General features: G+C 67.3%; 99 protein-coding genes, 1 tRNA gene and 1 pseudogene (1 of these 101 running past the window's edge). 50 read left to right on the top strand and 51 right to left on the bottom strand.

The genetic code is table 11. The features are described from left to right. Window positions 1-207: 207 nt before the first annotated feature. Window positions 208-1,482 (top strand): S1 family peptidase, encoded by a 1,275-nt coding sequence (locus ACFXNW_RS00005; RefSeq protein WP_379414663.1) that lies wholly within the window; start codon window positions 208-210, stop codon window positions 1,480-1,482. A gap of 476 nt (window positions 1,483-1,958) precedes the next feature. Here the strand turns inward: ACFXNW_RS00005 and ACFXNW_RS00010 are convergent, their stop codons facing one another. Then, on the bottom strand, window positions 1,959-2,702 hold the full coding sequence (locus ACFXNW_RS00010) for a hypothetical protein (RefSeq protein ID WP_379414664.1): 744 nt from the start codon (window positions 2,700-2,702) through the stop codon (window positions 1,959-1,961). Window positions 2,703-3,160: 458 nt separating this feature from the next. Between ACFXNW_RS00010 and ACFXNW_RS00015 the strand changes: the two genes are divergently transcribed. Beyond that, the gene (locus tag ACFXNW_RS00015) at window positions 3,161-6,451 is read left to right on the top strand and encodes a (Fe-S)-binding protein (protein ID WP_379414666.1); all 3,291 of its coding nucleotides are present in this window, start codon (window positions 3,161-3,163) and stop codon (window positions 6,449-6,451) included. Window positions 6,452-6,560: 109 nt separating this feature from the next. Then, window positions 6,561-7,328, top strand: coding sequence for an SDR family oxidoreductase (locus ACFXNW_RS00020; RefSeq protein ID WP_379414667.1), 768 nt, complete (start codon window positions 6,561-6,563; stop codon window positions 7,326-7,328). Between the two features lie 188 nt (window positions 7,329-7,516). On the opposite strand, the gene ACFXNW_RS00025 is transcribed toward ACFXNW_RS00020, so the two are convergent. Next, window positions 7,517-8,314 carry an alpha/beta fold hydrolase gene (locus ACFXNW_RS00025; protein WP_379414669.1) on the bottom strand — a complete coding sequence of 266 codons (798 nt, stop codon included), beginning with the start codon at window positions 8,312-8,314 and terminating at the stop codon, window positions 7,517-7,519. Window positions 8,315-8,635: 321 nt separating this feature from the next. On the opposite strand from ACFXNW_RS00025, the gene ACFXNW_RS00030 reads away from it, so the two are divergent. Together ACFXNW_RS00030 and ACFXNW_RS00035 are read left to right on the top strand one after the other, a co-directional pair. Continuing rightward, the gene (locus ACFXNW_RS00030) at window positions 8,636-9,865 is read left to right on the top strand and encodes an acyl-CoA dehydrogenase family protein (protein WP_379414671.1); all 1,230 of its coding nucleotides are present in this window, start codon (window positions 8,636-8,638) and stop codon (window positions 9,863-9,865) included. Next, the gene (locus tag ACFXNW_RS00035) at window positions 9,865-11,013 is read left to right on the top strand and encodes an acyl-CoA dehydrogenase family protein (protein WP_379414672.1); all 1,149 of its coding nucleotides are present in this window, start codon (window positions 9,865-9,867) and stop codon (window positions 11,011-11,013) included. The genes ACFXNW_RS00030 and ACFXNW_RS00035 overlap by 1 nt, the downstream gene beginning before the upstream one ends. A 100-nt stretch (window positions 11,014-11,113) precedes the next feature. Here ACFXNW_RS00035 and ACFXNW_RS00040 read toward each other — a convergent pair whose 3' ends face one another. After that, entirely contained in the window at window positions 11,114-11,647 is a 534-nt protein-coding gene (locus ACFXNW_RS00040) for a YdcF family protein (RefSeq protein WP_379414674.1), read from the bottom strand. A 51-nt stretch (window positions 11,648-11,698) separates the two neighbouring features. Continuing rightward, window positions 11,699-12,040: a MerR family transcriptional regulator gene (locus tag ACFXNW_RS00045; protein WP_379414676.1), complete on the bottom strand. Its 342-nt coding sequence runs from the start codon at window positions 12,038-12,040 to the stop codon at window positions 11,699-11,701. 62 nt (window positions 12,041-12,102) lie between these two features. Between ACFXNW_RS00045 and ACFXNW_RS00050 the strand changes: the two genes are divergently transcribed. From ACFXNW_RS00050 to ACFXNW_RS00060, 3 genes are all read left to right on the top strand, one after another. Then, a complete protein-coding gene (locus tag ACFXNW_RS00050; protein WP_379414678.1) occupies window positions 12,103-12,918 on the top strand; it encodes an aminotransferase class IV family protein in 816 nt (271 codons plus the stop codon). A gap of 152 nt (window positions 12,919-13,070) precedes the next feature. Beyond that, entirely contained in the window at window positions 13,071-14,393 is a 1,323-nt protein-coding gene (locus ACFXNW_RS00055; RefSeq protein ID WP_379414679.1) for a UDP-glucose dehydrogenase family protein, read from the top strand. A gap of 120 nt (window positions 14,394-14,513) precedes the next feature. Next, entirely contained in the window at window positions 14,514-15,863 is a 1,350-nt protein-coding gene (locus ACFXNW_RS00060) for an Hsp70 family protein (RefSeq protein ID WP_379414681.1), read from the top strand. A 2-nt stretch (window positions 15,864-15,865) separates the two neighbouring features. On the opposite strand, the gene ACFXNW_RS00065 is transcribed toward ACFXNW_RS00060, so the two are convergent. Then, window positions 15,866-17,140 (bottom strand): YibE/F family protein, encoded by a 1,275-nt coding sequence (locus ACFXNW_RS00065; protein ID WP_379414683.1) that lies wholly within the window; start codon window positions 17,138-17,140, stop codon window positions 15,866-15,868. 590 nt (window positions 17,141-17,730) lie between these two features. After that, entirely contained in the window at window positions 17,731-18,978 is a 1,248-nt protein-coding gene (locus tag ACFXNW_RS00070; protein WP_379414685.1) for a pyridoxal phosphate-dependent aminotransferase, read from the bottom strand. Between the two features lie 97 nt (window positions 18,979-19,075). On the opposite strand from ACFXNW_RS00070, the gene ACFXNW_RS00075 reads away from it, so the two are divergent. Continuing rightward, window positions 19,076-20,515, top strand: a complete 1,440-nt coding sequence (locus ACFXNW_RS00075; RefSeq protein ID WP_379414686.1) for a serine/threonine-protein kinase — start codon at window positions 19,076-19,078, stop codon at window positions 20,513-20,515. Window positions 20,516-20,557: 42 nt separating this feature from the next. Here the strand turns inward: ACFXNW_RS00075 and ACFXNW_RS00080 are convergent, their stop codons facing one another. Further along, window positions 20,558-21,931 carry a helix-turn-helix domain-containing protein gene (locus tag ACFXNW_RS00080; protein WP_379414688.1) on the bottom strand — a complete coding sequence of 458 codons (1,374 nt, stop codon included), beginning with the start codon at window positions 21,929-21,931 and terminating at the stop codon, window positions 20,558-20,560. A gap of 213 nt (window positions 21,932-22,144) precedes the next feature. On the opposite strand from ACFXNW_RS00080, the gene ACFXNW_RS00085 reads away from it, so the two are divergent. After that, window positions 22,145-22,594, top strand: a complete 450-nt coding sequence (locus tag ACFXNW_RS00085) for a hypothetical protein (protein WP_379414690.1) — start codon at window positions 22,145-22,147, stop codon at window positions 22,592-22,594. A 61-nt stretch (window positions 22,595-22,655) separates the two neighbouring features. Here the strand turns inward: ACFXNW_RS00085 and dcd are convergent, their stop codons facing one another. Continuing rightward, window positions 22,656-23,237: a dCTP deaminase gene (gene dcd / locus ACFXNW_RS00090; RefSeq protein WP_379414692.1), complete on the bottom strand. Its 582-nt coding sequence runs from the start codon at window positions 23,235-23,237 to the stop codon at window positions 22,656-22,658. 75 nt (window positions 23,238-23,312) lie between these two features. Between dcd and ACFXNW_RS00095 the strand changes: the two genes are divergently transcribed. Continuing rightward, complete coding sequence (locus ACFXNW_RS00095; protein WP_379414694.1) at window positions 23,313-23,693, top strand: VOC family protein; 381 nt, start codon at window positions 23,313-23,315, stop codon at window positions 23,691-23,693. 177 nt (window positions 23,694-23,870) lie between these two features. Here the strand turns inward: ACFXNW_RS00095 and ACFXNW_RS00100 are convergent. The 3 genes and pseudogenes from ACFXNW_RS00100 to ACFXNW_RS00110 form a co-directional block, all read right to left on the bottom strand. Then, a pseudogene (locus ACFXNW_RS00100) lies at window positions 23,871-25,299 on the bottom strand (amidase). Between the two features lie 106 nt (window positions 25,300-25,405). After that, complete coding sequence (locus ACFXNW_RS00105; RefSeq protein ID WP_379414695.1) at window positions 25,406-25,975, bottom strand: hypothetical protein; 570 nt, start codon at window positions 25,973-25,975, stop codon at window positions 25,406-25,408. Then, a complete protein-coding gene (locus tag ACFXNW_RS00110; protein WP_379414697.1) occupies window positions 25,972-26,541 on the bottom strand; it encodes a TetR/AcrR family transcriptional regulator in 570 nt (189 codons plus the stop codon). The genes ACFXNW_RS00105 and ACFXNW_RS00110 overlap by 4 nt, the downstream gene beginning before the upstream one ends. A 191-nt stretch (window positions 26,542-26,732) precedes the next feature. On the opposite strand from ACFXNW_RS00110, the gene ACFXNW_RS00115 reads away from it, so the two are divergent. Next, a tRNA-Gly gene (locus tag ACFXNW_RS00115) sits at window positions 26,733-26,806 on the top strand. Window positions 26,807-26,855: 49 nt separating this feature from the next. Here the strand turns inward: ACFXNW_RS00115 and ACFXNW_RS00120 are convergent. The 5 genes from ACFXNW_RS00120 to ACFXNW_RS00140 all read right to left on the bottom strand — a co-directional run bounded on the left by ACFXNW_RS00120 (window position 26,856) and on the right by ACFXNW_RS00140 (window position 30,645). Beyond that, the gene (locus tag ACFXNW_RS00120) at window positions 26,856-27,842 is read right to left on the bottom strand and encodes a hypothetical protein (RefSeq protein WP_379414699.1); all 987 of its coding nucleotides are present in this window, start codon (window positions 27,840-27,842) and stop codon (window positions 26,856-26,858) included. Then, window positions 27,839-29,050 (bottom strand): hypothetical protein, encoded by a 1,212-nt coding sequence (locus ACFXNW_RS00125; protein WP_379414700.1) that lies wholly within the window; start codon window positions 29,048-29,050, stop codon window positions 27,839-27,841. Before ACFXNW_RS00125 ends, ACFXNW_RS00120 begins: the two co-directional genes overlap by 4 nt. Then, the gene (locus ACFXNW_RS00130) at window positions 29,047-29,370 is read right to left on the bottom strand and encodes a hypothetical protein (RefSeq protein ID WP_379414702.1); all 324 of its coding nucleotides are present in this window, start codon (window positions 29,368-29,370) and stop codon (window positions 29,047-29,049) included. Before ACFXNW_RS00130 ends, ACFXNW_RS00125 begins: the two co-directional genes overlap by 4 nt. Window positions 29,371-29,639: 269 nt before the next feature. After that, window positions 29,640-30,137, bottom strand: a complete 498-nt coding sequence (locus tag ACFXNW_RS00135; protein ID WP_379414704.1) for a flavin reductase family protein — start codon at window positions 30,135-30,137, stop codon at window positions 29,640-29,642. Then, the gene (locus ACFXNW_RS00140) at window positions 30,130-30,645 is read right to left on the bottom strand and encodes an NADPH-dependent FMN reductase (protein ID WP_379416211.1); all 516 of its coding nucleotides are present in this window, start codon (window positions 30,643-30,645) and stop codon (window positions 30,130-30,132) included. The genes ACFXNW_RS00135 and ACFXNW_RS00140 overlap by 8 nt, the downstream gene beginning before the upstream one ends. A 331-nt stretch (window positions 30,646-30,976) precedes the next feature. Between ACFXNW_RS00140 and ACFXNW_RS00145 the strand changes: the two genes are divergently transcribed. After that, window positions 30,977-31,279, top strand: a complete 303-nt coding sequence (locus ACFXNW_RS00145; protein ID WP_379414705.1) for a DUF1905 domain-containing protein — start codon at window positions 30,977-30,979, stop codon at window positions 31,277-31,279. 20 nt (window positions 31,280-31,299) lie between these two features. Here ACFXNW_RS00145 and ACFXNW_RS00150 read toward each other — a convergent pair whose 3' ends face one another. From ACFXNW_RS00150 to ACFXNW_RS00160, 3 genes are all read right to left on the bottom strand, one after another. Beyond that, a complete protein-coding gene (locus ACFXNW_RS00150; RefSeq protein WP_379414707.1) occupies window positions 31,300-31,632 on the bottom strand; it encodes a hypothetical protein in 333 nt (110 codons plus the stop codon). A 190-nt stretch (window positions 31,633-31,822) separates the two neighbouring features. Continuing rightward, complete coding sequence (locus ACFXNW_RS00155; RefSeq protein WP_379414708.1) at window positions 31,823-32,119, bottom strand: hypothetical protein; 297 nt, start codon at window positions 32,117-32,119, stop codon at window positions 31,823-31,825. Further along, window positions 32,106-32,339, bottom strand: coding sequence for a hypothetical protein (locus tag ACFXNW_RS00160; RefSeq protein ID WP_379414710.1), 234 nt, complete (start codon window positions 32,337-32,339; stop codon window positions 32,106-32,108). The genes ACFXNW_RS00155 and ACFXNW_RS00160 overlap by 14 nt, the downstream gene beginning before the upstream one ends. Before the next feature lie 111 nt (window positions 32,340-32,450). Here ACFXNW_RS00160 and ACFXNW_RS00165 point away from each other — a divergent pair, with 111 nt between their 5' ends. Further along, window positions 32,451-33,230, top strand: a complete 780-nt coding sequence (locus ACFXNW_RS00165; RefSeq protein WP_379414711.1) for an alpha/beta fold hydrolase — start codon at window positions 32,451-32,453, stop codon at window positions 33,228-33,230. A 61-nt stretch (window positions 33,231-33,291) separates the two neighbouring features. On the opposite strand, the gene ACFXNW_RS00170 is transcribed toward ACFXNW_RS00165, so the two are convergent. Beyond that, complete coding sequence (locus ACFXNW_RS00170; RefSeq protein WP_379414712.1) at window positions 33,292-34,056, bottom strand: crotonase/enoyl-CoA hydratase family protein; 765 nt, start codon at window positions 34,054-34,056, stop codon at window positions 33,292-33,294. Between the two features lie 207 nt (window positions 34,057-34,263). Here ACFXNW_RS00170 and ACFXNW_RS00175 point away from each other — a divergent pair, with 207 nt between their 5' ends. From ACFXNW_RS00175 to ACFXNW_RS00190, 4 genes are all read left to right on the top strand, one after another. Beyond that, on the top strand, window positions 34,264-35,025 hold the full coding sequence (locus ACFXNW_RS00175) for a crotonase/enoyl-CoA hydratase family protein (RefSeq protein WP_379414714.1): 762 nt from the start codon (window positions 34,264-34,266) through the stop codon (window positions 35,023-35,025). Window positions 35,026-35,184: 159 nt separating this feature from the next. Continuing rightward, window positions 35,185-36,288, top strand: a complete 1,104-nt coding sequence (locus tag ACFXNW_RS00180; protein ID WP_379414715.1) for a DUF4185 domain-containing protein — start codon at window positions 35,185-35,187, stop codon at window positions 36,286-36,288. A gap of 140 nt (window positions 36,289-36,428) precedes the next feature. Then, complete coding sequence (locus ACFXNW_RS00185; RefSeq protein WP_379414717.1) at window positions 36,429-37,658, top strand: erythromycin esterase family protein; 1,230 nt, start codon at window positions 36,429-36,431, stop codon at window positions 37,656-37,658. Window positions 37,659-37,693: 35 nt separating this feature from the next. Next, on the top strand, window positions 37,694-38,389 hold the full coding sequence (locus ACFXNW_RS00190; protein WP_379414718.1) for a class I SAM-dependent methyltransferase: 696 nt from the start codon (window positions 37,694-37,696) through the stop codon (window positions 38,387-38,389). Between the two features lie 126 nt (window positions 38,390-38,515). Here the strand turns inward: ACFXNW_RS00190 and ACFXNW_RS00195 are convergent, their stop codons facing one another. Next, window positions 38,516-39,115, bottom strand: a complete 600-nt coding sequence (locus ACFXNW_RS00195) for an alpha/beta family hydrolase (RefSeq protein WP_379414720.1) — start codon at window positions 39,113-39,115, stop codon at window positions 38,516-38,518. Between the two features lie 233 nt (window positions 39,116-39,348). Here ACFXNW_RS00195 and ACFXNW_RS00200 point away from each other — a divergent pair, with 233 nt between their 5' ends. The 3 genes from ACFXNW_RS00200 (at window position 39,349) to ACFXNW_RS00210 (ending at window position 43,472) form a co-directional block, all read left to right on the top strand. Then, window positions 39,349-41,184: an acyl-CoA dehydrogenase gene (locus tag ACFXNW_RS00200; RefSeq protein WP_379414721.1), complete on the top strand. Its 1,836-nt coding sequence runs from the start codon at window positions 39,349-39,351 to the stop codon at window positions 41,182-41,184. A 139-nt stretch (window positions 41,185-41,323) separates the two neighbouring features. Further along, entirely contained in the window at window positions 41,324-42,412 is a 1,089-nt protein-coding gene (locus tag ACFXNW_RS00205) for a DUF4185 domain-containing protein (protein ID WP_379416213.1), read from the top strand. A gap of 325 nt (window positions 42,413-42,737) precedes the next feature. Next, window positions 42,738-43,472, top strand: coding sequence for a helix-turn-helix domain-containing protein (locus tag ACFXNW_RS00210; RefSeq protein WP_379414723.1), 735 nt, complete (start codon window positions 42,738-42,740; stop codon window positions 43,470-43,472). A 24-nt stretch (window positions 43,473-43,496) separates the two neighbouring features. Here ACFXNW_RS00210 and ACFXNW_RS00215 read toward each other — a convergent pair whose 3' ends face one another. Beyond that, window positions 43,497-45,851 (bottom strand): VanW family protein, encoded by a 2,355-nt coding sequence (locus ACFXNW_RS00215; RefSeq protein ID WP_379414724.1) that lies wholly within the window; start codon window positions 45,849-45,851, stop codon window positions 43,497-43,499. An 851-nt stretch (window positions 45,852-46,702) separates the two neighbouring features. Here ACFXNW_RS00215 and gnd point away from each other — a divergent pair. From gnd to ACFXNW_RS00250, 7 genes are all read left to right on the top strand, one after another. Then, window positions 46,703-47,734 (top strand): phosphogluconate dehydrogenase (NAD(+)-dependent, decarboxylating), encoded by a 1,032-nt coding sequence (gene gnd, locus ACFXNW_RS00220; protein ID WP_379414726.1) that lies wholly within the window; start codon window positions 46,703-46,705, stop codon window positions 47,732-47,734. Between the two features lie 168 nt (window positions 47,735-47,902). Continuing rightward, entirely contained in the window at window positions 47,903-49,354 is a 1,452-nt protein-coding gene (locus tag ACFXNW_RS00225; protein ID WP_379414727.1) for an ATP-binding protein, read from the top strand. A gap of 207 nt (window positions 49,355-49,561) precedes the next feature. After that, window positions 49,562-50,227 (top strand): hypothetical protein, encoded by a 666-nt coding sequence (locus ACFXNW_RS00230; RefSeq protein WP_379414728.1) that lies wholly within the window; start codon window positions 49,562-49,564, stop codon window positions 50,225-50,227. Between the two features lie 207 nt (window positions 50,228-50,434). After that, window positions 50,435-51,322, top strand: a complete 888-nt coding sequence (locus ACFXNW_RS00235) for an ABC transporter ATP-binding protein (RefSeq protein WP_379414730.1) — start codon at window positions 50,435-50,437, stop codon at window positions 51,320-51,322. Window positions 51,323-51,357: 35 nt separating this feature from the next. Beyond that, a complete protein-coding gene (locus ACFXNW_RS00240; RefSeq protein WP_379414731.1) occupies window positions 51,358-52,122 on the top strand; it encodes an ABC transporter permease subunit in 765 nt (254 codons plus the stop codon). A gap of 74 nt (window positions 52,123-52,196) precedes the next feature. After that, window positions 52,197-52,688, top strand: coding sequence for a GbsR/MarR family transcriptional regulator (locus tag ACFXNW_RS00245; protein ID WP_379414733.1), 492 nt, complete (start codon window positions 52,197-52,199; stop codon window positions 52,686-52,688). Between the two features lie 251 nt (window positions 52,689-52,939). Continuing rightward, window positions 52,940-53,326 (top strand): hypothetical protein, encoded by a 387-nt coding sequence (locus tag ACFXNW_RS00250; RefSeq protein ID WP_379414735.1) that lies wholly within the window; start codon window positions 52,940-52,942, stop codon window positions 53,324-53,326. Here ACFXNW_RS00250 and ACFXNW_RS00255 read toward each other — a convergent pair. After that, complete coding sequence (locus ACFXNW_RS00255) at window positions 53,308-53,970, bottom strand: FAD-dependent monooxygenase (protein WP_379414737.1); 663 nt, start codon at window positions 53,968-53,970, stop codon at window positions 53,308-53,310. The two genes, ACFXNW_RS00250 and ACFXNW_RS00255, sit on opposite strands and share 19 nt — an antisense overlap. Before the next feature lie 136 nt (window positions 53,971-54,106). On the opposite strand from ACFXNW_RS00255, the gene ACFXNW_RS00260 reads away from it, so the two are divergent. Further along, window positions 54,107-54,562 carry a hypothetical protein gene (locus tag ACFXNW_RS00260; protein WP_379414738.1) on the top strand — a complete coding sequence of 152 codons (456 nt, stop codon included), beginning with the start codon at window positions 54,107-54,109 and terminating at the stop codon, window positions 54,560-54,562. A gap of 118 nt (window positions 54,563-54,680) precedes the next feature. Here the strand turns inward: ACFXNW_RS00260 and ACFXNW_RS00265 are convergent, their stop codons facing one another. Next, on the bottom strand, window positions 54,681-55,262 hold the full coding sequence (locus tag ACFXNW_RS00265; RefSeq protein WP_379414740.1) for a helix-turn-helix domain-containing protein: 582 nt from the start codon (window positions 55,260-55,262) through the stop codon (window positions 54,681-54,683). Between the two features lie 152 nt (window positions 55,263-55,414). Between ACFXNW_RS00265 and ACFXNW_RS00270 the strand changes: the two genes are divergently transcribed. Next, complete coding sequence (locus tag ACFXNW_RS00270) at window positions 55,415-56,443, top strand: alpha/beta fold hydrolase (protein ID WP_379414742.1); 1,029 nt, start codon at window positions 55,415-55,417, stop codon at window positions 56,441-56,443. Window positions 56,444-56,558: 115 nt separating this feature from the next. Here the strand turns inward: ACFXNW_RS00270 and ACFXNW_RS00275 are convergent, their stop codons facing one another. After that, a complete protein-coding gene (locus ACFXNW_RS00275; RefSeq protein WP_379414744.1) occupies window positions 56,559-56,948 on the bottom strand; it encodes a winged helix-turn-helix transcriptional regulator in 390 nt (129 codons plus the stop codon). 78 nt (window positions 56,949-57,026) lie between these two features. On the opposite strand from ACFXNW_RS00275, the gene ACFXNW_RS00280 reads away from it, so the two are divergent. Next, window positions 57,027-57,437, top strand: coding sequence for a RidA family protein (locus ACFXNW_RS00280; RefSeq protein ID WP_379414746.1), 411 nt, complete (start codon window positions 57,027-57,029; stop codon window positions 57,435-57,437). A 61-nt stretch (window positions 57,438-57,498) separates the two neighbouring features. On the opposite strand, the gene ACFXNW_RS00285 is transcribed toward ACFXNW_RS00280, so the two are convergent. From ACFXNW_RS00285 to ACFXNW_RS00295, 3 genes are all read right to left on the bottom strand, one after another. Beyond that, complete coding sequence (locus ACFXNW_RS00285; RefSeq protein WP_379416214.1) at window positions 57,499-58,890, bottom strand: lipase family protein; 1,392 nt, start codon at window positions 58,888-58,890, stop codon at window positions 57,499-57,501. Window positions 58,891-58,907: 17 nt separating this feature from the next. Then, window positions 58,908-60,176: a hypothetical protein gene (locus ACFXNW_RS00290; RefSeq protein WP_379414747.1), complete on the bottom strand. Its 1,269-nt coding sequence runs from the start codon at window positions 60,174-60,176 to the stop codon at window positions 58,908-58,910. A 579-nt stretch (window positions 60,177-60,755) separates the two neighbouring features. After that, window positions 60,756-62,078 carry an acetyl-CoA C-acetyltransferase gene (locus tag ACFXNW_RS00295; protein ID WP_379414749.1) on the bottom strand — a complete coding sequence of 441 codons (1,323 nt, stop codon included), beginning with the start codon at window positions 62,076-62,078 and terminating at the stop codon, window positions 60,756-60,758. Between the two features lie 270 nt (window positions 62,079-62,348). Here ACFXNW_RS00295 and ACFXNW_RS00300 point away from each other — a divergent pair, with 270 nt between their 5' ends. Beyond that, complete coding sequence (locus ACFXNW_RS00300) at window positions 62,349-63,704, top strand: 3-oxoacyl-ACP reductase (RefSeq protein ID WP_379414751.1); 1,356 nt, start codon at window positions 62,349-62,351, stop codon at window positions 63,702-63,704. Continuing rightward, on the top strand, window positions 63,701-64,570 hold the full coding sequence (locus tag ACFXNW_RS00305) for a MaoC family dehydratase (protein ID WP_379414753.1): 870 nt from the start codon (window positions 63,701-63,703) through the stop codon (window positions 64,568-64,570). Before ACFXNW_RS00300 ends, ACFXNW_RS00305 begins: the two co-directional genes overlap by 4 nt. A 71-nt stretch (window positions 64,571-64,641) precedes the next feature. Here ACFXNW_RS00305 and ACFXNW_RS00310 read toward each other — a convergent pair whose 3' ends face one another. From ACFXNW_RS00310 to ACFXNW_RS00320, 3 genes are all read right to left on the bottom strand, one after another. After that, window positions 64,642-65,820, bottom strand: coding sequence for a DUF5685 family protein (locus tag ACFXNW_RS00310; protein ID WP_379414754.1), 1,179 nt, complete (start codon window positions 65,818-65,820; stop codon window positions 64,642-64,644). 250 nt (window positions 65,821-66,070) lie between these two features. Beyond that, window positions 66,071-66,670, bottom strand: a complete 600-nt coding sequence (locus ACFXNW_RS00315) for a TetR/AcrR family transcriptional regulator (RefSeq protein ID WP_379414756.1) — start codon at window positions 66,668-66,670, stop codon at window positions 66,071-66,073. A 241-nt stretch (window positions 66,671-66,911) separates the two neighbouring features. Further along, complete coding sequence (locus tag ACFXNW_RS00320) at window positions 66,912-68,075, bottom strand: glycoside hydrolase family 3 N-terminal domain-containing protein (RefSeq protein WP_379414757.1); 1,164 nt, start codon at window positions 68,073-68,075, stop codon at window positions 66,912-66,914. 175 nt (window positions 68,076-68,250) lie between these two features. On the opposite strand from ACFXNW_RS00320, the gene ACFXNW_RS00325 reads away from it, so the two are divergent. The 4 genes from ACFXNW_RS00325 to ACFXNW_RS00340 all read left to right on the top strand — a co-directional run bounded on the left by ACFXNW_RS00325 (window position 68,251) and on the right by ACFXNW_RS00340 (window position 74,988). After that, the gene (locus ACFXNW_RS00325; RefSeq protein WP_163822644.1) at window positions 68,251-68,718 is read left to right on the top strand and encodes a universal stress protein; all 468 of its coding nucleotides are present in this window, start codon (window positions 68,251-68,253) and stop codon (window positions 68,716-68,718) included. A 159-nt stretch (window positions 68,719-68,877) separates the two neighbouring features. Next, window positions 68,878-69,972: an isochorismate synthase MenF gene (locus ACFXNW_RS00330; RefSeq protein ID WP_379414759.1), complete on the top strand. Its 1,095-nt coding sequence runs from the start codon at window positions 68,878-68,880 to the stop codon at window positions 69,970-69,972. 205 nt (window positions 69,973-70,177) lie between these two features. Then, window positions 70,178-70,348, top strand: coding sequence for a DUF2613 domain-containing protein (locus ACFXNW_RS00335; RefSeq protein WP_014353524.1), 171 nt, complete (start codon window positions 70,178-70,180; stop codon window positions 70,346-70,348). 197 nt (window positions 70,349-70,545) lie between these two features. Further along, a complete protein-coding gene (locus ACFXNW_RS00340; protein WP_379416216.1) occupies window positions 70,546-74,988 on the top strand; it encodes an alpha-(1->3)-arabinofuranosyltransferase in 4,443 nt (1,480 codons plus the stop codon). 35 nt (window positions 74,989-75,023) lie between these two features. Here the strand turns inward: ACFXNW_RS00340 and ACFXNW_RS00345 are convergent, their stop codons facing one another. Further along, the gene (locus ACFXNW_RS00345; protein WP_379414761.1) at window positions 75,024-76,208 is read right to left on the bottom strand and encodes an acyltransferase family protein; all 1,185 of its coding nucleotides are present in this window, start codon (window positions 76,206-76,208) and stop codon (window positions 75,024-75,026) included. 201 nt (window positions 76,209-76,409) lie between these two features. Between ACFXNW_RS00345 and ACFXNW_RS00350 the strand changes: the two genes are divergently transcribed. Further along, window positions 76,410-77,564, top strand: a complete 1,155-nt coding sequence (locus ACFXNW_RS00350; RefSeq protein WP_379414763.1) for a DUF3068 domain-containing protein — start codon at window positions 76,410-76,412, stop codon at window positions 77,562-77,564. Window positions 77,565-77,865: 301 nt separating this feature from the next. Here the strand turns inward: ACFXNW_RS00350 and ACFXNW_RS00355 are convergent, their stop codons facing one another. After that, a complete protein-coding gene (locus tag ACFXNW_RS00355) occupies window positions 77,866-79,161 on the bottom strand; it encodes a polysaccharide biosynthesis protein (protein WP_379414765.1) in 1,296 nt (431 codons plus the stop codon). A 230-nt stretch (window positions 79,162-79,391) separates the two neighbouring features. Between ACFXNW_RS00355 and ACFXNW_RS00360 the strand changes: the two genes are divergently transcribed. Further along, window positions 79,392-81,380 (top strand): hypothetical protein, encoded by a 1,989-nt coding sequence (locus ACFXNW_RS00360; protein ID WP_379414767.1) that lies wholly within the window; start codon window positions 79,392-79,394, stop codon window positions 81,378-81,380. A gap of 98 nt (window positions 81,381-81,478) precedes the next feature. On the opposite strand, the gene ACFXNW_RS00365 is transcribed toward ACFXNW_RS00360, so the two are convergent. Next, window positions 81,479-82,642: a glycosyltransferase family 4 protein gene (locus ACFXNW_RS00365; protein ID WP_379414769.1), complete on the bottom strand. Its 1,164-nt coding sequence runs from the start codon at window positions 82,640-82,642 to the stop codon at window positions 81,479-81,481. Window positions 82,643-82,847: 205 nt separating this feature from the next. Here ACFXNW_RS00365 and ACFXNW_RS00370 point away from each other — a divergent pair, with 205 nt between their 5' ends. Further along, window positions 82,848-83,651, top strand: coding sequence for a methyltransferase domain-containing protein (locus tag ACFXNW_RS00370; protein ID WP_379416218.1), 804 nt, complete (start codon window positions 82,848-82,850; stop codon window positions 83,649-83,651). 34 nt (window positions 83,652-83,685) lie between these two features. On the opposite strand, the gene ACFXNW_RS00375 is transcribed toward ACFXNW_RS00370, so the two are convergent. Further along, a complete protein-coding gene (locus ACFXNW_RS00375; RefSeq protein ID WP_379414771.1) occupies window positions 83,686-83,979 on the bottom strand; it encodes a hypothetical protein in 294 nt (97 codons plus the stop codon). A 211-nt stretch (window positions 83,980-84,190) separates the two neighbouring features. On the opposite strand from ACFXNW_RS00375, the gene ACFXNW_RS00380 reads away from it, so the two are divergent. Next, complete coding sequence (locus ACFXNW_RS00380; RefSeq protein ID WP_379414773.1) at window positions 84,191-85,636, top strand: aldehyde dehydrogenase; 1,446 nt, start codon at window positions 84,191-84,193, stop codon at window positions 85,634-85,636. Between the two features lie 40 nt (window positions 85,637-85,676). Here ACFXNW_RS00380 and ACFXNW_RS00385 read toward each other — a convergent pair whose 3' ends face one another. From ACFXNW_RS00385 to ACFXNW_RS00405, 5 genes are all read right to left on the bottom strand, one after another. Continuing rightward, on the bottom strand, window positions 85,677-85,874 hold the full coding sequence (locus ACFXNW_RS00385) for a hypothetical protein (RefSeq protein ID WP_379414774.1): 198 nt from the start codon (window positions 85,872-85,874) through the stop codon (window positions 85,677-85,679). 431 nt (window positions 85,875-86,305) lie between these two features. Next, window positions 86,306-88,138, bottom strand: a complete 1,833-nt coding sequence (locus ACFXNW_RS00390) for a phosphoenolpyruvate carboxykinase (GTP) (RefSeq protein WP_379414776.1) — start codon at window positions 88,136-88,138, stop codon at window positions 86,306-86,308. 234 nt (window positions 88,139-88,372) lie between these two features. Beyond that, complete coding sequence (locus ACFXNW_RS00395) at window positions 88,373-89,929, bottom strand: hypothetical protein (protein WP_379414778.1); 1,557 nt, start codon at window positions 89,927-89,929, stop codon at window positions 88,373-88,375. Continuing rightward, complete coding sequence (locus ACFXNW_RS00400) at window positions 89,916-91,025, bottom strand: hypothetical protein (protein WP_379414779.1); 1,110 nt, start codon at window positions 91,023-91,025, stop codon at window positions 89,916-89,918. The genes ACFXNW_RS00395 and ACFXNW_RS00400 overlap by 14 nt, the downstream gene beginning before the upstream one ends. Window positions 91,026-91,139: 114 nt before the next feature. Continuing rightward, window positions 91,140-91,922: an SDR family oxidoreductase gene (locus tag ACFXNW_RS00405; protein WP_379414781.1), complete on the bottom strand. Its 783-nt coding sequence runs from the start codon at window positions 91,920-91,922 to the stop codon at window positions 91,140-91,142. A gap of 231 nt (window positions 91,923-92,153) precedes the next feature. Here ACFXNW_RS00405 and ACFXNW_RS00410 point away from each other — a divergent pair, with 231 nt between their 5' ends. The 4 genes from ACFXNW_RS00410 (at window position 92,154) to ACFXNW_RS00425 (ending at window position 98,402) form a co-directional block, all read left to right on the top strand. Continuing rightward, on the top strand, window positions 92,154-93,530 hold the full coding sequence (locus tag ACFXNW_RS00410) for a lipase family protein (protein ID WP_379414783.1): 1,377 nt from the start codon (window positions 92,154-92,156) through the stop codon (window positions 93,528-93,530). 149 nt (window positions 93,531-93,679) lie between these two features. Further along, window positions 93,680-94,498: a tRNA (guanosine(46)-N7)-methyltransferase TrmB gene (trmB, locus tag ACFXNW_RS00415; RefSeq protein ID WP_379414784.1), complete on the top strand. Its 819-nt coding sequence runs from the start codon at window positions 93,680-93,682 to the stop codon at window positions 94,496-94,498. Beyond that, entirely contained in the window at window positions 94,498-95,202 is a 705-nt protein-coding gene (locus tag ACFXNW_RS00420; protein WP_379414786.1) for an NYN domain-containing protein, read from the top strand. The genes trmB and ACFXNW_RS00420 overlap by 1 nt, the downstream gene beginning before the upstream one ends. Continuing rightward, the gene (locus ACFXNW_RS00425) at window positions 95,202-98,402 is read left to right on the top strand and encodes an MMPL family transporter (protein WP_379414787.1); all 3,201 of its coding nucleotides are present in this window, start codon (window positions 95,202-95,204) and stop codon (window positions 98,400-98,402) included. Before ACFXNW_RS00420 ends, ACFXNW_RS00425 begins: the two co-directional genes overlap by 1 nt. An 86-nt stretch (window positions 98,403-98,488) precedes the next feature. On the opposite strand, the gene ACFXNW_RS00430 is transcribed toward ACFXNW_RS00425, so the two are convergent. The 6 genes from ACFXNW_RS00430 to ACFXNW_RS00455 form a co-directional block, all read right to left on the bottom strand. After that, the gene (locus ACFXNW_RS00430; protein ID WP_379414789.1) at window positions 98,489-99,757 is read right to left on the bottom strand and encodes an MFS transporter; all 1,269 of its coding nucleotides are present in this window, start codon (window positions 99,755-99,757) and stop codon (window positions 98,489-98,491) included. Between the two features lie 461 nt (window positions 99,758-100,218). Further along, window positions 100,219-102,498: a DUF2339 domain-containing protein gene (locus ACFXNW_RS00435; RefSeq protein WP_379414790.1), complete on the bottom strand. Its 2,280-nt coding sequence runs from the start codon at window positions 102,496-102,498 to the stop codon at window positions 100,219-100,221. Between the two features lie 241 nt (window positions 102,499-102,739). Beyond that, window positions 102,740-103,390: a DUF1707 domain-containing protein gene (locus ACFXNW_RS00440; RefSeq protein ID WP_379416220.1), complete on the bottom strand. Its 651-nt coding sequence runs from the start codon at window positions 103,388-103,390 to the stop codon at window positions 102,740-102,742. 171 nt (window positions 103,391-103,561) lie between these two features. Beyond that, window positions 103,562-104,218, bottom strand: coding sequence for a response regulator (locus ACFXNW_RS00445; protein WP_379414791.1), 657 nt, complete (start codon window positions 104,216-104,218; stop codon window positions 103,562-103,564). A 24-nt stretch (window positions 104,219-104,242) separates the two neighbouring features. Next, window positions 104,243-105,421, bottom strand: coding sequence for a MacS family sensor histidine kinase (gene macS / locus ACFXNW_RS00450; RefSeq protein WP_379414792.1), 1,179 nt, complete (start codon window positions 105,419-105,421; stop codon window positions 104,243-104,245). Beyond that, on the bottom strand, window positions 105,399-106,631 hold the full coding sequence (locus ACFXNW_RS00455) for an AI-2E family transporter (RefSeq protein WP_379416222.1): 1,233 nt from the start codon (window positions 106,629-106,631) through the stop codon (window positions 105,399-105,401). Before ACFXNW_RS00455 ends, macS begins: the two co-directional genes overlap by 23 nt. Before the next feature lie 188 nt (window positions 106,632-106,819). Between ACFXNW_RS00455 and ACFXNW_RS00460 the strand changes: the two genes are divergently transcribed. The 3 genes from ACFXNW_RS00460 to ACFXNW_RS00470 are packed head-to-tail and all read left to right on the top strand — an operon-like array spanning window position 106,820 to window position 109,859. Beyond that, window positions 106,820-108,340 (top strand): adenylate/guanylate cyclase domain-containing protein, encoded by a 1,521-nt coding sequence (locus ACFXNW_RS00460; RefSeq protein ID WP_379416224.1) that lies wholly within the window; start codon window positions 106,820-106,822, stop codon window positions 108,338-108,340. A gap of 4 nt (window positions 108,341-108,344) precedes the next feature. Then, complete coding sequence (locus ACFXNW_RS00465; RefSeq protein WP_379414793.1) at window positions 108,345-109,439, top strand: YbhN family protein; 1,095 nt, start codon at window positions 108,345-108,347, stop codon at window positions 109,437-109,439. Between the two features lie 48 nt (window positions 109,440-109,487). After that, window positions 109,488-109,859, top strand: coding sequence for a DUF3054 domain-containing protein (locus tag ACFXNW_RS00470; protein WP_379414794.1), 372 nt, complete (start codon window positions 109,488-109,490; stop codon window positions 109,857-109,859). A gap of 6 nt (window positions 109,860-109,865) precedes the next feature. Here the strand turns inward: ACFXNW_RS00470 and ACFXNW_RS00475 are convergent, their stop codons facing one another. Then, window positions 109,866-111,545, bottom strand: a complete 1,680-nt coding sequence (locus tag ACFXNW_RS00475; protein ID WP_379414795.1) for an NTF2-like N-terminal transpeptidase domain-containing protein — start codon at window positions 111,543-111,545, stop codon at window positions 109,866-109,868. Between the two features lie 310 nt (window positions 111,546-111,855). Between ACFXNW_RS00475 and aroQ the strand changes: the two genes are divergently transcribed. Further along, the gene (gene aroQ / locus ACFXNW_RS00480; RefSeq protein WP_379414796.1) at window positions 111,856-112,305 is read left to right on the top strand and encodes a type II 3-dehydroquinate dehydratase; all 450 of its coding nucleotides are present in this window, start codon (window positions 111,856-111,858) and stop codon (window positions 112,303-112,305) included. On the opposite strand, the gene ACFXNW_RS00485 is transcribed toward aroQ, so the two are convergent. After that, window positions 112,306-112,758, bottom strand: coding sequence for a nitroreductase family deazaflavin-dependent oxidoreductase (locus tag ACFXNW_RS00485; RefSeq protein WP_379414797.1), 453 nt, complete (start codon window positions 112,756-112,758; stop codon window positions 112,306-112,308). A 131-nt stretch (window positions 112,759-112,889) separates the two neighbouring features. Here ACFXNW_RS00485 and ACFXNW_RS00490 point away from each other — a divergent pair, with 131 nt between their 5' ends. Further along, window positions 112,890-113,543 carry a trimeric intracellular cation channel family protein gene (locus ACFXNW_RS00490; protein ID WP_379414798.1) on the top strand — a complete coding sequence of 218 codons (654 nt, stop codon included), beginning with the start codon at window positions 112,890-112,892 and terminating at the stop codon, window positions 113,541-113,543. A 38-nt stretch (window positions 113,544-113,581) separates the two neighbouring features. On the opposite strand, the gene ACFXNW_RS00495 is transcribed toward ACFXNW_RS00490, so the two are convergent. From ACFXNW_RS00495 to ACFXNW_RS00505, 3 genes are all read right to left on the bottom strand, one after another. Continuing rightward, on the bottom strand, window positions 113,582-114,328 hold the full coding sequence (locus ACFXNW_RS00495; protein ID WP_379414799.1) for a hypothetical protein: 747 nt from the start codon (window positions 114,326-114,328) through the stop codon (window positions 113,582-113,584). Between the two features lie 162 nt (window positions 114,329-114,490). Next, entirely contained in the window at window positions 114,491-114,964 is a 474-nt protein-coding gene (locus ACFXNW_RS00500; protein WP_379414800.1) for a peroxiredoxin family protein, read from the bottom strand. A gap of 126 nt (window positions 114,965-115,090) precedes the next feature. Continuing rightward, on the bottom strand, window positions 115,091-115,343 hold the final stretch of the coding sequence (locus ACFXNW_RS00505) for an RNA polymerase sigma factor (protein ID WP_379414801.1). The gene runs 287 nt beyond the window's last position; 253 of the gene's 540 nt are visible here — the last part of the coding sequence; the start codon falls outside the window, past its right edge — the gene reads right to left on this strand; its stop codon occupies window positions 115,091-115,093.

The following is a 115,343-nucleotide window of genomic DNA, read 5'->3' on the forward strand; positions in this document are numbered from 1 at the left end:
TCTCCGCTGCCGCTGCGCAAGCCGAAGGCAAGCAGCGGTAGCGGAGACGCGAGACACCCAGGGGCCGCGAACACGCGGTGCCGCAGGCGCCGCAAATTAGACACCGAACAAGTAGGCATCGGGGGCCGCAGCCCATATAGTCTGGTCATGCTCCTGCCACGCATAGGTAAATTCCGGTCGCACCGGACAGCTCCGCATCGGACTGGGATGCGAAAAGCCGCGATCGCCGCATCGGCCGCGATCCTGCTGTTCGGCCCCACCGCGGCGGTGGCGTCAGCACAGCCCGACGCCGAGCCGGGCCTGCCCGCCGAGCTGATCACCGCGGTCTCCCGCGATCTGAAGATCTCGGCCGACGAGTACCTGCGCCGCGCCGATCTGGCGCAGCAGGTCGCCGCGTTCGCGACCACCGCGCAGCGGCAGTTCCCGCAGGTGTTCGGCGGTGCGTGGCTGGACGACGCAGGTAAGGCCGTCGTCGCACTCGCGCCCGGCTCCGGTCTCGACGAGGCCAAGGTCGCCGCCGAATCCGCCGGTTTCGAGGTCCGCACGGTGGCCAAGAGCCAGTCCGCGCTGCGTGGTGAGAAGAGCGCGTTCGAACGGTGGCTGGACGAGCAGCCCGAGCCGGTGGCCGCGCTGGTGCGCGGCGTCGTCATCGACACCGTCAACAACAGCATCGCGGTGCGGGTGGACAAGCCCGGTCTGCCGATGCCGAGCTTCGTCGACCCGGCCCGCGTCATCGTGATGGCCCCGCCGGTGGCCGGCGAGGCGCTGCCGTCGGCCGACCCGATCGCCGACGTCACCGGCGCGTCGCTGGCAGGTGGCGACGGCTACGCCTCGGTCGCCGGACGCACCTCGCTGCGCTGCTCGTTCGGCTTCAACGGCATCGACCGTGACGGTGCCACCGTCAACATCACCGCGGGCCACTGCAACCCCGACGTCGACAGCGCCGGTGGCGGCAATGCGGCGTCGGTGCACGAACTGCTCCCCGGCGACAAGCTCGGCGGCAAGCTCGGCACCTTCAGCAAGTCGGTGCTCGGCAACCAGGACTACTCCATTGTCCGCATCGCCGACCAGGCCAGGGATCGCTTCGCCAACAACGCCGTTCGGGTGCCGGGCGCGGGTCCCGTCCTCGTCGACGGTGTCGCGACCCCCGTCGTCGGTGCGCCGGTCTGCAAGTCCGGTTCCCGCACCGGCTTCAGCTGCGGCGTGGTCAATGCCGTCGATCAGACCGTGCAGGTCGGTGACCGCGAGCTCACCCAGAGCTTCTCGGCCAATATCTGCGCCCTGCCCGGCGACAGCGGTGGCCCGATCGTGACCGGCCGTCTCGCACTCGGTATTTCGAGCGCGTCCTCGGTGGCCGACTTCCCGATCTGCGAGATCCCCAACCTGATCGGTGCCCTCACCGGTAACACCCCGCAGTTGTTCGCCCAGCCCGTCAGCGTCGTCCTCTCGGACAACCCGGGTCTGCGGGTTCGCACCAACTGAACTCAGGGCGCTCAGCCCGAATAGCGACAAAGGCCGGCAGCATTGCGCTGTCGGCCTTTGTGTTTGTGCGGATGTTTATCGCGGAACGGGATCGGCGCTGCCGCACTTGTTGATCATCAAGGGATCACACCCGCTTGAATGGCCCTGTGAGGCGCTGGCGAACGCCGGATGAACCCAGGGTTACCCCAGCGCCTCTCGAGCCGTCTGCGGCGCTCAGGCAGCCCGAAGCGCGATCTGCTTGCGGCGCTGCCGGATCGGCGCCGGTAGCCGGAAGAGCCACACCCGGCGATTCGTGCGTCCCGCCCACCGCGACCGCACGACCGATAGCCTCATCGCAGCGCCGGTGGACAGCCGGCCCACTCGACGAACGCGGGTGTGACATCCACGCCGATCGTGGCCCGCCCCCGAAACGCAAACCGGCCCGCCCCTTTCGGGACGGGCCGGTCGCTTCGAGCGTTCTCACTACCTCGAGGTGGTTACTTCTCGCCCTTCATGTGCTCGTCGGTCCACTTGGTGGTGCCGGGAGCCGCGTTCAGAGTGTTCATGAGGTCCATACCGGCAATCGCCAGGGCCGGACCACCGATCGCGATGGTGCCGAGCAGGCCACCGATACCGGCGAAAGCAACGATCGTCGGGATGGCCGCGATGCATCCCACGATCGTGAGGCACTCGATGAGACCGACGGCCACACCGATGATGCCTCCGGCAACCACGCCGATGGCTGTGCCGAGGAACCCACCGACGGCCGTGGCGATTCCGAACTGGCTGGCGAACTCATTCTGAGCACGCTGGTTCTCGATCGGCGAGGCGATCGGCTTGATCGCCATGTCGACCGCGTTGACCTTCTTGCCTGCCAGCTTGTCGGCCGGGACCGCAGCCTGGTCCGGAGTCAGCTCCAGAACCTTGCCGTCTTCCTTCACCACCGGCTCGACCGGGACCACTACGTCTTCCACACTGAACTCGAGCGGCAGCGAAACCACCGTTGCGCCCTTGCCGTCCTTGATCAGGTAGACGTCGTCCTCTTTGACGTCCTCCGAAGACTTGGCCAGCTCGAAGGTGCCGTTCTTGAGGGTGGTGACGACGGTCTTGTCGACCAGCTTGACGGAGTAGCTGATGGGCTGCGCCGCCTCGGCAGCGGGTTCAGCGTGGGCTGTGCCGAACCCCATGGCCATCGCGCCGGTCACCATCGCGGCGACCGCGGTGGTCTTGCGGATCTTCATTCAGTTTCCAATCCATCATCAGGTTGTCCGCATGCCGTGGACGTTCACCGCGAGCTCATTCATTCCGGCCGGCCAGACCGAAATCCCCTCCGAGCATTGTGAAACGGGCACACAGAACAGAACGTCGTGAGCTTAGACGAACAAATGTCCAGATGCGAGATTCATTACGTGTACTCAGGTACCTGGGCGGGTAAGCCTGTCCTTATCTCATACCGGGGTTTGCATGCCCTTTACGGTGTTGAACAGCTCGAGCAGCATATTGACCCAACAGTCTTATGTGAGCTTGATCACAGCAGAATCAGCGGTCAACCCCCAGGAAGATGGGGCACCAGCCAACCGCAGATCCTACGCTGGACACCACATGTTACCGGCGGGTAACTTACTGGCAGTTAGGATACGAGCCAAACCGAGGCACACCGCCTCGACAGCTCGTGTTGCCTCGAAAGAAAGGTCGCGACATGAATGCCCTGACAGTCACGCTGGGCACGATTGGGGCGGCGCTCAGCCTCCTGTGTTGGGTGTCGTTCTTAGGCGGCGCCGGAAACATCGTGCGGACCATCATGGTCGGCCAGTCCGCGCCGGATCGGTGGCGGCCGTTCTTTCCGCGTTTCAAGCAGATGCTCGTGGAGTTCATCGCACATACGCGCATGAACAAATTCCGCACCGTCGGCTGGGCGCACTGGCTGGTGATGATCGGCTTCTTGGCGGGCGCGCAGTTCTGGTTCATGGCCTACGGCCAGACCTTCAAGCCCACCTGGTCGTGGCCGCTGATCGGTGAAACCTGGTGGTTCCACCTCGGCGACGAGATCCTCGGTGTCGGCACCGTCGTCGGCATCGTGACGCTGATGGTTCTCCGCCAGATGAATCACCCCCGGCTGCCCGAACGGCTCTCCCGTTTCAGCGGTTCGAAGTTCGGCCCCGCCTACTTCGTCGAATGGGTCGTGCTCACCGAGGGCATCGGCATGGTGCTGGTGAAGGCGGGCGTGCTGTCGCTGCACGGCCACTCCAGCTGGACCGACCCGGTCACCGGACTGATCGCCAACGTGATCCCCGCCAATGTCACGCTGATCTCGATCTTCGCTTTCATCAAGCTGATGTCGGGCATGGTCTGGCTGTACGTGGTCGGCCGCAACATCACCTGGGGTGTGGCCTGGCACCGCTTCTCGGCGTTCCCGAACATCTACTTCAAGCGTGAAGATGATGGCGATGTCGCGTTGGGTGCGGCGAAGCCGATGATGTCGAAGGGCAAGGCCCTGGACATGGAGAACGTCGATCCCGATACCGACACCCTGGGTGCGGGCCGGATCGAGGATTTCTCGTGGAAGGGTTGGTTGGACTTCACGACCTGCACCGAGTGTGGTCGCTGTCAGTCGCAGTGCCCGGCCTGGAATACCGGTAAGCCGCTGTCGCCGAAGTTGTTGATCATGTCGCTGCGTGACCACGGGTATGCGAAGGCCCCGTATCTGCTGGCGGGTGGCCGTAAGGACATGGGCGGCGACGAGGTCGGGTTGGTCGACGCCGACGGTAAGCCGGACGAGGCGGCGCTGGCCAAGATTTCCGAGGCGGCGCGGGCCGAGGCCGAGCGGCCGTTGGTCGGTGGCGAGGACATCAGCGGCATCATCGACCCCGAGGTGCTGTGGTCGTGCACCACCTGTGGCGCGTGTGTGGAGCAGTGCCCGGTCGATATCGAGCATGTCGATCACATCATCGATATGCGCCGCTACCAGGTGCTGATCGAGTCGGAGTTCCCGTCCGAGCTCGCGGGTCTGTTCAAGAACCTGGAGAACAAGGGCAACCCGTGGGGCCAGAACTCCAAGGACCGCCTGAACTGGATCAATGAAGTCGACTTCGACATCCCGGTGTTCGGTAAGGACGCCGACAGCTTCGACGGCTATGAGTACCTGTTCTGGGTGGGTTGCGCAGGCGCCTACGAGGATCGCGCGAAGAAGACCACCAAGGCCGTGGCCGAACTGCTGGCCACCGCGGGCACCAAGTTCATGGTGCTCGGCGCCGAGGAGACCTGCACGGGTGACTCGGCGCGCCGCGCGGGCAACGAGTTCCTCTTCCAGCAGCTGGCCATGCAGAACATCGAGGTCATCAACTCGGTATTCGAGGGCGTCGAGCAGTCCAAGAAGAAGATCGTGGTCACCTGTGCGCACTGCTTCAACGCGCTCAACAACGAGTACCCGCAGGTGGGTGGCACCTACGAGGTCGTGCACCACACTCAGCTGCTGAACCGCCTTGTGCGGCAGAAGCAGCTGGTGCCGGTGGCGTCGGTGTCGCAGAACATCACCTACCACGACCCCTGCTACCTGGGCCGCCACAACAAGATCTACAACGCTCCCCGTGAGCTCATGGAGGCCTCGGGCTCGAACCTGGTCGAGATGCCGCGCCACGGCGAACGTTCCATGTGCTGTGGCGCCGGTGGCGCGCGCATGTGGATGGAAGAACAGCTCGGCAAACGCATCAACGTCGACCGCGTGGACGAGGCACTGGCCACCAACCCGACCAAGATCGCGACCGGCTGCCCGTTCTGCCGCGTCATGCTCACCGACGGTGTGACCGCGCGGCAGGAAGACGGCAAGGGCGAGGGTGTCGAGGTCGTCGACGTCGCCCAGCTGATGCTCGACTCCATCGAACGCGTCGAACCGGCCATTCTGACCGAGAAGCTGACCGTCATCCAGGAGCCGAAGGCCGAACCGGAGCCGGAACCCGAACCCGAGCCCGCACCGGTGGCCGAAGCAGCCCCCGCCGCGGCCAAGGCCGCACCGGCCGGCGGCGGCCTGGCCATGAAGGGCCCCGCCAAGGCACCCGGCAAGGGACTCGGCATGAAGGGCGCCGCCAAAGCACCCGGCGCCAAGGCCGAGGCTGCTCCGGCAGCCGAGGCGGAAGCCGCGGCTGCGGCCCCGGCCAAGGGCCTGGGCATGAAGGGCGCCGCGAAGGCACCCGGTAAGGGCCTCGGGATGAAGGGTGCCGCCAAGGCTCCCGGCGCGAAGGCTCCCGGCGCCAAGGCGGAAGCTCCCGCCGAGGCCGCTGCCGAGGCTCCGGCCGCACCGCCGGTCAAGGGTCTCGGCATGAAGGGCGCCGCGAAGGCACCCGGTGGCAAGGGCTTGGCGATGAAGGGTGCGGCGAAGGCTCCGGGCGCGAAGGCCCCGGACGCTCCGGAAGCTGCTGCGGCCGAAACAGCTGAGGCGAGCACCGAAGCTGCTTCAGCTGCGACCGAAACCAAGCCGACAGTTGCTGCCAAGGGCTTGGCCATGAAGTCGGGCTTCAAGCGCCCGGGACCGAAGGCGCCCGGTGCCAAGGCACCGGCGGCGGAACCGGCATCTGCCGCAACCACCTCGGCAGAGCCCTCCGCTCCGGCCGAGTCGGCTACCGCACCTGCCGAGCAAGCGGCAACCGAATCGGCTTCGGCACCTGCCGAATCCATGCCGACGGTGGCCGCCAAGGGTCTGGCCATGAAGTCCGGATTCAAGCGTCCCGGACCCAAGGCGCCCGGCGCCAAGGCACCGGCAGCGAACCCGGCTCCGGCCGAGTCGGCTCCGGCTGCGGACGCTTCGGCTTCGGCCGAAACCGCCTCGGCTGCTACGGAAACGGCTGCGGCGACCACCGCAACGGAATCCGCCGAGGAACAGACCCCCGCGGCTCCCGCGAACGGCAACGGTGCACCGGATGCCCCGCTGCCCGCCGCCAAGCCGGGCGGGCTCGGATTCAAGTCCGGTGCGAAGGCGCCGGGCCGGAAGAACTGAACATCCACATCTGAATAACCATGATTCGACCCGGGTCCCGCACAGCGGCCCGGGTCGAGTCGTCTCAGCGGCCACGCGACCCGCGGGCCGAGAGAGGAGCCGAACAACCATGGGTACCGTCCTGATCACCGGCGGCACCGGGGCACTCGGAAAGCTGATCGTCGAGCGCTTGCGTTCGACCGATCATGAGATCCGAGTGCTGTCCCGTCGGCCTGGTGCGGGCACCCACGTGGGTGATCTCCAGACGGGCGACGGTGTTTCCGAAGCCACGGCAGGCGCCGACCTGATCGTGCACGCTGCCACCGATTTCCGGCGCTCGGGGCGTCATGACCTACGGCAGACCGAGAATCTGCTCGCGGCCGCGCGCGATGCCCGGCACCTGCTATACGTGTCGATCGTCGGCATCGACCGGCTCCCCCTCGCGTACTACCAGCGGAAACTGGCCTGCGAAGCGCTGATCACCGAGAGCGACATCCCGCACACCATCCTGCGCGCCACCCAGTTCCACGAACTCATCGCCTTCATCCTCAGCACCGTCGACCGCTGGCCGCTCGCACCACTCCCCCTCGACTTCCGCTTCCAACCGGTCGCCGCCGCCGATGTAGCGACCCGAGTCGCAGAACTGATCGATGGCGATCCGCTCGGCCGCGCCCCTGACTTCGGCGGCCCAGAACTCTTCACCCTCGCTCAGCTCACCGACACCTGGCGCACCGCCACCGGCCGCCCCTGCCGCACGATCCGCATCCCCATCCCAGGCCGAGCCGCACGTGCCTACCGCGCCGGCTACAACACCTGCCCCGACCACCGCGACGGCAAGCAGACCTGGGCCGACTACCTCGCATCCAACCCCGCCACCACCTACCGCCTCCGCGGCTGAAGGCACCGCGAGTGGCACCTGACTGCGGCGAACGTCGAGAAGCCCCCGCAGCCAGGTACCACTCGAGAACCGGTCGTGCCGCATCGTTCCACCAAACCGTCGTCGAACTCGCCCGCGAAGCCGGTGTGCCCGTCGAGATCGTCTGGCTCGAAGGCTCTCAGCGCGGATGACCTGTTCGGACTGTTGGATCAGCGAGTCATGAACCCGCCGACAACCTCCGCGTACTGAGCAGGGTGCGTCACGTGTGGAATGTGCCCGGTGCCAGGCAGTGTCCGCACCTCGGCTCCGTCGATGGCCTCGGCGACCCGCGCCGTGATCGTTGCGAAGAACGGCGGACTCTGGTCGCCCTGAGTCAACAGGACCGGGAACGCGACCTCGCTCAGGGCGGCGAGGTCGATCTCGGCCCAGTGCGGATCGCGTTGCTCCCCGGCAAAGGTATGGGCGTTGATGATCATCGACAACTGCTCATCGCTCGACATCAGCTCCCACGCGCCAGGACCGAGGGCGACGTTGTCGACGAAGGTGCGGGCCGCGGCTTTGAACTCACACCCGTCGATCAACTGCAATACGGTTCCGATGACACCACCGGCTGCGACGGCCACCGGGTCATCCGCTGCGAGCGAGATCAACGGCGGCTCGTGCACGCAGAGAGCGCGGAAGAGTTCCGGCCGCCTGGCAGCCAAACCTAATGCGATCGAAGCTCCGAACGAATTGCCCACCACGTTCGCGGGCGCAAGCTCGAGCAGACCGATCAACTCCGCGAGATCATCTTCATCATCGCGGCGCGTCCCCGACCCGGAACCTTCTGAACTGCCGGCGTGACCACGCCGGTCATAGCTGACTACCCGAAAGTGTCGCGCCAGATCCTGCCCGACGAGTTCCCATACCCGCCGGTCGTCCCAACTCCCGTGTACCAGCACAAGAGGATCACCGCTGCCCGATTCCTCGACGAGCAGCCGCACCCCATTGACCTCGACGAGCGCCATCGGCGGAGTTTATCACTTCGGGGGAGACAAAACCCCCTGTGAACAGCTGATTTACCCACGGGCATTGCTGTATGCGAGGCGTGCCGGGTGGCGTTCGATCAGGCGGCGCCCCGTGGCTACTCGGCACCCCTGGGTGCATCAGGGAATGCGGCGCCGGCACGGGCTCGTCGTCTGAGCGTTCGACCGACGGATACGAGCACGCCGTCAACCTGATGGCATATGCCTTCAGTTTGACGAAGTGCGAGAATTGCGGATAACTTCTCTCATGGGTGCCCGGTTCGCGGGCGCTGCGGCGATTATGCACAGCCCTCGGGAGTATGGATGGATTTCGACTGGTCGGAGGCCGACTCGGCCTTTCGGGACGAGGTGCGGGGGTTCCTGCGAGACAACCTGACGCCGGAGCTGCGGGCGGCTGGGCGCTTGGCAACGAGCGTTTATCCCGACCATGAGGCCAGCATGCGGTGGCAGCAGATCCTGCACGCGCGCGGCTGGGCGGCGCCGAGCTGGCCGGTGGAGTACGGCGGCTGCGACTGGACCCTGACCCAGCACTACATCTTCAACCGGGAACTGGCACTGGCCGGTGCACCTCCGCTGTCGCCGATGGGTATCCGGATGGTGGCGCCCGGCATCGTCGCGTTCGGCACGCCGGAACAGAAGGACTTCTTCCTGTCCGGGATTCTCACCGGCGAGGTGTTCTTCTGCCAGGGCTACTCCGAACCCGAAGCCGGTTCCGACCTCGCGTCACTGACCATGAGCGCCGTCGACGACGGCGAGGACTTCATCTGCAACGGCAGCAAGATCTGGACCACCCACGCCACCGAGGCGAACTGGATCTTCTGCCTGGTCCGCACCTCGCGCACCGGTAAGAAGCAGCAGGGCATCACCTTCCTGCTCATTGATATGACCACCCCGGGCATCGAGGTCAGGCCGCTGGTCATGACCTCGGGCGAGCAGGTACAGAACCAGGTGTTCTTCGACAACGTCCGGGTGCCCAAGAGCAATGTGCTCGGCCGCGTCGATGAGGGATGGTCGGTCGCCAAGTACGTGCTCGTGCACGAACGCGGAGGGGCGGCGGCGCCGGCATTACAGGTCATGGCACAGGATCTGGCCGACGCGGCGGCCGAGCAGCCTGGCCCGGACGGTGAGCCGCTGATCGACGATCCCGGATTCGCGGCGCGGCTGGCCGATGCCCGCATCCGCGCCGATGTGCTGGAAATTCTCGAGTACCGGACGATCTCGGCGCTGGCACAGGGCCGGGACGCGGGACCCGCCTCGTCCATGCTGAAGATTCTGGCCACCGAACTGAGCCAGCAGCTGACCGAACTGGCGCTGCTGGCGGCCGGGCCGCGCGGTCGCGCCTACCAACCGCACGCCACCAAGCCAGGTGGTCCGATCGCCGAGTTCACGCCACCGGCCGACGGCTATCACAGCGGCCCGCAGTGGCAGGCCGTCGCGCCGCTGCGCTATTTCAACGATCGCGCCGGTTCGATCTATGCCGGTAGCAACGAAATTCAGCGGAACATTCTCGCCAAGGCAGCATTGGGGCTCTGATGGACTTCTCACTCACCGATGAACAGCAGCTGCTGCGCGATTCCCTCGCGGGATTCCTTTCCGCGCGGTACGAGCTGGAGAAAAGTCGCAGCGCGGCCAAATCCGTTGCCGGTTGGCAGCCCGAGATCTGGCGCGGATTCGCCGACGAACTCGGCATTCTCGGCGCGACGCTGTCCGAACGGGTCGACGGCATAGGCGGCGGGCCGACCGAATTGATGGTCATCGCAGAGGAATTGGGGCACGCGCTGGTCGTGGAGCCGTTCGTGGACACCGTCGTGGTCGGTGGCGGACTGCTGTCGCGGTCCGGTGGTGAACCTGCCGACGCCGTGCTGCGCGAGATCGTCGCCGGTAGCGCGCGCACCGCCTTCGCGAGCTTGGAGCCCTCGGCCGGCGAATCGCCGCACGATATTTCCCTCACCGCCCGCAAAGACGGCGACGACTGGGTGCTAGACGGCACGAAGATCGTGGTCACCGGCGCGCCGCTGGCCACGCACCTCATCATCAGCGCCCGCACCGCAGGCGAACGGCGCGACCGGGACGGCGTGACGCTGTTTCTCACCGAATTCGATGCGCACGCACCCTCTTCGGGCGTCGAGGTGCACAACTACCGCACGATCGATGACCGGCACGCCGCCGACCTGACCTTCACCGGCTTCCGCCTGCCCGCCCCGGCGCTGCTCGGCGCCGAAGGCGGGGCCACCGAGATCGTCGAAGCGACCCTCGAGGAAGCCATTGCCGCGGTCGCCGCCGAGGCGGTCGGACTCATGCGCAAGGTCGTCGCCGACACCGTCGAATACTCCAAGCAACGTCAGCAGTTCGGCCAGCCGATCGGCGGGTTCCAGGTACTTCAGCACCGCATGGTCGACATGTACATGGAACTCGAACAGGCCACCGCCGCTGCCTATCTCGCCGCATTCGCCTTGTCCGCGTCGGCGACGGAGCGGGCTCGTGCCATCTCGGCGGCCAAGGTCACCGTAGCGCGCGCGGCCCGTTTCATCGGCCAGCAGTCGGTGCAGCTACACGGCGCGATGGGGATGACCGAGGAACTGGCCATCGGCCACTACTTCAAACGACTCACCGCCATCGAGAACGAATTCGGTTCCAGCGCCTACCATCTGAACCGCTACGCCCGCCTGACAAGGCCGTGACCGCCCGCACTGCCCGGAATCCACCACCGGGCAGTGCGGCATCCTCGCCGTGATCGGGCCGGGGCAGCTCTCGTGACTGAGCGGCGGCGCCGGACACGGCCTAGCCGCAGTCCTCGAATACCGCTTTGGCGTATCCCGCGGACTGGTAGACGTAGTCATAAGCCCAGCGTGCGACGGAAAGTTGCGGCTTCGGGTCCACGAAGAGCATTTCCCCGGACCAGCACTTGCCGAGAATGTAGCGGGCGCGGGAAATATGCGGGGTGAACGTCACCACGATGACGCGCGTCCATCCCTCCGCACGCGCCCGTTGCGCCAGGTAGCGTCCCTCGCCTCGGGTCGTACGCGGATCCGGATCGAAGCACTCCACGTCGAAGCTGTACCCGCCGTGACAGATCCGGTTGACCAGCGCACTGTGCTCATACGGATTCGACACCAGCACACGCGGCGCATAGCCGTCTCTGGCCAATCGCAGCCCGAGTTCCTCCCGCCCGTCGTGCGCGCCGCCGAGAATCAGAATCGCGTCGGCTGGCGCGGGCTGTTCGGTCTGCGGTCGCACATAGACCGGCCACAGCGCGGCCGTGACGATCGCGAGTACCGCGCATATGACGAGCACAGTCCCGCCGATCCGCCGCATCGGCCGATCCTATCCACGCCGGCCGCTCGAGCCGACCATCGCGCGACCCGCTCAGTCGAGGAGCAACCCGGACATCGCCTCGCGCTTTTCGGTCAGTCGGTCGATCTCGGCTTGGAGTTCGCCCAGTTCACGGCGCAGTATCGCGTCGACCTCGGTGCACAGCTCGACGCTCGGCTCCTCGCCGTGCACGCACGGGAGCAGCGTACGGATGGTTTCGGTGTTCAACCCCGCATCGAGTAGTCCACGAATCCTGCGCACGACGGTGACGGCGTCGGGGTCGTAGTCCCGGTAACCGTTCGGGTGGCGGGAGACATCGAGCAGACCCTGCTGTTCGTAATAGCGCAGCAGACGTGGCGATATGCCGGTCTGTTCGGCGAGTTCTCCGATGAGCACGAGCACTCCTCTTCGCGTGCAGGCTTGACATTGACACCCATGTCAGGGCCTAGGTTCGCCCCATGAGCGCATTTCCTTCCGTGACATTGATCGACGGACAGCCCGCCGACCCCGCCACCCTCACGACCAACGCGTTCGCGGGGTTCGCACATTTCACCGCGATGCAGGTGCGCGACGGTGCCGTGCGCGGACTCGACCTGCATTTCGACCGTTTGGTCTACGCCTCCCGGTCGATGTTCAACGCCGAACTCTCACCTGAGCGGATCCGCGCCGACCTGCGCACCGCGATCGAAGCGTCTCCGTCCGACCTATCGCTGTACCTCACGGTGTTCGACTCCAACGGGGAATTCACCAACGACTCCGCCGAGCCTTCGCTGCATACTCTCATCCGCACCGCGCCACCGGCGAACGGTCCGCAAGGCCCGCTCTCGCTCGCGATCTTCGAACACGTTCGGTTCATGCCCGAGATCAAGCATGTCGGTGAGGGCGCCAAGACCTACTACATGCGCCGCGCTCGTGCCGAAGGATTCGATGACGCGGCCTTCGTCGACCGGCAGGGACGCCTATCCGAGGCATCGATCTGGAACCTCGCGTTCTGGGATGGCGACGCCGTCGTATGGCCGGAGGCGGCCGTGCTCACCGGCACCATGATGGGCACCGTTCGCCGTCGACTCGAGGCGGCAGGCGTGCCCCAAGGCACACAGGTGGTACGGCCCGCCGACGTGGGCAAATACCGCGGCGCAGTCGTCCTGAACTCATGGACACCCGCGATCGCGGTACACCGGATCGGGGACACCCCGCTGGACGGTTCATCGGAGCTGGTCGAATTGCTGCACACCGCATACGAATCCGAACCTCCCGTGGCCATCGCCGGGTGAGGACCGCCGGCCAAGCCCCATGACATGGACGACGAGCAATCCCGAGGTAAACCCGCAGGTCACACGAGGTTCCACTCCCTGTACATCTACTGTTGCCCGGACTCTTCCCTCGGTGTGGTGGTGTGGCCACCGGGGCGGCTTACCAATCGATCATGCGATGCACAGTCTTCGGAACCGGGTACCTGGGGGCCACGCACGCCGCGTGCATGGCCGAACTCGGGCATGACGTGATCGGGGTGGATATCGATCCGGGCAAGGTCGCCAAGCTGTCCGACGGGGTGGTGCCGTTCTACGAGCCGGGACTCGAGGCCGTGCTGCGCCGCAATCTGGACGCCGGACGCCTGCGCTTCACCACCTCCTACACCGAGGCGGCCGCGCACGCCGAGGTCCATTTCCTCGGCGTGGGCACGCCGCAGAAGAAAGGCGAGTACGCCGCCGACCTGAAATACGTGCATGCCGTGATCGACTCGCTGGCGCCGATGCTGGAGCGGCCGTCGGTGATCATCGGCAAATCGACGGTGCCGGTGGGCACCGCGGCCGAACTCGGCTCCCGCGCCAGGGCTCTGACCTCCACTGATGTCGAAGTGGCATGGAATCCGGAATTCCTGCGCGAGGGGTTCGCGGTGCAGGACACCCTGCGCCCGGACCGGCTGGTTCTCGGCGTCGACCGGGACCGTTCCGAATCGGTCTGGGTGGAGCGGCTACTGCGCGAGGCCTACGCCGATCTGATCGCCGCCGACATCCCGTTCCTGCTGACCGATCTGGCTACCGCGGAGCTGGTCAAGGTCTCGGCGAATGCGTTTCTGGCCACGAAGATCTCGTTCATCAACGCGGTTTCGGAGGTCTGCGAGGCGACCGGCGCCGACGTCACCGTCCTCGCCGACGCGCTCGGCTACGACGCCCGCATCGGCCGCCGCTTCCTCAATGCCGGCCTCGGATTCGGCGGTGGATGTCTGCCCAAAGATATCCGGGCGTTCATGGCCCGGGCGGGTGAACTGGGCGCCGACCATGCGTTGACCTTCCTGCGCGAGGTCGACAACATCAATATGCGCCGACGCACCAAGATGGTCGATATGGCCACAAGGGCCTGTGGCGGATCGCTGCTGGGTGCCAATGTCGCGGTGCTCGGCGCCGCGTTCAAACCCGAATCCGATGACGTGCGCGATTCCCCGGCATTGAACGTCGCGGGCATGATGCAGCTGCACGGCGCTGTGGTCACGGTGTACGACCCCAAGGCGCTGGAGAATTCGCGCCGGGTGTTTCCGACGCTGAATTACGCCACCTCGGTGGCCGAGGCGTGCGATCGCGCGGACGTGGTGCTCGTCCTCACCGAATGGTCCGAGTTCACCGCGCTTCGACCGCACGACTTGGATCCGGTGGTGCGGACCCGGTCCATCATCGACGGCCGCAACTGTCTCGTGCCGGCCACCTGGCGGGACGCGGGATGGGTGTACGCGGGGCTCGGCACACCGTAGAGTTGCCTGTCGAGGCGGGGGCCATCGGATAACGGCCAGCACTGCCGCGAACTCCGCAGATCTCGGTCGGTAGGGTTCGGGGTCGAGCCGTCGCCGAGCAATGGAGCGAGCTCACATGTCGTGGAGCGGGAACGAGACGAGCAGCTGATGGGTGCGGTACTGGGAGTTGCGGTGGGGGCCTGCGCTGTTCGACTGGCGCGGCCGCACGCCGGGTTCCAGCACGAACACCTCTCCGCGCACTCCTTCGACACACAGACCATATCCGTCGGCGAACAGGACCTGGCCGAACTCACCGCCGAGGTCATCGGGGTGACGCTCGAAGCGTCCACCGATATCACCGCCACCGCCATCGCCTACCGCACCGATCAGCAGGCCCGGGCGATCCGCGCGGCCATGGCCAAACAGCAGATCACCAATTACGAGCTGGTTCCCGAACTCAACGCGATCGTCGAATTCGCCGAGAGCAGCGGCGATATCCGCGGTGTCTCCGCGCTCGTGGTCTACGACCTCGGCAGTTCCGGTCTCTCGGTGAGCATCGTCGATGTCGAGACCAGGCAGGTCCGCCACACCGAACGCACCAGCGATATCAGCGGCGATTACATCGATTCGCTCATTCGCGAACAGCAGATCGCCTCCGGCCGGATCGCGCATCCGCACGACCATTCCGGGCTGGCGCAGCTCGACGCACTGTGCAGGCAGGCCAAGGAGCAGCTGTCGAGCAATACCGCGGTGGCGTTGCCCAGTGAGCAGGGCCTGGTGCTGCTGGCGCAGGAGAACTTCGAATCGCTGATCATGCTCGCCGTTGAATCGTCGGCGCGCATGACGCGCGAGGTGGTGACACGTTCTGGTGTGCCGGTCAACGGGGTGCTCGTTGTCGGTGGCGGCTCTCGGATTCCGCTGGTAGCCAAGGTGTTGGAGCACTGGATGGGTCTGCCGGTCACCGTGCCCGCCGACCCGGAGACCGTCGCGGTCCGCGGTGCGGCGCTGTTGGCCCGCACCGTACGCGCACCGCGTCCGGTCGCGGCTGCCGCACATCCCACTCCGGCCGTCGACATCGATGACGACGACCTCACGCCGTCGTGGCTGTCGGCCCCCACCGCACGCAAGCGCGGGCGGCGCGAGATCAGCGGTGCCGCGCTGACGGTCACCGCGCTGGCCGTGGTCGCGGCGATCGGCCTCGGGCTCGGTTACGGACCGCAGGTGCTGGAGCGGGATTCGCACACCAGCGAGGGCAACACCTCGCCGCTGCCGACCACCCCGGCCCATGCCACCGCAGCGGATCCGCAGACCGCGGCCCCCACCACCACCGAGGCCGAGGAGGCGATCGCGGAGCCGCCGCCGCAGCGTCAGCGGCCGGAGGAGCCCGCCCCGACGACGCTCGGGCCGAACACGATCGTGGTGGTTCCTGGACTGCCGCCCATCATCGTCCCGACCATCCCGCCGCTGTTCCCCCCGGCGCCTGCACCCTGATATCAGACTTTCGCGTGCCGAGCCCTCCGGTTGACCTGCGGTGCGGGCTTACCCGCTCCGAACGGACGGGCAAGCATGACCGCGATACCCGTGGTCAGCGGAACCGATAGCGCCAGCGCGATACCGCCGACCGCGGAGCGGGCGATCTCGATCGCCACGGCGTCGCCGACCAGCACGTCTTGGATCGACCGGCCCGCGACGCTGAACAGCAGCAGCAGCGGCAGCGCGCCACCGGCGTAGGCCAGCACCAGGGTGTAGACGGTGCTGGCGATGTGATCGCGACCGACGCGCATGGCCGCGGCGAAGATCTCCCGCCGGGACGCGCCTTCGTCCAGCGCCGCCAGTTCGAACGCGGCCGACGCCTGGGTGATGGTGACGTCGTTGAGCACACCGAGCGAGCCGATGATGAACCCGGCCAGCAGCAGCCCGGTGATGCTGACGTGCTCGAGGTAGGTGGCGACGTTGGTGTTCTGTTCCTCGGACAATCCGGTCAGGTTGGTGACGCCGATGGTGAGCCACGACAGCACCGCCGCGAGCACCATCGATGTCAGGGTGCCGAGCAGAGCGGAGCTGGTGCGCAGGTTCACCCCGTGCGCGAGATACAGCACCGCGTACAAGATCAGCGATCCCGCGACCAGCGCGACCGGGATGGCCGGCTTTCCGTCCAGCAGTGCAGGCAGCATGAACACGACGAGCACGCCGAACGCGAACCCGAGGCCGAGCAGTGCACGCAGGCCACGCCAGCGTGCGACCACGATGATCACGACGACGAAAGCCACCGTGATCAGCGTCAACGGCAGACCGCGAGCGTAATCGTCGAACGAATACAGGGGCGTGCCATCGGGTGCGGTCTGGCGCACGATCCGGATGCTGTCGCCCGCCTGCAATTCGGGTTGTCCGGGCCCCGGCGCAATCTCGAGCAGTGTGTGGTTGCCCTCATGCGGCCCCGACTCGATCGCGATCAGGCTGCGCTGGCAGGTGTAGGCGTTGGTGGCCGGCGGATCCGGCCTCTCGGGGAACACCTTGCCCAGCGATGGGCTGCCACAAGCGCCGATGTCCTGCAGCACCACCGTCCCCGCCTCGGTCTGCACCGCCCCACCACCCGCATTCTGCATCGGCAGCGGAATATCGACCTTCTGCTCACTCGGCCACAGCATGATGGTGGCGATCACAACGATGACGCCGATCACGGCAAGTAGCCCGACGACGACCCGAGCAGCGGTAGCCCCGATAGCAATCGGCCCGGAGTGATCGTGATGGTGATGGTGGTCGCTCACGCGGCGAGCTTAATGGACGTCATTTTCAAGAGGCGCAGCAACGGCGGTTATGTCGGCACTCAGCGGCGATCACGGTGTGCACACAGCCACGGCCCCGAAAACCTCGCGGCCACAACAACTGCCTCAGACGACCGGTAAACGCAGCAACCGGCAGTGAAAGCGACACAGAGGCACCGCGGGCCGAATTTCTTCTTGCCAACGCACCAACTGATCTCGCAAGATCCGGGTAACTCACCGGGTACGGGCTAACTCACCCTTATGCACTACCGCCGGTCGCCAACGCAAAGAACCCCGCGCCTAAGTCTGGCCAAGAATCGCGGAGAGGCGGACCAGCCGGGCCGAGGGACGGCGGAGAGCAGGGGGATGTCTCCGCCGTCCACAGGTCGGCGCCCAGGGGGGTAGGCAGCCTAACCCGAAAGCTGGATTGTCCAGGGGGGGTAGACAATCCAACCGGGCGCTCGAAAGCGCCGATGCCTACTGTACACAAAAGAAGTTGTTTTGCGCTAGTAAGTCTCCAAAAACCCCTCGAACCCCGACATGAGGTCGGTTTTGGCCGGTGTAACCGGGGGCAGGACCGGTTGCGCTCGGACCTACTGGCGGTAGCTGGACAGAAAGTTGCCGAACCGCTCGATGGCCACGGCCAGGTCGCGCGCCCACGGCAGCGTCACGATTCGCAGGTGATCGTGCGCGGGCCAGTTGAAGCCGGTGCCCTGCACCATCAGGATCTTCTCCTGGAGCAGCAGGTCCAAGATGAGTTTGGCGTCGTCGTAGATCTCGTGCACGTTCGGGTCCAGCCGCGGGAACGCGTACAGCGCGCCCTTGGGCTTGACGCAGGAAACGCCGGGGATCATGTTCAGCCGCTCCCAGGCGACATCGCGCTGTTCCAGCAGCCTGCCGCCGGGCAGGATCAGATCCTCGATGCTCTGATGTCCGCCGAGCGCCACCTGGATGGCGTGCTGAGCAGGCACGTTCGGGCACAGCCGCGACGAGGCCAGCAGGTCGATACCCTCGATGAATCCGGCGGCATGCTCCTTCGGGCCTGTGATCGCCAGCCATCCGGACCGGTACCCGGCCACCCGGTAGGCCTTGGAGAGGCCGTTGAAGGTCAGGCACAGCAGGTCGGGGGCGAGGGTCGCCAGCGAGATGTGCTTGGCGTCGTCGTAGAGGATCTTGTCGTAGATCTCATCGGCCAGCAGCAACAGCTGATGTTTGCGCGCCAGATCGACCAGCTGCTGCAACACCTCGGTGGAGTACACCGCGCCGGTGGGATTGTTCGGGTTGATGACCAGCAGTGCCTTGGTCTTGTCGGTGATCTTCGACTCGATATCGGCGATATCTGGCTGCCAGCCGTTGGCCTCATCGCACAGGTAGTGCACCGGAGTGCCGCCGGCCAGGCTGGTCATCGCGGTCCACAGCGGATAGTCCGGGGCGGGGATGAGTACCTCGTCGCCGTTGTTCAGCAGCGCCTGCATGGTGATGGTGATCAGCTCGGAGACGCCGTTGCCCAGGTAGACGCTGTCCACGTCGAGCTCGGGGAAGCCGGGCACCAGTTCGTAGCGGGTCACGATCGCGCGCCGGGCCGACAGGATGCCCTTGGACTCGGAGTAGCCCTGGGCATACGGCAGCGCCGCGATGATGTCGCGCATGATCACATCGGGGGCCTCGAACCCGAAGGGGGCCGGGTTGCCGATATTGAGCTTGAGGATGCGGTGCCCCTCGCCCTCCAGCCGTGCCGCATGCGCGAGTACCGGTCCACGGATTTCGTAGACGACGTCCTGCAGCTTGGTGGATTGCTCCAGTACGCGCGGCGGGCGATGCGGATGATGACCAGTACTCACCGCTCCATGGTGCCATCCTCGGCAAACGTATATCCGGCTCCCCGCACTTCGGACCGGTAAGGTGACCGCCGTAACTGCGGGTGGAGGAGAACCGGTTTTGGGGCAGTCACTGGCGGATGGCCAGGAATTCGCGGGCTATCGGATCGAAAGGCTGCTCGGTGTCGGCGGCATGGGTGAGGTCTACCTCGCGCGTGACCCCGACCTGCCGCGACCTGTCGCATTGAAGCTGTTGAGCCAGGCATTGACCAACGACGCGGAGGTCCGCGAGCGTTTTCGCCGCGAGGCCGACACCGCGGCCCTGCTGACACATCCGGACATCGTCGCGGTGCACTCGCGCGGTGAACAGGGCGGGCAGCTGTGGATCGCGATGGAGTACATCGACGGGATCGACGTGGGCGCCGTGCTCGGCGAGGGACCGTTGCATCCGGCGCATGCGGTGCGGATCGTCACCACGACGGCTCGCGCGCTCGATCACGCGCACCGCGCCGGAATCCTGCACCGCGACGTCAAGCCGGCCAATATCTTGCTGGCGCGCGGTGCGCAGGAGAGGGTTCTGCTCGCCGACTTCGGGATCGCGAAGGCACTCGACGAATCGGTCGGGCTCACCCGCACCGGTGAGGTGTTCGCCAGCCTGCGCTACGCGGCGCCCGAACAGTTCGATACCGACACCGAGATCGATCACCGAGTCGACGTGTACGCGCTCGGCGCCACCCTGTTCCACATGCTGACGGGGACGGCCCCATATCCGGGGACGAATTCCGCGCAGCTCATCCACGCCAACCTCAACCTGCCGATACCTACGCCGACCAGCCGCAATCCCGCTTTGCCTCCCGGATTCGACGCGGTTATCGCACGAGCCATGGCCAAGGATCCGGCGCATCGGTTCGGTAGTTGCGGCGAGCTTGCGGCGGCAGCCAACGAGGCGTTGTCCGGTGCACCGATGCAGTACCCGGCCTTCGCGCCGACGGCATCACCATATCCAGCCGCACCAGCACCGAGCGGAAACCGTCGCCGCATCGCGCTGATCAGTGCCGCCATTGTCGCGGTGGTACTGGTGGTCGGCGGTGCGGGCGTGGCGGTCGCGGTGGCGATGCGCAACTCGGCCGCGGTCGAGCAGCAGGCCCAGCAGCAGGAAACGGAGCGGAAGCAGGTGGAGGACGCTCGGGAGGCTGCGCGGCAGGCCGGCTGCGATTTCGCCGCGGCTATGACGACCTACGACTACCGCGATCTGGACGCCTTCCAAAAGGCCGTCGAGGCCGGTTCCACCGGAGCGCTCAAGAGCGAGTGGGCCAATACGTTCGCGAACATGCGCGACCTCATGGTCCCTATGGAAGTGACCTCGAAGGGCTCCGACATCCAATGTTTCTACCAATCCGGCAATGACGACCGGGCCGAGGTGATGACCCTTGTCACGCAGACCTCCACGAAATATGGCATGCCGGTACCGGAGACCAACCGGCACTCGATGGCCATGACGATGGAACTGGTCGACGGCAGATGGTTGTGCAGCAAGGTGGAGCTCAACCAGCCGAAATAGTCGCGCTCGCACCCACTTGTCACGGAATCCCCGTGGCCGCGCTCACGCAGATCCGGCCGGAATCCCCTTGGCCGCGGTGCTACCGCAGAACTCCTCGATGCTCTCATCGAGCGCGACAGCCTCGGTAGCACCATCGAAAGCCGGTGCGGTGAGCCTGCGCCGAACACCGGTCAGCCGCTCCTCCAGCTGGGCGATGCGTTTGTCCTCGTCCAGCCCGAGCACCGGATGCAGTGCCGCCGCCGCACCGTCGAGACTGCCGTTGATCAGGTGCGCGGCCGCGGAATCGACGCGTGCCAACGCTTCCGCGCCATAGGAACGCTGCCACGACGGCCCCGACGAATACAGCTCGATCGCCTGCTGGGTCGCGGTGAGCGCGGGCTCGGCCAGACCCAGATGGATATAGGTGGCGCCCGCGTAATACTCGGCCTTCGCGTCGGGGAATCCGAAGACGCCGCCGATTCCATCGTGCAGCGTGTCCGAGCCCGGGCCACCGCGGGCGTCGGTGGCCGCGCGCAGGCAGCGCTCGGTATCGGTGACGCTGCCGATCTTCGACCAGATCCTGGCCTCGATATTGCTCAACCGCACCCGCGCTGTCGCCGAATCCGCGAATTCCAGACCGCTCTGGGCCAGCTCGACTGCGCGGCGTGGGCGCTCGGACCAGTATTCGATGAGCGCGTGCATACCGCGGGTCCAGGCACGTAATCCGTTGTGGCCACATAATTCGGCGTAGGACCGTGCGGCGCGGATCTGTTCGGCGGCCGCGTCGTAATGGCCGAGGTCGGTGCTCGCGTTGGCGAGCAGACCGGACAGGCTGCCCGCGAGCAGATACAGATGGCTGGTATCGGCCGGACGCTGCTGCCCTTCCAGCAACCGATACACCCGCCGCCGCACCCGCAGCATCTCCACCATCATCGGTACCGGCGGAATATGCACGTAATCGTTGGCGATTCGGGTGACATCGGCGTCGAGCTGTTCCAACGTCATCGCGCCGACATTGGTGCTCTCGGCACGACTCGCGTGTTCACTGGCCTCGTGGGCAGCCGCCATAATCAGGTCCCTCTCCGAAATCGCTGCTAACGCATCGCCTCTCACCGCGCCGGCGTCTATGAGGTCCAAGAGTTCCGCGTCGCTCGAATAACTGCTGTGCGCCGAGTCGCCGGCTCGCGCGTCGAATCGCGGTACCGCGGGCTGACTGACCAGCTCCGCGAACCGTGCCCGCACCACATCGTCGGACCTGGCCAAGGAAGTATCGAGCGCGGCCTGGTTGACCGGGCGTGGATGAACCCGGCTACCGCCCGCCTCCCATTTGGATACCAGGCGCTGGTGCACCCCCAAATGGGCGGCGAACTCCCGGATACTCATCCGCATGGCGTCGCGCAGCGCCCGGGTCTCCTTGCCTGACCACTGCCGGACCACGTTGTCTTCCCTTCCGAACGAAACGTCCTCCACAGATTACGAGCAATTTGTGAGCCCTGCCACATGGCTTTTCGGGCCGAATAACTGGCGGCGCAAGGGCAGTGGAACGCCGGCGTGTGGGCGCTTGTGGCGCGCCGGGGATTTCGGCGAGCCTGGAATCGGTGGCGAAACCGACTCCGACCGGCCCGACATCAGGGGCCAGGGGGCTCAGGGATGAACGTGCAGAAGCTGAGAACGATCGACGATTGGGCGGCGTACTACCGGCACGAATTCGGTCTGGTGGTGACCGAACGCGGCGGGTTCGTGATGCTACCGATCACCGCACGCGCCTGCGTGGTCCATCTACCCACCGAGCGCGCCGAAAAGGTCCGCGCGGCATTGGATCAGCAGGGCATCCGAGCGCCGATGCTGGCCAGGCAGATCCGGTGGAGTTTTCTGGCAGCGCCCGACAGCAGGCCCGGCTCGCAGATCATGGAAGTCCTCAACCGCCTCGACATCGGCATTCCCGCTGTCGGTAGTGCTGTCATGTTGCCGACCGGTCTGGGCCGTTGGACCAGAGAGGGCTGCTACTGGGTCGAAATGCCCGAACGCGACGAACTGTTGCCGCCGCTGTCGATGATCGTCACCACGGCGCTGGCGGTCGGATCGGATCGGCCGGACTGAGCGGTCGTCCGCGCTCGGCCCCGGCGCATAGACGAGGAAGCTGTGCGCTGGGCCGAGCGGGCTAGCGGTCCAGGCTCGGGAGCGGGAAGTTCAGGTACGCCTTCGACGGCGTCGGCCCGCGCTGGCCCTGGTACTTGGAGCCCGTGACGGCACTGCCGTAGGGATTCTCGGCGGGGCTGGTCAGGCGGAACAGGCACAGCTGGCCGATCTTCATCCCCGGCCAGAGCGTGATCGGCAGGTTCGCCACATTCGACAGCTCCAGCGTGATGTGGCCGCTGAAACCCGGATCGATGAAACCGGCGGTCGAATGGGTGAGCAGGCCGAGACGGCCGAGACTCGACTTACCCTCCAAGCGCCCGGCCAGATCGTCGGGCAGGGTGCAAACCTCGAGGGTGGAGCCGAGCACGAATTCACCGGGATGCAGCACGAACGGCTCACCCGGCACGGGCTCCACCAGGCTGGTGAGCTCGTCCTGCCGCTGCGCGGGATCGATATGGGTATATCGGGTGTTGTTGAACACCCGGAACATCCCGTCCAGGCGCACGTCGATACTCGACGGCTGGATCAGGGTTTGTTCGAATGGCTCGAGCCCGAGACGCCCACCGGCGATCTCCGCCCGGATGTCACGATCGGAAAGCAGCACGGGCAAGAGCGTAGTGGCAGGCTTCTGCGCGCGCGTCACCGGGAAGTTGTCGTACCCCTGGAGCATCATCGGCTCATGTCTGATTCCGACGCCGGCGGCCACCGCCACCACGCCATCGATTACATCGAAATCGCCGTCACCGATCTGGACGCGGCCAAACGCTTCTACACCGAAGCATTCGACTGGCAGTTCAACGACTACGGCCCCGCCTACGCGGGCATCCGCAACCCCGCTGCACCCGAAACGTCCGAGGTCGGCGGGCTGGCGGTGGCCGATCAGACCCGGCACGGCGGGCCGCTGGTGCTGCTGTACTCCAACGACCTCGACGCCTCGGTCGAAGCGGTCGAAGCGGCGGGCGGCACCGTCGTCAACGGGCCGTACGAGTTCCCTGGCGGGCGCCGGTTCCATTTCACCGACCCCAGCGGAAACGAACTCGGAGTCTGGGCGGAGAAGTAAGCGCCTCGGCCTGACGAGCCACCCACGGCGCAGGGCGCCCGCACACCAGCCCCGCCAGCACTCGGCCGATCGGACTCCACGCCCGCCGCGACCCCCCGGTCGGGGACGCCGGAGATCACGCCCACTCGCGGCGATGCCGAGTGCCTACGGCGCTGGCCGAGGCAGGCCACGATGCGGCTAACTCATGTTCCGTTCGCTCGCGGACTCCACATCGGTGATACGCGGGAACGGGCTGGCCGACTCGAACTGGTAGGCCAAGTCCAGCAGTGTCCGTTCGGCGCCACGCCGGGCGGACAACTGGACCGAGCCCGGCAGATTCGCCGACATCCGACCATGTGGCAGCGATACGGCGGGCCCGCCGCCGACATTGTTGAGCGGGGTGAACCCGACATAGTCGACGAGTTTGGCGAACAGCTCGTCGAACGGCAGGTTCGGCGAATGCTCACCGATCAGCGGCGCCGGATGCGAGAGCACCGGGCTGAGCAGCACATCTACCTCGGTGAAATGGCCGTCGTAGATCGCGGGTGCGGCGCGTAGCCTGCGCACCGCGCCCACCACGCCCAGCGGGCGGCTCGTCGCCAGTGCCGACAGCCCCTTGGTGAACGGGTCGCGCAGGCGCGGGTCGAAATGCTTGCGCTGCGCGACCCGGAACGAGGTCGACAGCAGCGCCGCGACCGCGGCCCAGTACAGCTTGAAGTCCTCGATGAACTGGTCATCGATATCGAGGCGGGTTTCGACCACCTCATGCCCGAGTCCGGCGAACACGGCCGCCGCGGAGTCCAGCACCGCGCCGGTTTCCTCGTGCACCGCACGGCCGCGGACGTCGTACCGGATCAGGCCGATCCGCAGCCGTCGATCACTCGGGCCCTCCACCAGACCGATCGGCGGCAGTTTGGTGTTGGTGTGGAATCGCTCGGCCGCGGCCAGATAGTGGGCGGTATCGCGTACGGACCGGGTGAGAACACCTTCGGCCACCAGATGGACCGGCAGCTGCCGCGCGCCCGGCTGATCGAGCAGCCGGTTGCGGGTCGGCTTCAACCCGACCAGGCCGTTGGCGGCCGCCGGGATGCGGGTCGAACCGCCACCGTCGTTGGCGTGTGCGATCGGCACCACACCCGCCGCGACCAGCGCCGCCGACCCACCCGATGACGCCCCCGCGGAGTGATGGATATTCCACGGGTTGCGGGTGGGTGGCCGGTCGGCGTACTCGGTGCTGGCGGTGAGCCCGAACTCGGGCAGCGTCGACTTGCCGAGCGACGAACCCCGGGTGCAGGAACTGCGCGCCCGGACCGCTGGTGCGCGCGGCGGGATGCGGGTCGAAAGCGGCCGAGCCGTGGCAGGTCGGCAATCCGGCGACGTCGGTGTTGTCTTTGACGAAGACCGGCACGCCGGAAAACACCCCTGAGGTCGGCCGCGAGGCGCGCGCTTGTGCGAAGCATTCCGTTTCGATGGCGTTGAGCTGTGGGTTCACTCGATGCGCCCGTTCGATGGCGGCCTCGATCACCTCGGCACGGCTCACCTGCCCGTCGCGGATCGCCGCGGCCAGGGCCACCGCGTCCAGCTCCCCCAGCGCGTCGTCGGTGAATGCGTGTGCGGTTGTGCTCATGTGCTGGGTGTTCCTTACTTGCCGGGTGTGCGGTCTGCGCCGAATCGAATCGTCGAGATGGGATGCGATTGCGGTAGCGGACGCTGCATTCGCAGGATAACGACGCTCATGCCGCTGCGGCTCCGGCCGGCGATCCGTGCAGGTCAGGGCGCCCGGCCTGCTCGGGCAACAGGTGAGCGAGCAGCAGCTTGATCAGCAGCACGGGCGCGAACCACATGAGCTCATGCGGCACCGTGACCATGCTGGTCACCGCGACCAGGCCGAACGCTGTGGCTGCGAAGGCGATCGGACGGCGCAACGCCTCAGGCGCCACCGTCACGATCACGGCGCCACCCAACGCCACCGCGTAGATGGCGGCGGCATCGATCCAGCCGAATCCAGGAACCACCGCAGCCAGAATGAACGGCTGCACATGCACCCCGACGAACCCCAAGTGGTGAACCCATGTCCGGCCCGGCCGGTGGTACCACCGCTTGGCCGAGGCCATCGCATTGACGACCGCCCCGCCGAACATATCGAACGCGATCACCGCGACCACCAGCACTGCGAGCCACGACCATCCGGCCGACATCGCGAGCACGAAACCCGTTGCCGCCCCGCCGATCGCGGCACCGAAACCGAGGCACACCTCAGCGCGCGTCGCCTGAGGCGCGATCAACCGATCAATGAGAGTCATCGCCGAATCCCTTCCACACAGATCTGCAACACGGGTTCCACCAGCTCACGCAGCGACATCTCGGGATCGACCAGCGCCTGTACGAGACATCCTTCGATCGCGGCGACGATCACCGCCGCATGCCGCGCATCAATCCCCTGACGCAGTTCACCACCATCGGCAGCCTCGGCCAGCAGCTCCCCGATCGCCGCGCGATAGTCGCGGTAGACGCCGACCAGGTCGATCGGCGGATTCGCGGCCCAAACGTCCAATAACACCCGCACGTGGTCGGGATGAGCGTCGAGCATCTCCATCGCCCCGCGCACCAACCGGGCGAGCCGCTCCAACGCGGGCCCGTCACCGAGTTCGGCCAGCACCTGCGCCGTCTCCGCGACATAACTGGCGAACACCCCGGTAAGCAGCGCGTCCCGGCTGTCGAAATACAGGTAGACAGTCCCCTTCGCGATCCCGGCCTCCGCCGCCACGTCATCGATCCGCGAGGCCGCGAACCCCTTGCGCGCGAACACCTTGGCGGCTGCATCCAGGATCTCTTGCTGACGAGCGGCACGATCGACAACCTTTGGCATGAGTCTATTATGAATGACCGGTCAGTCATAAACAACCCCTGATGTGCGCCTCCAGCGAATTCCCGTGGAAGCGGCGACAATCGGGCCGCACAGCAGACCCGATCCCCGCAGGTCAGATGCGCTTACCTGGAGCTTTCCCCCGACCGGACGGACTCTGCTACAGTCTCCGTTGATACCCGATATCGGGTACTGCCGATGTAGTTCAATGGTAGAACTTCTGCTTCCCAAGCAGACAGCGCGGGTTCGATTCCCGTCATCGGCTCCATATCGAAAAGACCCCGCCGGAACTTCGGCGGGGTCTTTTCGTGTCCGGCTCAGGCCGGGGCTTTTTCGATCCGGGTGATGCGGGTGTGGCCGTCGAGGGTGGCGACGGTGACCATCTGGTTGAAGGTGTCGGGGGGTTCGCCGGGGTACTGCTGGACCAGGTCGACGAGGTAGCGCTCGGGGGCGGAGTTCGGGAGTGGCGTGATGGTGACGCAGTAGCGGGTGCCGAGGGGGACCTGCGAGATGCCGCGGTCGATGCCCGCGGCGTCGGAGACGCCTGCGTCGGCGGTGACGAAGCCGCGGGCGCGGTGGCCGTCGCGGGCGACGTAGTAGGCGTGCTCGAAGCCGAAGATCGCGTCGGCGCCGGAACCGGTTCCGCCGGTGGGGGTTCCGGATACAACCGCACCACCGGTGCCGTCGAGTTGCTGAACGCACCCGTCGGCCGCGTAGGGCGGTGACTCCACCGGCGATTCAGCGGGCGACGGAGTAGGGGGCGCTGCCGTCGAGGAGCTGGCCGACGGAAGCTGGTCACCACCGTTCGGAGTCTGCCCACGGACGTCGGCGGACACCGCGCGTTTGTCCTCCTCGCCGGACGAGGTCGAGATGACAACGGCGACAGCCGCGATCCCGATCGCCAGCCCCACACCCATGAGGATGCTCAGCGCGCGGCCGCCGCCGCTGCCGTCGTCCCGGGTCGAGCGCTTCGACCGCGGCTTACGCCAGCCGCCACCGATCTTGCCGCTGCGGTCGATCAGCGGCGGCAACAGTGACGGCTCGTGATCGCGGTAGGCGGCGACCGTCTCCTCCGGTGCGTCGTACTCCGGCTCCTGCTGCCACTGCTCGGCCTCCTCGTCGGTGGCCTCCGTATCGGTCGCGGGCGGTTCCAGCGGACCGGTGGGCGTTTCGAGCCAGTCGTCCCAGTTGCCTTGGCGGTCACCAGGACCGCCTTCGGGCGCAGGCCTGCGCCGCCGCCCGCGTTTGCGGGGCGGCGGAACACGCACCATCGGCAGCCCGGGGTCGAACGGGTTGTCGCTCATCGGTCGTCGTCGGCGCCGATCGCGGGTGCGGTGGCCATGGTGAGGGTGGCCGGGACGGTCACCCCGAGTTGGCCGGGCCTCGGCTTACGGTCCTGGTCGCCGCCGCCCTGGCCGGTCCCCGGCGGGATGACCATGCCGCCGTGCTGTCCGCCGGAGGACGGCGGCGGTGCGGCGAACGGTCCAGCGCCGCCGCCACTGTTATCGGACGGCTTCGGCTCGGCCGGCTGCGACCTGGGTGCGGGCGGGGGCGGCGCCGCCATCGCGGCACCCGGAGCGGACGGAGCCGTCTCCGGCTTAGTGGCGGGACCACCACCGAAATCGAACGCCTTCGGGGGCACCGGGTTCCCGGCACCGGCGGGTGCGGTCGAGGCCGGACCGGTCTGCGCCTGTTCGGCCTTGTTCGGGTTGAGCGCCTGCTCGATGGCGGTGCCTGCCTGCGCGCCGACGGTGTCGACGACTTTGAGGCCGACGTCGGCGATCCGGTCGATGATCTTCGATCCGAGTTCCACCCCGGCATCGATGGCCGTGGTGCCGAGCTGCACGCCTGCGGACACGAGCTGCTGCTGCAACTGCAACTGCATCGCCAGCGCCGGATCCATCGGCTGGCCAGGGACCGCGCCCGGCACCGTCGTGGTGGTCCCGGGGACGGCGCCGGGTGTGGTGAGCACGCCCTGCGGGGTGGTCATCGTCATCGGGCCCATATCGCGCAGCCGCTGCCGGTGGCCGTCCATGTCGCCCTGGGCGGTGTTCACCACGCCGAGCGCCTCCCGGATGGCCTGGGCGGCACGGTCGATCACGGCGTCGGTCTCCGGCGCCGAGGTGGCGGTGTCCAGGATGGAGCGGGCATCGCGCCGGAAATCGGCGATGATGACGTCGACCTCGCGTGCCGCGCGACTACTGGTGAACTGGGCATCCGACAGCAGCGCTGCGTACTGCGGCCCACGGTCGGCGACGGCGCCGATCTCGCTGCGGGTGGTGCGGATGACGGGCACCGCGGTGTCGGCGGCCTGCCCGGACCAGGTCGATTCCAGCGCGTGCAGGCCACGGGTGTGGGTGGATTCGGTGGCATCGGCGGTGGCCGAGGCTGTCGTCAAGGCGCCGAGCACCTGCTGATCGGGGGCGGCCGCACCCGATCCCAGCCCGGAACGCAACCGCCGCAACGGTTCGGCAAGCACCGTCACCATCGGCGGATCGGAGATCGGTTTCATGCCTGCTCACCCGCCCGGCCGAGCGCGGCGGCGCCATCGGCGTCGAGGTCACCGGCCGCTGCGGCCTGCCCCTGCACCGTCTGCCCATAGGCGCTGACCAGCGTCGCCGCCGTGGTCAGCGCGGTGTGATCGTCGCCGACGGCCGCGACGAACTCGGTCGCGAAATCGGCGCCGAGCAACCCCACTCCGGCGGCGATGCGGGCAGCATCGGTTCCGGGCGCCAGCTGCGCCGCGGCACCCGCGAGCTCACCGGCCACCTGATCCGCGACCACCTTGTATGTGCTCACCGCATCCGGATCGATCCGCACAGTTCGCGCCACTTCGGCCCCCTTCGCTCGTCGTTCGAGGTACGACTGGACTGTAGAACAAAAGCCCTGACCCAGCGTCTTCCACGATGGGTTACCCAGCGGGACACCGCAACCCCCACGCCCGAAACCGGACGCCCGCGCGTGTCGCCCTCGGATGACGAACTGGGCCGATGCCGCCGAGTCCTGGGCCGATGCTGTTCGGACTTGGCGCGATGCAAGTCAGCCCCGACGCGATGCCGTTCAGACCCGACACGACGCAAGTCAGCCCGACGCGACGCCGTTCAGCCCGCGCGCAGCAGGCGAAACCGGGAACCGTGGAAGATCAGCGGCTCGCGGTGCGGATGGGTGGCGAGGCGGTCGATAGCGAGGATGACGACCTGATGGTCACCGGCGGGGACCTGGGCGTGCACGGTGCCTTCGATCCACGCCGACGCACCGTCGATGAAGACGGCGTCGCCGGAGCCGTGGTGCAGGTCCAATCCATGGAAGCGGTCGGTGGACCGGCTGCCGAGGGCGCGGGCGGCGTCCTGCTGTTCGGTGCCGAGCAGGCTCAGGCCGAGGCGGCTCGCGGTGGTCAGGCGCGGCCAGGTGGAGGAGGTGTTCTGCACGCAGAACGACACCAGCGGCGGATCGAGCGACACGGGCACGAAGGTCGCCACCGCCATACCGTGCGGTACGCCGTCGACCCGGGCGCAGACCGCGACCACACCACTGGGGAAGTTGGCGAACGCGCGGCGCAGACCGGCGCCGTCGGCGGGTGAGGAGAACAGTTCATCCATGATTCGGCACTCCGGCCTCGGCGGTCAGCGCCTGGACCACCGGCCGCCAGCGCAGGCTGTAGTCCGCGATGACGCCGTCGTCGGCGAAGGTGCGATCCGACAGGTACAGCCCCGGCAGCGCCGTGGTGGCACCCAGCTCCACCAGAACAGGTTTGAGCAACAGGTCAGGGGCGAGGGCGTGCGCCGGGCCCGCACCGAGCATCAGCGGCACCGCAAGCACACCGGACAGTCCGGTTCCGCCATCGAATTGTTCGAGGAACAGCTTCAGCAGACCGGTGTAAGTGGCCTTGAAGGTGGGGCTGGCGAACACCACCAACTCGGAAGCAGCCACTGTGCGCACCGCCTCGGTGACCTGTGGATCGCCCCAAGACAGCAGGCCGTGCCCGAACGACACCAGCTCCACCACGTCGGGCGCCACGTCCGGGCACAGCGATTCGGCCAGCTGTGTCGCCGCGGTCAGCGTGCGCGAGGCCGGTTTCGGATTGCCGACGACAACCGTCACTGCCACTTTCGTCTCCTCACTCGTTCTCAGATCACGCCGTGCAGCGGTGGCGCGCCACGTACTCCCCCCCGGCGGCAAACCGGTCAGCTCCTCCGGATCGTCGAGCTTGGCAAACACCGCGAGAACGTCGGCGAAAAGCGAACCGGTGCTGTAGTACTTGACGCCGTTGAGCAGCCAACGGTCGCCGTCACGGGTCCGCCCGGCCCGGTAGCGCTCGACCGCGCCCGCGGCGGTGGATGTCATCAGCCAACGATCGCCGAGTCCGCCGCAAAGATCACCTGTTACGCGCAGCGCGATCGAAACGCATCGTGTCGGTGCCGCGGGCTATGGTCGCATCGTGGCTGGCGGGCGGTACACGTTTACGGCGCAAGTGTGGGAGCACCATGGGCAGGGCTCGTGGCATTTTGTCGACCTACCGGAAGACATCGCCGATGAGATCGAGGAAATCTACGGGCACCGCTCGGGCGGATTCGGCGCGGTGCGGGTCCGGGTGACCATCGGCGGCAGCCGTTGGTCGACCTCGCTGTTCCCGGACAAGTCCCGCGCCACCTACGTGCTGCCGGTGAAGAAGCCGGTCCGCCTGGCCGAAGATCTGGTGGCCGGGTCACGGGCGCGGATCGAGATCGTCATCGCGATCTGATCCGCGCACCGCTCATCCCGTCAGCTCGGCAGGTTCACGCATTCGGTGACGATCTTGGCCTGCGCCGTTCGGGTCTTGTCGGCGTCTTCCTGGCTCATCCCGAAGTTCTCCCCATCCGGGGCCTGCGGGTCGTGCTCGCCGCTGAGCAGCGTGCGCAATCCGTCCTGGGAGATGCCCTCGGCGACAAAGACCTTCGCCACACAATCGGCGAGTGCCTTGTCCTGCATGCCCTTGTCCTGCATGGACTTGGACAGGTCTGCCTCCGTGACGGGGGCCGCCTCGGCATCGCTGCCGCCGCACGCAGCCAGCAGCGGCAGGGCGATGAGCGCCGTGGCAATGAGCTTGATCCGCACCGAATTCCTCTCTCAGGTGGTGTTGCCGACCCGACGGCCGGCGCCGGGTCGATGGCCCGCACCGCCGATGCGGCCGAATCCACGCACCGTGTGTAGCCGCAGCGGGGCGAGGTCCGCAACCCGAAGGGCGGATTCCGTGTATTACACAGCCCGGTCCTGCGCATTCGGCGACTGATCTCGGGGGCGGATCTCAGAGATCCATCGCGGCGCGCAGGGCGGTGTCGATTCGGTCCATCGTCTCCGGCTCGGCCTCGTCCACCTGTTCGGCCAGCCAGCCGCGATAGATCCGGCCGATATTGCCCGCGTGCACCCAGCCGAGCGCACCGAGCTGCACCGCGAGGATGTCCTGGGGGTCCTGGTCGAGCACTTCGGCGGCGATCAGCCAAGGGCGCGGGGATTCGTTGATGCCGTCGCTGCTGATGAGCACGACGGTGCGGTGTCGTGGCGAACCGTGCGGGTGGTAGAGCCAGAGTTCACCCCTGCGCACGCATCGCCTCCTCGGCGGCGGCCAATTCGGCCGCGTCGATGGCCGCCTGGGCGGCGATCTGGGCTGGATCGGGAGCCGGGCCGACGCCGGTGCGCACGGCTTCGCGGCGTGCGGCCTTGGAGATCCAGGCCGACGGTGACATTCCCGCGCGGGCAGCGGCCTGTTCGGCGAACGACCAGGCGGCCTCGTCCAGCGAAAGGGTGACCTTACGCGTTGCCATACCTTTTATCGTACCGATCATCAGGTTCCGCGCCAGCCCCGAGTTTCAATTGACAGCACCCGCCCGCTGTTAGTCTTCCGGCACAACCAGACAATCGATCGGAGTTCGACGATGAGCACGCTGCGCCATGACCGGTCCGGCTCCGGCGAACCACTGGTCCTGGTCCATGGAGTCGGCAGCCGCAGGCAGGTGTGGGAGCCGATCATCCCGGCGCTCGCCGAATCCTTCGAGGTGATCGCGGTGGATCTGCCCGGTTTCGGCGAATCGGAGCCGCTGCCACACACCTCCGTCGCCACCCTCACCGACGCCCTCGCCGATTTCCTCGCCGCGGAGGGCATCGAAAACCCGCACCTCGCGGGCAATTCGATGGGAGGGGGGATCTCGCTCGAACTCGGCGCACGCGGGCTCGCGCGCGCGGTCACCGCCTACTCGCCGATCGGCTTCTGGGACACCGCGGGCCGGATCTGGTGTCAGCAGTCGCTGGGCAAGTCGAAGGTCATCGGCGGGCGCATGCGGTCCCTGTTGCCGAAGGTGCTCGGCACCGCCGCCGGACGCACTGCCTTCCTCAGTCTGGTGGTCGGCAAGCCGTGGGCGCTCGACACCGACACCGCGATCGCCACCGCACTCGGCGCCATCGACGCGCCGGGTTTCGATGACGCCCTCGCGTCCTTCACCGACTTCCGCCTCCCCGACCCCGCCGCCTTGGCAGATATTCCGGTCACCATCGCCTGGGGCAACCGCGACATCCTGCTGACCTACGCCACCCAGTCCCGCCGCGCGAACCAATACCTTCCCGGCGCGAAGCACATCACGTTGCACGGCCTCGGCCACACGCCGTTCTACGACGACCCCGCCGCCTGCGCTCAGGTACTGCTGGGCGATCGGCGGTAGTCGCACGAAAGCGGCCGCCGCCTCCCCCTGCGAGGCGACGGCCGGACCCGAGGTTAGTGGGTCAGCGTCCCTGCCACTGCGGCTCGCGTTTCTGCGCGAAAGCAAGTGCGCCTTCGGCGGCGTCCTTGGAGAACAGGGCGGGCAGCGCGACCTCACCTTGTTTGGCGAAGGCTTCGGCGGCGGTCCAGTCCGGCGATTCGTCGATGATCCGCTTGCTGGCGGCCACTGCCAGCGGAGCCGCTGCCGCGATCTCGGCGGCGAGCTCGAGGGCGGTATCGAGCGCGCCGCCGGGTTCGGTGACCCGGTTGACCAGGCCCAGTTGATACAGCCGCTCGGCGCTGATCCTGCCGCCTGTCAGCGCCAGCTCGGCAGCGGTACTGCGAGGCAGGCGCTGGGTCAGCCGCAATACGCCGCCACCGGCCGCGACCAGACCACGTTTGACCTCGGGAATCCCGAACTGCGCATCGCGAGCGGCCACGATCAGGTCGCCGGACAAGGCCAGCTCGAATCCGCCCGCGAGCGCGAAGCCCTCGACAGCCGCGATCATCGGCTTGACCGGCGGCTTCGCGGCGATCCCCAATGGGCCGCGATGCGGGGTGATCGGCATCTCGCCACGGGAGGCGGCCACCAGATCCATTCCGGCGCTGAAAGTGCCGCCCGCGCCGGTGAGTACGAGCACCCTGGCTTCCACATCGGCCTCGAACGCGTCGACGGCCGCTTCGATGGCCTGCGCGGTCGCCAGGTCGACGGCATTGCGGGCCTCGGGGCGGTTCACAGTCAGCACGGTGATCGCATCGCGCCGTTCGACCAGCACCAGATCGGTCATGGGGTGTCCTCTCGATGAGCAGCACGTGGCCGTCGCGATCGAGTCCGATGACGACCACCGGGATCGACACTATGCGAGCCGGGCGGTGCGTGGCCCGGCTTCGGGTGGCACTTCCACTCAGCGGACCGTCCCACCGGGCGGCGGCTGCGCCCCGGAGGGTACGAAACCGGCCCGCATTCGATCTTACTAAAGAGTAAGATACCGGCCATGGGTTCACACATCGCGGTGCGATTCGAGGGCGAACGCGCCTACGTCACGCTGGACCGCCCGGATAAGCACAACGGGCTCACCATCGACATGCTGCGCGAACTGATCGACGCCGCGCACACCGTCGGCACCAATCGCGACGTACGGGCGGTCATCCTGTCCGGCAACGGCCCCAGCTTCAGCAGTGGCCTCGACATCGCCGAGGCCACCGGCGACCCCCTCGCCATCGTGCGCAACTTCGTCCCCCTGCCATGGCGCGGCACCAACACCTTCCAGGAAGCGTGCTGGGCGTGGCGCAGGCTGCCGGTCCCGGTGATCGCGGTAGTGCACGGGCGTTGCTACGGCGGCGGCTTGCAGCTGGCCCTCGCCGCCGATGTCCGCTTCGGCACCCCCGATTCCGAATACTCGGTCATGGAGGTCAAACACGGCCTGATCCCGGATATGACCGGGACCGCGACGCTGGCCAAGCTCGTCGGCGCCGATCAAGCGCTGCTGCTCGCCATGACCGCCGACATTGTCGACGCCGCCTACGCCGACCGCATCGGCCTGATCACCGAGATCAGCGCCGACCCGATGGGCGAGGCCGAGAAGCTGGCCGACCGCATCGCGGCCCGGCCGCCGCAAGCCGTCGCCAGCGCCAAGCGCCTCATCGACCGCGCCTGGCATGCCTCCGCACGCCGAGCCTTCGCCCTCGAGCGTGCTGCCCAATTGCCGCTGATCGTGCGGCGCGCATTGGGATCCGGTGGAAAAACAACGAAATAACTTTGGAGGATCGGCCGGTCGCGGGCGCAACCCCCCAATTTCGGGGAATTCACTGCTAGCATTTCCGACGATTTGCCAGCCAGCCGAAATGTGGTGCACGACACACGTGCATGCCGTGGATCGAGGCCCGTTTCGGCGCGACCCCGGAGGCCCGACTCAGTGAGCAGAACCGCGTCCATCCTGCTGACCGCGATCGCGGGCGCCTCGGCCCTGCTTCTCACCGCGACTACCCCGGCCACGGCAAACCCAAACGCCATCAACCCGATCCCGGTGCTCAACGGCACCAACGGACTGCCCAACCTGCCCGGGCGCACCAAAGCGGTATTCCAGGTCACCGGCATGGCGAGCCCGAACGTCACCCAGAACTACAACGTGCTCGGCACCGACCTCGGCATCATGTGGGACAACGGGCACGGTGAGATGCTCACCGCCTTCGGCGATACGGCCGGTCTCGGCTTCCCGAATCTGCTCGCGGGCAGCATGTGGGCCTGGCGCAGCAATATCCTGGTGCGTAGCCACACCACCGACCCGTCCAATGGCATCTTCTTCGACAGCGTGGTGCGCGACGTCTTCGGTCAGGCCAGGGATCTGATTCCGAGCCCGAAGATTCCGTTCCTCGAGATCAGCCGCATCCCCACCGCGGGCATCTCGGTCGGCGGCGTGCAGTACATGAGCACGATGTCGGTGAAGACCTGGGACGCTCCTGGCGAGTGGACGACGAACTTCTCCGGGTTGGCCGCCTCGGCCGACAATGGCGAGACCTGGGCCGATCTCACCGCCACCCGGCGCCCGAACGAGGGCGGCAACGCCAACTTCCAGATGAATGCCTTCCTGAAGGACGGCGGCTTCGTCTACGTCTACGGCACGCCGGGCGGTCGAGACAATGCCGCCTACATCTCGCGGGTGCGCGAGCCCGAGATGCAGAACCTCGGCGCCTACGAGTACTGGGACGGCGGCGGCTGGATCCGTGACGTCAACAAGGCGGCCCCGATCATGCACGGTGTCGGCGAATTGTCGGTGATGTACAACGAGTATCTCGGCCAGTTCATCTCGCTCACCACCGATCCGTGGAACTCGGTCGTCATGCGTCGCGCATCCTCGCCGGTCGGCCCGTGGAGCGCGCCGGAGGTTTTGATCGACACCCGCGAACTGCCCACCGCGTACGCGCCGGCGATCTTCCCGTACCAGACCGGGCGCGATCTGTACTTCCTCACCACCGTGCACAGCCAGTACAACGTGGTGCTGATGCGGACTCAGTTGTAAATACCCTCGCTCCCACCGATGCCCGCGCCGAGCAGCGCGGGCATCGGCATTTTCGGAGGGGTTCGCGTGCGGACTTGACCTGAACAATGGTTGATGTACGAGTCTCGGGGAATCATGCTCGACCGACCCGGGAGGAACCGATGACCGCGAATACTCAGACAAGTCCGGACATCACCGCCGTGCAGGAGTGGCTGCGGGCACGCGCTCAGCCGCTGCGGACCGAATCCGACGCCGTCGGCCCCGATCTCGATCCCATGGTTGCGCGGCTCGCCGATGCGACCGTCGTCGGACTCGGCGAGTCGACCCGGTTCTCCCGGCAGACCTTCGGCGTGCGCGAGCGCATCTTCCGGGCTCTGGTGCAGCAACATGGCTTCCGGGCCTTGGCCATCCAGGACGGCGCACGCTCCGGGGACCGGCTCGACGCCTACGTCCGTACCGGCGAGGGCGATCCGGCGACGGCGCTCAGCGAGGCCTGGCGACCATGGCGGACAGCGGAAATGGTGGCCGCACTCGAATGGATCCGCGCGTTCAACGAACAGCATCCCGACGATCCGGTCACGGTGTTCGGCATCGTGCCACCCGCGGCCGAGCCCGCCGATTACGACGCGGTCATCGACCACGTACGGAAGCACGCCCCGGACGCCTCGGCATCGCTGGAATCCCACCTGGACCCGATCCGCACCGCGCATCGCGTCGACGAACACGTGCAGCGCCATCAGGGCATCCACCCCGGGCGCCCGTTCGCCGAGCACGCCCGCGACGCCCTGGCTCTGCTCGAGCAGCTGCCCGATATCCCCGACGACATCGCCGCGCGCATGCGCATGATCGTCGATTTCCATCATTACAGCGTCGCGGGTCGGGGTGGTTTCGCCGTGGATGAGCGCGTGCAGGCCGAAACCATCGTCGAGCGGCACCGGCGTACCGGCGCGAAGATCGTCTACTGGGACGGGATCGGACACACCGCGGCCTCGGCGGCCGGCGTCGGAAGGACCGATCCGGCTCGATTCCGAGGCGCGGGCGACCATCTCCGGGCGGAGTTCGGCGCGAAGTACACCTCGGTCGCGATCGGTTTCCACCACGGGGACCTCGGCCTCGCGATCGCGCCCGATCCGGCACCCGAGCTCCTCGACGCGACCCTTGGCGCGGTCGACCTGCCCGCCTTTGCCGTCGACCTGCGCGGAGACGCTGCCGGCGTCGTCGACCAGTGGCGTCACACACCCGCGAAACTGCGCACGATCAGCGGTGTCTATGACCCGGCCGAGGACGACGACGCCATGATGGCCGTCGACTCGCTCGCCGACGCCTTCGACGTGCTGATCCACATCCGTACGGCGACGCCGGTCGATTGGCTGCCCGAGTTCACCGCCTGACATCGAGGGCTCGGGCGGTCAATACACTGGCCGCTATGGACGCGGCCGATTGGGATGCGCGGTACGCGCAGGGTGAATTGGTGTGGGGCGCACCGCCGAACAGCACCGTCGTGGAGCATGTGTTCGGCCTGGACCGGGTGACGCCGTTGCATCAGGGAGCGGACGGCGTCGTCCCGGACCTGCCGCGCGCCCTCGATCTGGCCTGCGGCGAGGGGCGCAATGCGCTGTGGCTGGCCACCCATGGCTGGCAAGTGCACGCCGTGGACTTCTCGCAGGTCGGTATCGACAAGGGGCGGACTGTCGCGACCCGGCTGTCCCGTTCGGTACGGGACAGGCTGACCTGGCAGTGCACCGATCTCACCGATCTCGACAGCGCCGAGATCACCGGACCCTTCGAACTCGTGCTGATGGTGTTCCTGCATCTGCCCGCCGCCCAGCGTCGCCCGCTGGTGCGGCGGGCGGCTGAACTCCTGAGCCCCGGCGCAACCCTGCTCGTACTCGGCCACGACAGCACCAACCTCACCGACGGTTACGGCGGCCCGCAGGACCCGGAGATCCTGTTCACGCCGGACGACATCGTCGCGGACCTGGCCGGGCTCCCCGATATCCATATCCGCGTCGCCGACCGGGTCCAACGACCGACCGAGGAGCGTGACGCCATCGACGCCCTCGTCATCGCCACGCGCGCCGACCTGGATCCGGAGGGCGAACAGCAGTCGCAACCCGCCTGATCACCACGCATGTATCACCGCCGACACCGAGAGTCCACGATCACCCCTGCCGCGGGCTCCGGGCCTGCTTCGTCGACTCACGACGCCGGGCCGGGTACGGCTACCGGCGTCGCCGCCACATCCGCGCTAGTTACTCCAGCGCTGGAACCACGGCGTCACCGTCTCGGCGATGACATCGAATCCGGTCCGGAAAGAGTGCGGCTGGCCTGGGATAACGCATACCTCGGCGGCGTCTGCCGGGTCGGGAACCCCGAAGGGATCGCTACCGCCGTTGATCACGACGACCTCGATATGTCCAGGTGCGAGCAGCTCATCCCGCCGGGATTTCTCCGGTTTACCCGGCGGATGCAGCGGAAAGGACAGTGCGATCACGCCGCGCGCACCCACCTCGATCGCGGTGCGACACGCCACCCGCGCCCCGTTGCTGCGTCCGCCCTGGATGAGCGGCAGTTTCTTACCCACCCGCCGACGCACCGCGTCGACGATCTCGAGCCAGGCCGCATCCTGTTTGGGTGCCGATCCGGGCGCCCGCCCGCCCGCGACTCGATACGGCTGTAGCACCAGCCCCACCGCGCCACCGGCGGCGATGGCCGAATCGCGAACAGCCAGAATATCTTTGGCATCGACGCCGCCGCCTGCGCCGTGGGTGAGCAGCAGCAGGAACTTCGCCCCACGCGGCCGTCGTAGCTCCACCTCGGCGGGCCCCGCACTCGTCTCGATCCGCACACCTCACAGTAACCGCAGGTCAACTGCCAGCATCCGGGCCCGAGGCCGGCGGCGTGTTCATCGCGTCACATTGGCGGGGTTCGTCTTTGCGACCGCCTTACCGGCCGGTAATATGGCTCATAAGTTACCCGCGAGTAGCATGCGGAAAACCGGTATGGCTACCCGGAGGCGACAACGGGCGGGAACGGCAGAACAACCGACCGCACCAACTCGATGGAGAGTGAGTAGCAGACATGGGCCACTACAAGAGCAACGTCCGGGACCTGGAGTTCAACCTCTTCGAGGTCCTCGGCATCGGTTCGCTGCTGGACAACGGCGCCTACGGTGACCTGGACACCGAGACCGTGAAGGAAATGCTCAGCGAGGTCCGGCGCCTGGCCGAAGGCCCGCTGGCCGACTCCTTCGTCGACGGCGACCGCAACCCGCCGGTCTTCGATCCGGAGACTCACACCGTCACCCTCCCGGAGTCGTTCAAGAAGTCCTACCGCGCCCTCGAGGACGCGGGCTGGTCCAAGGTTCCGGTGCGCGAGGAGCTCGGCGGCCTCGGCGCGCCCAGCGTCATCGGCTGGGCCCTCGGCGAGATGGTCCTCGGCGCCAACCCGCCCGCGCAGATGTACGCGGCGGGCGCGGGCTTCGCGCAGGTCTTCTACAACAACGGCACCGATGAGCAGAAGAAGTGGGCTCAGACCATCGCCGAGCGCAACTGGGGCGCCACCATGGTGCTGACCGAGCCCGATGCCGGCTCCGACGTCGGCGCGGGCCGCGCCAAGGCCGTCAAGCAGGAAGACGGCTCCTGGCACATCGAGGGCGTCAAGCGCTTCATCACCTCCGGTGACTCCGACGACCTGTTCGAGAACATCATGCACCTGGTGCTGGCCCGCCCTGAGGGCGCCGGACCCGGCACCAAGGGCCTGTCGCTGTTCTACGTGCCGAAGTGGCACTTCGACTTCGAGACCGAGACCCTCGGCGACCGCAACGGTGTCTTCGTCACCAACGTCGAGCACAAGATGGGCATCAAGGTTTCGGCCACCTGTGAGGTCACCTTCGGTGGCCACGGCGTGCCCGCCAAGGGCTGGCTGGTCGGCGAGGTGCACAACGGCATCGCGCAGATGTTCGACGTCATCGAGAATGCGCGCATGATGGTCGGCACCAAGGCCATCGCGACCCTGTCGACCGGTTACCTGAACGCCCTCGACTACGCCAAGCAGCGCGTGCAGGGTGCGGACCTGACCCAGATGACCGATAAGGCCGCGCCGCGCGTCACCATCACCCACCACCCCGACGTGCGTCGCTCGCTGGCCCTGCAGAAGGCCTACGCCGAGGGCCTGCGCGCCATCTACCTCTACACCGCCGCGCACCAGAACGACGACATCGCCGAGCTGGTGTCGGGTGCCGACAAGGACACCGCCTTCCGCGTCAATGATCTGCTGCTGCCGATCGTCAAGGGTGTCGGTTCCGAGCGGGCCTACCAGTACCTGACCGAATCGCTGCAGACCTTCGGTGGCTCCGGCTTCCTGCAGGACTACCCGATCGAGCAGTACATCCGCGACGCGAAGATCGACTCGCTCTACGAAGGCACCACCGCCATCCAGGCGCAGGACTTCTTCTTCCGCAAGATCGCCCGTGATCGCGGTGTCGCCCTGGCCCACGTGGCCGGCCAGATCCAGAAGTTCATCGAGTCCGAGGCGGGCAACGGCCGGCTCAAGGCCGAGCGCAAGCTGCTCGCCACCGCGCTCGAGGATGTGCAGGCCATGGCCGCCACCCTGACCGGGCACCTGATGGGCGCCCAGGAGCAGCCGTCGGAGCTGTACAAGGTCGGCCTTGGTTCGGTGCGCTTCCTGCTCGCCGTCGGTGACCTGCTCATCGGCTGGCAACTGCTGCGCCACGCCGAGGTCGCGGGCGCCAAGCTCGACGAGGGCGTCACCGGTGCCGACGAGTCCTTCTACACCGGCAAGGTCGCGGTCGCGCAGTTCTTCGCCCGCAACGTCCTACCGGAGCTGACCTCCACCCGCGCGGTGCTGGCCAACCTGGACAACGACATCATGGAGCTGGACGAAGCCAGCTTCTGACGCGCCGATAGCAATACCGAAGCGGCCCGGGTTCTCCCGGGCCGCTTTGCTATATCTGGCAGGTGTCGGTGGGTCCGGCTAAGGTTTTCCTGCGTAACGTTCGGAACGGGTAGATCACGGCACAGGAGGAAACGTGCGGCTGAACCGATCGTTGTCCGCGTTCGCGCGCGCCGGGGTGGTCGGCGCGGTGTGCTCGATGGTTCTCGCCGGTCCGGCCATTGCCGACCCGAACAACGTCAATCCGATTCCCGGGCTGAATGGCCAGCCGCGTGGGCTGCCCGCGCTGGCGGGGCCAACGCAGGCGATCTTCCAGGTCACCGGGATGGACAGCCCCAATCAGACCCAGAACGCCAATGTGCTCGGCACCGACCTCGGCATCATGTGGGACGACGGCCGCGGCGGGATGATCACGGCCTTCGGCGACAGTGCGGGGCTCGGTGTGCCGAATCTGCTCGCGGGCAGTGTCTGGGCCTGGACCAGCAATGTGCTGTTCCGCAGCCACGATCCGAACCCGTCGGACGGCATCATTTTCGACGGTGTGGTGCCGAATCCGCTACCGAGCCCGAAGATTCCGGGCATCGAGATCAGCCTCATCCCCACCGCGGGCATTTCCGTGGGTGGTGTGCAGTACATGAGCATGATGTCGGTGCGGCACTGGGGCGATCACGGCAAGTGGGACACCAATTTCTCCACCCTCGCCGTCTCCGGTGACGGCGGCCAGACCTGGGCCCAGCTGCCGACCACCCGCCGCGCGAATGTCGACGGCTTCGAACGTTTCCAGCAGAACGCCTTCGTCAAGAGCGGCGGCTACGTCTATAAATACGGCACCCCGGCCGGTCGCGATCACGCCGGATACATCTCCCGGGTGAAAGAACCCGATATCGCGAATCTCGACGCCTACGAATACTGGGACGGCCACGGCTGGAAACCGAACGATGCCAAGGCCGCCGCTCCCATCGTTGGCGGCGTCGCCGAGCTGTCGGTGCAGTGGAACGACCATCTCGGCCAGTTCGTCATGCTCACCACCGACCCCGCCAATTCCGTCGTCCTGCGCACCGCTCCCGCACCGGAAGGCCCGTGGAGCCCGCCCCGGACCCTGATCGAGGCCGCAGCCTTGCCGACGGCGTACGCGCCCATGGTCTACCCGTACCAGACCGGCAGCGACCTGTATTTCCTGCTCACGGTGCACAATCAGTACAACGTCATCCTGATGCGCACGCCGCTGTAACCCGGTCTGCACAGCGTAGAGATATCGCCGACGCCGACCTGATTGCGGCGCCGATCACTCCGGCGTCGCCCGATCCGCACTCGTGTCGGCACGTGTGGGTACTCTGCCCGCGATACCGATCGCCCTCCGCTGCAACGAATTCGAAAGACGGGTAACGAATGAGCGACGACACGATGTAGATATTCGCCGAGGTAGGGATCGGCGCCTATCGTTTCCCTTCTCGGTACCGAGGAATGCGCAAATGTGGACATCCGGCGCGGCCGACCGTATTCCAGGGTGGTCGTTCGTGCCGGTTTCGTGGTTTCAGGCGAAGCGGTGAGGGGATATGATCGAACAGCGCTACACAATCGGTGAATACGTTCGGGAACGGCGGCATTCGGTGGGAATGAGCTGTGCCGAACTGGCGGTCCGGGCCCGGATTCCCCGGGTGGTCGCCGAGGAAGTGGAAAGCGGTGCGCGCGAACCCAGTTCGGACACCATGGCGCAGCTCTTCGACGCACTGCAGGTTCCGGTGTGGTTCCGCGGGCATATCAGCAGCCTGGCGAGGCCCGACTTCCTGCCCGCCGGTCTCGGCGCGGTACCGGCCACCCCGACACCCGATGACCTGGCCGATCTGCACAGCCTGACCCATCCGGCCTGCTTCCAGGTGCTGCCGACCTTCGACATCGTCGCCGCCAATTCCGCGTATCAGCGCTGGTTTCCGGGTGTGGAGGCCGGAACCAACGTGCTGGAATGGATGTTCTTGAATCCGGTCGCGAAGACCGTACTCCCCGAATGGCCCGGTGAGGCACGGTTGCTGGTCAACGCTTTCCGGGTGATGTCGCCCGGCCTCGCCGACGACAAGCGGATCGCCGAGATAGCCGATACCTGCGGCCGCGCACCGGAATGGGAGCAGATGTGGACCGCTCCGTTGCGCCCGGAAGAACTGCACCGTGATCGGATACTGGTGCGTGACCCGGTGAGCCGGCGCGCACGAGGGATGATCGCGCGCATCTACGCGCCGGAATTCCCACTGCGGCCGTGGATGCTGTACCGGCTGGTTCCGGGCGCCCGGCGCTGAGGTTCCGCGCCGGGCAGGCGCAACCTACTCACATTTGACGACGGGGATCGGATCGTATTTCACCGTCCGTGTCGTGCGCGCGACCTCTTTGCCGGTGTTGACATCGGTGATGACCCGGGTGTCGCTGACGGTGAATCCGTCGGCGCCCTCGGTCGCGATGCACTCATCGCCCTTGGGCAGGGTGACGGTTTTCGGTTTCGTCGGCTTGGTGCGGTCGCCGGTGATCGATTCCACCTCGACGGTCTTCGTTCCCCAGATACGCACTGTCACTTCGGAACCGTTGGCTGTGGCCTCGATATAGAGGCCGGTCGGAGTGTTGTTGCGGAAGCTCAGGTCGATCGCGCCGTCGAACACGGTGGCTTCGCGGGCGGCCGGGTACCGCGAAATGTAGTAGCTGTGCTCGGTGTGGCCCGCGTCCTCGAGTCCGGCGAAATACGCGGCGTTGTAGAGGGTTGTCGCGAACTGGCTGATACCGCCGCCGACCGCCTTGCTGGGGCGGCCGTGGTCGATGATGCCGGATTCGACATATCCCTCCGCGGTGCCGCGGGGTCCGGTGAACTCGTTGAGCGAGAAGGTATCTCCGGGTTTCACGACAGCACCGTTGACTTTGCGGGCGACGGTGCGGATATTCACGCCCGATGGCCCGCTGAATCCGCTGGTGGTGAATTCGCCCATGGGCTCGACGATTCCGAGAGCGTCGGCCGCGGCGGTGGTCAGCTTCGGCTCGACCTTCTCGTACACCGCGGGGGCGGTGCGCTGCGGGTCGGAGTTGGCCAGTAGCCCCGCCAGCGGTTCGAGGGTCTTCGGCCAGTTGATCATGTCGCCGACGACAGACGGCACCACCGTGGGTTTGCTACCGGTCAAGGTGAAGGTCGCGTCCTTCGGTTCGACCTCCGACTCCTTCAACTGCGGCACCAGCAGGTCGGTGGCGACCTTCTGATCGATCCGCGGAGTGAGGCCGCCGTGGCCGTCCGGGGCGAACGACACAATGGTGGCGATCTGCTCCGGCGCCAGCACGGCCTTGCCGCCCTTGCCGTCGAAGACCACCGGGCCCGACACCGCGGGCTGGGCGATCTGATGCAGTGCCTGGTCGATCGCGTCCTGCCGGACCGCTACCGGCGCGGGCACCACCGGCAGGCTCATCGGCGAGCCCGCGATCCAGTTGTCGACGAGCACCCCACGCGCCGCCGCCACATCGAGTATGCGGCCGGGCACCGGGGCCACCGCGACCGGCTGTGCGTTCTCGAAGACGATGGTGCCCTCGACGGTCGGGCGATCGTGCACCCGCAGCGCGTCGAGTGTCATCCCGAGCGCCTGCTCGTCGACAGCACTCTCGACGTCGACGGTTTCGGTGCCGAACAGCGAGGTCAGACGGGTGATCGGATTGAGCGGCTGGTCACCGATCCGGTCCCAGGTGCCGTCCCAGTCGACGCTGAGCCCCGCGGTGCCCGGCACCAGCGTGGTCTGCACATCGCCGATCGTCACGGGCAGTTCCCGACCGGCGCGACCATCAAGCTCCGCGCGCAGCCGCGCATCCGCCGCCGACTTGTCCATGCCACCGATATCGACGCCCGCGACAACCACACCGCGCGGCACCTCACCCGATGACATCACCAGATCGGCCACATAACCCAGCAGCCCGAGCCCGAGCACCGCGCCGACGGCGATACCGATCTTGCGCGCCTTCGCCGATTGCAGAACCTGGCGGAACTCGGGGCGCTTGTTCGGCTCCTCCGATTGGCGCGTGATGGGACGACGCTCGCCCGGTGCGCGGGGGGCAGGCGGGCGGGGGGCGTCGGCGGACTCGCCGACCGGCGAATCGGGTCCATAGCTCGGCGCGATCTGTGCGGAGTAGGCCGGCTGCGCCGATCCGGTGCCTGCGTGTTGCGGCGAATCCAGTTCCGCTGGAGTCAGCGCAAGTCGCTGCGTGCTCTGGGTGGCCGGAGGCGCTTCCGGTGCGAATCGAAGAGTCGACTCCGGGTTGCTCGGTGCGCCTGAAGCCTGCGGGCCGGAGTACAGGTCGACGGGCTGCTGCCCGGGGCCGGCTGCCGAACCATTCGAGAGGCCGCCGATGTGCTGCGTGCGTTCCGAATCGGGTCCAGCCGATGCGAGGCCGCGTAGTGGAGCCTGTGCGTCAGCGTCGAACGCCGCTGCGTTCTGGGACTGGAGATCGCCGGTAACCGGCGCGAACCGGGTCGTCGGTTGTGGATCATCCAGATCACGAATACCGCTACCCTGCTGCTCATTTCGAGTGCCGTTGATGCGTGACTCGTCCCTGGTGGGGCCTGCGGCCTCGCGCCGCGGATCGTTGCTGGTCATGGCGGCGCGGGCCGCCTCACGCAGCGGTTCGGTCGACGCCGCGCCGGTGACCGCGTTCATCACCTCGGTGGGCGGATCGGTAGCCGAGTGAGGCGGGACAGGTAGACGCTGGGTCGCGTAGTCCTGGGGTGACGGCGCACTACCGAGCCGCGGGGTCTCGTGGTCCTGAGGCGCTGGACGGCCGGGGAGCCCGTCGTCCCGGCTCGGCGATTCAGGTACCGAGCCATGCGACGCAGGGCGCTCGATCGGGGGCGTGGTTGCCGACTCGAAGTCGCCTCGCGTTCGGCCCGCCGGGTCCGACGGCCGACGGTCCGAGGGCACACGTCCGGCATCGGACGACCGACGGGGCTCCGCATCCCACGAACTTTGCTGGTTTAGTCCGGCAGCGCCCGGTGAATCCTGGTGCTGCGGGGGCCGATGGTCCTCGAGGGACTGCTGAGGCTCCTGTGGCAACTGGGGCTGTTCCGCCTGGCGGCGCTGCTCCTGCTGCTGGGCTCGGGCCGATTCGAGGAACTGACGTAGCCCGCCGTTGGAGGGCTGTGCGCGGCGGGCGGGCTTGGATCTCTCGCCGCGTCCGGTGTTCGACTCGCCGGTCACGAATCGTCCTCCCCACATCGGGTTACAAGGTCTCGCGCGGTGCGCGCTCCGCCCAACGATAACGGTCGGCGTCAACCGCGTCAGTGCCGCGCAGATCACACCGGATCGTTATCCAGCAAACAGCGGGCAAAGTCGCAGCTCGCGCACCAAAAGGCTCCGTGCAGTTGCCGGGTCGGGGGTCTGGCAACTACACGGAGCCGATCTGTCTATCGGCACCGCACTCACCGCGTTACACCTCCCCGCGACATCTGTTTGCTCCGGCGCGGGACAATCGTGCTCGACCAGGGATGACGACGAGCGAGGAGATGGATGGCATGCAGCTGGGAATGATCGGCCTCGGGCGCATGGGCGCCAATATCGTGCGTCGGATCGTCGAGGACGGGCACACCGCCGTCGGGTACGAACGTCACGCCCCGCTCATCGGCGAACTCAGCGCCGAACTGGGCGGCTCGTTCTCCGGAACCACCGACCTCGCCGAGTTCGTCTCCAAGCTGGAAGCACCCCGCGTGGTGTGGGTGATGATCCCGGCGGGCGCAACGGGCGCGGTCATCGAGGAAGTCGCCGAACTGCTCGAACCCGGCGACATCGTCATCGACGGCGGGAACAGCCGCTACCACGAAGACCTCGAGCGGGCCGCGCAGCTGGCCCCCAATGGCATCCATTACGTCGATATCGGCACCTCGGGCGGCGTGTTCGGCCTCGCGCGCGGCTTCTGCCTGATGATCGGCGGCGAAGCCGAGCAGGTGAGGTACCTGGATCCACTGCTGCGTTCCATCGCCCCCGGCGTGGACGCCGCGCCGCGCACCCCCGGCCGCACCGGCGAGCCCTCACCCGCCGAAGAGGGCTACCTGCATTGCGGTCCGGCCGGTGCCGGGCACTTCGTGAAGATGGTGCACAACGGCATCGAGTACGGCGCCATGGCCGCCTACGCCGAGGGCCTCAACATCCTGCACAAGGCCAACTACGGCGCCGAACACGCCGGAGGTGAGCATTCGGCCGAACAGACCCCGCTCGAGCATCCCGAGTACTACCGATACGACATCGACATCCCCGAGGTGACCGAGGTGTGGCGGCGCGGTTCGGTGGTCGCCTCCTGGTTGCTGGATCTGACCGCGGGCGCCCTGCACGCCGACCCCAACCTGGACTCCTTCGGCGGCCGCGTCTCCGACTCCGGCGAAGGCCGCTGGACCCTCGACGCCGCGATCGACATCGGCGTGCCGGCCCCCGTCCTGTCCGCCGCCCTCTTCCAGCGCTTCTCCTCCCGCGGAGAATCGCACTACGCCGACAAGATGCTGTCGGCCATGCGCCAGGCCTTCGGCGGGCACCACGAGCTGCCGCAGGAGTAGGGGCGTCGCACAGGCTCCGATCTGCATGACCGGAGGCCGTTTCGGCATACCGAAGGCAGTCCTGCTCGCGCTTGCCGCCGTACGCACATGTGGTTTTACGCCGACGCGCAACACGCCCGACACGCCGCGGAGAGTCTAACCATAGACCTTATAAGTATAGTTATATCCATGGCGCGGTTGAGCAAACCCAGCCGAGTCTTCGACCGCGACCGAGAATGGGACGGCCTCGCAAGGTTCGTGACCTCACCAAGCCCCGATGTCCATCTCGGCATCGTCAGTGGCCGGCGGCGGCAGGGCAAGACCTTCCTGCTCGACGCTCTGGCAGAAACCGTCGGCGGCTTCTTCTTCACCGCGACCGAGGCGACCGAAATCGAAACTCTCGAGCGGTTCGGCCGGGCAGTCGCGGCATACGCCGGAGGCGGGCGATACGCCTTCGCGGATTGGGACGAGGCGCTCGAACGTTTATGCACCGTCGTCGGCGAAGGCCTCATCGTGATCGATGAGTTTCCCTACCTGAGCAAAGCGACACCCTCGTTGCCCTCCGTGCTGCAACGCGCCCTCGATCCGCGCGGGTACGCACGCGTTGCAGGGTCGCGCTTCTTGCTGTGCGGCTCGGCGATGCCGGTGATGGGCAATCTCCTGTCCGGCAGCGCGCCGCTGCGCGGTAGGGCGAGTATGGAGTTGGTTGTCAAGCCGCTCGAGTATCGAGAAGCAGCATCGTTCTGGGAAATCGAGGACCCGCGACTAGCAGTGCTCGTCCACGCGATTGTCGGCGGCACTCCCGCCTACCGGCGCGAATTCATCGCGGGCGACTCTCCCGACTCATTGGCAGATTTCGATTCCTGGGTGCTACGCACGGTCCTCAATCCACAGGTGCCGCTGTTCCGCGAGGCGCGCTATCTGCTCGCCGAGGAGACCGACATCCGTGACGTCGCGCTCTACCACGCCGTCCTCGGCGCGATCGCAACCGGCAACACCACCCGAGGTGGAATATCCAACGCGATAGGTCGCAGCTCAACCGATCTCGCACATCCGCTGGCCGTACTCGAGGACTCGCAGCTGATTCAGCGCGAGACAGACCCGTTCACCAAAGGCAAGTCGACCTATCGAATCGCCGAGCCACTGATCGTGTTCTACGAGGCGATCATGCGTCGGCAATGGACGTTGCTGGAACGCGGGAATTCCGAGGGCGCATGGCAGAACGCCAAGCCCACCTTCTCGGCACAGGTCGTCGGCCCCCATTTCGAGGGAATCTGCCGAGACTGGGCCATGACGGTCGGGCCGGAGGTGTTCGGCAAGCTTCCCGGACACGTTGCGGCAGCGACGATCAATGACCCGGCAGAGCGCCGCCGGATTCAGGTCGACGTCGCCGTTCTCGCACCCGAGTCACCGGGCGAACCTCGGCGCATCCTGTCGCTGGGTGAAGTCAAATGGGATCGAACGATGACCATCGGGCACGTCAACCGGCTGCGGCGCGCCCGGGACCTGCTCTCCGCCAAGGGGTTCGATACCAGCGAAACCGTCTTCGCCTGCTACAGCGGTGCGGGATTCGACGAGAACCTCCGCGAATCGGGCGAAGCTATGCTTGTCGACTTGAACGATCTCTATCGCGTTCGGTGAACAGCACGACACGCGATTCGATCTAATCAGCTTCTGACCTGCGCGTCTGCGGTCCTACGCCGACGCGGCGGGCTATATTCGGCGCGACCGGACGAGGCAGGGTGATCGGGATCATCGGCCGGGCGCGTGACGATCGGCGCGGTGCGCGGGTCGACTCTTGGGACCGACGACCGCTGAGGTGCGGCGGGAGGCTAGGAGGCTGGTTCGATGCTGCGGGAATTTCTGGACAAGGGTGTGGTGTCGGCGTTGGATCGGGCTGCGCATGCGCAGGCGCCCGTGGTGCAGAAATATGCGGGGTGGGTGCGCGGGCGGCATCCGGAGGAATCGGCCGAGCAGATCGTGGGGCGGCTCGAGCGGCATTATCTGATCGCGGTGACGGTCAGCGGGGTTAGCGTCGGATTGAGTGCGGCGGTTCCCGGGGTCGGAACTTTTGTGGCGCTTGTCGCGACCGGAGCCGACACGCTGGTGTTCCTGGAAGCCTCGAGCGTGCTCACCACGGGCGCGGCCGCCGTCTACGAGATCCCGCCGGATGAAGTGCTGAGCGGTCACCTGGTGTCCGCGGTGGTGCTCGGACAAGCCGGAACCAAAGCGCTCGGCCGGACCGCAGGTCATGCGGCGGGCAAATGGGTGGATGTGCTGGGTAACTGGGTTCCCGGCCTCAACCGCATGGACGACTCGCCCATGAAGCGCTTCCTGGTGCAGTTCGTGGTGAAGCGCGGTGTGCTCATGTTCGGCAAGGTGATTCCGGCCGGGATCGGTGCGGTGATCGGCGGCGTGGGCAACAATGCCCTCGGCCGGACCGTGATCGCGAACCTCCACAGCACCCTCGGTCCCGCGCCTTCGACTTGGGCACCGGCACCCGCCAACACCTGATCCGACGCCGCACGCTAGGAATCGATCCCCTCAATCGGCGATTCCGGCCGCAGCGTGTCAACGAATAGCAGCAGGTAGACAGCAGATTTCTGGTTCAGTTCGCATGCGATATTGACATGTTCTACCTGTTCAGTCTTTACTGAACACATCAGTCATTGCGGAACTCGCAAGACCGAACGGCAATCGGAATCCTCTGCAAGGAGCATCATGACCACCGCCGCCATTCGCACCGAGGGCCTCACCAAGCACTACGGCAAGCACGTCGCGCTCACCGATCTCGAGCTCGAGGTGTACGCGGGCGAGGTGTTCGGATTTCTAGGCCCCAACGGAGCAGGCAAGTCCACCACCATCCGGATCCTGCTCGATCTGATCCGGCCGACCGCGGGTTTCGTCGAGGTACTCGGCATGGATCCCCGCGCGGGCGGAGCCGAGCTGCGCCACCGCATCGGCTACTTGCCCGGCGAGCTGGCGATCGAAGGCCGCAATTCGGCGCGCGAGCTGCTGGCCTTCCTCGCCGACCAGCGCGGCAACGTCGCCCAGCGGCGCATTGCGGAGCTCGCCGAGATGCTGGATCTCGACCTGTCCAAGAAGGTCGGCTCGATGTCGAAGGGCAACAAGCAGAAGGTCGGCATCATCGCCGCATTCATGCACAACCCCGACCTGCTGATCCTGGACGAACCCACCTCCGGCCTCGATCCGCTGCTGCAACAACGTTTCCTCGATCTGGTGACCGAGGCAAAGCGCAATGGGCAGACGGTGTTCATGTCCTCGCACATCCTCACCGAGGTGCAGCAGACCGCCGACCGCGCCGTCATCATGCGCGCCGGGAAACTGCTCGGCACCGAGAACGTCGAGGATTTGCGCAGGCGCTCACCGCGTTCGGTCGAGCTGATGTTCGGCGAGGAGGTTTTCGCCGACGATTTCGCCCGTCTGCCCGGTGTGCACGGTCTGACCGTCGACGGCACCACCGTGCGCTGCACCACCGAGGGTGAGGTGGACGCACTTTTCAAGGTCGCCGCCAAGTACCAGCTGGTGAGCGTGCTGTCCAACGAGCCGGACCTGGAGCAGATCTTCTTCAGCCTCTACGGCCGCTGACCATCTTTTTCCCTTTCCGCACAGGAGAATTCGTCATGAAGCGCACAGTTTTCACCCAAACCCTCAAAGAACAGCGGCGCGGCCTGATCGGCTGGTCGATCGGCATCGCCATCGTGCCCGTGATCTACCTGCCCTCCTATGAATCGCTCAAAGAGCAGGGCTCGCTCGATATTCAGCAGAACAGCATGTACGACGCGATGGGTTTGAGCGATTTCGCCAGCGGCACCGGCTTTCTCAACTCGACGGTGTATTCGCTGATGGGTCTGCTGCTGATGCTGATCTTCGCGGTCACCATCGCCACCAGGTCGGCGACGCAGGAGGAGAACGGCACCCTGGATCTACTTCTCGCACAGCCGATCAGCCGGACGAGCCTGCTGATGCAGCGGTTCGCGGCACTCGCCGTGCAGATCGCGATCGTGACCGCGGTGCTCACCGTGAGCGTGATCGCCGGCGCGAACTCCGGCAATCTGAATGTCGAGACCGGCAACATCGTCGCCGCGAGCGCCGGGCTCGGACTGCTCGCGCTGCTCGCCGGATCCGTCGCGCTACTGGTCGGCGCCGCGACCGGGAAACGTTCGCTGGCGCTCGGCGTGGCGGCACTACTCGCGGTGGCAGGCTATCTGGCCAACAATCTCGGTGGAGATTGGTTGCGCAAGCTTTCGCCGTTCTACTACGCCAACGGTGATTCGCCGCTGGTCAACGGGTGGAACGGGGTACATCTCGCGGTGCTCGCGGTAGCCGCAGCGGTGGCGCTCGTCCTCGCGCTGGTGAGCTTCGATCGCCGGGACCTGGCGATGTGAATTCCGCATCCGGGGCGGGCCGACGTGGCCCGCCCCGTCTTTCCGTTTCTCCAGCCGAAAGGGATACTCGACCGATGACCAGCTCGGAACACGACCCGGCGGCCCCGACCCCGGAGCAATTGGCCTTCGTCGAGGATTTCGCGCTCGTGCTCGAACGCATGGGCCTGGTCCGCATGACCGGCCGCGCCATGGGCTGGCTGATGGTCTGCACACCCCCCGAACAGACCTTCGCCCAGATCGCCGAGGCATTGCAGGCGTCCAAGGGCTCCATCTCCAACGCCCTCAAGAACCTCACCACGATGCGCTGGGTCGACAAGGTCTCCAAACCGGGCGACCGCAAGGACTACTACATTCTCCGCGCCGGCGTTCTCCCCGAGCTGATCCGCCAGCAGAGCACCCAATACGAAGATCTCACCGCCATGACCTCCCGCGGGCTGGCCCTGTTCCCCGACCCCGATAGCGAGCAGGCGACGCGGGTGCGGGATATGCACGAGTTCTTCGTGTGGATGGGGAAGGAACTTCCGGCGCTGATCGACCGCTGGTATGCGGAGCACAAGGAAGGGTGAGGACTCCGGCGATCACTCGCCGAGATAGTCGGGGTCGGCGCAGTTGTTCCGTCGTCGTACCACCGCACCCACACCGAGGTCACGCGCTGGGACAAGGCCCGTCGTCTGAAATATATTGCGGTATAACCTTTCTGTAGTTGCGCCGATTTCCCACCCAATGCATCTGGCGATCCCCGTTGAGGTCTGGGCCGGCTGACTCGATCGTGTTCGAACGGCGTATTCGTCAAACACAAGAGAGAATAGAGATACGGATGAACATTGGAATCGGACATTTCGCTCGGCTGGCCGTAATTTCCACGGCGGCCGGCGCAACACTGCTGGTCGGTGCAGGCGCGGCAACCGCCGATGAGTGGCCCTCGCAGGGGAATGGCCGCTCGGTGTTCGAAACCAAAGACTTCGCCGTTCCGAGCGATGTCGATTACTGGAATCCGCTGTCCAGTCGCAACCGCCTGTCCTCCCCGTTCGGCACGAGCACCCGTATCGTCTGCACCGGCTTTCATGGTGTGATGCAGGACTGCTGGCAAGCCGATCTCGACGGTAACCCGCACAAGCTCGAGATCGCCCCGTTGGAGATGCCGTACGCAGGGTCCAGCCAGACCGGCCGCCCGGGGCCTACGCACTACGTCTTCCCTGGCTGATTCCACGGATAGCGCTGGGTGGCGTGCTGCCGAACGTGGCACCCGATCAGTTGTTGGCGCGTTGGATGGAGCGTCGGACCAGGCCACGGATTCCGGGGAGTTGGATGGCGCGCAGCATGAGTTCGCCGGCCCAGACATGTGTTCGTGACGGTGGGGCGAATCGGCTGATTCCTCTCCGGGCCAGCGCCTGTCGTTTGTCTACCTCCCAGGTTCATCACCGCGGCCGTACGTCCGGGTCCGATAAAGGTGGTGCCGACGCCTTCGGGTACATGGCCGGGAACTGCTTCCAGCGCAAATGCCCCGACCATGTGGCCCAGGTCCACGAAATATTCGGGTTCGGCACCGAATACGAGCTCGCGGACTCGGGAGTGCACGCCGTCGGCGCCGACGAGGAGTTCGGCCTGCAGGCGATCGCCATCACTGAGGGTGACCACAACCTCCCCCGGAGTCTGGGCGACGGCCTGCACGGTGGTGCCGAATCGGATGTCGACGTGGTCGGCCACTGCGTCGTACAGCGCTGACTCCAGGTCACCGCGAAACAGGCTCAATGCCCGGCTCCCGACCGCAGCCTCGGCGACAGCGGCTGGAATCGCGAACTTCTGCCTGCCGTCCTCCTGAATCGATCCGTTGTCGACGAAAGCCATCCGCAAGCTAGCGCCGTGCCGTCAACTAGTAGTTGACGATGACGCAATCGTCAACCTATGGTTGACGCATGGATCAACAGGTGCCACTGCGCGGGGTAAACCTCGCAAGCGAGCGCGCCACCCCGACAACACCCTGATGCGCGAAGGGCCGATTGCCGTCGGCGCCCCGGCCAGCCGTGGTGTTGCCACCGGCCCGGTCCGACTGGTGCACAGTGCCGACGACTTCGACACGCCTTGGCCGCTCAACGCACGGTTGGTGCGGGCTTGCACCGACTGGCAAGTGACCATCCATCCCGATGGCAGCATGCAGGACAACGACCACGCGGACATACAACGAGACCGGCGTACCCTGAGCGAGTTAAAGCGCCTCGCAGAGGAATTGGTTCCACTGACGAGCCGGCTCACCGAACGACTCGCCCGGTTTTCTGGCTACCACACTCGGTTCGCCGCCGCCCTTTCCCTTGCCGCCGATAATCCCGATATGGTCACCGGCACCGAACACGATTCCGCCCACCGAGTGTGGTTCGAACTGCACGAAGATCTGATTGCCACCCTGGGTATCGACAGGGCCGCCCTGCCCTCCAGCCCCTGAATGTGTTCGCCCGAGACCCGGCGGTTCGGGCCGCACGAGCCGAATGGGCGATGCCGACTCGGCCATCGACGATGCCGTGGTGAAGTCGCTCCGTGACACGGCAGAGTGCGCCGAACGGTCAGCCCTGCTGAGTTCCGGGCTGTACGTGTGCGCGTACCCCGTGCAGACCGAACAGGATGAGGAGTTCGACTACACCGCCGTCGGCGGTGCCGAGCCAGTGCGGCATGGAGGTGTCGAATTCGGCGGCTTCGCCCGGGGGCAGGGTCAGGTCGCGGTCGCCGAGGATCAGGCGGAGGTGGCCGTTTAGCACGTAGAGCCATTCGAAGCCTTCGTGTGTCTGCGGTGTCGGCTCCTGCGGGTACGGGCGGGCGGGTATGAGCATCTTGAACGCCTGCACGCCACCGGGGCGGCGGGACAGCGGAATGAAGATCATCCCGGCTCGCCGGATCGGTTTCAGATGGATACGGGGGTCGCCGGTGCGTGGGGCGCCGACGAGGTCGTCGAGCGGAACGTCGTAGGTGCGTGACAGCGGTAGCAGCAGCTCCAGGCTCGGTCTGCGCTGACCGCTCTCCAGCCGGGACAGGGTGCTCTCCGATACCCCGGTCGTCGCCGCGAGGTCGGCGAGGGTCATGCCGCGGTCGCGGCGCAACGCACGCAGTCGCGGGCCGACCGCATCGAGTACGTCGTCGGTGTCGTCCACGAGACCATCTTGCCGAAACCGCAAGAGTTCGTGCCAGAACTCGGTGACCGCGGAAAGACTGAATGCGGTATACCGGCCGACTCCCAGACGCTCGCCGCAAGCTGATCCAAGCGCGGCCGGGCGCTGAATCCCGCACCCAAGGACAGGCACTCATGATCACTGCACCGCCGCCCTCGTCGCGTCGATCCCTCGGATCCGCACGCACGATCACGGCCGTCACCCTCACCCTGCTGCTCACGATGCTGACCGCCGCCTGCTCCACGACCACCGGGGCCGAAGTACCCCCTTACGCCGCCGCCACCCACGCAGACCCGGAGTTCGAGAACACTTTCCGGCACGAGTTCGCCGACGTAGACGGGGTCCGGATGCACTACGTGACGGGCGGGAGCGGCACGCCGGTGGTGCTGATCCATGGTTGGCCGCAAACCTGGTTCGGGTGGTGGCAGATCATGCCCGAGCTCGCCGAACATCACACCGTCTACGCCGTCGACCTCCCCGGGCTGGGTGACAGCACCGGGTCCCCAGCCGGCTACGACAAGGCCACCCTCGCGCGGTACGTGCACACCCTGATCGCCGAGCAGTTGGGGATACGTGACGCCAACGTCGTCGGGCACGATTTCGGCGCCGCGGTGGCGTTCCAGTACGCCGCACAGTTCCCCGCCGACACCGCACGTCTCGGCTATCTCGACCTGCCGCTTCCCGGACCCGGGATCGATGCGGCCACCTACCGATCCATGAGCTGGCATATTGCCTTTCACTCCCAGCGGCGGGTTCCGGAGGCAATTGTCGGCGACGACGTCCGCGAGTACCTCGCGCTGTTTTATCCCCAGGTCTCCCACGGCGGCACGGCCTTCGGTGGTAGCTCGGATCGATCTCCGTTCACAGATGCCGAGATCGACGAGTACGCACGGACCTACAGTCGCCCCGAAGCCCTGACCGGAGGTTTCGGGCTCTATCGCGCCTTGGATCAGGATGTGCGCGACACCGTGTCCGCGCCGCCGACACCTGTTCCTGCACTGCTCATGTCCGCGCAGGGTCAGATCGACGCGGTCCGAACCACCACCGCACCGAGAATGACCAATATCGTTCGAGCGGTCGATGTTCCGAACACTGGACATTGGCTCGTCGAAGAGAACCCGCAGTTCGTGACAGCGGAACTGCTGCGCTTCCTCGGCGAATGAAGGTGGGATCGGTTTCGCTGCCGCGCCCCGCGATTGGGTCGAAGCAGTCGTCCATCTAGGGGTTGAGCGCGGCACGGGAAATGGTCCTGCCGGCTCGACCCCAGTCTCATCGGGACTAGTTCCCGTCAGCTCGAGCCTGCTCGTCGAAGCTCGCCCTCGCGCGTTCGACATCGGGCAACCTGAGCGTCGACCAGTGCAGCAGCGCGTCGATGAGGTCCTGCAACGTCTTTCCGAGCGGCGAGACGCGGTACTCGACCGCGACGGGTCGGGTACTCGTGACGATGCGCTCGACCATCCCGTTGCGCTCCAGGCGGCGCAGTGCGGCCGTCAGCGATTTCTGCGTCACGACGGGGATCGCCCGTCGCAGTTCGTTGAACCGCAGCGGCCGCTCGCACAGCGCATCGAGGATCTGGAGTGACCACTTGTCGAGCACCTGATCGAGCAGCTCACGGTGATGCTCGGTGAGGATCGGGCTGCCCGAATGTGCGGTGGCGGTTTCCTGCATGACACCTAGTCTCGTTGAAGTTCCCTTCGAACACCAGGTAGACATCGGATACCTACCTCGACAGCGAAGGGACACACCATGGCCGTGCAGCTACTCACCCCCGAAGACATGTTCGCTCCCGTTCCGTACCACCACGTTTCGGTCAGCACCGGTACTCGCCAGGTGCATGTGGCAGGCCAGATCGCCCGCGACGCCGAAGGCAATCCGGTCGCGACCGGCGACCTCGCCGGCCAGGTCGCGCACTCGCTGCGCAATACGGCGCGCGGGCTGGCCGGAGCAGGGGCAAGCTTCGCCGACGTCGTCCGGCTGCGGTTCTTCGTCACGAACTGGGCTCCGGACATGTACGACGACTTCATCGCAGGAATCGAACGCGTCACAGACGAGCTCGGGATCCCGCAACCGCTACCGCCCGTGTCGGCGATCGGCGTCGACTATCTCCTCGAACCCGATGTGCTGGTCGAGGTCGAGGCGTACGCCGTGCTCGACTGAGATTCGTACGGCATCGCCGGGTGACGCAGCGGCATCCACCAGCCCGTCTTCGGTCGATGGATCAGTCGAACTGCGCGTCCAGCCAGTCGATGGTCTGCATGCCGAACAAGTCTGTCCCCCAACCGTAGAGATCGGTGATCATCCGGATCATGCTGCAATTGGACGGCGCGTAGGTGACGTCGGTGCCTTTGGAGCGGTAGATATCGGCGAGTTCACGGGAGTCGGCGGCCGGGACCAAGGACATGAAGGAGTCATCGGCGCCGCATGAGGTGATGAGGACCTTGGAGTCCGGCGTGCCTGCGTGGCCGAGGATGTTGTCGTCGTAGGCGCGCTGGAAGGCCGGTTCGTCGGCGGGGTTGAGGCCCGACTTGAACAGCATGTTCAGCGGGACGAACGGCATGCCGAAGTAGGCGGGGGTCTGGCATTGCGTGCGGAAGAAGTCGGCGATGGCTTTCCCTGCGGGGTTGAGCTTTTCGTCGATTTTCATTTCCGGATACCAGGGTTCGAGGCCGAGCAGGGTGGCGAAGGCGAAACCGGAGCCCACCGAACCGTCTGCGACGCGCATGAAGTTGCGCGGCTTGACCACCATGCCTTCCAGCACAGTCGCTTTCACATTCAGTTCCGGCGCGTAGGTCGGCTGGAGTTCGGCGGAGAAGCCCGCGCCGACACCGCCGCCCGCGATGCCGAACAGCCCGACCTGCGCGTTCGGATCCAGGCCCGCCTCACGGAAGTTCAGCGCGGCGCGCGCACCGTCGAGCTGGGCGTGGGCGGCGAATTTACCAGCGAAGACGCCGTGCGGCTTACGGTCGGCGTCATTGCCCACGTCGGACATCATGACCGCGTAGCCCTTGCCGAACAGCATGGCCAGCGGGCCGAGCGCCGACCAGGAGGCGCCGTCGAGCGGGTCGCCGCCGGTCCACTGAGTGCTCGGGTGACACGACCAGCCAACGCTGTCGTTGGCCTCCTGATAGGAGATGAGCTTGCGCTGGTCGTTGGGCTTGCCGTCGACCGGGATCATCAGGATGCCGGTACTGATCACCGGGGTGACGCCGTCGGCGCCGGTGGTGACGTACATGAGCTTGTAGGCGTCCAGGTTCGCCGGCTTGACACCGGAGAACATGACGTCGACTTTCTTGGATTTGAGCACCGTGCCGGGCTTTTCGTCGCCGGTCAGCGGGGGTTCCTGATAGAAGGGGTCGTTCGCGAGCAGCGCCTGGAAGGCTTCCTGCGGTGAGGCGACGGTGGCGCCTTGCAGGGTCCCGACCACGTAGCCGTTGAAGATCTCACCGAGGCCGGGCGTGCGCGGGGGCACGAACGGCGCGGGTGGAGCCGGTTCGGGTTGCGCGACCGCGATTCCGGCTCCGGCGAGCAACGTGAGGGCGGCAGCGAAAACGGCGGTCAGCGCCCTTCGCGAGTTACCCCGGCCCGAAGTCGTGTTTCGGTTCCAGCGCATCGATCGTCGTGCTCGCATCAGTTCACCGCCATTTCCGCGCCCACCGGCGTCACCTGCATTTCCCGAATCGCCGAATCCAGCAGCTGCGGAATATTCAACAGCGGGCGATGCGATTCCATCTGCACCTCGTACGGCGTGCGCATCACCGCTTCGAGTGCGGGCCAATTGTTTTCGACCTGCCACTTGTACTTCGGCAGCAGCTCGGTGGTGATGTAGTCCCAGCGGGCATCGAGCACCGACCAGTTCCAATCCGGCAGCGGCATCGTCAGCAGGGCGGGTCTGCCGTCGGCCATCGTGAACGGGATTCGCACCGGGTTGAATTCGCGCGGCGGGGCCACACCCGCCACCGACGGCGAGCCCGCCGCGCCGCTGACATAAGTGATGGCCTCACCGACCGCGCCCTTGTAGGCCCGGACGTGGTCCCATTGCGCGCCGATGGCCCAATCCTGTTCGCGGCGCAGCAGGGTGGCATTGCCTGCGGCGATGCGGGTCTGGTCGCCCGAGGCGACATCGCGCCAGGCGTTCATGATGTCGGCGCCGAAGAGTCCGGCGGCCTGGAATTCCTCCAGCGCGGGCAAGCCCTCGGTGACGTACGCGTCGTGCATCGGCATGAGGTCGGAGAAGATGTTCTTCTGCATCACCAGGATCATCCCGATGATGTAGTGCAGATCCTCGGGCGTGATCTGGGGGCCTGCCTCGGCGAGGGCCGCCAGACCAGCCGGAAGCATCGCGACGGCCTGCGGGCCCGCGGCCTGCTCGACCGCGCCGATCACCCCGCGCGCCGATTCCGACAGGCCCGGGAGCGAATAGATGGTGCTCATCAGCTCGAAATCGAGGAGACCGCCACCGAAGTCGGCGCCGACCTGGCCGCCCATACCCGCCCACTGCAATTCGCGGTGGGCCAGCTGCAGATCCTCGTAGTAGCGGTAGGACTTGATCAGGTTCTGCCGATTGGCCTCGACACCGTCGCGCGGATTCCACGAACGCAGGTCGATCCCGGCCTTGTTCGTCGAATCGACCAGCCAGTACTGGTACAGCAGTGCGGCGTATCGGGTCGGAGCGACGCCCTGCGACCGGGCTTGGTCGAGGAGACCACGCAGCTGGGCGGCGTCATAGGGCAGATCCGGATGCACGCCGCCCGGCCCCGCCTCGGCATTGCGATTGACCAGCGGTAGATCCAGATAGCGGTCCAGTTCGTCGGCCGCCGCCGGTGCTGTGGCCAGTCCGAGCCCGACCGCCGCCGCGAGCAGCACCACCGCCGCGCGTAGCAATATTCCGATACGCATCAGCCGTTCAGCCTTCCTCTCCGCACGCTCGATCTTCTTGACCTCGAATTCAAGAAATGCGCGATGTGACAGCACATTTCCCGCGGATAGCCACATTCCGAACTGACCGGTCGGATGTCGAAACACCGATCAATCACCACTCGGCCCCGACAGCCCAGCAGGTTACGAGCAGGTCATCACACCTGGACCAGCGATTGCAACCTTGCCACGCATCGGTGAGCAACGACCGGCTAATGAGCAAGATCAGGAAAATTGCCCGGTAATTGCGGGCCGACCGGGACGAGCCCCAGCAAACACCGCCAGGCATTTCGATTCGACACGATGCAAAAGATCACAAAACAGTAACGCGGACTGGCACCAACGCGAATGGGCCGTTTCCCGCCGGGCAGAGCGGCGCTCGGCGGATCGATTCACCGATCACTGACCGCGAATTGTGGGGCACCACCGGCTACGCCGACCGCCGCAACGTCTCGATCATCCGCCGCAATCGAATCCTGGTCAGCGAACGCAAAAGGGTGGCATCCGGCCGAACAGCCGGATGCCACCCTTGCATTTACCCCGCGTGGACGCGGGATCAGATCAGCGCTCCAGGATCGCGACGACGCCCTGGCCGCCCGCGGCGCAGATGGAGATCAGCGCGCGACCGGAACCCTTCTCGGCCAGCATCTTCGCGGTCGAGGCCACGATACGACCACCGGTGGCGGCGAACGGGTGACCGGCGGCCAGCGAGGAGCCGTTGACGTTGAGCTTGCTGCGGTCGATAGAACCCAGCGCACCGTCCAGGCCCAGGCGCTCCTTGCAGTACTGGTCGGACTCCCACGCCTGCAGGGTGGCAAGCACGACCGAGGCGAATGCCTCGTGGATCTCGTAGTAGTCGAAATCCTGCAGGGTCAGGCCATTGCGGGCGAGCATGCGCGGCACCGCGTAGGTAGGCGCCATCAGCAGGCCGTCGGGGCCGTGGATGTAGTCGACAGCGGCGACCTCGGAGTCCACCAGATGCGCCAGCACCGGCAGGTTGCGCTCGGTGGCCCACTCATCGCTGGACAGCAGCACCGCGGAGGCGCCGTCGGTGAGCGGGGTGGAGTTGCCCGCGGTCATGGTGGCGTCACCGGCCTTGACGCCGAAGACCGGCTTCAGGGTGGCCAACTTCTCGATCGAGGAGCCGGGACGCAGGTTGTCGTCGCGGGTCAGCCCGAGGAACGGGGTGATCAGATCGTCGAAGAAACCGCGGTCGTAGGCGGCGGCCATGTTCTTGTGCGACAGGTAGGCCAGCTCGTCCTGGGCCGCACGGGCGACGCCGAATTCCTTGGCGGTGATGGCGGCGTGCTCACCCATCGACAGGCCGGTGCGCGGCTCGGCATTACGCGGGATCTCGATGCCGACCATGTTCGGGCGCAGCTGGCCGACCAGCTTGAGGCGGTCCTTGTTGGTCTTGGCGCGGTTGACATCCAGCATCCACTCACGCATCCCCTCGCTGACGCCGATGGGCGCGTCCGAGGTGGTGTCGGTACCGCCGCCGATGCCCGCGTCGATGCGGCCTGCCGCGATGGCGTCACCAACGGTCACGATGGCCTGCAGACCGGTGCCACAGGCAAGCTGCAGGTCGTGGGCGGGGGTGTAGGGGCTGAGCTTGCTACCGAGCACGCTCTCGCGGATCATGCCGTGCTCGCCGACCCGCTTGAGCACCGCGCCGCCGGCGACCATGCCGAGGCGCTCGCCCTGCAGACCGAAACGGCTGACAAGGCCGTCCAGTGCGGCGGTGAACATGTCCTGGTTGGAGGCGTGGGCGTACGCCTTGTCGGAGCGAGCGAACGGAATCCGGTTACCGCCAACGATCGCGACCGGACGCGGCTGCTTGGTGGTCTTGGCCGTGCTCTTCGTCGAACGGGCTTTGCTAGTCACTCGAGTCTCCAAGGTCTCGTCGGGATCTTCCGGCGCGCCCCGGGTGCCGGTGCGGAACCCCTCCACACGTTTCCGCACCCGGTCGCAATCGGTTTACATTAAACTTACTCTGGAGTAAGTTTGTTGTCGATACCGCACCCCGCAATTGTGCGCTCACGCACCTCACGGGCGGAGCCTGCGCCGCTGGTCAGGCAGCCTATGGAGTGATGCGAGCGCAAGCAGGGGGACGCACCGACATTCCAGACATCGAGCACAGAAAAGGTAGGAATCGTGGCAGCCAAGAGCAAGGGTGCACCCAACCTCTACGGATCGTTCGTCCATTCCGCCCCCGGCGCCTTCCTCGCGAGCAAGCTGGGCCTGCCGCAGCCGGAGTCCCTGCGGCGCTACGTCAAGGGTGAGCCGGCCCTGCCGGGTCCGGTGCTGCTCGGCGGTAAGGGCCGGGTCGCCGAGCCGGTCCGCGCCCTGTTGACCGACTGCACCTTCACCGACACCCCCGTCCAGGGCACCAAGCACGGCGCGCTGGTCTTCGACGCCACCGGCATCGGCTCCATCGAGGACCTGTCGCAGCTGTTCGAGTTCTTCCAGCCGGCCATGCGCAGCCTCGCCGCGTCCGGCCGCGTCGTCGTCATCGGCACCACGCCGGAGCTGACGTCGAGCGTCGACGAGCAGATCGCCCAGCGCGCGCTCGAGGGCTTCACCCGCAGCGTCGCCAAGGAACTACTGCGTGGCGCCACCGCCCAACTGGTGTACCTGCACCCGGAGGCCTCCGCCGCCGCCACCGGCCTGGAATCGACGCTGCGGTTCCTGCTCTCGGCCAAGTCGGCCTTCGTCGACGGCCAGGTCATCCGGGTCGGCAAGGACGACGCCGTCGCCCCCGCCAACTGGGATCGCCCGCTGGAGGGCAAGGTCGCCGTGGTCACCGGTGCCGCGCGCGGTATCGGCGCCACCATCGCCGAGGTCTTCGCCCGCGACGGCGCCCAGGTGATCGTCGCCGATATCCCGGCCGCCGGTGAGGCGCTGTCGGAGACCGCCAACAAGGTCGGCGGCACCGCGCTCGCGCTCGATGTCACCGCGCCCGACGCCGCGCAGAAGCTGGCCGAATTCGCCACCGAACGTTTCGGCGGCATCGACATCATCGTGCACAACGCGGGCATCACCCGCGACAAGCTGCTCGCGAACATGGACGAGGGCCGCTGGAACTCCGTCATCGGCGTCAACCTCGCTGCGCCGCACCGCATTACCGAGGGCCTGGTGGCCTCGGGTGCGTTGAAGGCTGGTGGCCGCGTCATCGACGTGTCCTCCATCGCGGGCATCGCCGGTAACCGTGGCCAGACCAACTACGGCGCCTCCAAGGCCGGTGTCATCGGGATGGTGAACGCCGAATCGCCGAAGCTGGCCGAGAAGGGCATCACCATCAACGCCGTCGCCCCCGGCTTCATCGAGACCGCGATGACCGCCGCCATCCCGCTCGGCACCCGTGAGGCGGGCCGGCTGATGAGCTCGCTGCTGCAGGGTGGCCAGACCGTCGACGTCGCCGAGGCCATCGCCTTCTTCGCCTCCCCGGCGTCGAACGCGGTGACCGGCAACGTGGTTCGCGTCTGCGGTCAGAGCCTGATCGGAGCATGATGACCGAGACGATCACCCTCACCGAGGCGCCGAAGAACGGCAAGCTGTACCTGAAGGCAGCGCTCGGTTCGGTGCCGTTGCCGCTGGTCGCGGCACGCAAGCCCGCGCTGCCCGATCGTGAGATCAAGCTCGAGGGCGTCAAGGTCGATCCCGATCATCTGGCCGCCTACTGCCGGGCGACGGGCCTGCGTTTCGGTGATTCGCTGCCGCTGACCTACCCGTTCATCCTCACCTTCCCGGTGGTGATGCAACTGGTGGTGCAGCGCGACTTCCCGTTCGTCGCGGTGGGCGCGGTGCATGCGGAGAACGTCATCGAACGCACCCGCGAGATCTCGGTGAGCGAACCGCTCGACATCACCGCGCATATCGAGAACCTGCGCGAGCACCCGAAGGGTCTGCTGGTCGACGCGATCAGCGAGATCCGGGTGGGTCGCGAGCTGGTGTGGCGTCAGGTCACCACCTTCCTGCACCAGCAGCGCACCTCACTCTCGGGCGGGCCCAAGCCCGATCCCAAGCCCGACGAGGTGCCGCCGCCCCCGCTGCGCGCCCTGCGTGTGGATCAGCCGACGATCACCCGCTACGCGGCGGCCTCGGGTGACCACAACCCGATCCACACCTCCGCGCTCGGCGCCAAGGCCTTCGGTTTCCCGAAGGCAATCGCGCACGGCATGTGGTCGGCGGCAATGGTTCTCGGCTCGATCGAGGGCCGGATTCCGGAGCGGGCCACCTACTCGGTGAAGTTCGGTAAGCCGATCTTCTTGCCGTCGAAGGTGAACCTGTACGCCGATCAGGCCGACGGCGGCTGGGATCTGGCGTTGCGCAACCCGAAGAAGGGGTTCCCGCATCTGACCGCGACCCTGCGCTGAGTTTCAGCTGGACTCGATGAGAGCCGCGCACCTCTATGGGTGCGCGGCTCTTTCGTTTCGGTCGCAGCGATTCAGCAGTCGCAACCGCACCCGTCACAGCAGCAGCCATCGCAGCAGCCGCCGTCGCCGCCGCAGCAGTCGCCACAGTTCGAGCAGCAGTCGACGCCATCGCAGCAATCGCCGAGGTGTTCCTTCCACCAGGCGGGGCGGCGTTCGCCATTGCACGGATTGGTGTGGTCGGCGCAGCACGCATATCCGGTGCAGTAGATGCCGAGGACGGCGGGCAGGGCGTCGCCGATGCCAGGGCGGCGGGTCGGCGGGCGATGGCCGGTGTCATGTCTGCGCAGTTCGGCCGAATCACGCGATGTCACCGAGCAGGCGTGCCCGGTCACCGCACCTATACCCCGCCCGATGCGGCGCACCAGCGAATTCAGCGGGTCGAGCAACATCCACCGCACGGCAGGCTGGTCAGCGAGGTCGGTCACAGCGATAGCCGCGCGCAAACTCGAGTCCGACTGGTGCAGTAGCTCATACGCTTGCGGCATCCCGGTGCCGGTGGCGGCGAGGGGGTTGAACCGGCCGCGTTCGCGATCGGTATCGAAGTCCTCGATCGCGTCGGCGAGGTGGGCGATATGGCCGAAATGCCTGCCCGCCTCCCGCAGCGGGGCAATGTTTTCCGGCCGCTCGGCCAGGACCGCGGAGTGGGCGAAGAACTCCGCGGCGCACACCTGGGTCGGCACGGTCAGCTCCTCGAGCGTGAGCAGATGCGCGCGACGTTCCCGATCAGCTTGTGACTCAATGGCAGCGACAAGCGGTTCCACATCGAAACCGATCAGTTCCGCCTGGCGCCGGGCGCGTTCGGCCCAGCGGCTCGACACCTTCGCCATCGGACGGCGGGTCAGCACCGACGTGTCGCCGTCGTCGACGTGGTCGCGAATCTTGGCCGATCCCAACAGCAGCGATGCCGTCGACGCCAGCATGATCCCCGCCGAATCTGCCGTGGCCACCTGTGCGCGCCGCATGCCGCGCAACGGGCACGGCCCGGCAGTGGTCCGTTCTCCTCGGCCCTCCAGCTGCGCTTCGGTGAGCATGCTCAGCACGATCGCATCGGTATTGGTGGCGCTGCGGGCGAGTTGCCCGTGCCCGTCACGCAGGCCGAGACAGAGCCCGCACATATGTGCCTGCCATTGCCCCGGATCCACCCCGTACTTCGCCGCACTGTGCCCACACGGCTTCAGCAACCCGAACAAATGTCCCCTCCGTGCATGTCTTGCCGAATATCCCCGGCCCCGCAGAACGCACCGAACTCTCGCACCTACCGCGCTGCGCGGCAACCCATCGCCCCGTTTCGGCGGCAACGAACGCCCCACCGAACCGCGCCGCACCCGCGAACTCGACCTGACCGTCACCGCACGCACCCGTCGACGCGAATCGCGAGTGGTACATGGCTGCGGCATATCGCGAGTGGCATCCGCGCTGAGGTACCACTCGCGGGCCGAGCTATTCGGCTTTCTTGCGGCCGGCGAGACCGCTCCACGCGAGGTCGTCGAGGAGGTCGACGGCTTCGGAGACCTCGATCTTCCCGGTGGCGACGCGGTCGGCGATGGCTTCGCCCGCGCCGATGACGGCCGCGGCGACGACATCGAAATTGGTACCGGGTACGGCATGCTTGGCGCTGGATTCGAGCAGTTTGGCGGTCAGCTCGATAACGCGCTCGCGGGCGTTCTCGATTTCGGAAGCGAAGGCCTGCTGACCGATGGCCTGCCGATAGAGCACCTGCCAGGAGTGGCGGTTGTGGTCGACGAAGCCGAGGAAACCCTCCAGCGCGGTGCGCAACTGTTCGTGCGGCGAGAGCAGCGGGTTACCGGCAGGGGCGACCGATTCGATGAAGCGCAGGCCCTCACGCTGGATGCAGGCGCGGAACAGCTCGTCCTTGGAACCGTAGTAGAGGTACAGCATCGGCTTGGAGATCTTGGCTTCGGCCGCGATCGCGTCCATGGACGTCTCGTGGAAACCCTTACGCGAGAACACCTCGACGGCGGCGTCGAGCATCTGCTGCTCACGAACCGCCCGGGGAAGTCGCTTCGTTCCGCCCGCCATCTGCTCTCCTACTACAGGGTGAGCCTTCTATATTACTCCAAGGTAAGTTCTCCTAGGACCGATTTGCCCAGCAGTCGCTCAGAACGGCTCGAGGTAAACACTGGCGGCTGGATAGTGCGCATCGGCGGCGGCGCACAACGGGCCGCACCGCGTCGGGCAGCCTACGCGGCAGATCACAGCACGCGATTCCCACCGGCGGCAACGGCGCCGATGTGGGCGGCGGCCGGCAGCGTCACGGGGCTCAGCAGTGCAGGGGCGCGCCCTTGAACCAGGCCATCCGCAGCACCGACGCATCCACCTGCGCGATCGGCAGACGTCCGCTCCATACAGCCTGCTCGAGACGGTCGAGCACCTGCGGGACAGCATCGGTGGTAATCCACAGGGCGTTGTCGGCGCCGGCGACCAGCGCAGCCTCCACCGCCTCCGCGATCGTCATGCGGTTGGTGATGGCCGCCATGCCGCCCAGATCGTCGGTGAAGATCGGGCCGTCGAAGGGCGCGGCGCCGTAGCCGGTGCCCTTGCGCAGCAGATCCATCACTGCGGGGCTGATGCTGGCGGGGACGTCCGGCTCGGTCAGACCGGGCACATCCAGGTGGCCCACCATGACGGCTGCACCCGAGCCGACCAGATCGCGGAACGGCACCAGATCGCGGTTCTGCAATTGATCCAGCGGCGGGGTGCGTACGGCGCCCAGATGCGAATCACCGGAACCGGCACCGTGCCCGGGGAAATGCTTCATCACCGTGCCGACACCGACCTCACGCATGGCGCGGATGTAGGCGCCCGCGTACTCGGTGACGACCATCGGATCGTCGGAGAAGGAACGATCACCGATGACGGAGTTGGCCGGCTGGCTGCTCACATCGACGTCGGGCGCGAAATTCACCGTGATGCCGAGATCTTTGAGCGCCTGACCCCTGGCCAGAGTCGCGGTGTAGAACTCGTCGGTGGTCATGGTTTGCGCTGTCTCGCGGGCCGAAGGCGCAGGCCCGATCAGATCGGCGACGCGCGAGACGCGACCGCCCTCCTCGTCGATGGTGACCATCAGCGGCACGTTCGCCGCCGCCTTCACCTGCTCCATCTGGCCGCCGGTCAGCAGCGACTGATCGGTCCAGCCGCCGATGAAGATGCCGCCGACCTGGTGATCACGCACCACCGCCAGTGCGTCCGCGGTGCCGTTGACGCCGACGGTCAGCAACTGGGCGAGTTTCTGACGCTGGGTGAATTTCGCCAGATAGTCGGCGGAACAGTCGCGTTCGCCGGTGGTGGTGGCGCCGGGAGTCGCGCCGGTGGTCGCTTCGGTGGCCACCGGACGGGACGTGGCCGAGTTTCCGGCGTCACCGCCGGAACAACCGGTCGCAATGGCAGCCAATACCGCGAACAGGACGAGAGGCGTCTTCCGCATGAGTCGACGGTAATCCGCGCGCATGTCTCGACGGTAATCCGCGCGGCGGTCCCGCAGTAGCCCACAGTGCGCCAGGCCCCGCGACCACGGCCCACCCGCCCCACGCAGATGCCCGGCGCGGCACCGATGCCGGAGTAACCTGAGGACGTAGCCATGAGACCACCGGGAGGTCGTCGTGCCCTGCGATCTGATGCTCATCGCCTACGACGGATCCGAGAACGCCAAACGGGCCATCGAATACGCCGGACGATTCCTCACGGCCGATCGCGCGGTGGTGCTGACCGCATGGGAACCCATGGTGCGCCAGGCCGCCCGCATCTCCGGACTGTCCGGGGTGATGCAGCCGGAATGGGTGCCCGACGAAGAGATCGAGGACATCGCCTACGTCTCGGCCCGCGAAACCAATCGTGAGGGTGTGCGCCTTGCCGAATTGGCCGGGCTCAACGCCGAGGCCAGAACCGCGGAATGCACCTCGACGATCTGGAACGCCATCGTCGAATGCGCCGACGATCTGGACGTCGACATCGTCGTCGCGGGTACCCGCGGCGCCACCGGAATCCGCGCGCTACTGCACAGCAGCGTGGCCGACGCCGTCCTCAAACACTGTCACCGGCCGGTGCTGCTGGTTCCGCCGGGCAAGTGAGCACCGCCCGGAGGGCGAGCTGCGCCGTCGAACCGGGCTCGGCGCGTTTTCACGACGGGCAACCGTTAACAACGAGCTGCTATGGCCGCAGATGAGATCTTCGTCGCCTCGGCGGACGTAGCTCACCAACTCCGCGATTTCCGCGGATACCGTCGGGCTATGGACGGGTTCTTGCTGGCCACGCCGGACGGTGTGCTCCGGGCGCACGACACGCGCGCCGCTTTCGACGACGCACAGCAGGCGGTGGCGGCACTGCGCGACGGATCGGCCGCGATGGTGGTGGGGGCGCTGCCCTTCGATCCACGAGAAAAGGCCGCGTTGACCGTTCCGGGCCGGGTGGAACATACGGCCGGACCCTGGCGGCCCGCCGCTGTGCCCGAGCTGCCCGAGGTCACGGTGATCAGCGAGCTGCCGAGCCCAGGTGAGCACTTGGCGCGGGTGGCGAAACTGGTCGAGCAGCTCGGCGATCCACGGCAGCCGCTACGCAAAGTGGTGGCAGCGCGATCGGTGCTCGCCGCTTCCGAGCAACCGCTCGACCCGGAGGTGGTGGCCGCTCACTTGCTGATCCGGCATCCGCGGGCGCATGTCTACGCGGTGGATCTGTCCCCGGCCGGACGTCCGGGCGAGACGCTGGTCGGTGCGACGCCCGAGGTGCTGGTGTCCCGGCACGGCAGCACCGTCACATTGCATCCGCTCGCGGGTACGCTGCCCCGCCTCGCCGATCCGGACGCCGACGCCGCCCAAGCCCGAGAGCTGCTGGCGAGCCCGAAGAATCGCGAGGAGCACGCCTTCGTCATCGATTGGATCGCGGAGAAGCTGAGCCCGCTGTGCTCGTCGCTGTCGGTTCCCGACGGCCCGGAACTGGTGCAGACCCAGCAGGTCTGGCATCTGGGCACGCCGATCACCGGCACCCTGCGCGATCCGGCGCCGACCGCGCTCGAACTGGCGTTGCTGCTGCATCCGACGCCCGCGGTGTGCGGGACGCCGACACCGGAAGCGCTCGACGCCATCGTCGAGCTGGAAGGCGAGCGCGGCTTCTACGGCGGCGCCGCGGGCTGGTGCGACGCCGCCGGTGACGGCGACTGGGTGGTGGCGATTCGCTGCGCCGAGATCGCCGCCGACGGCCTGTCGCTGCGTGCCTTCGCCGGCGGCGGAATCGTGGCGGCCTCGGAGCCGCAGATCGAACTCGCCGAAACCACCGCCAAGCTGCGCACACTGCTCGACAGCGTGAACTGTGCCCTACCACCGGCCTGATCCGGAGACAGGGACCTGATGACCGCCACCGGCGCATCTCGGCGGGTAGCGACACGTCCCGCTGGATCGGCGCTCGTGCGACCATGGTCACCAGCCGATCTGGAAATACCTGATGGCTATAGCAGGCCTGCGCGTACGCGGATGGCCGAAGTCCTGCTAGGTTGGCCGGGAATACCTGCCTTCCGCGAAGTATTGGAGTGCCCCGATGAAGTTTGCTGTACCTGGTGCCGCTAGTGCGGTCGCCGGCGCCGTCCTCGGCGCGATCGCGGTGTTCATCATCACGGCGGCAGTGCAGCAGAACTCGCGCCCGGACATCGACCGCAGCGGCGACGCCGACTCCTCGCTGCTGAACAACGTCGAATACGGCAGCCGCTGATCCACACCCGGTTTTCTTCGGATCGCTCGCGTCCGGCGCGAGCGATCCGCTGACCGTGGTGCGCGCCGAACCTGCGCAGCACCGCACCCCGACGATGCCCCACCTGGCCACCCCGCGTGCGCCAGGTTCGGCGCATTTCGCGGCTACCCTCGCGTGTGCTCGACCCGATGCCCGCGATGCCGACTGATACGAACGAGATGCCCGACCAGACCAGCACCCCCGTGCGCCGACCGGATGCCGACCGGCCGTCGAAGGGCGCGCCCAGTGCAGATCGGGCACCGGCTCCTACCTCGGAGACCGCCCCCCTTGGCAGACGCTGGTTCGCGGGCACCGTCGTCGCCGCGTTCCTGCTGACCTTCCTCCAGGCCCCCGGCCTCACCGTCGCCGACACCAAATACGACCTGGCCGAGAACCCGCTCGGATTCCTGGACCGCGCCTCGCATATGTGGAGCAGCCAGGCCCCGATGGGGCAGGTGCAGAACCAGGCGTACGGGTACTTCTTCCCGCACGGAACGTTCTTTTCCCTCGGCGACCTGCTCGGACTCCCGGCCTGGGTGACCCAGCGGATCTGGTGGGCGCTGCTACTGCTCGCGGGATTCTGGGGCATCGTGCGGCTGTGCGAAACGCTCGGGATCGGCAGCAGGGGCTCCCGGGTGGTCGCGGCGGTCGCGTTCACGCTGTCGCCTCGGGTGCTGACCACTCTCGGGTCGATTTCTTCGGAAACGCTGCCGATGGTGCTGGCGCCGTGGGTACTGCTGGCTCCGGCCGCGCTGGGCACCGCGTACAAACGTCGGCGTGGTGGCGCGCGATCGCCCGCGGGCAGCGCGCTGGCGCTGGCCCTGATGGGCGCGGTGAACGCGGTGGCGACCGTCGCGGCGTTCCTGCCCGCCCTGCTGTGGTGGGCTTCCTACCGCCCGAACCGGCGATGGTGGCGCTTCACCAGAGCGTGGGTGCCACTGCTGGTGCTCGCGACATTCTGGTGGGCGGTGCCGCTGCTGCTGCTCGGCCGGGTGAGCCCGCCGTTCCTCGACTTCATCGAATCCTCGGGTGTCACCACCCAATGGGCCTCACTCGGCGAGGTGCTGCGCGGGACCGACAGCTGGACGCCGTTCGTCTCACCGGAACGCATCGCGGGCGCGGTACTGGTCACCCAGCCTGCCGCGGTGCTGGCGACCGGGCTGATCGCGGCGGCGGGGATGGCCGGGCTTGCGATGCGGTCGATGCCTGGACGCGGGCGGTTGACGTTGATCCTGTGCGTCGGGCTGGTCGGCATCAGCGCCGGATACGTCGGCGAACTCGGTGGCCCGTTCGCCGAATCGGTGCGGGTGTTCCTGGATTCGAGCGGCGCGCCGCTGCGCAATGTGCACAAGCTCGAGCCGCTCATCCGCATCCCGCTGGTACTGGGTCTCGCCCATCTGATCGCCCGCGTTCCGCTGCCCGCCTCGGTGCCGATGCCGGTCTGGCGCAGCGCGTTCGCCCATCCCGAACGGGACCGGAAAGTCGCGGTAGCGGCATTGATCCTCACCGCGCTCGCCCTGTCCACCTCGCTGGCATGGACGGGCAAGCTCGCGCCGCGCGGTGCCTACGACGACGTGCCCGACTACTGGCGCCAAACCGCGCAGTGGCTGGAGAACAATGCCGCCGACACCCGGGCCCTTGTGGTGCCCGGCGCGCCGTTCGGCAGTCAGGTGTGGGGACTCACCCGCGACGAACCGTTGCAGGCGCTGGCGCAAACACCGTGGGCGGTGCGCGACGCGGTGCCGCTGAACCCGCCGGGCACCATTCGCGCGATGGATTCGGTGCAGCGACTGATCGCCGACGGGCGACCGTCGGCCGGGCTGGCCGCGACCTTGGCCGGGCAGGGCATCGGCGTTGTGGTGTTGCGCAACGACCTCGACCCGGATACCTCGCGCTCGACCCGGCCCATGCTCGCTCATCAGGCACTCGAGGGTTCGCCGGGTCTTCGTCGAGTGGCCGCCTTCGGCGATCCGATCGAGGCCGGCGTGATCGCCGACGGGCTCGTCGCCGACGGTGATCTGCGGCCCGCCTACCCGGCGATCGAGATCTACCGGGTCGAGACTCCGACGCCCGGCACCCCCGCCGACCTGCGCAGCGGCACCGGCGCACCCGATTCGTTTGCCGGCGCCTACACCGTTCCTTTGAACACCGTGCCCACCGTGCAGGGCGGGCCGGAGGTACTGGAACGGCTGAACCGAGATCCCGGCTCGGGGGCCGAACCTCGCCTCCTTGCCGCCGACGTCCAACGCGCCGGACTACCGTTGGGACCGGTCACCATCACCGACACCCCGATGGCACGAGAGGCCGATTTCGGCAAGGTCGACAACCATAATTCGGCGCTACGCGCACCGGACGACGCGCGGCGCACCCACAATCTGGTACCCGACTATCCCGTTCCCGGAGCCGAATTGGTGCGCGGTGAATGGACCGGCGCGACCGTCACCGCATCCAGTTCGGCCGCCGACGCCACCCAGCTCGGCGGTTCGGCACCCGGCAGTTCCACCGTGGCCGCCGTCGACGGCGATCCGGCCACCGGCTGGGTGAGCAACGGCGCCGAACGCGCGGTGGGGCAATGGCTTCGGCTCGATCTCGACCAGCCCATCCGCTCGGGCCTGCTGCGGTTGACGACCAGCGCGGCCGCGATCGGCGATCCGGTGAAATGGGTGGAGGTGCGCACCGATAACGGCAGCGTGTCCGCCCGCATCTCCGAACCAGGTGCGCAGGTGTCGATTTCGCTGCCCGCGGGCTCGACCAGCTGGTTGACCGTCACCGCCATCCGCACCAAGGACGGCACCGGCGGCGGACAGTTCGGCATCAGCGAACTCACCCTCGACGATTACTCCGTGCGCGACGCGCCCGTGCGCGTCGACATTCAGCACCGGACCGTGCTGCCTCCCGCCCCCGAAGGCGCGCAAGTCGCGGGCTGGGATCTCGGACAGGAATTCCCTGGGCGCAGCGCCTGTTTCGACGCGCCCGACCGGGTGCGCTGCGGAAAGGGGCTGGCGCTCGCACCCGAGGAACTCGGCGCGTTCCAGCGGACGCTGTCGGTCCCGGATCCGATAACCGTCACGCCCGAACTGACCGTGCGCACCCGCCAGGGCCCCGCACTGGAGGCGCTACTCACCGATCCGCGCCGCCCGATCGCGCGCGGCAAATCCGATGTGGGCGACCTGCGCGGTTCGGCTTTCGCGGCCACCGACGGCGACCCGCGTACCAGCTGGACCGCGCCGGAGGATTCGGTACGCAACCTGCTCGGCGCCAAACCCACTCTGACCATCGAACTACCGGAACCGGCACTGGTCGACGGCCTGGAGATCACGCCGTCACTGGGCGGCCTGCCCGCCGCACCGACCGCGGTATCGGTGAATCTCGGCAACGGTCCGCAAGTCCGCGACCTCGACGAGGACGGGAAGACCCGGATCTCCCTGCACCCCACGGTCACCGATCGCATCGAACTCAGCATCCAGAGCTGGGCGCCGGTGCTCGACCGCACCGCACTCGGTTTCGCCCAATCACAACCACCCGGACTGGCCGAGGTGTCGGTGCTCGGCCCGGACTATCCGGCGCCCGCCGACCCGAACCGGCTGATTACGGTCGGATGCGCGGACGGGCCGACCGTCGCGTTGGGCGGGCAGGTCTTCCACACGTCCATCACCGGGACCGCTGCCGAACTGCGTTCGGGCGCACCGGTTTCCGCGCGAGTCTGCACAGGTGCGGGCGCGGCACTCGAAGGACCCGACAGCGCCCCGGCTGATTCGGATTCGTCCCAGCCCGATCCCGATGCGTCTGACCCTCCCACCGCTGGCGCCCAGTCGCCCGACACCGATGGCACGGCGGGGGATCAGAACTCGACCCAGACCGCTACCGTCGACCTTTTCCCGGGACGAGTCGATGTGATCGCGGCACCGACCGAACTGTTCTTCGTTGACCGGCTGCGCCTGGACAACCCTGCGGTCGACCCCGTTCCCGCCGCATCGGATCAGGCAACCGGCCCGCAGCTACTGGTTCTCCCGCTGAGCACCAACGTCGGTTGGACCGCCCAGACCGAGGACGGGCGCGAACTCGAACCGATCGTCGTCGACGGCTGGAAGCAGGGCTGGCTGCTGCCCGAGGGCACGACCGGACCGATCACTGTCGCGTTCCCGGTCGACCGCTGGTACCGCGTGGCCATTTTCGGCGGCCTGTTGCTGCTGATCCCGCTCGCCGCACTCGCGTTCCCCCGCCGCGGCCGCGCGCTCGCCGACGGCCCCGCACCACGCACCTGGCGCACCCGCTGGCTCCCTGCCGTCGGCCTCACCGCCGCGGCCACGATCATCTCCGGCCCGGTCGGCACCGCACTCACCGCAGCCGGTCTCGCGCTGATGCGCTTCGTCCACCGGATTCCGCGCACCGCATTGGTCGTGACCGCCGGTGTCGGCACCGTGCTCTCGGCAGCTGCCCTCTCCACCGGTCCGTGGCGTTCCCCTAGCGGCTATATGGGCGGATCACTGTGGGTGCAGTTGCCCGCGCTGATCGCGGTTATCGCAGTCGGGATCGCTGCGCTGCCGGCGCGCGGGGTCAGGGATGACGCCAACCGAGCCGACGGAGAGGCCGACCACGACGAGGCCTCGCGCCACGAATAGACCGGGTCGCGTATCAGGGATCCGAGCAACGGCCGTTATTGCTGCGCGGCCAACTCCGCTTTGCGCGCCGCCGCCGCCTGATCCCGTCGGCGGACGTAGCGGCGGACCGGCTCTTCGATCAGCGCGTAGCTGGCGGCGGAGATGGGGAGGGTGATGGCGATGGTCAGGGTGAGCACGAGCAGGAAATCACCGCTGAACGGCACGATGCCGAACACCGGGAAGACGATCGACAGCACCGCCAGGTGCCAGATGAAGATGCCGTAGGACCAGCGGCCGATCGCTTGGCAGACCGGCGACTCCAGCCAGCGGTGCGGTGCCGCGGCGGAGTCGCGCAGGATCAGCGGCGCGAGCAAGGTGAATCCGATCAGCGCGCCGAGCCCCATCTTGGCGGCGTACTGCCACGGTTCGGCACGCGTGAGGCCGGCGGGTCCGCCGAAGTTCGTCGCCGAGACAAGGAAGGCGACCAGCGCGACACTCCACATCAACCACTGATTGCCCGCGATCCGGCGCAGCTTCGATAGCGGTCGGCTATCGACAGCCAATTCGGCGAGCAGCATGCCCCCGGCGAACCAGGGCAGATATCCGGGCAGCCAATTGTCGGCGTGAATCGCGTCCGGTGTGGGCACTGGAAGGAAATTCCAGGACAGACTTATCAGCCCGAGCGCGAGCACCGCCGGAATCCGCGCCCGCGCTGCCGAACCGCGCAACCCCGACAGCGCGAAAGCCAACAGCGGCAGCACAAGATAAAAGGCCACCTCCACCGACAGACTCCACATCTGGGTCAAGCCGTCGGTCAGCGTCAAGGGGATGAACACCTGCAGCAGCGCGAGATTGGACAGCCACACCCGGAAGCCCGCGGTGTCGGCCGCGCTCGGCAGCAACACCAGCACCACACACACCACCACCCAGTACGCGGGCAGAATGCGGGCGGCACGATGACGCAGGTAGCGGCCGACACCGGGTGCGGTACCGAGGCCACGGGCCGCAGCCGCGTGCGGTCGCCACAGTAGGAATCCCGACAGCGCGAAGAACACCGCCACCGCCATATCGAAGCGTTCCAGCATTTTGCCCAGCACCGGCACCCCGGTGGTCGCCGTCTGGAAGGCGACATGGGTGACCAAGACACCGAGTGCCGCCATCCCGCGCATACCTTCGAGCGCGGGCAGGAAGGCGCGGGGACGAACCGGAGCGTCCGTAGTGGTGGGTGCGGTGGCGATCATCGAGTCCAGTCTGCCCTGCGGCTTTCGACATGAGAATCCGACATTTCACTTTTCGCGCTAGACTCGGGCGATTTTAGGTCCGATTCCGGCCTCGGCACGGTGTGGTTCATAACCGGACTGTTAGTGTCGGGGCTCACGAGTGCTGTGGCATGCCCACAGTACCGACGGAGCGACCCGTGTTCTACAACGAGGAGACTTTGCATGGCACAGAGTGCCGGAACCAAAAGGACGGTTGCCTGCCTGCTCGTGGGCCTCGGCGCGCTGCTCATCGTGGCCGCGCTGATGATCCCGACTTATACCTTGAGCAAGATGTCGAAGACTCCCCTCGACCTCGAGATCACCACCGTCGCCGTCAATGCCGAGGGCACGGAGAGCCTCGTGCTCGACTCCAAATCGCTGACCGCCCCCGAGGGCTCGGCGAAGGTCGACGCGAAGGTGCCGCTGGTCTTCCAGCGGTTCGTCACCGTCGAGGAGCCGTCGGACGCGACCGAGATGACCATCCAGGCGGGCACGACGCTGCGTCGGACCGACAAGCAGGGCGACACCGGCCTGCTGACCGCCGAGGTCGACCGCGTCACCATCGACCGCAAGTCCGGTGAGCCGGTGGACGAGGACCCGAACGGCTCGATCGCGGCCACCGTGAACAAGGAAGGCGAGAGCGTCGCCGAGCCTTTCAAGCGTGAAGGCCTGCAGTACCGGTTCCCGATCGGCACCGAGAAGAAGGACTACCCGTACTTCGACCGGACCGCCCGCGTCACCTCCGATGCCAAGTTCATCGAAGAGACCGAGATCAACGGCACCAAGGTATACCACTTCCAGCAGGTCGTCCCGCCGGCGAACCTGTGGGAAGCCAGCCAGCAGCCTGCCTACAAGCTCACCCTGCCCGCCGCGAAGTGGGGCGTCGAGGGCGAGGGTGACATCACCATGTACCGCTGGTACACCAACACCCGCGACATGTTCGTGGAGCCGGAGACCGGCACCATCGTCGACGGCCAAGAGGCCATCCACATGTACTACGGCGAGACCGGCGACAAGCCCCAGGTCACCGCACTGAAGGCCACCCTGACCTTCGATGAGCCCACCATCGAGTCGCAGCTGGACGTCGCCAAGGAGAACATCGACAAGCTGTCGCTGTTCGGCCGCGTCGTGCCGATCATCCTCGGCGTCGTCGGCGTGATCGCGCTGATCGCGGGCATCGTCCTCGGTGTGCGCGGCGGCGGCGCGGCCGCCCCGGCCGGCCGTGGCCCTGTGCCGCCCCGCCGTCCGGCTCCCGCGGCGCCCACCGCACCGTCGGCCCCGCGCCGTGGTGACGCGGACGCACCGACCGAGACGATCAAGCTTCCCGAGAAGCCCTGATCGCTCAGCGGTAGTAACTGATCAATTCGGCTCCCCGGCAATCGCGCCGGGGAGCCGAATTGTTTTCGTGGGGTGCGCTGCTCCGGAATAGCACTCCTCGACATCGGATCCGCCGAGCACGTGCCGAGAACAACCGATGCGGCTGGGCGTGGCCTGGGCCTGGCCCGCACTCCCGCAATACCGACCGGCGGAACTCGGGGTAGACCAGAAACCGGACCACGGTGCGTGATCACGACCGCGCCCGATCCGGCCGACGATATCGGGCCGCACCGGCCGGCCCAGCCGCGTACATCGACCGCGATCAGGACCCGGATTCAGCCCGGTCCGGTTGGCGGGCAGCGGTATAGAGCACCAGAACGGCGACGATGGCGGTCGTGGTGGCGGCCACGCCTGCGGCGGTGGTGATGAGGGCGGGGATCGTGCGGGCGAACGCCAGCATCAGAGCGAGCTCTATCGCAAGGCCGAGCCAGGCGAGGGCGGCCAGCGCGGTGCGGTCGACAGCGATCGCGGACAGCAGCGCGCCCTGTAGCACCGCGAGAACGGCGCCGTGCAAGGCGAACAACCACAGCAGGCCCTGAATCGGCGCGTAATCCTCCCCGGCGAACAGGGGCGCCAGCGGTGCGGCGACGGCCGCGCCGAGCACCGCAACGGCACCGATGCCGGACAGCACCGCCAGCGCCGAGCGGATCGCACCCGCCGAGTGGCCGGGCTGGGCCATCCGGGGATACAGCACCATACCGACGGCCGCAGGCAGCCAGAAGGCGATCTTGGTTGCCATGGTGCCGAGGGCGTATCGGCTGGCGTCGTCCTCGTCCAGGACGATCCGCACCACGATCAGGTCAGCCGATGACAACGCCATCAGCGCCGCCTGCACCTGCGCGGCCCGCAGCACCGCGATCACGCCCGCGAACCCGGCGCTGGTGATCGGGGCGTACAGATCGAGCGAACCCGCGCCGTCGACGGCCGCCTCCACCTCCGGCTCGGCCGCTTCCGGCGTGCGCACCACATCCGCTGACGCCCCCGCCACGTACCGAGCGAACACGGCCGCCCCGGCGATACCGAACGCTGCCGCCCACAGGGCGGGCGCGGCACCGGCACCCAGCGCAAGTACCACGATCGCGGGAACCACACGCGCGACCCCGGCAGCCCCGAGCACGACGGCGAGTCCACGGAATCTCCTGCTGCCCTGCAGAACGCCCTGCTCGCCGGAGAGCATCACCAACGCGGGCGCGGGCACGAGCGCGGCGGCGCAGGCGACCGGACTCACCTCCAGCACCATGGTCACGACCGGAATCAGCGCCACGGCCACCGCGGCCACGATCACCGCGCACCGCCACTGCAACCCGCGCAGCGCCGCCACATTCGCGCCACGCACGAGTTCCCTGGCGACCACGTTCTGCAGCGCAAGCGCGGGCACCGCGCACAGCAGCTGCACCGCGAGCAAACTGGCGAATTCGCTGTAACCTGCGACGCCGAGCCACCGTCCGGCGAGTAGCTGAAGCAGATAACCGGCCACATTCGCCGTCATCGCACCCGCCGTCACCAAGCTCAGATCCGCCACGACGGGAAGGCGACGAACAGCAGGCACGCCCGCCATCGTCGCACCCCGACCATGGATCGCGCTTGTCTGCCCCCGCGATGGCCGCATGTCGCCCGGTGGTCCGGGGCGTGCCGCACATCGGCTCCGGCAGCGGAGCGACAGGCCTGGCGATCCCACCGTCGACACCGGGCCGAGCAGACGGGCCGTGACAGCGTCGAGCCGGGCTGCCGAGCCCGACTGACACAGGGCCGAGCCACCTATGCCATCAGAACGTAGGGTGCACAGTCGTGAGTGCGCGCGGATGGAGTCGAGGCGTCCGGTGGGCGAGGGTCCTTCCGGCCGCGTACAGCGCGCTGCTGTCGATCCTCATCACGGGCCCACTGCTCGGCCCCGGCTATCTGCTGCTGCGCGACGCGGTGAGCACGCCACGCTCCTACCTCACCGACGCCGCCCTTGGTTTGGGCGATGCCGCGCCACGAGCCGTGCCGCAGGACGCGCTGCTGGCGATCCTGTCACCGGTGATCGACGGCGGCCTGCTGGTGAAGGCGATCCTGCTGACTGCGCTGTGGGCCGCAGGATACGGTGCGGCGGTCCTGTCGCGGGAGCTGCTGAGGGTGCCTGTCGCGGCCCAGCTGGTGGCCGTCACGGTGGCGATCTGGAACCCGTTTGTCGCCGAACGGCTCCTGCAGGGGCATTGGAGCCTGCTCACGGGGTACGCGGCGCTGCCATGGACGGCGCTCGCGGCACATCGGCTCCGCCAGCGGGCGCATGAGCGCCGTCGCAGCGACTCACGAGGCCAGACCACCACTGACCCTCAGGCCCGAGCGATCGCGATTCCCCAGGACAAGGACGCCGCACACCACCGGACCACCTCACACGACCGGACCGGCCCACAGCCGCGGGTGCTGTCCGAAGGGGCCGAACCTGAGTCGACTGCGCTCCCGGGCAAACAGCAGCCCAGGCGGGCACTGCGTGACTGGGCAGCTCTGGCCGGATGCTTCGCTGCCGCCGGCCTGACACCGACTGGCGCACTTCTGGCCGGCATCGTCGGCCTCACCGTCGCGGGCCGCCGGAACTTCGCCGCCGCACTCGCGCTGCTGATCGCCGCCTCCGCGCCCTGGCTGGTCGCCACCGTCGCCTCCGGCGCGGGCACCGAGACCTCCGACCCCGCCGGTATCGCCGCCTTCGCCGCCCGTGCCGAGCCCGGCCTCGGCACGCTGGGCAGCCTCGCGGGCCTCGGCGGCATCTGGAACGCCGACGCCGTCCCCTGGTCGCGCACCACCCTGCTCGCTCTCGCGGCGACCGTAATCCTGCTGACCCTGGTCGCCTTGGGCGCGCGGACCGTCGCAGGCGTGCGCACCGGGCGCAGGCTCATCGGGCTGGCGTTCGCGGCCGTATTCCTGCCCGCACTCGGTGCGACCGGCTGGGGCGTGGACGTTCTCGAATGGCTCATCGTCGAGGTCCCCGGCGCGGGGCTGTTGCGCGATACCCAGAAGTACGTCGCGCTCGCGATGCCCGGTTACGCACTGTGCGCGGCGGCGGGATGTGCGGCCGTGGCAGCGCGTTTCGGCGGCGTTCGATCCGCAACCGACGCCGAACCCGACAGCTCCACATCAGCGGAGATCGAATCCCGCACGACCGACCCGGCTTCAGGAACATCAGCATCCATCGGCGGCCCGGCAATCGGCGTCGTCGCCGCACTCTTCATCGCCGCGCTGATCCTTCCCCTCATCGACATGGCGTGGGGTGTCGGCGGGCAGATGCAGGCGGTGCGCTACCCGGCGGCGTGGCAGGAGGTCGCCGAGGAAGTCGACGGTCCGGGTGACGTGGCCGTGTTGCCCGGAGGGATGTTCCGGCGATTCCCTTACAGCGGAAGCGCCCCGGTGCTCGATCCGGCCCCGCGCATGCTGCCGAACGATGTGCTCCAGACCGGTGAGCTACCGGTACGCGGACAACGGGTTTCGGGCGAAGGCGCACGTGCGCGGCAGGTAGAAAGCCTGCTGCTGAAGGGGGGCTCACCGAGCGATCTCGCAGCGCTCGGCGTCGGCTGGGTGCTGGTCGAGCACCGCACACCGGGTCCGATGGGCGAAGCGAAAACCACCCTTGCACAACTGGAGCCGGTGCTGAGAACGCCGGATCTCTCGCTCTATCGCGTCCCCGGCGTCATCGCCGAACACGCGACCGCACACCGCCCCTTGGTGATCGGCGCGCATCTGCTCTGGGCGGCACTGCTGTTCGCCCCACTGCTCACGATTCGGTCATCCGCCCGGCGGTGAAACCGATCGGGATTGCCGGCCGCCGCGGCCCCACGCCTGTACCGACTCGCGACGGCCAAGCGGTGCGGGTTCGGCGGTGAGTCGGCAACCGCTCGCATTCAGACCGGCGGAATGAGCCCGGAGACCTTTCGACCGTCCGCCGCCGCGGACAGCACCTGGTACACACCGTCAGCCGTCCTCGCCCAGGAGAATTCGCGCGCCCGCGAGCGCGCCTTCTCGCCCATGACGGTGCGGCTCGGGGCGTCGTCGAGCAGTTCGGCGACCGATTCGGCCAGCTGATCGACATCATCGACGAGCACGCCCGTCACACCGTCGACGATGGAATCGGTGAGCCCGCGCGAGGACCGGTAGCCGACGGTCGGCACACCATGCTGTGCCGCCTCGATCACCGCGAGGCCCCAGCCTTCCTTGCGTGAGGGCATGACGTGCACCCAGGATCGGGCGAGCAGTTCGTGTTTGCGGCGTTCGTCGACGTGCCCGTGGAAGGTCACCGCGTCGGCGATACCCAGTTCTCGCGCCACGGATTTCAGGTTGTCGGCCCACCAGCCGTCACCGATGACGTCGAGCTGCACACCCGGAATCCGCCCACGCAGCCGCGCGACCGCGGACAGCGCGTCCTCGATCTGCTTGTGCGGCACCAGCCGTGACAGCACGACCACCCGTGGTTCGGCGGTGCGGGTTTCGGACGCGCCGGTGGGGGCGTCGACTGGAACAGGTTCAGCTCCGTTGCGTACCACCGCGATGCGAGAACCGTCGACGCCGAGCGTCGTCAATTCCTCGGCGGACGGCAGCGAAACCGTCAGGTATTGATTGTCGCGATGCACCCGTGGCGACAGCCACGATTCGATCCACCAGCCGATCCGGCCGACCAACCGGCCCGCGACGGGCCACTGTTCGCGATGCCCGTGATGGACAAGTACCACCGACGGCGCCTGACTTGCGGCCCTGGCGAAGAACGGGATGCCGTTCTGAGTGTCGATCACCGCATCGGGCCGTAGTCCGCGCAGCGGTCCGATCCCCCGCCGCCCGAGGGCGATGGCGGCGAGCGCGCGCGGGTACACCGAGTAGCGCCCGCCGGCCCGGCTGATGTCGATGCCGTCGACGGTCTCCCGCTTGGCCGCGCCGGGGTAGCGCGCGGTGCGAAGGGTGACCTTGACCCCGCGTGCCGCCAGGTGGGCGCCGACCTGCTCGAGGTAGCGTTCGCTGCCCCCACCCTGCGGATGCCCCGTGTCGCGCCAGCAGAGCAAAAGGACTTCGCGCACGGTCGAGCTTCTCCGGTCGTCGGGTCCCCGTCGGGAACGTCGGATATCGTCGTACACCCTAATGGACGGGACTGGACAGTGGTCCGATCCCGGCTCTGACCGCCCCCTGACCCGGCCGCGACCGGGTGGCCGGGCGGTTTGTGCGAGACTCGGCGCCGTGCTCAGAGCCGATAGAACGCCGACTGGGTGGACGCCGCAGGCCCGGATGCGACCGGGGCGGCCGACTACACCGGCGGCTGCGCGTGGATCGCTGCGACGCCCGCGCTTCGCCGAGCGGGCCACCCTGCGCCGCTCGATCCGGCTGCTGAGCAGTTTCCGATTCGAGCAGACCGCTCCCGCGGTGTTCTACGGCGGTATCGCCACCGACAGCGCCGCCATGATCAGCGATTTCTACGCGGATGTGACCGGGCGTGAGCTGGCGGGCGCGACGATCATCGACGTGGGCGGCGGGCCGGGCTACTTCGCCGACGAGTTCGCAAGGACCGGCGCCAGGTACATCCCGGTGGAGCCGGATCCGTCGGAGCTGCATGCGGCCGGGTTGACGGTGCCGGGCGCGGTGCGCGGCTCCGGGATGGCGTTGCCGTTCCGTGACGGCGCGGTCGATATCTGCTTTTCGTCGAATGTCGCCGAGCATGTGCCCCATCCGTGGCTGATGGCCGACGAGATGGTGCGCGTGACGAGGCCGGGCGGTGTGATCGTGCTGTCCTACACGGTGTGGCACGGCCCGTTCGGCGGGCACGAGACCGGCCCGTGGCACTACCTGGGTGGTGAGTACGCGGCCCGCCGGTATCAACGCAAGCATGGTCGCGAGCCCAAGAACAGGTTCGGCCGGTCGATGTTCGCGGTGCGCGCCGCCGATGGTCTGCGGTGGGCGCAGCGCACGCCTGCGGAGGTCTTCGCGGTGTTCCCGCGCTATCACCCGCGCTGGGCGTGGTGGCTGGTTCGCATCCCTTGGCTGCGCGAGTTACTCGTCAGCAACCTGGTGATAGTCGCGATCAAACCGGACTGAATCGTCCATACCGCAGCAGAACCGGCACTCGCTTTCAGCGCACCCAGAGCGCCTGACGCCAGCCGCGAGTGAGGTGCCTGGCTTCCTGCCACGGCGACTCCTGCATGGCGAGCCCTACCGTCTCCAGCGTGGTCAGGCCGACCAGATCGGCAAGCGTCCCGACCACCGCGACAGCCTCGGCGGCCTGCATTGCGGCAGTTGCTTGCTCAATGGTCAAGGTGCGGCCGGGTAGGAAGGAAACCACCCAGCCTCCGCTGCCAACGCTCTTAGCTTGATGCTCGGTCTGGTCGCTGGTCATCAACGACCGGTCGATCACTTGCACCGCCATGAATCGGACTCCCCAACTGCGGTTTCGGTTCGGAGTATCGAGCGAGCTGATCAGTAGCTACAGCATCCACTGTCCAGCAACAGAACGCAATAGTGCGTTCTGACGAAAAGCGAACCGACAGGTCGGAATTCACGCAGCTCATGGGGGGTGCGCACTGGCGAAACTGAAACCTGTTACAGACAACCGGACGACAAAACTGTAACGTGTTCTCATGGATTACGACAGCCTCTTCATCGGCGGCCGCTGGACCGCGCCCGCCACCACCGAGCGCATCCAGGTCATTTCCCCGGCCACCGAGGAGCCGGTCGGCAGCGTCCCCGCCGTCGATCGCGCCGACGTCGACGCCGCGGTCGCCGCGGCCCGCACGGCCTTCGATTCCGGCCCGTGGCCGTCGACGCCGCCGGAGGAACGCGCCGAGGTGCTCACCCGCGCCGCCCGCCTGATCGAGGAGCGCGGCGCCGACCTGGCCGCGACGCTCACCGCCGAGATGGGCGCGCCGCTGATGGCGGCGACCACGCTGAACCAGATCCCGGCCGTCGCAGCCCTCGACTACCACGCGAGCCTGGCGAAATCGTTTCCTTGGAACGAGACCCGCACCGGCATCTTCGGCACCACGCGCGTCTCGCGTGAGCCGCGGGGCGTGGTCGCCGCGATCACCGCATGGAACGTGCCGCTGTTCCTGGCCGTCAACAAGCTCGCACCGTCGCTGCTGGCCGGTTGCACCGTGGTGCTCAAGCCCTCACCGCTGACGCCGCTGACCACCAACAAGGTCGCCGAGATCTTCACCGAGGCCGGCTTGCCCGAGGGCGTGCTGTCAGTACTGCCCGCCGAGGCGGAGGCATCGGAGTACCTGGTGTCGCATCCGGGTGTCGACAAGCTGACCTTCACCGGCAGCACCGCGGTCGGGCGCCGGATCGGCGCCATCGCGACCGGCCAGCTCAAGACGGTCTCACTGGAACTCGGCGGCAAGTCGGCGGCAATTCTGTTGCCGGACATGGATATCGCCGCGAGCATCCCGGCGCTGGCCTTCTCCGGCCTGATGAACACCGGCCAGGGTTGTGTCGCGCAGACCCGAATCCTGGCACCGCGCAGCCATTATGACGAGATCATCGAGGCGCTGGCCGCGCACGTGCGGACCATGACCGTCGGCGATCCGACCGATCCCGCCACCATGCTCGGCCCGCTGATCTCGCAGCGTCAGCGCGAACGAGTCGAGGGCTACATCGCCAAGGGCAAGGCCGAGGGTGCCCGGCTGGTGCTCGGCGGCGGCAGGCCCGAGGGCCTGGACAAGGGCTGGTTCGTCGAGCCAACCATCTTCGCCGATGTGGACAACTCCTCGACAATCGCCAGGGAAGAGATTTTCGGACCGGTACTTTCGGTGATTCCCTACGAGACCGAGGACGACGCCGTCGCCATCGCCAACGATTCCGACTACGGCCTGGCCGGCTCGGTGTGGACCAGCGACGTGGAGCACGGCGCCGAGATCGCCGGGCGCGTGCGCACCGGCACGTACGCGATCAACTGGTACGCCTTCGACCCCGGCTCACCGTTCGGCGGCTACAAGACCTCCGGGCTCGGCCGTGAGAACGGGCCCGAGGGAGTCGACGCCTACTGTGAGCAGAAGTCGGTGCTGATGCCCCTCGGCTGGACCGGCTAGTACCGAGGACGATTCGACGGCCTCCGGGGTGGGTGCTCACTCACTCCGGAGGCAGCACCACGCGCAGGACCGACTGCGCGTCTTCTCCAGGCACGGGCCCGTCGACCACCTCGACATACCAGCCCGGCGGTAGAACCGATTGCAGGCGCCGTGCTGCCCGGCGCAACGGCGTGCTCGCGTGCGGCACCGCCCCTATCGGTAGCTCGGCTACCGGAGCCCTTGTGTACCCATCGGCCATGCTTCACACCCTCTCGCGCGGCGATCGCGTCGTCGGCGGCGGTTCTCGCGCGCCACGAGCAGATCTAGGAAGCAGTTCAGTCGATCAGTTATCTTGCGGCAATCGAACTGTGCTGTCGTGAGCCGGAGAACACGCAAAGCATAAGCCACACAACAGGCTCAACTCGGCATAACGGACAGGTACCCGCACCGCGTCGCACCGAAACCCAATGGCGCACCTGCCATCAGGCATGGTTCGCACCGGTCGCAGCGCTTCGGACACAACGTCCGGTCAAACGTCGAATTTCGAGCGAAGCGAGACCGAGCATCCGAGTTCGCGGCCCGGCTCGCGTTTCCGCTGCCGCTGCGCAAGCCGAAGGCAAGCAGTGGTAGTGGAAACGCGAGCCATAAAGGGGCCGCGAACACGCGACGCCGCAGGCGTCGCAATCAGACTCAGCCCAAACGCTGCTTCAGTGCTTCGAACTCGTCGCGCACGCCGGAGGGCAGCTTGTCGCCGACGAATTCGAACCACTCTTCGATCATCGGGATTTCCTTGCGCCATTCTTCGACGTTCACCGCGAGCGCCTCGTCGACATCGGCCGGATCGACGTCCAGGCCCGCAAGGTCGAGGTTGGCCGCGTGCGGCACGGTGCCGATCGCGGTGGCCTCACCCTCGGCCTTACCGTCGATGCGGCCGACGATCCACTCCAGCACGCGGGAGTTCTCGCCGAACCCGGGCCACAGGAACCGGCCGTCATCACCGCGACGGAACCAGTTGACGTAGAAGATCTTCGGCAGCTTGGTCGCGTCCGCGCTCTTGCCGAGCGAGACCCAGTGGTTCATGTAGTCACCGACGTGGTAGCCCATGAACGGCAGCATCGCCATCGGGTCGCGGCGCACGGTGCCGACCTTGCCCTCGGCGGCAGCGGTCTGCTCCGAGGACATGGTGGCGCCCATGAAAACGCCGTGCTGCCAATCGAAGGACTCGGTCACCAGCGGAATGGTGGTCTTGCGGCGGCCGCCGAACAGGATCGCCGAGATCGGCACACCCTGCGGGTCGTCCCACTCCGGCGCCAGCGTCGGGCACTGCGACATCGGGGTGCAGTAACGCGAGTTGGGGTGCGCGGCGAGGGTTTCGGTCTCCCGCAGGTACCAGTCATTGCCCTTCCAGTCGATCAGGTGATCGGGCTCGCCCTCCAAGCCTTCCCACCAGACGTCGTTGTTGTCGGTCAGCGCGACGTTGGTGTAGACGGTGTTGCCCGCGTCCATGGTGGCCATGGCGTTGGGGTTGGAGCTGTGGTTGGTGCCGGGCGCGACGCCGAAGAAACCGAACTCCGGGTTCACCGCGTAGAGGCGGCCGTCCTCGCCGAAACGCATCCAGGCGATGTCGTCGCCAAGGGTCTCCGCGCGCCAGCCGGGGATGGTCGGCTGGAGCATCGCGAGGTTGGTCTTACCGCAGGCGCTGGGGAATGCGGCGGCGACGTAGTAGGACTTGTTCTCCGGGGAGATCAGCTTGAGGATCAGCATGTGCTCGGCCAGCCAGCCCTCGTCGTGCGCCATCGCCGAGGCGATCCGCAGCGAGTAGCACTTCTTGCCGAGCAGCGCGTTGCCGCCGTAGCCGGAGCCGTAGGACCAGATCTCGCGGTCCTCGGGGAAGTGGGTGATGTATTTGGTGTCGTTGCACGGCCACGGGACGTCGGCCTGGCCCTCGGCCAGCGGCGCGCCGACGCTGTGCAGCGCCTTCACGAACGGGCGATCGGTGCCGAGCTTCTCCAGCGCGGCGGCGCCCATCCTGGTCATCACGCGCATGGAGACGACCACGTACTCCGAGTCGGTGATCTCGACGCCGAGCTTCGGATCATCGGCACCGAGCGGGCCCATGCAGAACGGCACCACGTACATGGTGCGGCCCTTCATCGAACCGCGGTACAGCTCGGTCATGGTGGCGCGCATCTCGGTGGGGTCGACCCAGTTGTTGGTCGGGCCCGCGTCGGCCTCGGACTTGGAACAGATGTAGGTGCGCGATTCGACGCGCGCGACGTCGGAGGGGTCGGACAGGGCGAGGAAGGAGTTGGGCTTCTTCTTCTCGTCCAGACGCTTGAACGTGCCCGCCTCGACCAGCTGGTTCGTCAGGCGGTCCCATTCGGCGTCGGAACCGTCGGCCCACACCACCCGATCAGGCTGAGTCAGTTCGGCGACTTCCTGTACCCAGGCGAGCAGTTCGCTGTGTTCGGTCGGCGCTTTGCCGTCGGATCCACGAAGACCAGGAATGGTCGCTGAGGTCATGAAAACTCTCCTGAGATGGGCGGTTCTGCGGTGTTTCGGTCCTGGCCCAATCGGCGCATGACCAGCCCCGAACCACCGAGCGCCACCATTGGCTGGATGGCACCCGCTGCGGCCCGTCGATCGCGCCGACCGGCCGGCCGACGCACAGGGCGAAGCGGACGCCCAGGTTCCTGTCTAGAGGTTAACGCGATATGACGAACCGTACGGAATCGGGTTCCTTATATGTACCCCTCGTCACCGCTGATCATTCGTCCAACGACCGGGCGAGCCCATCCAGCGGTCGACGCTGTCGATGTCGCGTTCACAGGCGGCGAGCTGACCCGGTTGTTCGGCGATGTAGCGACGCAGCCGCGCCTCCAGTTCGGCGGCGCGGCGATCGACCTCGACCATCCGTTCGTTGCTCGACCGCACCACCCGCTCGGACAGCTGCGCTTCGGCCTCCACCATCGCCGTGCCGACCCGCTGCTCGAGCTGGGCTTTCACGTTCACCAGGGCATCGGCGACCCATTGCCGCAGATGGTTGCGGTCGGCGAGCTGGCCGCGCGCGCGCACCACCCAGTAGGCGACGCCCGCACCGAGCAGCAGCGTCACCGGCACGCTCGCCACGTCCAGCGCGGGCACAAGGCTGAAGGGCGATACCAGCAACCGGCCGAGGCCGACACCGGCCGACGCGCCGAGCGCGATCATGAGGTGATCTTCGACACCCCGCGCCCGCGGCTCGGGGTCCGGGCCCACCCGAGGCGGCGGATCGCGGCGCACCGGGCCCGGGTCCGGGCCGCCGACGCGGGATGCCAGTTCGGCCAGCCGATGCTCGATATCGGCGTCGACGGCACTGGCCAGTTCGGTCACCGCCCGCTGTAGCCGGTCCGGGTAGTCGCCGATATCGGAGCGGCCGAGCCGGTCGAGTTCGGCGCGAGCGGCGGTGTGCAGGGCCCGTACCCGCGCGCCGACCTCGGTCATCAGATCCAGCCGCGCCAGATGGAGCTGACTGCGCAGGGTGGACATGGCCGCGGTCCGGCCCCCGTCGCGACCGGCGAGCACGGTAGCGCGTTCCTCACGCAGCCGGACCGCGGCGGTACCGGCGCGCAGCGAACCCACCTGCTCGACGATGCGGGCCCTGGTGTCGGTCAGGACTCTGGTCCGTACTGCGGCGAATCGGTCGTCGCCCTCGTCGGCGGCGCCGAGCGTGGCCGCGGTGAGTTCGGCGTGCAGGGCGGCGAGGCCGGAGCGGTCGAGCAGGGCGGTATCACCCGAGGATCGCGCCGCCACCGCCAGGCGCGCGGAGACCGGCACGATATCGATATCGGTGATGCCCTGGCCCGCGAGCAGCGCCAGATCGCGGTCGAGCACCGTGCGCCAGTCCTGATGGGCGTGGATGCCGTTCATGGCGAGCAGCACCCTGGTACCACCCGCGCGCAGCCCGCGCACCATGTCGAGGATTGCGACGCCGAGGGTGATACCCGCGTCGAGCAGGATCAGCGCCACCGCGGCGGGCGCGTCACCCGAGGGTGAGGTGGTCTCGACGGCCGTGCGCGCGTCGGCGACCGGGTCGGTGAGGTCGACGTGCGGTTCGAACCGGGCCAGTTCGGTCTTGAGCAGCGTGGTGCCTGCGTCATCGGGACCGATCAGCACCACACCCGAGGCGCTGCCATTGCCGCCGACGGCTCGCAACAGCGCCATCCCCTGTGGATTCCATCGCTGCACCACCGCTTCCAGCTCCGCGGGCAACGCGGCGACGGGTGCGGCGGAATCGGTGCGCGAGGGCGGTTCCGGGGGATCAGAGACCTGCACTGCTCATTCGCTCCCATAGCCGGACGTACCCGTTGTGCACGCGCACCGCGGCACGGCGAGCGGCGGGCGGCATATCGCTGGAGACCAGCGAACGCCAGCGCGCGGCCCGGTTGAGCGCGTCGTCGGCGTCGGCGGGCGCAGGAGAGGGGTAGCCGGCGGCCAGATGCGCCACCGACGGATGAGCCAGGCCCGCGCACAGTCCGGTCCACAGGGCGTCATCGCCGTAGAGATAGTCCTCGAGCACATCGCGGGCCTGCCCACCATCGCCGGGCACCGCACGTGCGGCGAGCCTGGTGAGCTCATCGAGCAGTTCGCCGCCGCGCTGCGCGGAAACCTGCTCGTAGCGGCGGTGCAGCAGTGTGTGCAGCGGGTCGACGGCGCTGACGGCGTGCAGGATCTGCAGCAGGCCCTGCCCGCTGATCTCCGGCTGATGCCGGACGGCGCTCAGTGCACAGCTCACCCCATACAGATCCCAGCGCTGCAACAGTTGGGTGCGCTCGGCGACGTCGGGCCCGGCGTTCGGCGCGGTGAACAGATCCGGCGAGAGAGTGAATGCCGGGTCGGTGTTGCCGGCATGCCTGCGCAGGGTGTCCAGATCGGCGTCGGTGATCGCGCCTGCCCTGGTCCGCACCGCGAGCGAGGCGACGACGGGCAGCACGGGCCTGCCCAGTTGGCGGCCGTACTGCTCGGCGGCGATGACGGCATCGGGCCACCGGGAGCCCACCGCATCGGCCTTGTTGAGCACCACGATGGTGCGGTCCGGTGCCAGTGATCCGAGGATGCGCTGGTCGGCTGGGCCCGGGGCCGCGGCGAGCACGTAGACGACGATGTCACCGTCGAGCACCGGATCGGGCAGGCCGGGTTCGTCCACGGGGCCTGTCTCCACCGCCGACATCAGCGCCAGCGCGTGCAGCACGGTGGTGCGTCCGGTGTGCGCACGGCCGGTGACCTGGATGCGCGGCGGCATCCGCCAGCGGTCTACCGCGAGGCCCGCGTGATAACCGATCTGCGGATCGTTGCCCGGGCCCTGACCAAGGGCGTCGACCAGTTCGTCGAGCTGATCGCGCTCACGTGCCGGTTCACGTCGGTCGAGCATCGTTCCATCCGGTCCGGCGGCTGTCGGCATCGGTGCGCACCCCCCTGTCGAGTTCTGCGGGCATTCTTTCAGAAGTCGGGCCGACGGCGAGTGTGGGCCGCCGCACCGCACGCATCAGGAGCCGCTGACGTATTTGTTCACCGTGCGCACCGCCCAGTTGGGCGCGTACTTCGCGGCGGTGGCCAGCAGTTTCGCCTGGGCGCCGATCTCGTAGTGCACTCGTGGCAGCCTGCCCTGTTTCCTGGTGGCCGACCAGATCCCCTTGGCGACGTCCTCGGCGCTGAGCCGCACGCCAAGGGATCGAGTCGACTTCGTGTTCACGCCCTCGACCATCGCCGTGGCGACGAACAGCGGCCACACCGCGATGACGCGGATGTCGTGATGCGCCCATTCCAGGTCGAGCGCCTCGGTGAGCCCTTTGACCGCCGATTTGGTGGCGCCGTAGCTGGCGAGTTCGGGCTGGCCGTAGATGGCCGAGGCCGAGCACAGGTTCACCAGCTGGGCGCCAGGAGTGTCGCGCAGATAGCGGAAGGCGAGGTGGGTGCCGTTGATGACGCCACCGAGATTCACATCGACGATGGCCTGATGCTGGGCGAGGTCGATCGATTCGAACGGGCCCGCGCGCATCACGCCCGCGTTGTTGACCAGGATGTCGAGCCTGCCTGCGTCGTCCCAGAACTCAGCGAGCCGCTCGGACCATGCTGTGGTGTCCGTCACATCGAGGAGCCCGGTGCGCACGCTGCCGCCCGCGCTGCCGATATCGGCGGCGAGCCTGGTCAGCCCGACTTCATCGACGTCGTAGGCGCCGACGTGGTAGCCCTGGGCTGCGAAAAGCAGCGCCGTGGCGCGGCCGATACCGGCTGCCGCCCCCGTGATGAAAACCGTCGGACCACCCATGCCAGGCAGCGTAATGGCGATCACGGCGGCGTGCCGTACTATCCGCCTGGGCTGGTCCGGCGAATGCCGGGTAACTTACCCTGACCTTAGGGTCGGCACCACAGTCGGTGCGTAGCTTGACTTTTCGATCACGACGAGCGGGCGACACAGCGCGGCGCCGGACCGCGCGGCGGCGAGACGCCGCTGAATGTGCCCGAAGCCCGCGCATCGGGCCTCGATGAGGAGGTTGCGATGACTCGCGACAGGGCGGTCGATGCCGACCGGACGATCGGTGCCGAACCGGGCGAGGTGACGATCCTCGACACCGGCGAGGCGAGCACACCCCTGCTGCCGAGCCGCGACCCCTTCCATCGCCCGCCGCCGGGATTCGCCGATCAGCCCGCGGGCACCATCCTGCGCAGCCGCAAGATCGAGGTCGCGCTGTTCGGCATCGTGCCGCAACAGGTTTCGGCCTGGCAGCTGCTCTACCGCAGCTGTGACCTGCACGGGGACCCCGAGGCCGCGGTCACCACGGTGCTGCTGCCCCATGACGCCGATCCCTCGGACGCGCGCCCGCTACTGGCATTTCAGACAGCGATGGACGCGATCACCGAAAGGTGTTCGCCGTCTTACGCATTACGCCGAGGCGCCAAGGCGCTCGGCTCGGTGACCCAGATGGAATGGCTGTTGGTGGCCAACGCGCTGCGCCGCGGCTGGGCGGTGAGCATCGCCGACCACGAGGGCCCGAACGGCAACTTCGGTGCGCCGCGCGAACCCGGCTACCGCGCCCTCGACGGCGTGCGTGCCGCCCTCGCCTTCGCCCCGCTCGGCCTGCGCGCGGACACCCCCGTGGTCGCGTGGGGCTACTCAGGCGGCGGGATGGCCAGCTCCTGGCTGGTGGAGATGGCTCCGACCTACGCGCCTGAGCTCGACTTGGTCGGCGCGGCGCTCGGTGCGCCGGTAGGCGATCCCGGCCAGGTGTTCGTCCGGCTGAACGGCAGCCACTATGCGGGCCTGCCGACCATCGTCATCGCCGCGCTGTCGCGGCTGTACCCGGCGCTCGGGGCGCTGGTCCGCGACGAACTCACCACCGAAGGTAAGCAGCTGCTCGACCGGGCAGCGCGCTGGCCGACGGTGGCCGCGGTGCTCGGCCTGGCAGGCAAGCGGCTCGACGACTATCTGGACCGTCCGCTGGCCGAGGTGCTGGCCCGGCCCGAGTTCCAGACCATGCTCGACGATCTGCGGCTGGGCTATTCGACACCGGCCTGCCCGCTGCTTGTCATCCAGCCGGTGCACGACCAGATCATCCACATCGACGGCGTCGACGGGCAGGTGCAGCGCTATCGCAGCGGCGGTGCAGCGGTCAGTTATCTGCGCGACCGGCTCAGCGAGCACCTCACGCTGATGCCGCTGGCCGCGCCGATCAGCTTGGACTGGCTCGCCGACCGGGTGGCGGGCCGCCCGATCGTCGACGACGGCGACACCACCGTCTGGTCGGTGACGGCCTCGGTGGCGGGCGTACGCGGACTGGTCGAGCTGGCGACGACCGCGGTCAAGGTCGTGCTCGGCCGCCCGTTGCGCGCACCGCAACCTGCGGTCGCCGAGGTCGAACAGGCCAAGGCCGCCTGACACCCGGTGAAGTGCCGAAGGCGGCAGCGGAGCGGAACCATGCAGGCCCTCCGGGAAAGGCACAGTCGATTCCGCCCGACCCGGTCAAGCGCGGTTTACCGGCCACCCGGCCGGGTAACCACGCGGTCGCCTGCGCCGTAGAACACCCGATGCTGGACAATGGACGTGTGAACGACGCCGTGAACCATACAGACGAGTCCGTTCCGGTCCCACCGTCCACAGCTTCGGCTCCCGCTGATGCCGGCCGGCGGTCGAAGACCGGGTCCCGCCTGTATCCCCGGGTGACCAGCTTCCGGTCCCGGCGCGGCGCACTGACCCCCAACCAGCAGAAATCCTGGGATCGCACCTGGCCGGTGATCGGGCGCGAGGTGGCCGACGAACCGCTGGACGCCGATGCCTGGTTCGGCCGGTCGGCCCCGGTGGTCATCGAGATCGGCTGTGGCACCGGTACCGCGACCGCGGCGATGGCGCAGGCCGAACCGCATCTGAACCTGATCGGCATCGAGGTCTATCAGCCGGGCTTGGCCCAGCTGGTGCAGGCGGTCGAGCGGGAGCAGATCAGTAACATCCGGCTGCTGCGCGGCGACGCCGTCGACGTGCTGGAGAACATGATTGCCGAACAGTCGCTGACCGGTGTGCGGGTGTTCTTCCCCGATCCGTGGCCGAAGGCGCGTCATCACAAACGCAGGTTGCTGCAGCCCGCGACCCTCGCGCTCATCGCGAGCCGGCTGAAGCCGGGCGGTGTGCTGCACGTCGCAACCGACCACGCCGATTACGCCGAGCACATCGCCGAGGTCGGCGCAGCGGAACCACTGCTGACCGGCCTGAACGAGACCACCGGCGGCGTCAGCGCCGACCACCGCGACAGCGCGCCGATCGGCTTCGAACGGCCGGTCACCAAGTTCGAGGGCAAGGCCCATCGCGCCGGAAGCGCCATCACCGAGTTCATATGGGGGAAGATCGAATGATGAGCGTCAGTGAGATGGCACCGGCCGACGAGGTTGCCGGCGAGGTGCGCGGAGCCGATAGTTCGGATGTCCGCCGGGTGCTGCTGGTATGGGACGCCCCCAATCTCGATATGGGACTCGGCGCCATCCTCGGCGGCAGGCCGACCGCCGCCTACCGCCCCCGTTTCGACGCGCTCGGCCGCTGGTTGCTCTCACGCACCGCCGAGCTGTCGGGTGGCGCCGGTCAGCGCGTCGAACCCGAGGCCACGGTGTTCACCAATATCGCGCCGGGCACCGCCGATGTGGTGCGGCCGTGGGTGGAGGCGCTACGCAACGTCGGCTACGCCGTCTTCGCCAAACCCAAGATCGACGAAGACTCCGATGTCGACGCCGACATGCTCGCCCATATCGCGATGCGCCGCCGCGGCGCCGGGCTCGCGGGCATCATGGTCGCCTCCGCCGATGGGCAGGCCTTCCGGGAGCCGCTCGAGCAGATCGCGGCCGACGGCGTCCCCGTGGCGATTCTCGGCTTCCGCGAGCACGCGAGCTGGGCGGTCACATCCGATACCCTCGAGTTCGTCGATCTCGAGGACATTCCCGGCGTATTCCGTGAACCGCTGCCACGGGTTAGCCTCGACTCGCTGCCCGACGAGGGTGCCTGGCTGCAGCCGTTCCGGCCGCTGTCGGCGCTGCTCACTTCTCGCCCCGCACAAGGAGTCGCTTAGTGTTCACCCGCTGGGGCGATCTGGTCTACCGACTACGTTTCGCCGTCATCGGCGTTGTCGTGGCAGCTCTGCTGGCCCTCGGCGGCTACGGTCTCGGACTCGGCGACCATTTGAGCAACAGCGGATGGGACGACCCCACCTCGGAATCGGCCGACGCGGCGCGCATCTCCGACTCGGCCTACGGCCGCGATCACACCAGCGATGTGATCGTGCTGTACACCGCGCCCGAGGGTAAAACCATCCAGGACCCCGAGTTCAGCAGCAAGATCATCGACAACCTGAACCGGTTGCCGCGTGAGCATCCCGAGCAGATCGCCAAGATCAACGGTGCCTATTGGGCCACCGAAACCGGTCCGGCGCAGCCGAGTCTGTTCGGTTCCAAGGACGGTAAACACACCTTCGCCTCGATCGCCATCGTCGGTGACAACGACACCGATATGGTGCGCAACTTCCGCGCGGTCAAGGACGTCTTCTATATCGAGGGCATCGATGTGCAGGTCGCGGGCCTGCAAGCAGTCGCGGGCACACTCAACGACACCATCGCCAGCGACTCCAAACGCATGGAGGTCCTGGCCATTCCGGCCGTGGCCATCCTGCTGTTCTTCATCTTCGGCGGTGTGGTCGCCGCGGCGCTGCCGCTGATCGTCGGCGGCCTGACGGTGATCGGCGCCAACGGCATCGTCATGGCGTTGACGAATTTCACCGACGTCAACTCCTTCGTCTCCAACGTCGTCTCGATGATCGGTCTCGGTCTGGCGATCGACTACGGCCTGTTCATAGTCAGCCGGTTCCGTGAGGAATTGGCGGAGGGCTACGACACACCAGCGGCGGTCAGACGCACGGTGATGACCGCCGGTCGCACCGTGGTGTTCTCCGCGACCATGATCATCGCCAGCCTCGGCGGCATGCTGCTGTTCCCGCAGGGCTTCCTGAAATCGGTCGCCTACGGCACCATCGCGACGGTGTCGCTGGCCGCGCTGGCCTCGATCACCCTGCTGCCGGCCATGCTCGGCATTCTCGGGCCGCGAGTCGACAAGTTCGGGCTCAAGTGGTTCCGCAAGACCAAGACCGCCGAGGAAATCGAGAACGGTTTCTGGGGCCGCTTGACCCGCTGGGTCATGAAGCACCCGCTCAAGATCGCCATCCCGATCAGCATCCTGTTGCTGCTGCTGATCATCCCGGTCAAGAACCTGCAGTTCGGCGGCATCAACGAGCGCTACCTGCCGCCGGACAACCCGACCCGGATGGCGCAGCAGAACTTCGACGAGATCTTCCCGCTGCGTAAATCCGATCCGGTGCAGCTGATCATGATCTCCGAGAACAGCAATTCCGTCGGCAAGGTCTGGAAACAGGCCAGTGAGGCGCCGGGGCTGGCGGGCAAGTTCGAAGTGCCTGCCCGGTCGACGGAGCAGACCGACGTCTATCGGACGACCGTGACGCTGACCGACTCCGAGGACTACCGGCCAACCATCGAATACCTACGGGCGATGGAAGTTCCCGACGACGTCACCCTGCTCGTCGGCGGGCAACCAGCGTTCACCATGGACAGTATCGATGCGCTGATCGATCGCATGCCGCTGATGATCGCGCTGGTGCTGTTCGTCACGACGTTGCTGATGTTCCTGACGTTCGGCTCGCTCGTGCTGCCCATCAAGGCCGCATTGATGAGCGCGCTCGGCCTCGGTTCGACCCTCGGCATCCTGACCTGGATATTCGTCGACGGTCACGGCGCCGACCTGCTGAATTTCACGCCGCAGCCGATCATGTCGCCGGTGCTGGTGTTGATCATCGCGGTGGTCTACGGCTTGTCGACCGACTACGAAGTCTTCCTACTCTCACGCATGGTGGAGGCGCGCGCTCAGGGTGCCTCCACCACCGAGGCGGTCCGAATAGGCACCGCGCATACCGGCCGCATCATCACCGCGGCCGCATTGATCCTGCTGGTGGTGACGGGCGCCTTCGCGTTCTCCGATCTGGTGATGATGCAGTACATCGCCTACGGCATGATCGCGGCACTGTTCATCGACGCCACCATCCTGCGCATGTTGCTGGTGCCCGCCACCATGAAGCTGCTCGGCGACGACTGCTGGTGGGCCCCCGCCTGGATGAAGCGCATTCAGGAGAAGATCGGGCTCGGTGAACCCATCCTCGACGATGAGCGGCCGACCGGCGGCGAGGTCGTCGACCTGGTGAAGACCACGCCCATCACCGATCCGGTGACCATGCAGATGCCCGCCCTGCCGGAAAGCCAGCAGCGCAAGACGCCGCGGCGCCCGCGCACCGTGGCGGAGATCGAGGCAGAGGCGCCGACACAGCGGATGGATGCGCTTGCACCGGAAACGAAACCGGCGCCGGGATCCTCTTCCACCCAGCACATTCCGATGCCCGTGCCACCGGACCCGACTCGCCCGAGGGCTCAGCAGGCGACGCCGGAGCATGATGCTCGCGATACCGGAGCCGTGGGCGAGCCTGGCGGTTCGACATTGCGGTTCGCGCCGGCCGAACCACCCGCTTCGCCTGCGCGCGGTTCCGAACGCGTCATGCCGCCGGGCGGCGCCGATCGCGCCGACGGGACGATCGCCGATGGCGTCATGCGCGGTCACACACCCCGCCACGATGCGAGTTCGGCTCCGGGGCATGCCGAATCGAATCCGCAAGCATCGTCGTTCGGTTCACCATTCGGTCCCGCCGACCCGACGCGCCCGCATCCGCACCCGCAGCCCACGACGTTCGGCGCGCAATCGGAGCACTCCGACGATTCAGCGGAATCGGGACGTCCGCACCGGGATCCGTTCGGAATCGATTCGACCGAATCGGGTTTCGACCCCTTCGGTGAGACCGAATCACCGACCCAGCATTCGGATTACACACCCCCGGTGACACCTTCCCCGGAACAGCATTCGGCGCCTCGCCCGCTGCTGCCACGCGTCTCCACTCCCGGCGCCGCACCCGGGCAGATCCCGGTTCCTGATGAGGCGCCGACGACGGAAGCTCCCGCACAGCCGGAATCGGCCGAATCCCCATCGCCGGAACCCGAAGCCGAACCCGGCGACGACAGCCGCAGCAGCATCGAGAACTGGATGGCCGAACTCCGCTCCTCCCGCCGCCGTCCCCCACCCCCCGATCAGGGCCGCCACCATTCCGGTGACGGCCGCACGGTCAGCGTCAACGAGCTGCTGCGGCGGCGCGAGAGCGAGTAGATCGGGGCTGAGTCTCGTAGGTGACTTCCTCGGGTCGGCGGCGGCTCTGGGCGTCGGTCGGTCTGCCGGTCACAGCGGCAGCGACCTCACGCCGAGAGCTCATCGACAGTCGGAGCGGACTGCGATGCGCTGCCCGATCCTCGCTTGTCCCGCCGCGCGGTCATCCGCGGTAGCAGCAGGGGTGTCGCGAGCAGGAGCACACCGGCGGCGGCGATGGCGGCGCGAGGGCTGGTCACGGTCGCCAATACGCCCCAGATGGCTGTCGCCGCCGCGATAGTCGCGGTGCCCGTGATCGACCAGGCCGCGAGAACTCTTGCGAGCACGCCCGATTCGGTGCTGCGCAGCCGGTAGGTGGCGGAGACCGGGTTGAACAGGCCTATCGACAGGATCAAGCAGAACTCGGTGATCATCACGACGAGCAGACCTCCGATGCCCGGTCCGATGAATGCGAGTCCGAGTGGCCAGCAGGCACGCAGCGCGCCGAAGACGCGCAGAACGCGCTGTTCGCCGCACCGCGCGACCACGCGTCCAGACAGCCGCGCTCCCACCAGCCCGCCGAGACACGGCACCGCGAAGGCGAGCCCGTACTGCCAGGCGGGAAATCCCAACGGGCCGAGCATGAGTACGGCGAGCAGTGGTTCGGTGGCCATGATCAACCCGTTGACGGCCATGACATTGAGGAACAGAGGCCGCAATGTCTCATGGCGCAGGATGTAGCGCCAGCCCTCGATCAGATCACGCCCGCGAAATCTGCCCTTCGGCTTCGCCGGAGGCTGTTCGGCGCCACCGATGGCGGTGATCCCGAGGGCCGACAACAGGTAGCTGGAGGCATCGGCGGCGATCGTCACCACCGGCCCGAGCACACCGATCGCCGCGCCGCCGAGTGCGGGACCGACGATGGTGGCCGACCACGTGGTGGATTCGAACCGGGCATTGGCGATCAGCAGGTCCTCGCCCGGCACAAGCGTTTTCAAGAACGCACCGCTCGCCGCGTTGAACGCGATCTTCGAGGCCGCGACCACGATCGAAACGACCATCAGCTGAGCGAAGGTGAGTATGCCCGCGACGTAGGCGACCGGAATGGTGATCAGCGCGGCGAACCTGGTCATGTCCATCGCGATCATCACCGGCCGTTTCCGGTGGAACTCCACCCACGGGCCCAGTGGCACTGCCAGCAGGGCGCCCACCGCAAGGCCCGCCGCCGACAACGCAGACACCTGCGCAGGTGAAGCATCCAGCACCTGAATCGCGATGAGCGCGAACGCACCGAATCCCAGCGTGGTCCCGTAGGCGCTGACGGCGTATGCCGCCCATAGCCATCCGAACTGTCGTCCCAACGCGACCCGTCGCGACATCATCCGCACCTCGACCCTGCTACCCGTGCCGGCAGGCACAACCGCCCGTTGCGGCTGATGATGCAACCAACTGGCGACCAGGCCGGTCAAACAACCGATGACGGTCGCCTGACAACCTCTGGTTGTACGCGCAGCACCCGCGCAGTCGACGCGCTCAAAGTGCGCACAGTCTGCCGCCGCTTTCGGCTGCCGCTTCGCCGTTCGCGGATCGGGCGATCGGCCACCGAACCCATGAACAGATCCGCGACCTGCCTGGCCGCTGGCCGCGCCGACTGCAGCGAGCGCGGCGATTCATGAGCAGAACAAAAGGTCGTCCAAGCGCTTCGGCCTGGCCGGACCGACGCGGCCCTCGGGATATCTCCGTATGGCCCGTGCCCGAGATGCAGAAACCCCCGACCGATTCGGGCCGGGGGTTCCGCTGCGGATCAACCGAGAAGCGCGACGCCGTCTGGCGGTAGCTCTCAGGGCGTCGGCGGGTTCCCGCCGCCCGCATCGGCAAATGCTCGGGCGTAGCGGGTGCCTGCCAGCAGGAGCAGGACGCCGACGATGAGGAAGGCCGCGACGCGGACCAAGCCGTCGAGGGTGGCCAGGTCGAACAGGAACAGCTTGGCCAGGGCAGCGGCGGTGACGAGCAGACCGGAGCCGAGGGCCAATTTGGCCACGGCGGGCGAGCCCGCCAGTTTGCGCAGGCCGTAGAGCAACGCGGCAGTGGCGGCGACCATCCAGGCGATGGTTGCGGCACTATGGCCGATGAGGAAGCCGTCGGGCGTGCCGGTGGCTACCCCGATCGACACCGTCGCCGCGGTCACCGCGTACAGGCCGGCCAGACTTCCGGTGATCCACAGCACCGCATCGGCGACATCACCACCGACTCCGGGCAGCCTACGGGCGGCCCACACACCTACCAGCACCACTGCGAGTGCGAGCAGTGCGGCCAGCAGCGTCGAGATACCGAGCTGATCTTCGGCGTAGCGTTGCACTGCAAGGGTTTCCGGCGAGGCGCTGTCGAGGAACACCAGTGCGCCGAGAACCGCGAATGTCGTGCCGATTCCCGCGGCGACCGGATTGCGCAGCTGTCCGGCAACCGCCAGGAATCCGAGTGTGATCAGCAGTAGCGCTATCGGCAGCGTCTGCACGCTGGTCGCGCCGATGCACGCCTCGAGCAAGGCGAACGATCCGGCGACGGCGGCCGCGATCGCGGTGTGCGCCGGAATAAACTGGCGCAGGCGCTGATTCGGCAGCACTGCCGTCACTGCGAGAATGAGCAGCACCGTGGCGAACAGGGCTGCGATCAGTACGGAGGTGCGCCGTTCGAACATCACCGGCGCGGCGAGCAGCGGGGTGGCCGCCATCGCGAGAGTGATGGTCGCGGTGATGTCCCCCTGCCGTTTACGCACCGCGAACACCGCACCGGCCAGCCCGACGACCGCGATGGCGACCGCCGCCGTGAGCAGCCAGTACAGCCGGGCCCGCTCTGGGTCATCGAAGGTGACGACGGCAATCGCCGCCAGCGCGGCCAGTACCGCGGGCGCCGTCCGAATGATGTGCAGGATCGGCCAGTTACGCGCCAATTGCACCGGTACACAGGCGGCTTGCAGCACGATCAGGAATCCGAGCAGCACCAATTCCACCGTGACCACCGGCGACAACACCGCCGCCCCGGCCACCACCAGCACGGCGAGGGTCTGCGAATTCCACCGCATCGCCAGCCACACCCCACCCGCCGCGACCGCAGACCCCAGCGCAAGCCCCCCGACCGGCGGCAACCATTCGTACACGGTGGTCACGCCGACCACATTCAGGTAGCCGCCCGCAATGCCGGTGGCCGCCAAGGCGATTCCACCGACCTGCCCGCCACGGCGTCCGTACACCCGAACCCCGGCGGCCACGAGCACGGCCGAGAACGCCACTCCCGTCGCGACCCGCGGCACCGGCCCGAAGAACCCCGCCTGCGCGGCGAGCACCAGCAGCATGACCACGCCGATCAACGTCACCCCGACCCCGGCCACCGCCAGAATTCGGCTGATCACCCCATCCTGCTGCCACCACGGCGTCCGCTTCGGCACCTGCGGCGGACGCCACGCGGCGCCGACCGGCGCACCCCATCCGCGGTTGCCGGGGGGAAGACCGTAGGGCACACCGGCACCCCGCGGTGCCCACGCGCCTTGCTGCCCGAACTGTCCGGTGGGTGGCGGGTACGCCCCTGGCGGCGGCACGTAGGTCCCGGCGGGCGGCGCGAACGGTCCGAATGGCGGCACCGCACCCGCTCGGCCAGGCTGACCAGCGGTGTCGTTGCCCGGACCCGCGTGCACACGTCCGGAGTCAGGAGGTTGCGGCACACTTGCGGCCGACCCGGCCTCCGCACCTCGAGGCGCCTGGCGTGATGTCTCCTGCGCGCCGACACCAGCCGCGGCGACAAACGCGGCGTCCTCGGTCGGCACCGTCGAATCGGCTGCGGCCGTCGACGCCGTCCGCGCGCCGTCCGGCACAGCCATCGAACCGCCGTCTGCCGAGGCGGGGCCGGGCGCGTCGGCGGACGCCGAGTCGCCGGATTGCCCCGCAGTCGACTCGCCTCGCCGACGCGACGCCGCCGAGCCCTGGGCCCGGCCCGCATCCCCCTCTGCCGCGACCTGGACCCGCAACAACTCCAGGTCGCGCCCCATTGCCCACATCTGATCGCCGAGCGCCTCGAACTCCCCCGACAACCGCGAGATCAGCACCGGATCAATAGCTGTACTCATGCTCCTAATGCTCGGCCCCGGCCCTACCAGCAGGCATGAGTAGAAACCCCCGTCGGCCCCGAAGATCTACCCGAGATTGCTCAGCGGGTCGGACCGGCGCGTGCGCAGGCGGGCGGGCACGCTATTCCCGTCTGCCCCGCGACAGGGAGCGCGATGACGTCGATGATCCGCTCCAGACCGGCGTAGTCCTTGGGATTGGAAGTGACCAGCGGCAATTGCTCCGCCGCAGCCTTTGCCGCGATCAGAATCCCATGAGCTTGCGCCAGTTCGACATGAACGGGTGTTTGGCGGTGACCGAGCCGAAGCGGGTCCGGCCATGGACGACGAGGTGGAGGCGGCCGATGGGCGGGCCGGTGCGGACCTTGTTGTTGGTGCTGGAGCCGACCAGTTCGATGCCGTTGAGGTCGACGGTGGCTTCGCTGGGGACGATCAGCGTGAGCGAGCTGGCGTAATCGTCGACGTGCAGTTCCACGACCTGGGTGGACATGATCGCCTCGGTGAAATCCAGGGTCACGGTGGAGAGCACGTTGTTGGCGTGCAGTACGGGCGCCACCTGCCATGGGCCGCGCCTGCTCAGCGTCGACAGCCTGCCGCGGATCACGCTGCTCGGATGGTGCGGCACCGGAGCGGTGGGCGGCGTGGCCGGTTCCGACAGCGAACGCGGTGCGTTCACGAAGTCCGTAGACGGGGCGGCGGGCTGCCCGACCAACCGGACACCGGGCAGGTCGATGAGCACGGAATTCAGCTCGCCGCGTGTCTTGGCGGCCAGCGCGGTGTCCATTCGCTCGGTGAACTCGCCCAGCGAGAGCATGCCCAGACCGACGGCGCGTTGCAGCAGCTGACCGACATGCTCCCGTTCGGCGTCGGAGACCCGCAGGTCGCGATCGCCCACCGGACCGCCGGAGCCGGTGCCTGAAGAATCCGAATCGGGGCCGCCCATGCGTCCGAGGTTACCGATCACGGGCCCGTTCCGGCATCGGGGCGATCCCCGATTCCGGAGCTGACGACATCCTCCCGAAGTCGTACAGCACAGATCCGGCAGTCTCGCCGCTGAGGAGCCAGCCTATTCGAGCCCCTGCTCGATCGCGTACCTGGTCAGCTCGACCCGGTTGGCCAGCTGCAACTTCCGCAGCGTCGCCTGCACATGGTTCTCCACGGTGCGATGCGACAGGCCGAGCCGGGACGCTATCTGTTTGGCCGACAACCCCTTCGCCACCATCCGCAGCACCTCGGTCTCGCGATCGGTGAGCGCGGGCCGCGGCGGCGTCGCCGGATCCGCGGGCGCGGTGGCGATGCGCCGGTATTCGCCGAGCACAAGCCCCGCCAGGCCGGGTGTGAACACGGCCTGACCGGCTGCGGTGGCACGAACGGCATCGAGCAGTTCCGCCGATGACGCGCTCTTGACCAGGTATCCGATGGCGCCCGCTTTGATCGCGTCCAGCACGTCGTCGCGTTCGGCCGACGCCGACAGCACCAGCACCCGGCTGGCAGGCGACACCCGCAGCACCTCACCGGTGGCTTGCGCACCGTTGCCGTCGGGCAGCTGCATATCCATCAGCACCACATCGGGGCGCACCGCCGCCGCACGCCTGGTCGCCGCGCACACACCGTCGGCGGTCGCGACCACCTCGAACCCGGACTCGGCCAGATCGCGCGAGACACCGTCGCGCCACATCGGGTGGTCGTCCACCACCATCACGGTGATCGCGTTGCCGCTCATCCGATACCTCCCTCGTCCGAGTGCTCAACCACGTGGCACCCGGATTTCCCATTCGGTGCCGAAGCCGACACCACCGGTTTCCTCGGTCAACAGTTCCGCCGTGCCACCCAGCGCCTCGATCCGGCCGACAATGGAGCGTGAAACCCCCATCCGCCCTTCGCGTTCGGCCTCGGCCAGGCGTCCTGGCGCGATACCGACACCGTCGTCGCGCACGCTGATGATCAGCTCGTCACCAGTGTCTTCCAGCAGCACATAGGTTTTCGCGTCCGGCCCGGCATGCAGTCCGACATTCGACAGCGCGGTGGCGACGGCCGCCGCGATCTCGCCCGCCGCCCATCGCCCGACCGGCACCGGATCGCCCGGTGTCGATACGAAGACGGTCGGCGTGGCGTGCTCGGTCAGCAGCGGACGCAGATCGACCTCGGCGCCGCCGTCGTCGACACGGGTGCCCTGTTCGGAGATCAGCACCCGAAGCGCCACCTCCTGCTCGCCCGCCCGACGGGCCAGTTCTTCGGTGGGTCCGCCGATTTCGGTGCCGCGACGTTTGATGTAGCTGAGTACTTGCAGCACCCCGTCGTGCACTTGACGGGCGAGCCGCTCGCGTTCCTCGGTCGCCGCAGTCAACCGCACCGCACGCTCCAGCTGACGTTGCGCGGCGCGCGCGGTATTGGCGGCGAGTCCGAGCGCCAGCCCCACCGACACCAGAACGGGCGCGGTCGCATCCGTCCACACGTCTTGGCCCCACTGGTCGCGCACGGTGATGCTGGTGGCCGCGATCAGCACTCCGGACAAGACACCGAGCAGCGGTCCGCGCAGGATCGCCGCCGAGATCACCGCATTGGTCGCCCACAGCGTCGTCGGCAGGGTCTGATGGCCGTGGTACCAGTCGTAATCGGCGACCAGCCGGGTCGAGGCCATCAGCGCGATCACCACCACATGGTCGCCGAGCACCACCCAGCCACGCAGCCGAATCGCGTCGGGGAAATGCCACTGCGACAACATGATCGCCGAGACACCCGACCACACGGCCATTATCGCGATCAGCACCCAGCTCAGCCGCTGGTTTTGGTAGTACGGCACCGAGGCGATCTGCTGGCCTACCGCATACAGCAGGGTCACCAGCCGGAACGCCTGCGCGGCCCGCCACAGCGGCGCGGTCGCGGTGTCGGCGGCGCTCAGCTCAATCGTGCGAGGTCGCGTCATCGGCTGTCCCGGAATCATCGGCAGGCTTGTCCGCGGCGGCCTTGCCCGATTCGGGCTTATGCTGTGCCTCGGCCAGCATCGCCGACAGATCGAACCGGCCCGGCTCGGGCTCGTCCGGTTCGGCCGAATACAGCCGGCCGCGCTCGTCGTCGTCGGTCTGCAGCTCCTCGAACAACTCCTCCGGATCGTCGGCCAGCAACGACCGGATCGCGGTATTCATCACCGCGACGAACGGCACGGCGAGCAGACCACCCGCGATACCGCCGAGCACCACACCCGCGGTGATGGCCAGCACTACCGCCAGCGGATGGATGCTCACCGCCCGGCCCAGCAGCAGCGGTTGCAGCACATGGCCTTCCAACTGCATCACCGCGATGATGATGCCGAGCACGATCAGCGCCGTCACCAGCCCCTTGGTGACCAGCGCGATGAACACCGCGACGAAGCCGGCCAGGAACGCGCCGATGATCGGGATGAACGCGCCGACGAACACCAGTGACGCCAGTGGCAGCGCCAGCGGCACCCCCAGGATCGCCAGCCCGGCGCCGATACCGATCGCATCGACCGCCGCCACCGCCACCGTCGCGCGCACGAACCCGACCAGCGACCCGAAGCCGAGCTCACCGGCGGTACGCACCCGCTGCCGATGCGGCTTCGGCACGATCCTGGTGACGAACTGCCAGATCTGATCGCCGCCATAGAGGAAGAAGATCAGGATGAATAGCGTGAGGAAGGTGCCGGTGAGGATGTGCCCGATCACTGTCGCCGTGGTCAGCGCCCCGCTGGTCAGCTCGTCCTGATTGGACTGGATGGTCTTGACCGCGGTGTCGCCCGCGCTGCGGATCTGGTCCTCGCTGAGATGGATCGGCCCGTTGATCAGCCAGTTCTGCACCTCTTTGATGCTGTTGGTGAACTGATCGGTCAGCTGTGGCACGCCCTCGACGAACTGCTCGACGACGAAGGTGAGGATCCCCGCGACCAAGCCGAGCGAACCGGCGAGCACGACGAACACGCCGACCCAGCGCGCTATCCCCAGTCGCTGCATCCAGTCCACCAGCGGCGCCAGCAGTGCCGCAGCCAGCAGGGCGATGGCCAACGGAATCACCACCGTCGCCAGGCGCTGCACGACCATGGCGAGCACCGCGACCAGCGCGAAGATGACGAGTAGTCGCCACGACCACTCCGCGCTCACCCGCACGATCGGATGCACCGCGTCGGCTGCCGCTGACGCTCTCCCCTCCCGCTGTGCCGCCGTCTTCGGCGTCGACCCCGCGGAACCTGACTTCGGCTCGGTCACCTTGCCGAGCTTATCGGCGCAACCCCACCGCGCAGAGGATAGATGTTCGAAACGCTAGATTGGTGATCGTGTCAGCGCCCTTGGAAGCGGTCAAACAGACCATGCATACGCGCTGGCCGCTGTACCTGGCGTCGATGCTGCTGGCGAATGCGTTCGGCGCGGTGCTGGTGTGGGCGTTCATTCAGTACGGGCTGCCGGTGCCCGAAGGTGAGCTCGGCGGCCCGCGCCGGGTCGGCCTGCTGATCCCGGCCTTGGTCTTCACCATCGGCGGCCTGCTCAGCGTGGTCGCCTCGGCGTTGATGCTGCGTCCGGTGATGCGCTGGCAGGTCCGCGGCGGCCCGCCGAGCAGGCAAGAACAGATGGCCGCGCTGCATGCACCGCTTCGGCAGGCGATCCTGCATCTGGCGTTGTGGCTGGTCGGCGGCGCGGTGCTGGCCTCGCTGATCATCGTCGACACGCCCGAACTGGCCGGCGCGGTGATCGTCACCGAATGTATGGCCGCGACCATCGTGTTCGGCTTCACCTACATGCTCGGCGAACGCATCCTGCGCCCGGTCGCCGCCGAAGCGCTCACCTCCGGCACCTTCGATCAGACCCTGACCCCCGGCGTCGGCACCAGAATGGCCATGACCTGGGGCATGGGCACCTTCGCCCCGACGATCGCGATCGTGCTGCTGTGCGTCACCCAGATCTCCTCCGACATCAAATTCTCGGCTCAGTCGCTCGCGGTGTCGATTCTGCTGCTGTGCGGTGTGGTGATCATGCAGGCGCTGGCGTTGTCCATGCTCACCGCCTCGAGCATCTCCGATCCGGTGCGCCAGCTCAGCCAGGCGATCAACCGGGTCCAGGCCGGCGCGCGGGATGTGCAGGTCGAGGTGTTCGACGGCAGTGAGATCGGGCTGCTGCAGGTCGGCTTCAACCGCATGATGGAGGAGGCCGCCACCCGCCAGCAGCTGCAAGAGCTGTTCGGCCAGCATGTCGGCGCCGAGGTGGCGCAGCGTGCCCTCGACTACGGCACCGAACTCGGTGGTGAGACCCGCTTCGTCGCGGTGCTGTTCGTGGATATGGTCGGCTCCACCGCGACCGCCGCCGAGCGCCCGCCCACCGAGGTGGTGAGCCTGCTCAACGAGTTCTTCCGGGTCGTGGTCGACGTCATCGATCGCCACCACGGATTCGTCAACAAGTTCGTCGGCGATGCCGCGCTGGCGATTTTCGGTGCGCCGCTGGATCGTCCCGACGCACCGGGCGCCGCCCTCGCCGCGGCAAGGGAACTGCGCGAGGCGCTGCGCGAAGTGCGCGGTCTCGATATCGGTATCGGCGTGTCGGCCGGTTTGGCCGTTGCGGGGAATATCGGTGCGGCCAACCGTTTCGAGTACACGGTCATCGGAGATCCGGTCAACGAGGCGTCCCGATTGACCGAGCTGGCCAAAGACCAGCCCGGTCGGGTGCTCGCCTCGGGCTCCGCGCTGTATTTCGCCGATGAAAGTGAGCAAGAGTTTTGGGTGAGCGGCGACGAGGTACAGCTGCGCGGACGCCGCAGAAAAACCAGATTGGCCTGGCCGAAGAACGGCGCCGAGGCGACCGACGGTGCAGACGAAGAACAGGTGCGTTCGTTAGGCTGACCGAGTGACGGCCAACGGTGCTCCAACAGGCGATCATGCCTCGCCCGCGGCTACCGTCGCGCCGATTCGGCGGAAATTGCGGTGGCTGAAATGGGTCGCCGGTGTGGTGTTGCTCGCATTGTTGATCGGCGAAGCCATCTATCTGTGGCCGCGTTTGCACGAATCGTGGCGCACACTCACCGAAATTCATTGGGGCTGGGTCGCGCTGTGCATCGCATTCCAGGCGATGTCGATGAGCGGATTCGGGCGGGTGCAGAAACAGCTGCTCAGCGCCGGTGGTGTCGAGGTCAGCCAACGTAAATCGGTCGCCGTCGTCTACGGCGCGACGGCGATGTCGGTGACGCTGCCTGCCGGGCAGGTCTTCTCCACCGCCTTCACCTACCGCCAGACCAGGCGCTGGGGCGCGAGCCCGGTGGTGGCGTCCTGGCAGCTGGTGTTCTCCGGCGTGGTCGCCGCGGCGGGCTTGGCGCTGCTCGGGGTCGGTGGTGCGCTGCTGGTCGGCAATCGGGTGGGTCCGGTCAAGCTGATCGTCACGGTGCTGGCCATCGTGGCGCTGGTGTGGGCGGGCAATTACATCTCCAGCAATCCAGGTGCGCTCGAACTGGTGTTGCGCAAATCGTTGGCGCTGGTGAACCGGGTGCGCAAGCAGCCTGCCGACCACGGTATGGACAAAGTCACCGAGATGCTGGCCCAACTGGAGTCGGTCGACCTCGGCAAACGCGACGGCGCGTGGGTGACCGGATGGGCCCTTGTGCACCGATTCGCCGATGTCGCCTGCCTCGGCGCCGCTTGTTATGCGGTCGGTGGAGATCCCAAGTGGGCCGGCCTACTGATCGCTTTCGCCGCGGGTAAAGCCGTCGGCTCCATTCCGTTCGCGCCGGGCGGCATCGTTTACGTCGACGCGACCCTGATCTATGGCCTTACCGCCGCCGCGGGTCTGCCCGCCGCGCAGGCCGTCGCCGCCGCATTCGTCTACCGGTTGGTGAGTTTCATTCTGGTGGCGATCATCGGATGGATCGTTTTCGCGTTCCTTTTCCGTACCAAACAGGCCGACGACGCCGAATACGAAAAGGAATTCGAACAGCGTCGCACCGTGTAACCGTGGTGTCGCGGGGAGCTTGTTGAAACAAACACTAAGCTGACCCGCGTGAGGATTTTCCTGCCGTTGGTGATCGATGCCCTCCTGGTGGTCCTGTTCTGCGCGATCGGACGGCAAAGTCACGACGAGGCGGTGCTCGCCGGATTGTTGCGGACGGTATGGCCGTTCGCCATCGGACTGGCGGTCGGCTGGCTGGTGGCGCTACTCGCGGCGAGCCGGATGTACGGCGAGAGCGCCCGCTTCGACGGCAGTGCGCTCTGGCCCACCGGAGTCCTGGTCTGGCTCGGCACTCTCGGCGGTGGCATGCTGCTGCGTTCGATCAGCGGTCAGGGCACCGCGTTCAGCTTCATGCTGGTCGCGTCCGGTGTGCTCGCGTTGTTCCTGCTCGGCTGGCGCGCGGCGTGGACCGCGATCAACTGATCCAGCTCAGGGCTCAGGCGTGGTGAAGGCCCGGAACATCCGGGCCGCCATGCGGACTGCCGCGTCACCGCCGTCGAGATTGTCGATGTGAATAGCGAAGGCCAGATCGCCCATCGTGGCGATCAACCAGCCGTCCTCGCCCGCTTCCGCCACAAAGCCGGTGACCCCGCCGTAGGTCCGCAGCTCTGCCATCCGGGGATCGTTCATGCCGTCGCGCATCATGGTGCGCAGCCGGTCCGTGATCGGCGCCCCCAATGGGCCGAGCTGAGCATCTGTTTCACCGGGCCGCCCACGTTCGATCATGGGTGGCGGCACCGAACCACGCGCGATGGCAGAGGCGGCGATCGCCATCCCGAAGGGACTGGCCAGTACCGCGTCCGCCCCGCCGCCCTGCCGGACTTGCTCGGCGCTGCGTCCCGAGATCGCCAGCCGTCCGGTGACCTCGTCCAGGCCGGGAACCCGGAAATCGACGCCGACGCCGAGCATCGAGGCGGCCTCGGCCGCTTCCTGCACGGACACGTCCTGCGGTGCCTTGCCTTTGGCTGTCGCCGCGACGGCGCGGAACAGCTCGATGTTCCCGCCGATCGGGTACAGCCCGGTGAACGCCACCGGTCCGTGCGCGCTGGCATAGCCGTTCTGGGCAACCGCGACCACCGCACCGCTCGAGGGCTGTATCGCAACGATCGAAGCGGGACTAGCCACGCTGACCACCGCGTCCAAGGCGGCACGCTGCAGCTTTTGGTCCAGGGTTGCGGCGATATCCGGTCCTGCCGGGCCCTGCTCGCCGGCCAACTGGGTGATGAAGCGGCCGTCTTTTTCGAACAACTGGACGCCCCACCCGGAGTGCGCTTCCTGGCTGTCCTTCCACACCTCGTTCAGCGCGTCGAGCATGGGCGAGCGCACCCGGCGATCGATGGAGATGAGCCGAGGATGCTTTTCCATCACCACACCGGGAATGGGCGCCATGCGCGGCTCGAGGATGTTGAAGTCGCCGTCGCGCAGGCTGACCGCGACGATCGGCTTGCCCTGCGAGGACGCCAGGTCCTGCATCAATGAGGGCCCCGTGATCAGCGAGGCGACCGGTTCGATCACGGTGGCCAGGGCATTCGTGGAGGCAACCGGATCTGGCATCAGTGCCGGATCCAGTTTGATCACGTTGATCGTCTGCTCGGCCATCATCGGCTCGCCGACGATATCGACCACGCGTGGTGGTGGATTCGGTGTGGTGCGCACCAGCTTGACGTCGCGGCTGTGACTCAGCTGCGGCATGACGATCGCGGGGTCCCAGGAGATCCGCCAGCCGATGGCGAGCTTGCGCACCGAACCTTCGATGCCGTAGCTCCAGTCCTTGCCCTCGCCGAAGTTCCAGTCGACGTCCATGCTGAACAGACCCGACGCGGGATCGAGTCCGATGAATTGGGTCTTCTCGTAGTCGACTTCGCCCGATTCCAGGCCCTCGAACATTTGCTTCAGGGTTGCCGAGGCCGCAGTGGGGTACGAAGTCAGCTCCGCGGCGGCCGCGTAGTCATGGTCGTCGAGCAACTCGGTAAAGCGCTCGACCACAGCCTCGGCTTCGTTCGGCTGCTCACCTAAACCACACGATCCCATCGCGAAAACCAGAACCGCCACCCCCGTGAGGGCCAGTGCGCCCCGGAAGCGAAAGCGGCGGGATCCCCACACATCCATGTCGCCCACTCTTCACTCTTGTCACTCCAGTAACAAGACCACCGTACCTGAACGATCCCTGTATGCGGCGCCCCCGGACCCGGGAACGCAACCCGTACACAACGATCCCAATTGTGCCCGATCCCTCCCGTCTTCGAGGCCGTTCACCTACGTCGTCCGGCAGTCCGAAGACAACCGGCGCCGCTACCGTACCGGCAGCGGCCATGCCGTGTGTAGATACCACCGCACTCGGCGTTTCTCCATAGATACCCGGGGCGGCCCGCGGCCAATCTCGGAGGCCCTCGCCGACCGGATCGGTAAGGTTGCCGGCATGCCCGAAACCGCTGCGCCGAACCTGCCGATCCTGGTGCTGAACGGACCGAACCTGAATATGCTCGGTGTCCGCCAGCCGGAGATCTACGGTTCGGCGACGCTCGACGACGTGGTGGAGCTGTGCACTCGCACCGCCACCGGACTCGGCCGCGAGGCGCAGGCTTTCCAATCCAACTCCGAGGGCGCCCTGATCGATCGGATCCATCAGGCCCGCGGGACGGTCTCGGGAATCGTGATCAATCCCGGTGGGCTCACCCATACCTCGGTGGCCCTGCGCGACGCGCTGGTGATTCCGGAGGTTCCGATCGTGGAGGTGCACGTCAGCAATGTGCATGCCCGCGAGGAGTTCCGGCACCACTCCTTCATCTCCCCCATCGCGACGGCCGTGATCGCAGGCATGGGCGTGTTCGGTTATGCCGCCGCCATCGAATTCCTGATTCGGCGCTGATCAGGCGATACGGAAGACGGGGAACCCCGGTGCAACCGCGGCCAGCTCGTCGTCGGTGGAGTCCTTGGTGATGCCGTCGAAGAACCGGCCCACCTCCCAGCCCCAACGCTTCAGGTAGAGGCGCAGCAACGGCACCTTGTCGGCGTCGTCGACCTCGCTCACGGTGAACGCCTCCACCTTCCGCCCGAGGCGCAGCTCGCCCCCACCGGCCACCCGCAGATTCCGCACCCACTGGGTGTGCCCGCGCGGCGCGACCAGGTAGCGCGCCCCGTCGGCATCCATCACATTGACCATCGTCGTCCGCCACTCGCCACTCTTACGCCCACGCACCGCGAGCAGCCGCGAACCCATCACGCTGATCCCCAGCTTGGGCAGCAGGTTCGCGATCCGATTCATGGTCGCCTCACCCCGGCCCGGGCCGATGTATCGGTTGGTCGCGTTGTTGCCGGTCATGTCCGCCTCCTGGTGAGCATTGCTCTCTGTTGAGAACAACAGTCTCACATGTCGACACCGGAGTCAAGAGCAGTGCTCTCTTTTTGTTCTCAACACTGGCGTGTCGTCCGATCACCGTTGCCCCAGAACTGGTGGACGATGTGCGGGTGGAGGCGGCTGATCTGACCGATGTGTTCCTTGTGCTCGACCTGAGCGGAGTACTCGCCAACGCGATATTGGGCGGAGTACTCGCCCGCGCGGAGCGGTTCGACCCGATCGGCTTCGTGACCCTGGCGATACTGTCCGGGCTCGGCGGCGGCCTCATCCGCGACACACTGCTACAGCGCGGAACCCCGATCGCGTTGACCAACTACGCCTACCTCGCGATCGCGCTGACCGGCGCGTTGACCGCTTTTGTGCTGCTGATCGAAGGCAAGATCTGGGACCGCACATTCCTGTTCGTCGACGCCGTCGCCCTCGGCTGCTGGGCCGCCACCGGCGCACAGAAGACGCTCGCGGTGGGGTTGGGCTGGCTGCCCGCGGTGCTACTTGGCACCATCACCGCCGTCGGCGGTGGCATGGTCCGCGACATCGTGCTCCGCCGAACCCCTCGAATCTTCGGCGGCAACACCCTCTACGCGACGGCCGCGCTGGCGGCGAGCATCGTCATGGTCGCGATCAGCAGCGCGGGCCATCCCACCATCGGCATGATCTGCGCGACCGGCCTCGGCGCCGGACTGTGCCTCATCGCGCATTGGCGCGGATGGACGCTTCCGGAAAGCCTGCCCCGGCGGGCCGAAGGATGACCGCCGGGGGCAGGCGAGCCGGTGATTCGGACCTCCCGTTACGCGGCCGGTGCGGTAGTGACGGTCGGCGCGGGAGCAGACGATGACGTCTGCTCGGGCGTAGTTTCCGCCGGCGAGGTCGTCGTGGTCGTGGTGGGACGAATCGGGTCCGGGCACTTGCCGTCCCGCATGCCGATCTTGTTGATCTCGTCAGCCGACCGCGGATCACCTGTGTAGTCACGCTCGCCCGCGCAATTCGTCGGCGCACCACATTGGCCGGGACCGCAATTGTCGGTGCCGCCCGGCGGCGTCTCGCCGCATTCGCCGGGCCCGCAGTGGTCGTGCCCGCAAAAACCGGGCTCACACGGGGGGAAATGCTCTGTCGGATGCGCGTTATCCGAGTCCTCGTGGTTCCCAGAGCCGTCCGGCTGCGGACCCGCGGGCTGCCCGGAACCGCCGCCGTCACCCTGTCCCGCAGACCCACTGCCTCCGGACTGCGACCCGCCCTGCGACCCGCCCGGATTCTCCTGCGTCGTACCGGACTTCGTCGGCGTCACCGTCTTCGACCCGGCGACTGAAGTCTTGGTCACCGTGCTCGAAGCCGGCGCATCCGAGTCGGACCCACCGGACGAACACGCACCGAGCACCAACGCGAGCGCCAGCACGCCCAGCGCAACACCGATCACCACACGCAACCGTCTACCGGCCCGCATCATCAGCACCCATTCTCTTTCTGCTACCACTGAACCGTCACGGGCAAGAGCCGTGCGCCGGATCGACGGAACCACCGACTGCCCATCACGCATCGGTAGATCGATGTGCGACGACAGGCAGTCCGTGATCTGTCAACAATCAGAATCATCCACTGCGATCGACTGCGCGGGACTCCCCAACTCTGGCGACAGAAGAGCAGGGCCGGCACGGCCGAGGCCGGCCGACTTGCCGCACAGCGCGGGGGTCGGCCCAGGTCACGAGCGAGTGCCGCTCCGCATGGAATCGATGGCGGCGAGGATGCCCTTCTTGTCGTAGCTGCTGGTGGGCAGTGTGGCGCCGTGGACGTGGCGGATGATGCCGTCCGGGTCGACGAGGATGCTGCCCGACTGCTGCATCGAGCCGAAGACGGTGCGGGTCAGGCCGATCGACTCGTGCGGGGTTCGGTCGGAGCCGACCAGGACAGGGAAAGGGATGCCGTGCTTGGTTTTCCAGGCGAGGGCGCGATCGCGGTCTTCGGGTACCGCGATGTAGACACCGACGTTGTCGGCGGCGAACTCGTCTCGGCGCGCGACGAGGTCGCGAACGTGGCGGTTGCATATCGGGCAGGACGTCGACCGCATGAAGTACACGAGGGCACTGCGCGGGCGGAGGTGATCGGACAGACGCCAGGCCTGTCCTGCGGTGTCTTCGAGTTCGATTGCCGGTGCGGAGGATCCGGGGGTGAGCATGGCGGGACTTCCTTCTATTCGGGAGGGCGATTTCACGCATCGCGGCGCGCGGAGGCCGATCACTGGCGCAAGCGGTTGGCGTGGGATCGGCGACGAGAGGGCCGCACTCGCGTAGGGGATGGCGGACTACAGATTCGAGCTGAGGCTTTCCCGGATCGCGGCGCGGGCGCGGTGCAGCTGCGACTTCATGGCCGCGGTGCTGAGGCCGAGCGCTTCGGCGGTCTCGCGTCCCGGGTATCCGAGCACATCACGCATGATCAGCGCCCTGCGCTGGAGATCGGGTAACGCTGTGATCGCCTGCGTCAGCTGGTCGGTCTCGAGCCGGCGCAGGACTTCGTCCTCGGCCGAGAGAACCGTGTCGGCGCCGGGGGTGTCGATC

The organism is Nocardia sp. NPDC059180 (assembly GCF_042754945.1).
Classification (GTDB): Bacteria; Actinomycetota; Actinomycetes; order Mycobacteriales; family Mycobacteriaceae; genus Nocardia.

Excerpts from the sequence above, each read along its gene's own strand:
- ACFXNW_RS00320 (WP_379414757.1), bottom strand. The coding sequence starts at position 68,075 with ATGCGGAAGACGCCTCTCGTCCTGTTCGCGGTATTGGCTGCCATTGCG.
- ACFXNW_RS00445 (WP_379414791.1), bottom strand. The coding sequence starts at position 104,218 with ATGAGCGGCAACGCGATCACCGTGATGGTGGTGGACGACCACCCGATG.
- ACFXNW_RS00030 (WP_379414671.1), top strand. The coding sequence starts at position 8,636 with ATGGATTTCGACTGGTCGGAGGCCGACTCGGCCTTTCGGGACGAGGTG.
- ACFXNW_RS00050 (WP_379414678.1), top strand. The coding sequence starts at position 12,103 with ATGAGCGCATTTCCTTCCGTGACATTGATCGACGGACAGCCCGCCGAC.
- ACFXNW_RS00160 (WP_379414710.1), bottom strand. The coding sequence starts at position 32,339 with ATGGCAACGCGTAAGGTCACCCTTTCGCTGGACGAGGCCGCCTGGTCG.
- ACFXNW_RS00410 (WP_379414783.1), top strand. The coding sequence starts at position 92,154 with ATGACTCGCGACAGGGCGGTCGATGCCGACCGGACGATCGGTGCCGAA.
- ACFXNW_RS00340 (WP_379416216.1), top strand. The coding sequence starts at position 70,546 with ATGCCCGACCAGACCAGCACCCCCGTGCGCCGACCGGATGCCGACCGG.
- ACFXNW_RS00475 (WP_379414795.1), bottom strand. The coding sequence starts at position 111,545 with ATGGATGTGTGGGGATCCCGCCGCTTTCGCTTCCGGGGCGCACTGGCC.
- ACFXNW_RS00330 (WP_379414759.1), top strand. The coding sequence starts at position 68,878 with ATGGACGGGTTCTTGCTGGCCACGCCGGACGGTGTGCTCCGGGCGCAC.
- aroQ (WP_379414796.1), top strand. The coding sequence starts at position 111,856 with ATGCCCGAAACCGCTGCGCCGAACCTGCCGATCCTGGTGCTGAACGGA.
- ACFXNW_RS00215 (WP_379414724.1), bottom strand. The coding sequence starts at position 45,851 with ATGAACGCGGTCACCGGCGCGGCGTCGACCGAACCGCTGCGTGAGGCG.
- ACFXNW_RS00110 (WP_379414697.1), bottom strand. The coding sequence starts at position 26,541 with ATGCCAAAGGTTGTCGATCGTGCCGCTCGTCAGCAAGAGATCCTGGAT.
- ACFXNW_RS00020 (WP_379414667.1), top strand. The coding sequence starts at position 6,561 with ATGGGTACCGTCCTGATCACCGGCGGCACCGGGGCACTCGGAAAGCTG.
- ACFXNW_RS00420 (WP_379414786.1), top strand. The coding sequence starts at position 94,498 with ATGAGCGTCAGTGAGATGGCACCGGCCGACGAGGTTGCCGGCGAGGTG.
- ACFXNW_RS00485 (WP_379414797.1), bottom strand. The coding sequence starts at position 112,758 with ATGACCGGCAACAACGCGACCAACCGATACATCGGCCCGGGCCGGGGT.
- ACFXNW_RS00095 (WP_379414694.1), top strand. The coding sequence starts at position 23,313 with ATGTCTGATTCCGACGCCGGCGGCCACCGCCACCACGCCATCGATTAC.
- ACFXNW_RS00345 (WP_379414761.1), bottom strand. The coding sequence starts at position 76,208 with ATGATCGCCACCGCACCCACCACTACGGACGCTCCGGTTCGTCCCCGC.
- trmB (WP_379414784.1), top strand. The coding sequence starts at position 93,680 with ATGCTGGACAATGGACGTGTGAACGACGCCGTGAACCATACAGACGAG.
- ACFXNW_RS00175 (WP_379414714.1), top strand. The coding sequence starts at position 34,264 with ATGGGTTCACACATCGCGGTGCGATTCGAGGGCGAACGCGCCTACGTC.
- ACFXNW_RS00240 (WP_379414731.1), top strand. The coding sequence starts at position 51,358 with ATGAAGCGCACAGTTTTCACCCAAACCCTCAAAGAACAGCGGCGCGGC.
- ACFXNW_RS00430 (WP_379414789.1), bottom strand. The coding sequence starts at position 99,757 with ATGTCGCGACGGGTCGCGTTGGGACGACAGTTCGGATGGCTATGGGCG.
- ACFXNW_RS00400 (WP_379414779.1), bottom strand. The coding sequence starts at position 91,025 with ATGCTCGACCGACGTGAACCGGCACGTGAGCGCGATCAGCTCGACGAA.
- ACFXNW_RS00255 (WP_379414737.1), bottom strand. The coding sequence starts at position 53,970 with ATGGCTTTCGTCGACAACGGATCGATTCAGGAGGACGGCAGGCAGAAG.
- ACFXNW_RS00040 (WP_379414674.1), bottom strand. The coding sequence starts at position 11,647 with ATGCGGCGGATCGGCGGGACTGTGCTCGTCATATGCGCGGTACTCGCG.
- ACFXNW_RS00165 (WP_379414711.1), top strand. The coding sequence starts at position 32,451 with ATGAGCACGCTGCGCCATGACCGGTCCGGCTCCGGCGAACCACTGGTC.
- gnd (WP_379414726.1), top strand. The coding sequence starts at position 46,703 with ATGCAGCTGGGAATGATCGGCCTCGGGCGCATGGGCGCCAATATCGTG.
- ACFXNW_RS00380 (WP_379414773.1), top strand. The coding sequence starts at position 84,191 with ATGGATTACGACAGCCTCTTCATCGGCGGCCGCTGGACCGCGCCCGCC.
- ACFXNW_RS00120 (WP_379414699.1), bottom strand. The coding sequence starts at position 27,842 with ATGAGCGACAACCCGTTCGACCCCGGGCTGCCGATGGTGCGTGTTCCG.
- ACFXNW_RS00275 (WP_379414744.1), bottom strand. The coding sequence starts at position 56,948 with ATGCAGGAAACCGCCACCGCACATTCGGGCAGCCCGATCCTCACCGAG.
- ACFXNW_RS00055 (WP_379414679.1), top strand. The coding sequence starts at position 13,071 with ATGCGATGCACAGTCTTCGGAACCGGGTACCTGGGGGCCACGCACGCC.
- ACFXNW_RS00245 (WP_379414733.1), top strand. The coding sequence starts at position 52,197 with ATGACCAGCTCGGAACACGACCCGGCGGCCCCGACCCCGGAGCAATTG.
- ACFXNW_RS00390 (WP_379414776.1), bottom strand. The coding sequence starts at position 88,138 with ATGACCTCAGCGACCATTCCTGGTCTTCGTGGATCCGACGGCAAAGCG.
- ACFXNW_RS00280 (WP_379414746.1), top strand. The coding sequence starts at position 57,027 with ATGGCCGTGCAGCTACTCACCCCCGAAGACATGTTCGCTCCCGTTCCG.
- ACFXNW_RS00285 (WP_379416214.1), bottom strand. The coding sequence starts at position 58,890 with ATGCGCTGGAACCGAAACACGACTTCGGGCCGGGGTAACTCGCGAAGG.
- ACFXNW_RS00105 (WP_379414695.1), bottom strand. The coding sequence starts at position 25,975 with ATGACTCTCATTGATCGGTTGATCGCGCCTCAGGCGACGCGCGCTGAG.
- ACFXNW_RS00225 (WP_379414727.1), top strand. The coding sequence starts at position 47,903 with ATGGCGCGGTTGAGCAAACCCAGCCGAGTCTTCGACCGCGACCGAGAA.
- ACFXNW_RS00370 (WP_379416218.1), top strand. The coding sequence starts at position 82,848 with ATGCGACCGGGGCGGCCGACTACACCGGCGGCTGCGCGTGGATCGCTG.
- ACFXNW_RS00335 (WP_014353524.1), top strand. The coding sequence starts at position 70,178 with ATGAAGTTTGCTGTACCTGGTGCCGCTAGTGCGGTCGCCGGCGCCGTC.
- ACFXNW_RS00500 (WP_379414800.1), bottom strand. The coding sequence starts at position 114,964 with ATGCTCACCCCCGGATCCTCCGCACCGGCAATCGAACTCGAAGACACC.
- ACFXNW_RS00015 (WP_379414666.1), top strand. The coding sequence starts at position 3,161 with ATGAATGCCCTGACAGTCACGCTGGGCACGATTGGGGCGGCGCTCAGC.
- ACFXNW_RS00375 (WP_379414771.1), bottom strand. The coding sequence starts at position 83,979 with ATGGCGGTGCAAGTGATCGACCGGTCGTTGATGACCAGCGACCAGACC.
- ACFXNW_RS00290 (WP_379414747.1), bottom strand. The coding sequence starts at position 60,176 with ATGCGTATCGGAATATTGCTACGCGCGGCGGTGGTGCTGCTCGCGGCG.
- ACFXNW_RS00495 (WP_379414799.1), bottom strand. The coding sequence starts at position 114,328 with ATGCGTGATGGGCAGTCGGTGGTTCCGTCGATCCGGCGCACGGCTCTT.
- ACFXNW_RS00305 (WP_379414753.1), top strand. The coding sequence starts at position 63,701 with ATGATGACCGAGACGATCACCCTCACCGAGGCGCCGAAGAACGGCAAG.
- ACFXNW_RS00315 (WP_379414756.1), bottom strand. The coding sequence starts at position 66,670 with ATGGCGGGCGGAACGAAGCGACTTCCCCGGGCGGTTCGTGAGCAGCAG.
- ACFXNW_RS00230 (WP_379414728.1), top strand. The coding sequence starts at position 49,562 with ATGCTGCGGGAATTTCTGGACAAGGGTGTGGTGTCGGCGTTGGATCGG.
- ACFXNW_RS00210 (WP_379414723.1), top strand. The coding sequence starts at position 42,738 with ATGATCGAACAGCGCTACACAATCGGTGAATACGTTCGGGAACGGCGG.
- ACFXNW_RS00010 (WP_379414664.1), bottom strand. The coding sequence starts at position 2,702 with ATGAAGATCCGCAAGACCACCGCGGTCGCCGCGATGGTGACCGGCGCG.
- ACFXNW_RS00260 (WP_379414738.1), top strand. The coding sequence starts at position 54,107 with ATGCGCGAAGGGCCGATTGCCGTCGGCGCCCCGGCCAGCCGTGGTGTT.
- ACFXNW_RS00200 (WP_379414721.1), top strand. The coding sequence starts at position 39,349 with ATGGGCCACTACAAGAGCAACGTCCGGGACCTGGAGTTCAACCTCTTC.
- ACFXNW_RS00385 (WP_379414774.1), bottom strand. The coding sequence starts at position 85,874 with ATGGCCGATGGGTACACAAGGGCTCCGGTAGCCGAGCTACCGATAGGG.
- ACFXNW_RS00250 (WP_379414735.1), top strand. The coding sequence starts at position 52,940 with ATGAACATTGGAATCGGACATTTCGCTCGGCTGGCCGTAATTTCCACG.
- ACFXNW_RS00035 (WP_379414672.1), top strand. The coding sequence starts at position 9,865 with ATGGACTTCTCACTCACCGATGAACAGCAGCTGCTGCGCGATTCCCTC.
- ACFXNW_RS00460 (WP_379416224.1), top strand. The coding sequence starts at position 106,820 with ATGCATACGCGCTGGCCGCTGTACCTGGCGTCGATGCTGCTGGCGAAT.
- ACFXNW_RS00270 (WP_379414742.1), top strand. The coding sequence starts at position 55,415 with ATGATCACTGCACCGCCGCCCTCGTCGCGTCGATCCCTCGGATCCGCA.
- ACFXNW_RS00085 (WP_379414690.1), top strand. The coding sequence starts at position 22,145 with ATGAACGTGCAGAAGCTGAGAACGATCGACGATTGGGCGGCGTACTAC.
- ACFXNW_RS00185 (WP_379414717.1), top strand. The coding sequence starts at position 36,429 with ATGACCGCGAATACTCAGACAAGTCCGGACATCACCGCCGTGCAGGAG.
- ACFXNW_RS00350 (WP_379414763.1), top strand. The coding sequence starts at position 76,410 with ATGGCACAGAGTGCCGGAACCAAAAGGACGGTTGCCTGCCTGCTCGTG.
- ACFXNW_RS00125 (WP_379414700.1), bottom strand. The coding sequence starts at position 29,050 with ATGAAACCGATCTCCGATCCGCCGATGGTGACGGTGCTTGCCGAACCG.
- ACFXNW_RS00435 (WP_379414790.1), bottom strand. The coding sequence starts at position 102,498 with ATGAGTACAGCTATTGATCCGGTGCTGATCTCGCGGTTGTCGGGGGAG.
- ACFXNW_RS00190 (WP_379414718.1), top strand. The coding sequence starts at position 37,694 with ATGGACGCGGCCGATTGGGATGCGCGGTACGCGCAGGGTGAATTGGTG.
- ACFXNW_RS00005 (WP_379414663.1), top strand. The coding sequence starts at position 208 with ATGCGAAAAGCCGCGATCGCCGCATCGGCCGCGATCCTGCTGTTCGGC.
- ACFXNW_RS00170 (WP_379414712.1), bottom strand. The coding sequence starts at position 34,056 with ATGACCGATCTGGTGCTGGTCGAACGGCGCGATGCGATCACCGTGCTG.
- macS (WP_379414792.1), bottom strand. The coding sequence starts at position 105,421 with ATGACGCGACCTCGCACGATTGAGCTGAGCGCCGCCGACACCGCGACC.
- ACFXNW_RS00355 (WP_379414765.1), bottom strand. The coding sequence starts at position 79,161 with ATGGCGGGCGTGCCTGCTGTTCGTCGCCTTCCCGTCGTGGCGGATCTG.
- ACFXNW_RS00405 (WP_379414781.1), bottom strand. The coding sequence starts at position 91,922 with ATGGGTGGTCCGACGGTTTTCATCACGGGGGCGGCAGCCGGTATCGGC.
- ACFXNW_RS00025 (WP_379414669.1), bottom strand. The coding sequence starts at position 8,314 with ATGGCGCTCGTCGAGGTCAATGGGGTGCGGCTGCTCGTCGAGGAATCG.
- ACFXNW_RS00135 (WP_379414704.1), bottom strand. The coding sequence starts at position 30,137 with ATGGATGAACTGTTCTCCTCACCCGCCGACGGCGCCGGTCTGCGCCGC.
- ACFXNW_RS00235 (WP_379414730.1), top strand. The coding sequence starts at position 50,435 with ATGACCACCGCCGCCATTCGCACCGAGGGCCTCACCAAGCACTACGGC.